Here is a 115,343-nt window from a genome sequence, read left to right on the forward strand (position 1 = left end):
GGCCTGCGAGAATGACTTCCTGCTGAACCGGGTGCTGAAGAAGGATTGGGCCTATCCCGGCTTTGTCATGTCCGACTGGGGGGCGGTGCACAGCACGGTGAAGGCGGCCAATGCCGGGCTGGACCAGCAATCCGGCCAGGAACTGGATCCGCAGATTTTCTTCGGTGATGATCTGAAAAAGGCGGTGGCCGAGGGCAAGGTGAAGCCGGCCCGGCTGGATGACATGGTGCGCCGCGTGCTGTATGGCGTGATCCAGACCGGGCTGATGGAAAACCCCATCCCCACCAGCGAACAGAAGATTGATTATCCCGCCCATGCCCAGGTGGCCCAGGCGGTGGCGGAACGCGGTTCCGTGCTGCTGAAGAATGATGGCCTGCTGCCGCTGGCCAAGACGGCGCGCAAGGTGGTGCTGATCGGTGCCCATGCCGATGTCGGCGTGCTGTCGGGTGGTGGTTCATCGCAGGTGCGCTCCGTCGGCGGGGCACCGGTGGAAATCCCGCTGAATGGCGGGGAAGCCGCCTCCTTCGTGCGCGTCACCTGGCACGCCTCCTCCCCCCTGGCTGCCGTGAAGGCGATGCTGCCGGGGGCCGAGGTCACCTATGTGGATGGCAAAGACCCCGCTGCCGCCGCCAAGGCCGCCGCCGGGGCCGATGCGGTGCTGCTGTTCGCCTGGCACTGGCAGACAGAGGCACAGGACGCCCCCTCCATCGCCCTGCCCGATGGGCAGGATGCGCTGATTGAGGCGGTGTCAGCGGCCAACCCGAAAACGGTGGTGGTGCTGGAAAGCGGTGGCCCGGTGCTGATGCCCTGGCTGGACAAGGTGAAGGCGGTGCTGGCCGCCTGGTATCCCGGCCAGCGCGGCGGGGAGGCCATTGCCCGCATCCTTTTCGGGGAAGTGAACCCCTCCGGTCGCCTGCCCATGACCTTCCCTGCCGCCGAAAGCCAGGCCCCCCGCCCATCCGCCCCCGGCTTTGCCGAGCAGGCCGCCCTGGATGAGGCCGGGCGCAATGGCCAGAAGGTGGGAAGGATCAAACCCTTTGCCGTGGATTATGTTGAAGGGGCCGCGGTGGGTTACCGCTGGTACGCCGAAAAGGGCCAGAAACCGCTGTTCCCCTTCGGCTACGGCCTGTCCTATACCAGCTTCCAATATGCCAACCTGAAGGTGGAGGGGGGTAGCCGCCTGACCGTCAGCTTCGATGTCACCAACAAGGGACAAGTGGCCGGGGCCGACACGCCGCAGCTTTACGTGCAGGCGGGTGAACGCAAGCCGATGCTGCGGCTGGCGGGGTTCAAGAAGCTGGACCTTGCCCCCGGTGAGACACGCCGCGTCAGCCTGACGGTCGATCCGCGCGTGCTGGCCGATTATGATGTCAAGGCCAGCGGCTGGCGCTTGCCTCAGGGCAGCTATGGGCTTTATGTCGGCACCCATGCTGGCGACAAGGCCCTGACCGGGGAAGCCAAGCTGGATGCATGGAAGGGCAAGCCATGAAGACCCGTATCACCATCGCCGCCACGCTGGCCCTGCTGACCCTGCCGCAACTGGCAACGGCGGCGGAGCCGATGCGGGCCTGGATTACCAGCGGCGACCGCCGTTTCTCCCTCACCGAACAGGCACCGGTTAATTCCGGTGCCGCCACCGGCCTGCCGGTGATCGCGGTGGACCCGGCCCAGCGTTTCCAGACCATGGTGGGGTTCGGGGCGGCCATCACCGACAGTTCAGCCTGGCTGATCCGCACCAAACTGACGGACAGCCAGCGCCAGTCCCTGCTGGCGGAACTGTTCGGGCGGCAGAATGGCGGGCTGGGGTTCAGCCTGACACGGCTGACCATTGGCGCGTCGGATTTCTCCCTGGATCATTACAGCCTGGATGATGCGCCGAATGGCGCGCCCGACCCGGACTTGGCGCATTTCTCCCTGAAGCGCCCCGCCGAACATGTCTTCCCCACGGTGCGGCAGGCGCTGTCCATCAATGGCGACCTGAAAATCGTTGCCTCCCCCTGGAGCGCGCCGGCCTGGATGAAGACCACCGGTTCGCTGATCAAGGGGCAGTTGAAGGATGAAGCCTACCCCGTCTATGCCCGCTTCTTCGCCCGTTACATTACAGAGGCCGCAGCGCAGGGCGTGCCGACCGATTACCTGACCATCCAGAATGAACCGGATTTTGAGCCGAAGGATTATCCGGGGATGCGTTGGCGGGCGGTCGACCGCGCCCGCTTCTTCGCTGACCATCTGGGGCCGGAACTGGTAACCCAGGGCATCAAGACCAAGCTGCTGGACTGGGACCATAATTGGGACCAGCCGGAACAGCCGCTGACCGTCTTTGCCAATGAAAAGGCCAATGGCTATGTCAGCGGCGTGGCCTGGCACTGCTATAATGGTCAAGTGGCGGCCCAGGCGATCGTGCAGCAGGCTCACCCGGAGAAAGAGGTTTTTCTGACCGAATGTTCCGGCGGGGAATGGGCACCCGATTATGCCGACAGTTTCGCCTGGATGATGCGCAAGCTGATCATCGGTTCCACCCGTTATGGCGCGCGGGGCGTGCTGATGTGGAATCTGGCCCTGGATGAAAAGAACCGGCCCTTTGCCGGCGGCTGCGACACCTGCCGGGGTATCGTCACCATCAACAGCCAGACGGGGGCGATTACCCGCAACCAGGAATATTACGCCTTCGGCCATGCCAGCCGCTTCGTGAAGCCGGGGGCCGTGCGCATCGCCGCGCCGGCGGAGGTGGGTGACGTGGAAAGTGTCGCCTTTGAAAACCCGGACGGCAGCCGGGTGCTGGTCGCCTATAACCACGGCGACAAACCGGCCCGGTTTGTCATCGCCGATGGAACCAAACGCTTCAAGACGCAACTGCCGCCGCGCGCGGCGGGCAGCTTCGTCTGGTGAGCAGAGGGGCGCGGGCCCTTGCCCCGCCCCTTTACCACTTCCCTTTTAATGGGAAGGGACCTGTGCGCCCTGCATCAGGTTCAATCTTCATAATTTGCAACAAGCAGCCCATTACCTGGCGCCAATTCCAGCACGGCGCTGTGGATCAGTCCAAAGAGACTGTTGATCGAATCCGTGCCGCCAGCCCGCCCCGCCAGCGTCATGGAAACATGGGGCAAAGATGGCAACCCTTCCTCCAGTACAGGCGACATGGTGCCGAACAGCACAGTGCGGCAGGTGATACCCAAGCCCGCCCGCACTGCCGCCCGTGGAGAGATTGGGCGTTTCCAGCACCACGCGATAAGGCCTGCCCGCCGCATCCAGGGCTGCAATCGCCGCTTCCCGGAAACGGCAGGGCTTTTCCAGAACGGCCAGTGGCAATACCGGCTCAGCCAGCAATTCGGCATTGCCCAACCACCGCATCGGTTCCTTCCGTACCATGGTGGGATCACCTGCGGGACCGAAGCCGGCAACGATGTCCAGTCGGTCCGTTTCCAGCATCTCCAGCAACTCCAGAGTACCGGCAACACGGGCCTGCAACTGGGCGCGCGGATGCAACTGGGCGAATTGCGCCAATACGCCGGTCAGCAAAGTTTCAGAGACATCCTGAACCATACCGACCCGCACAGGCCCGGCAAAATCCTGCCCAGCCAATGCCGCCACAGCCTCATCATTCAAAGTCAGCATCCGCCGCGCATAACCGAGCAAGGTTGCACCTGCGGGTGTGATGGCCAGCCGTCTTCCATCGCGCAAAAATAATGGTGTCTGGACCAAATCCTCCAGCCGCTTCATCTGCAGGCTTAAGGCCGACTGGGTCAGATAAATCCGCTCCGTCGCTTTTTGAAGCGTCCCAGCATCCACAATCACCGTAAAGCTGCGCAGCAGGTCGGTTGGCAGGTTGGGCGGCATCATCTGGCTCCATCACTTAAACCACCCTCAAGTTTTGCTTGAGAGATAATCTATTTACCCTATGGGATTTATATGGATATCATACATCATCAGGTGTGTGAGTATCTTTTTTATACACAAAATCCTGTGTGGTGAAGCCAATGACCAGCATCGTCTCCTCCGACAGCGTCGCGCGTGGCAGCATGGGTGACCCGTTGCGCAGCCTGAAACGCATCGCCTCCAAACTCTGGAATCCCCGCGCCACCTCACCCCTGCTGCTGTTGCTGTTGTGGGAGATCGGCGCCCGCACCGGGGTGATCCCGCCGCGTGTGCTGGCCGCCCCGTCGGCCGTGGTGGGCACCTTCATGGACATGACCCTGTCGGGGGAACTGCCCTGGCATCTGGGCGTCTCCCTGCTGCGGGTGCTGGCCGGGCTGGCCATCGGGGTGGCGGTGGGTGCCGTCCTGGCGCTGGCCGCCGGCCTGACCCGCCGGGGCGAAGTGCTGGTCGACCCGCCCCTGCAGATGCTGCGCACCCTGCCGCTACTGGCCCTGGTGCCGCTGTTCATCGTCTGGTTCGGCATTGGTGAGACGCCCAAGATCGGGCTGATTGCACTGGGGGCCTTGTTCCCGGTTTATCTGAACCTTTTCAATGGCATCCGATCCGTTGATGCCAAATTGGTTGAGGCGGCGCGGGTCTTCGGCCTGTCGCGGCGGGAATTGATCCGCCATGTCGTGCTGCCGGGGGCGGCACCGGGATTTCTGCTGGGCCTGCGCTATGCGCTGGGGGTGGCCTGGCTCTGCCTGGTAGTGGCCGAACAGATCAATGCCGCCAACGGCCTGGGGGCCCTGGTGAACAGCGCCCGTGATTTCCTGCGCACCGATGTGATCGTGCTCTGCCTGCTGGTCTATGCCGGCATCGGGCTGGCCGCCGATGCCCTGGTGCGGGCGCTGGAACGGCGTGCATTGGCCTGGCGTCCCTCTTTCCTGGAGAATTGAACCATGTCGGTCGCCAATCCCCGCCTGCGTCTGGTGAATGACAGCGAAGCCGCTGTGGAACCTGTCGTCCGCCTGCGCCAATTGAACCGCCATTTCGGCAAGAACCATATTCTACGTGACCTGGATCTGGATATCGGCAAGAGCGAGTTCATCGCCCTGCTGGGCCGGTCCGGCTCCGGCAAGACCACCCTGCTGAAGCTGCTGGCCGACCGCGTGCTGATGCTGGATCAGGGGCGCATCACCCTGGATGAGCCGGTGGCCGCCGCCCGCCCACGCACCCTGGCCGATCCGCAGATACAGGCCCAGCGTACCCGCCTGCTGGCGCGGCTGGGCGTCACCCCCAAGGGAGAGGAGCGGCCATGACCGGCGCCACCATCACCCGCTTCCCGCGTGAGAATGCCCATGGCCCGCTGGATGATGCCATCCTGGCCGACCTGACGCAGCGCTTTGCCGCCACCGCCGGCCAGCATGACCGCGACGCCATCTTCCCCATTGAGAATATCGCTCTGCTGCACCAGCATCGGCTGCTGGCCCAGCGCCTTCCCCACGCCACCATCCAGCCGCTGGCCCCCGGCGTGCCCGATGATGTGCCGGAAACGGCGCGCGTGCTGGTGGCCCTGCCCTTCCGCAAGGCAGGCCAGCCCTTTCCGCCCCGCCCCGCCGGCTGGCCCTTCAACCTGAAGCTGGTGCAGCTGGCCTCCAGCGGGATTGATTTCTATCCCGACTGGTTGTTCGAGGGGACGGCGGTGGCCTCTGCGCGCGGCACCTCGGCCAATGCGCTGGCGGAATTCGCCCTGGCCGGCATCTTCGCCGCGGCCAAGCGGCTGCCGGATATCTGGATCGACCATCCCGACCGCTGGGCACACCAGCCGCTGGCCACGGTGCGCGGGTCGGTGCTGGGGATTGTCGGGCTGGGGGCGGCGGGATCGGCACTGGCCCGGCTGGCCCTGGCATTGGGAATGCGGGTGCTGGCCGTGCGCCGCTCCGACCGGCCCTCGCCGGTGGCCGGGGCGGAACTGGCGGCTGACCTGCCCAACCTGTTCGCCCAGGCCGACCATCTGGTGCTGGCCGCCCCGCTGACGCCGGAAACCCACCATCTGGTCAATGATGCCCTGTTGCGCCATGCCAAGCCCGGCCTGCACCTGATCAATATCGCCCGCGGTGCGCTGGTGGATGATGATGCCCTGCTGGCCGCCCTGGAAGATGGCCGCCTGTCCCGCGCCACGCTGGATGTCACCCATCCCGAACCGCTGCCGGCGGGCCATCCCTTCTATCATCATCCGCGCATCCGCCTGTCGCCGCACACATCGGTGCTGACGCCGGACCAGCGCGACAATCTGGCCGCCAAGGTGGCCGATAATCTGATCCGTTTCACGAACAACCAGCCGCTGGCCGATCTTGTCGACCGCCAGCGCGGCTATTGATGGAGCCCCCGCCATGAGCCTTCGCCTCGCCGTCCGGCGCAACAATCCGGCTGACACCAGCCCAGAGGCCCCCTTCATCCTGCCGCGCCCGGTGGAGCTGACCAATCTGGACTGGCGCAGCGCCGTGCCGCGCTACCCCGATATCGAACAGGAACGGCTTTACCGCAAGCAGCGGCTGGCCGCCTCCTTCCGCCTGTTCGCCCGCTATGGTTTCGACATGGGCGGGGCCGGGCATATCACCGCGCGCGATTCCGAACATCCCGACCATTTCTGGGTCAATCCGGCGGGTGTTTTCTTCGGCCATGTCCGGGTGCGCGACCTGCTGCTGGTCAACCATCATGGCGAGATTGTGCAGGGCAAGGGCCTGTTGAACCGTGCGGCCTTTGCCATCCATTCCGAACTGCACAAGGCCCGCCCCGACGTGATTGCCGCCGCGCACAGCCACGGCATCTATGGCAAGGCCTGGTCCAGCCTGGGCCGGTTGCTGGACCCGCTGACGCAGGATAGCTGCGCCTTCTATCAGGATCATGTGATCTTCCGCGATTTCAGCGGTGTGGTGCTGGACAGCAGCGAGGGGGAGCGCATTGCCGAGGCGTTGGGCGACAAATCCGCCGCCATCCTGCAGAATCATGGTTTCCTGACCGTGGGCAACAGCGTGGATGGTGCCGTCTGGCGCTATATCGCCTTTGAAAATGCCGCCCATGCCCAGCTGCTGGCCGAAGCCGCCGGCAAGCCGCAGGTGCTGTCGCATGAGGTGGCCAGCCACACCAACGGACAGGTGGGCAAGGAAACCGGCTCCTGGTTCTCCTTCCAGCCGCTGTTTGATCTGATTGCCCGCGAAGAACCGGACCTGTTCGAATGACGGCAGCCTTCATTCTCCCCCGCCGGTCGCTGCTGCTGGGTGGCCTGTCGCTGCTGGCGCTGGCCGGTTGCGGCAAGGAGGCGCCGCCGTCGCAAAAGGCCAGCAGTGCCGGTGCCGATGCGGGGGCGGCCAGCTTACGCATCGGCACCTATCGCGGCCAGTATCAGGAGTTTTTCGGCGAAGCCGGGGTCGGTCAGTTCCCCTATGGCGTCAGCTATTCCTATTTCGCCGGCGGCAACCTGATTGCGGAAGCGATCAATGGCGGCTCCATCGATCTGGGCAGCATGAGCGAGATACCGCCAATCTTCATCGCCTCGGCCAATGCGCCGATGCGGCTGGTCGCCACCATCAAGGGGGAAGTGACGTCGCAGGTGGTACTGGTGCCGGAGAAATCCGCCATCCAGACGGTGGCGGATTTGAAGGGCAAGCGCATCGGCTATGTCCGCGCCACCACCTCCCATTACATCCTGCTGCGGCTGTTGCAGGAAGCCGGCATCGGCTGGGGCGATATCACGCCCGTGGCCCTGTCGCCGCAGGATGGGCTGGCCGCCTTTGGGCGGGGCGATCTGGATGCCTGGATCATCTATGGCGTGCAGGGCAGCCAGGCCCGCCTGACCTATAAGGCGCGGGTGCTGACCGACGGGCGGGGCCGCCTGTCCGGCAATTACGTCTTCGCTGCCTCCACCACCGCACTGGCGGATGAAGGCAAGCGCAAGGCCATTGCCGATTTCCTGCACCGGGTCACCCGTGCCTATGCATGGGCCGACCAGAACCCGGAGGCCTGGGCGGCCCGGCTGTCCAAGGAAACCGGGGTGGCACCGGAAATTTTCCTGCTGCAGCACCGGGAACGGGATCGCCCCTATGAACTGGCCAAGGTGGAACCGGAAGCCATCCAGTCGCAGCAGTAGGTGGCCGACGCCTTCGCCGATGCCGGCCTGATCCCGGCCAAGATCAACGTGGCCAAGCTGTGGGACGACCGGTTGAACGGGTTGCTGGCGGGGTGAGGGGGGGGAGCCGTCCACCACCACTCCCGTCACCCCGGCGAAGGCCGGGGTCCAGTATCGTTGAGCGAAGCGCCTGTGACCCTGGACCCCGGCCTTCGCCGGGGTGACGGTTGAGAGTAGTGAAGCATAGAAATCAGTATCCGTGAAAACATCAAAACAAACAAAACCCATTAACACCCCCAAACAAACCCTAAAATCTTATTCGATTTTAATCCAAAACCCCTTCCCCCACACTCTCACCATCATCATTTCTTCTTGAGGCTTTCATGTCTTCCGCCCGTCCCGCCACCCGCCCCATTGCCCGTATTTCCGGGGCGTTTATGCTCTGCACCGCCACATCCCTGCTCGCCCTGGGCTGTGCGCAGGCGCAGGACGTGCCGGTGCAGACGGCGGATGCGGCCGCCGGGGTGGAAGAAATCATCGTCACCGCCGAGCGGCGGGAGGCGGATTTGCAGAAGACGGCCATCGCCATTTCCGCCTTCAGCGCCACGCGGCTGGAGGAACGGGACACAAGGTCCATCCGTGATCTGGCTGGCCAGATTCCCAATTTCAACGTCGCCCGCGTCACCATCGGCTATACCACGCAGACCTTCGCGCTGCGCGGCATCGGGGAGGCTGACCCGATCGGGGAGCCCGCCGTCTCCGTCTATGTCGATGATGTTTATATCCCGCGTCAGATCGGTTCCATGACCGATTTCAATGATGTGGAGCGGGTGGAGGTGCTGCGCGGGCCGCAGGGCACGCTCTATGGCCGCAACAGCTCCGCCGGGGCCCTGCGCGTCATCACCCGCCAGCCGGACAATGACGCCCATGTCGCTGCCGAACTGTCAGCCGGCAATTATGGTGCCGTACAGGGGCGCGCCACGGTCAGCGGGCCGCTGGTGCAGGACAAGCTCTATGCCAGCCTGTCCTACCTGCATAATTCCCGCGATGGCGTGACCTACAACGCCACGCTGGGCAAGGACGTCAACAACATCGACGTCAATGCCGTGCGGCTCAAGCTGCGCGCCACGCCGACGGAAAAGCTGGATATCGACCTGACGCTGGATTACCTGCGCGACCGCAGCGACACGCGGGGATATGTGCCGGTGAATCAGCCCGGCGGCTTCAATCCCTATCGCACCTATTCAGAGGTGGAACCCTATAACAAGCTGGACCAGGGCGGTGGATCACTGCGCGCGAGCTATGCCCTGTCGGATGAACTGTCGCTGAAATCCATCACCGCCTATCGCGGCTTCAACCAGCCGGTGGATTACGAGAATGACGGCACCGCCGCCATGATCCAGAAGAACCTGATCACCTATAATGATCAGTATGCCACCCAGGAATTCCAGCTGAACGGTGATTACGACAAGGTCAGCTTCACCACCGGCGCCTTTTATCTTTATGAGCGGTTTGATGTGGAGCGGGATGGCTTCACCCGCCAGGGCCCGCTGGCCACGTCCAGCGTCCGCCGCGAAGGGGCGTATAATATCACCAAGACCAACAGTGTCGCCCTGTTCGGGCAGGCAACCTGGCACGCCACCGACCGGCTGAACCTGACCGCCGGCCTGCGCTATACGCGGGAAAAGAAGAATTTCCGCTTCGATAACAAGCTGATCGACGCGGACCGCCGCATCATCGGCCAATCCATCGCCGGTGAGGCGACGCGGCGCTGGAACTCCGTGACCCCGAAGCTGACGGTGGAATATCAGGCCACTGACAATGCGCTGGTCTATGCGACATATGCCCAGGGCTTCAAGGCCGGCGGCTTCGACAACCGCGCCACCCTGACCGTGGACGCCCAGCGCGGCTTCGACCCGGAAAAGGTGAAGAATTACGAAGCCGGCATCAAGGCCGACTGGCTGGACAAGCGGCTGCGCACCAACCTTGCCGCCTTCTATAATGATTACACCGACCTGCAGGTCAGCGCCTATGACCCGGACGTGTTCCGGTCGCGGCGCGGCAATGCGGCGTCGGCCGAAACCTATGGCGTGGAGTTGGAGCTGGAGGCGCGGCTGCTGGAAAACCTGTCCTGGCAGGCATCCGGCGGCTGGCTGCACGCAAAGTACGATACGTACAAGGGGGCCGGCGGCGTGGGCGTGAATGCCGATGGCAATGATCTGCCCAGCGCGCCGCGCCTCTCGCTCTCCAGCAGCGTGACCTGGACCATCAGCGAAGACTTGTCGGGCGGCACGCTGACCGGCAATCTCAATGGCCAGTATCAGACGAAGAACTACGCCTCCGCCCTGAACCGGCTGGCCGAGAAGATACCCAACCAGGGCTATCTGAATGCCGGCATCAACTGGGCGCAGAATGGCGGCCCCTGGTCGCTGGGGGCAACGGTGAAGAACCTGACGGATGAGGATCATGTGGTCGGCGTCGGCTACACGCCCGCCGTCGGCATCCATTATGTCAACATCGCCGATCCGCGGACCTGGCTGGTCACGCTGCGCTATCGGCTGTGAGCGGGGAGACAGCATATGAGCCAACAGCCCCCCATTCCCAAGCGTCTGGCCCGTTTCGTTACCGAACTGACCCGGCTGCTGGAAACAGACCGGTCCGAGGCGGCCTTGCTGGACGCCACCGCCCCGCTGCTGGGCGATCTGGTGGCCCAGGATGATTGGTTGCCCGACGCCTACACCGTGCCGGACCCGGAACGTTACCGCCAATTCCTGCTCTACCGCGATCCGCAGGCGCGTTTTTCCGTGGTCAGTTTCGTCTGGGGGCCGAACCAGGGCACGCCGGTGCATGACCATACGGTCTGGGGTCTGGTCGGTGTGCTGCGCGGATCGGAAATCTCCCAGGGCTTTACTGTCGGCCCCGCCGGGCCGCTGGTAACCAAGGGGCTGCCGCACCGGTTGAACCCCGGTGATGTGGAAAAACTCTCCCCCCTGGAAGGCGATATTCACCGCGTCATCAATGCGGAAGCCGACCGTACCACCATCAGCATCCATGTCTATGGCGCGGATATCGGGGCGGTGCGGCGCTGGACCTATCCGGGCGACGGGCAGCCGCGCAAGCCCTTCATCTCCGGCTATTCCAACGATGACCGGACACCGCCCTTCACCCTTTCCTCCTTTCGCCCGCTGGAGCTTGCCCGATGACCGCCCCCCGCACCGCCCTGCCCGCCGATATCAGGCTGGCCCTGCTGGCAAGGCAGGAAATCGCCCTGATCGATCTGCGGGAAGAGGATGCCTTTGCCCAGGCACATCCTTTGTTCGCCGCTAATTTCCCCCTTTCACGGCTGGAACTGGAAGCCTGGGACCGCATCCCCCGCCGGAACACCGCCATCGTCGTTTATGACGATGATGGCAGCCTGACCGGACGCGGCGTGGATGTGCTGGAACGGCTGGGCTATCTGGATGTGCGGGTGCTGAAAGGCGGGCTGGATGGTTGGCGCGCGGCGGGCGGGGAGATTTTCCGCGACGTGAATGTGCCGTCCAAGTCGTTCGGCGAACTGGTGGAATCCCGCGTTCACACCCCTTCCCTGCCGGCACCGGAGGTAAAGGCCCTGCTGGACAGCGGGGCCGATCTGGTGGTGCTGGATGCCCGCCGGTTTGAGGAATACCGCACCATGAGCATCCCCACCGGCATCAGCGTGCCGGGGGCGGAACTGGTGCTGCGGGCCCCGTTGATTGCCCCGGATCCGGCCACCACCATCATCGTCAATTGCGCCGGCCGCACCCGCAGCCTGATCGGCACGCAATCGCTGCGCAATGCCGGCCTGCCCAACCCGGTTTATGCCCTGCGCAACGGCACCATCGGCTGGACACTGGCTGGCCAGAAACTGGACCATGGCCAGGAACGCAGCTTCCCGGAAGCGGATGGGGAAGCGGTTGCCCAGGCCAAGGCACGGGCCCGCGATGTCGCCTATCGCGCCGGGGTGCGCTGGATCAACCCGGCGGAACTGGCCGTGCTGGCTGCTGACCGCACCCGCACCACCTACCGGCTGGATGTGCGCACGCCGCAGGAATATGCCGATGGCCATCTGCAGGGATTCCGCAGCGCGCCGGGTGGCCAGTTGGTGCAGGAAACCGACCATTCCGCCCCGGTACGGGGGGCGCGCATCGTGCTGTTCGACACGCTGTCCAGTCGGGCCGACATGTCGGCTTCCTGGTTGGCGCAGATGGGCTGGGAAGTGCTGGTGCTGGAAAATGTACCGGCAGACGCGCTGAGCGAGGTTGGCCCCAACCGCATCCACCATCCCGATCCCGGCCATGTCACCCAGATCAGCCCGGATCATCTGGCCCGCCTGCTGGAAGAAGGGCCGGTGACGTTGCTGGATTTCGCGCCCAGCCCCGCCTATCGCCGCGGGCATATCGATGGGGCGCGGTTCATCATCCGCGTCCGGCTGGAACAGGATCTCTCCCCCGCCGATGTGCGCGGGGCCCTGGTGCTGACCTCCCCCGACGGGTTGCTGGCCCGCTTCGCGGCGGCTGAGGTGGCAAGCCTGACCGGCAAGCCGCCGCTGGTGCTGGAAGGCGGCACCCAGGCCTGGACCGCCGCCGGCAAGTCGCTGGCCAACGGCACCGGCGCGCCGCTTTCCGCCTTCGACGATGTCTATCGCCGTCCCTATGAGGGCACGGACAACCCGGCCAGCGCCATGCAGGCCTACCTGGATTGGGAGTTCGGACTGGTGGAGCAGCTGCGCCGCGACGGCACCCACGGTTTCTACGTCATTTGATCTGCGATTGGGGATCAACCATGTCACTGCGTCTCTATTATGCGCCCGGTGCCTGTTCGCTGGCCCCGCATATCGCGCTGGCGGAAGCCGGGGCCGATTTTGATCTGGTCCGGGTGGTGCTGTCCGAAGGGGAACAGCACAAGCCCGATTACCGCGCCATCAACCCGCGCGGCCGCGTCCCCACCCTGCTGGTAGATGGAAAGCCGCTGACGGAAGTGCCGGCGATCCTGGCCTATCTGGCGCAGCGTTTCCCGCAGGCCAACTTACTGCCGGCCGATCCGTTCGCCGCTGCCAAGGGGCTGGAGCTGGCAAGTTGGATCGCCAGCACCGTGCATCCCAGCTTCGCGCAGATTTTCCGCGGCGACCGCTTCACCGACGATCCCGCCGCCAAGGAGGCGCTGAAGACCGACGGTGCCATCCGCTTCCAGCGCCATCTGGCGGAGATGGAGACGCTATTCGCCGATGGCCGCCCCTGGATTTTGGGCGATGCCTTCAGCGTCATCGATGCCTATGCGCTGGTCGTCTATCGCTGGGCCCCCCGGCTTGCCATCGACCAGCAGAGCTTCCCCGGCTGGACCGCCCAGGTCCGCCGCCTCTACGCCCGCCCCTCCGTCCTGACCGCACTCGCCCAGGAAGGCCAAGCTCCTGAAGCCGCTTTCCAGTCAGCCGCCGCCTGATAGATCAAGGAACCCAGCCATGAGCGTTGAATTTATCGGTTTCGTGAATACCCGCGAAGCATCCGAAATCCACCCGCCGCAGGGCGACCTGATCCAGCCCGATTATGTGACCAAGGTTGCCAAGGCGCATGAGGATGGCGGCTTCGACCGGGTGCTGATCGCCTTCCATTCCCGCTCCCCGGACAGTCTGGTGATTGCCCATCAGGTGGCAGCCCAGACCAGCCGGCTGGGCCTGATGGTGGCGCACCGTCCGGGCTTCATCAACCCCACCGTTGCCGCCCGCCAGTTCGCCACGCTGGACCATTTCAGCGGTGGCCGCGCCGCCGTGCATATCATCACCGGCGGCAGCGACGAGGAACTGCGCCAGGATGGTGATTTCACCACCAAGGATGAACGCTACGCCCGCACGTCGGAATATCTGGATATTGTCCGCCAGGAATGGACCAGCGACCGTCCCTTTGATTACCAGGGCAAGTTCTACAAGGTGGAACAGGCGTTCGGCGATGTGAAGCCGGTGCAGAAGCCGCATATCCCGATCTATTTCGGCGGCTCCTCCCCCGCCGCGATTGAGGTGGCCGGCAAGCACGCTGACATTTTCGCGCTCTGGGGCGAAACGCTGGAACAGGTGGGGGAAACCATCCGCGCCGTCCGCGCCTCTGCCGCCAAGCATGGCCGCACCATCCGTTTCAGCCTGTCGCTGCGCCCCATTCTGGCCGACACGGAAGAGGCCGCCTGGGCACGGGCGGAAGCCATCCGCCAGCGCACCATCGAACTGCGCCAGAAGGCCGGCCTGGCCATCAGCGGCCATACCCCACCCAATGCCGGCTCCCAGCGCCTGCTGCAAACGGCCGCCCAGGGCGACCGGCTGGATAAGCGCCTGTGGACCGGCATTGCCGCCGTGACCGGCGCGCAGGGCAATTCCACCTCGCTTGTCGGCACGCCCGATCAGGTGGCTGAAGCGCTGCTGGATTATTATGATCTGGGGGTTTCCACCTTCTTGATCCGTGGTTTCGATCCCTATCAGGATGCGCTGCATTATGGCCGCGACCTGATCCCCGCCTTCCGCCGCCTGGTGGCGGAACGCCGCAGTCCGCCGCTTGCCGTGGCGAACTGAGGCGGTTCAGGCCCTGGGGCACGGGTGGCTCCCCGGGGTTTTCCCTGAAGCTCACTGACGGCCCACCGGTTTCCCGGTGGGCCGGTTTTTGTGGGGTAAAGAGAGTATAGCACCTGCCGCTACCGTCACCCCGGCGAAGGCCGGGGTCCAGTTTCGTAAAGCGAAGCACTGGCGGCCCTGGATCCCGGCCTTCGCCGGGATGACGGGAATGACAGTGAAATATAAAATAATAAACAAAACTCTAAAGCACCCAAAAACATAACCTTTTACTTTATGAAATATACTTATGAATCCCGCCCCATAAACTGCACGCAATCGAATTCAATTTCCGGTCCAAGACATGAACTCCCGAATTTACTTTTATACAGCCAGCCTGCTGGCCACCTCTGCCCTGTTCACCGCCCCAAGCCTGGCCCAGACGGTGAAGGTGGCCGAAACCTCCATACAGGATGCCATCATCGTTACCGGCGTGCGCGGCGGCAAGCCGCGGACTGTGGCCGACAGCCCTGCCCCCATCGACGTCCTGTCGGCCGAGGGGTTCCAGCGGGCGGGCCGGGCGGAACTGGGGGAGGCGCTGGCTGCCCAGCTTCCCTCCATCAATTTCGGCACCAACATCGCGGGCATCAATTCCATCGTCCGCCCGGTGTCCAACCGGGGCATGGGGCCGGCCTATACGCTGGTGCTGGTCAATGGCAAGCGCCGCCATAATGGCGCGCTGCTGACCAATGGCGGCGGCGATACCAGCGGCGTCAACCCGGTCGATCTGGACCTGATCCCCCTGTCGGCGGTGGAAAGTTTTGAGGTGCTGAAGGACAGTGCCGCCGCCCAATATGGCTCCGACGCCGTCGCCCTGGCCGGCTGCGGGCCGGGCGGGGATGATGGCAGCCTTGTGCTGGGTGATCAGGCCGGGCTGTTGCAGGCCAAGCTGAAAGCGGCCGGCCTGCTGGATAATCTGCCCTTCCCGCATAGCTGGGCCAATTTCGGCGGGGCTGCCCCGTTATTTGAGGCGATTGCCGCCGGCGCGGTCGATACCGGCCCCGCCGGCGACACCCCCACCATCATGGCGGCCAGCCAGCAGGTGCCCATCCGCATCGTCGCTGCCATCCGTTCCGGTGGCAGCAATCTGGCCCTGCTGGTGCCGGCCAATTCCTCCATCCAACAGGTGCAGGAATTGCGCGGGCGCACCGTCATCGTTTCCAGTGCGCGGGGCAGCATCGCCCATCATCTGCTGCTGGCGGCCCTGCGTGAGGCGGGGGTGGCACCGGCCGAGGTGAAGATGGGCTTCATGCTGCCCAACGATGCCGCCGCCGCGTTCGAGGGTGGCAATGTCGAAGCCTGGGCCACCTTCGGCATTTATCAGGCGGTGGCAGAGGTGCGGGGGGCCCGCGTCCTACGCGATGGGAACGGCATCAGTTCCGGCATCGGGCTGATCACGGCATCGGTGAAAACCCTGTCCAGCCCGGCCAAGCGCGCCTCCGTCACGGCTTTCCTGGAAAGGCTGGCCACCGCCAACCAATGGGTGCTGGCCCATCTGGATGCCTATGCCGCCATCTATGCGGAAAAGACCGGTGTGCCGCTGCAAGTGGCGCAATTGGTGACACGGCGGGAAGACCCGCGCCTGCAGGCCGCCGATGCCGGCATCGTGGCCGACCTGCAAAAGGTGGCCGATGCCTTTGCCGCCGAAGGGGTGTTGCCCGCCCCTGTCAGCATTGCCGGACTGATCGAACGGGGCCTGTTCAAAGCCTGATGAGGCTCCCAGATACCCCGTTGCTGTGCCGGCGTCTCCAAAAGCGCCGACACGGCTGCTGCTTTCAACCACGGCTTTCTTGACCCATTCACTCATGGTTGGTCGTACGGTTCATGGGCAGGCCGGCATAGGATTGCCGGCGGCCATTGCCGGTCATCCGGTCCTTCATGATCGGACGCTGGTCTTGTCCTGCATCAGGCCGACCGGACGGCCATCCTCAATCGGAATCATTCGCTGTCCATGAAGACATTCAGGCTGCCATCTTCAAGGTGTCCTGCGCCTCTTGACAGTGCCCGGCGATGAATAATTGCCGTTACTGCGACATTACCGGGCTCACGACCGCTGATCTCGGTCCATATTGCCATCAACGGGAACGATCTCCACTGTTGCTGTCATCCCCGCTGCCAGTTCAATGCCGGGAGGCACGTGATCGATATGGATGCGGACCGGGATACGTTGGGCAAGACGCACCCAGGAGAATGTGGGCGCGACATTGGGCAGGCCGAGATGGCCGGGCGCGTCATTGCTGTTCTCGATACCACGACCAATACTTTCAACATGGCCCCTTGCTGGCTGATCAAAGCCCATCAGCATGATCTCTGCCGGGCTTCCGATGCGGATTTTCTGGAGCTTCGTTTCCTCAAAATAGCCGGTTATCCAGAAGCTGGCGGCATCGAGGATAGTGATCCTGGTCGTGCCTGCGGTCGCATAATCACCCGGCCGAAGTCTCAGATTGGTGACATATCCATCAATCGGTGAACGGATCGTTGCACGGGCAAGGTTGAGCCTGGCCATGTCCAGGTTCGCCACCGCTGCCTGATAGGCCGCTGCCGCCACCGCTGCCGCCCCGCTGGACTGCTGGGCGGCCTCCTGTGAAATCAAATCCTTGAGTTGGCTGTGCCGCCGCACCGTCGCCTGACGAACGATCATGTCCTGACGTTTGGCTTCCATGTCAGCCTCTGCCAGGGTCACTGCCAGCCGAAGCCGCTCGGGATCAATTTCATAAAGAATGTCGCCGCGCTTGACATATTGGTTGTCGGCTACGGGCACAGCCCGGATGGTGCCGGAGACTTCCGGGGCGATCTGTATGACATCCACACCAACCCGCCCGTCGCGGGTCCACAAGGTTTGTTCATAATGGCGCCATGCCTGCAAGGCGACGAGGGCGGCGATGGTTACCACGCCCAGGGTCAGGGCATAGCGGCCGAGTAGGGACAAGAAAGGCTTCACGATGAGAGTCCAACCCGTGGCAGGGACTGCATGAGCAGACCGTAAATGATGAGGAAAGTGGCGACCTCGACCAGCGGTCGGGAAACGAACAGACGGGTGATGCCGGCGGCGGTGCAGAATCGCATCATTGCCAGGGTGGCGAGCAGCGCGATGAGCCCGAGAACCACCAGACCAGGGATGAAAACCCCGCCAATATTCAAATCAACGATCATGAGCCGGAAGCTCCCTGCTTTACGCCGAGCGCGAAGCGGAGGTCGATGAGCAGATCGACGATCCGCGCCCGGCTTTTGTGAGGATTACCGGCCAGCATCACCATCAAGCTCTCAATACGCTGATCGAGATCGATGAGATCGTCCGGCTTTGTCAGCCTTCGTGCGTGGAAGCACGCGGCAATCGCGGTCAAGAGCGCGTTGATCGCCGCCCCGGCCTCGCCTTTAATCTGGGGGATCGTCTTGCGAAGCTGACCGGCAGCATGCCCGATGCGAAGATGGCGCAGCGTATCGTCAAGGATGTCCGCATGGGCTCTCCCCGACGCCCGCAGCCGTGGCAGCAGCAAGGCCGTCCGGTCAATCATCAGACTTGTCCAATATGCTTCGTTTAGCGCGCCGCCTTGGGCGCGGCGACCGACATCCCGGCGGCTGAGGCGAAGCAGCCGATTGATCGCCCTGTTCGCCGGTACGGTCTGGAATAGGGACATGCTGACCGCCCCGAACCCGATCCCAGCAAAGAGCGCGATCACCATGTTGAGGGCGGTGGCGAAGTCGCCCGTGTAATGGGGGCCCAATCCTGAGAGGATCGGAATGGTGAGGGTGATGCCAAGGGCCATAAACGTTGTTGGCAACCGTGCCTGAAGCGAACCCGCGAAAAGGAATGCCGGGGCAAGGGCCGCAACAAGGACAGCAAAATCCGTGACCTGGGGCAGGATAGCGAAGCTGTAGACGAGGCTGATCAACACCCCATAGATCGAGCCAACGAAATATTTGACGACAAAAGGCACCGGCGCATCAAAATTGGCGAACAAGGTGCAGCAGACGCCCAGAATGGAGATGGCGGTTCCACCCTCCGGCCAGGCCGACCATATCCAGAAGGCACAGCCGCTGAGGATCGCGACCATGGCACCCAGCGCCGTACGTGCCGCCATCCAGGGATCGCGGTGATAGACGTAGCCGCTTGCACGCTTCGGCCCGTGAAGCGACGCAACCTTTCGCACCTGCCAACGGGTGGCCATGTCTTGCCCAAGCCGGTCGCAGTCATGAAGCAGCCCAATCATTTCGGCCAGATGACCAGCGAGATTGGCGCCAACAGGGCCGTCTGGCGCTGCTATATCCGCACCCAAGTGTTTCTGGACTGATCGCGCCTGTCCCATCAGCCGGGCGGTCACCTCCCCGTCACCCGGGTGCGTGGAGGCAATCCAACACCGGACATCACGGATCAATGCGTTCAGTTCACCCTCGCCGATGCCGAGATAATGCGCCCGTTCTTCGATTTCAGCCGTGAGGGGAAGAAGCCGGGCGAGCCGGTCGTGGATAAGCAGCAGCGTCCGGCGCTGCGGCGTCGCTGCGACGGGATCATAAGGTAGGTGCGTCGCAAGCCCCTGAAGCGTCAGAAGGTCGAGGGAAAGCTGGTGGCGATCTTTGCGGTTTTGTTCCGGCGTTCCCGTCAACGCATCGCCCGCAAGCCGGCGCGCATCCCGCAGCGTCGCCAACAATTTGCCGGTGAACAAGCCCGTCATCGGCTTCGGCAGGACGTAGCGATGGATCAGAACCGCGCAAAGAATCCCGATGCAGATTTCCTGAACACGCAAGGATGCCGTATCGAAAACCGTACCCGGGTCCAGCACGCTTGGAAAGCCGATCAGGCTGGCCGTGTAGCCAGCAAGAACGAAGGCATAGGCACGGGGCGTGCGGTCAAGCAGCGAGAAAAACAGACAGAGGCCAATCCAACCGGCCAGGACAAAGCTGCACAAAATCGGGGTATTCACGAAATTCGGCACGATCGCCACGGTCGCAACCGCACCGATGAATGTCCCGGCAAAGCGATAGACACCCCGGCTCAATGACGCCCCGGCCGATGTCTGTGAGACGATATAGACTGTAACGATGGCCCAGAACGGCTTGGGCAACCCAATCCGAAGCGAGATGTAATAGGCCAGCATCGCCGCGGCGAAGCTCTTGGCCGAAAACAGGATCGCATCGGCATCGGCCTTCATGGCGGGCGTGCGCAAAATATTCGGCCCCCCCTGCTGCAAGGCGGCACAGGCTTTGATCAAGCGGGAGCGGATGGGAGGCGGCATGTTCATGGCGCTGATTGTGATTGATTTGCACAATCAGTTAAATTCGATATTATGACAAAAAATAACTGAAAACAGCCAATCTGATGCCTCTGTTGCCCTCTGCCGTTTCGGTATTTGATCCCGACCTCACGCGCCTTCCAGCGGTCGCCCATAAGCTCGATTTCTCAGACCATGAAGCGGAAGTGCCTTTGCATGTGCATCGCAAGGGTCAGTTGATCCTGGCCCTGCATGGTGCCGTCACCTGCATGACCGGTAATGAGGTGTGGATCGTGCCCCCCCATTGCGGGGTATGGATTCCAGGCGGTGCGCCCCACAGCGCCCGCGCGACCCCAAATGCAAGGCTCACCTATCTGTTCGTAGAGCCGGGCGCGGCAAAACTGCCTGAGAGCAGTTGCACATTGTCGATTTCACCCATGATCCGCGAAATGATCGAGCGCTTGACCCAGGAACGTGCGGATTACACCGCCGACAGCCATGCGGCCCGGATCGCCCGTGTGTTGCTGGATGAACTTGCGGAAATGCCCCGCGAGCGCTTCAATCTGCCAATCTCTGATCATCCCAAAATCAGGACAATCGCCGATGCCCTGATCGCACAGCCTTCAGATCGCCGCACCTTGAACGACTGGGCCAAACAGGTGGCGATGAGTGAGCGGACACTGGCGCGGCTGCTGATCCGCGAGACGGGACTGACATTCGGCCGCTGGCGACAGCAACTCCACCTCATCGTCGCCCTTCGGGAGTTGGCAAGCGGCGCGGCGGTCCAGAACGTTGCCATCGAACTGGGGTATGAATCCGTCAATGCCTTTATCGCGATGTTCAAGAAAGCGATGGGGAACACGCCGGCTCAATATTTCATGCACCGTAAGGCGCGCATGCTCACCGCTTAAAAGGGGCTGAAGAAGCAATCGGTATAGGATTGCTGGATTCAAGCCGTCTCTGCCAGACACTGGCGGTTGCCGCCAGGAGACCCGATAATCTCCACCGAAACTGGCCGCGGACCCGATGTGGTCATCGCCACTCCAACCGGAAATGCAATACCGGGCGACCGGAATAGGCGACAAGGCGATGTGTACCTCCAGTTTCAGGGCTTTTGTTCGCTGACGCGCGGGTCCGTCGCGGCGCCATCCCGGTTGGCGATAACCTTGCGGACAGCAGCCACCACCCGCTGGTCAGTGCGGCCGGCACGCGCAGAGACCCGGACCTATCAATGCCCCGCTACGACACCAATCACCGCGCCCGGTGCCGGGGCGTTGCCCGAGGATGAGCCGCCTGGGCTGGTTCATTCCGTAATCCGAGCGACTGATGGCTCTCTGTGCCTTGAATTAATAAGATATTTCAGCCAGAAACAGGAATTCATGCACATACTCCAAAATTGGCTACCATTTGGCGCATAGATTGGCTACTATTTCCCTGCAGCCGACATCCAAGCCGGCATCATGAACACGGGGGTACTGCATATGAGGAATTTGAAGCGGCTGATGCTGCTGGGTATTGCGACAGGGGCTACAATGGTCCCGGTCGCGTATGGTCAGGACATAGCCTTGGAAGAGATTGTGGTCACCGGATCGCGGCTGTCCGCCACAATTGAGACTTTCCCTGGGTCCTACACGGTCGTGGGCCGCAAGGATCTGGAGGACCAGTTATCGACGACGGCCGATATCGGGTCGGTCCTGGCCAACATGGTGCCCGGCATCGCCGCATCCAACGGCACCGCCGCCAATGTGGAACAAAGCCTGCGCGGCCGTCCCCTGCGCGTCTTCATCGACGGTATCCCTGTATCTAACCCGCTGCGTGATGGCGGCCGCGACCTGCGTTTGATCTCTCCTGCCGTTATCGGCTCGATTGAGGTGATCCGTGGCGCCTCGGCCCTGTATGGACAGGGTGGTGCCGGCGGTATCGTGAACTACATCACCAAAGACGCACCCGCGACGCAGGAATTCCGCTTCAAGACGGAGATCGGGACCAGCCTCTCGACAGAGCATCTGGCCGACAGCGCCCGCCCCAGCATCTCCCAGAGTGCGTCTGGCGCCATCGGTGGCTTTGATGTCAACCTGAACGGTTCCTATGAGCGGATGAATGGTCAATTCGATGCCGATGGTGACCGTCTTGCCCCCGATCCGCACAATTTCGGCGGCATCGCCGACAGCAACATCTATAACCTGTTCGCCAAGCTGGGCTATTCCTTCGGCGACCAGCGCGTCGAAGCCATGGTGAACTATTATCAGCAAAAGCAGGACACCAATTACATCTCCGTCAGCGGCAATATCGCCAAGGGCATCAAGGAGACGGCGGTCAAGGGCATGGCCGATCCCCGCGCACTGGACCCGGAAAACCGCAACACCATCGCGTCCCTGGCTTATGAGAATGGCGACATTCTCGGTTCTGCCCTGAATACCAAGCTCTATTACCTGGAAAATTACAGTGTCTTCTCCTTCGATGCGGCGCGGCTGGGCGGGACCCAGACCACCATCACGTCGGAAAAGATCGGCTGGCAGACCGATTTCACTACCAAGCTGGATGATTGGGGCCTGGACGGTGGTACAGCGCTGTGGGGCTTCGACATTGCCCGCGATACCACTGAACAGCCGCTGATCCCGCTGACCGACAAGCCCGGTGATGGGCGCACCTTCACGCCACCGCTGAAGCAGATGAACTATGCTGCCTTCATCCAGCTGGACGTGCCGGTGACCGACTGGTTCACCCTGCGCGCCGGCATCCGGCACGATGAATTCAAGATGAAAATCGATGATTTCGTGGCCGGCCTGAGTAATGTGAAGGTCGCGGCGGGTGAGCTGGATTACAGCGCCACGCCGGTCAATATCGGCGGCACGCTGCATGTCCTGCCGGAGGCGGAAATCTTCGGCGGCTTTTCCCAGGGCTTCTCCATTCCCGACATCGGCGCGCCCTTGCGCCGCGTGACGGCAAAGAACCTGGATAATTTCGATCCCAAGCCGCAGCTGGTGAATAATTACGAAATCGGCCTGCGCGGATCGGTTCTCGATATCGGCTATACGGTGGCCTATTTCATCAGCAAGTCCAAATACGGCACCGATTTCGTGATCGACACCGTGAACCCGACAGAAGCCGCAACCCTGCGTGAGAAGGAACGTATCCACGGGATTGAGGCGACCCTGTCCGGCAAAATCGGTGACAGCACAAGCTGGGGCGGTAGTTTCGCTTGGTCGGAGGGCAAACGCGACGCCGACCATGATGGCAAGGTTGACACGCCTCTGACCGGTCGCCGCATCGGACCGGAACAGTATAATGCCTGGCTGGAACAGGAATTCACCGCTGACTGGATGGGCCGCGTACAGGTCAACCGCACCGGGTCGCGCAACAAGTTCCCCAATGCCAAGATCAACGACTTCTATACGGGCCACGTGCGTCCCGTGACGCGTGTCGATGCCTCCACCCAGTACCGCATGAACAATCTTCTGTTCACGGTGGGTGTGAACAACCTGTTCAACAACGACTACTATTCAGTTACTTCCCAGATGATCAACCGCGACCAGCTTTACAGCAAGGCGGAGGGCCGGACCCTCTTCCTGAAAATGTCTGCGGAATACTGATCCGACCGTCCCGATCTGGCAGCGGCGTTCGCTGCACGCCTGCATCGGGCCGATCCCTCCCGACATGGATGACAAGAATGACTCTGCCCGTAAACGGCGCGGAACGGGGCTTTACGCCCTATGATATCGGCAGGACGCCGGCAACGGCCTGTCGTATCGACCAACGTTTCTCCTACTGCCTTTATGTGCCCTCCCGGCTGGTGGAAAACCCGGTCGGCGGGCGCATCCTGGCCGTAATCCATGGCACGGATCGCGGCAATCAGGCGCTACGGGACCTGTTTATCCCCTATGCGGAGGCGACGGGCAGCGTCATTCTAGCCCCGTTATTCCCTTGCGGGATCGGCGAGCCGCTGGAACGGGACAATTACAAATACATTGCCTACCAGGGCATCCGCTTCGACCATCTACTGTTGGACATGGTAGCGGAAGTCGCGGCGCGCTATGGCGTGGAAGCCGAGCGGTTCGACCTGTTCGGTTTCTCCGGCGGGGCGCATTTTGCCCACCGCTTCCTTTATCTGCATCCTGGCCGGCTGCGTGCCGTGTCGGTCGGGGCGCCAGGATCGCCCACTTTGCTGGATACCAACCATCGCTGGTGGGTAGGCGTGGCCGATATGGAGCAACGGTTCGGCGTACCGCTGGACCTGGATGCAATGCGGCAGGTCCGGGTGCATCTGGCCGTAGGGTCAGATGATACCGACACCTGGGAAATCACCCATGCCCCCGGTTCCCGCCATTGGATGGAAGGCGCCAACGATGCCGGGGTGACACGGGTGGATCGTATACACACGCTGGCCGGCAACCTGCGGGAAAATAGCATGAATGTGCGGCTGGATGTTCTGGACGGGGTGCGCCATTCCCGCGACGCGCTGGTCGCGGCGGCCATCACTTTCCTGAACGGTTTAGCGGCGGAGGGCGACAGCGATGTTCAGACCTAATCGCCTGAAACGCCTGCTGCGGGAAAAGCAACGCACGCGGGGAGCCTGGCTGTTCATGGGCAGCCCCGCCGTAACGGAAGCCCTGGCGCCGCTCGGTTTCGATGCCCTGATCATCGACCATGAACATTCGCCGGGTGGCCTTGAAACCGCCATCCACCAGATGCGGGCCATGGCGGGCACCGGCACCACCGTCCTGGCCCGCCTGTCCGACAACCACCCCGCCCCCGTCCGGCACCTGCTGGATGCGGGGGTGGAGGGGTTGCTGGCCGCCAATCTGGACAGTGCCGATGCCGCCGACCGTCTGGTGCGGGCCACCCGCTATCCGCCGCACGGCATCAGGGGGGCGCATTACACCGTCTCCCGCGCCGCCGGCTGGGGCGCCTGGAGCGGGGAGGTGGCGAAGTTCGGGGAGGCGGAAACCCTGACCATCGGCATGATCGAAAGCGTGGCGGGTGTAGACGCCATCCCGGAAATGGCCAAGGTGCCCGGTCTCGACATGCTGTTCATCGGTCCGCTGGACCTGTCGATCAGTGCCGGTGTACCCGGTCAATATGATGATCCTGCATTCAAGGCTGTTCTGGACGCGGCGGAACGGCGCATTCTGGAGGCGGGGCTGGCGCTGGGGGGAACGACCCTGCCCGGCCTGCCGTCAGAGGTGATGTTTGACCGTGGCTACGGCTTCGCCACCCTGGGTGCCGATGTCACCTTTCTGCGCCGGGGCGCGGGGCTGGCCCTGGGCCAGACGGGTTAAGGGGGGAAAAGATGAAGCAGGACCGATCACCCACCACCCTTTCCCCCTCCTGTCCCGTGTCGCGCCGCCGAGTGCTGTCCGGCCTTGCCGCCGCCGCCCTCCTGCCCACCGCCGCCCGTGCCGATGATCTAGTCGCCGCATCAAAGACGGAAAACGGGTTGCTGATCTACTCGATCATGGCCGAGTATAACTGGCGGCCGCTGCTGCGCGGGTTCAATGCGCTCTATCCCTGGATCAAGGTCAATTGCCTGGACATGGGCCCATCGGAAGTGTTCGAGCGTTATTATGCCGAAACCTCCGTCAGCCGGCCGTCGGCCGACCTTATCGTGTCCAGCGCGCCCGATGCCTGGATGCGCTTTGCTGCCAAGGGCGGCATCGGCGCCCATGTCAGCCGGGAAGAAGCCAGCCTGCCCGCCTGGAGCCGGCCCCTGCCCGGCCTCTACACCCTGTCGGCCGACCCGATGGTGATGATCTACAACAAGCTTCTGCTAAAGCCCGACCAGTATCCCGACGGGTTGAACCGGCTGGTGGCCCTGGCGACGGAAAACCCGCTGAAGTTCCGCAAGCGTGTCACCACCTATGACGCCGCTGCCCATGCGCTGGCCTACGCCGTCCACTGGGCCGCCATCACCAGCGGCCGTCCCGGCGGCTGGGACCTGATGCAGCGCCTGTCGCCGGCGGTGCGGGTGGAAAGCGGCGGGGCGGCGATGATGGAGAAGGTGACGACCGGCGAATATCTGGTCGGCTTCAACGTCTCGGCCGTCACCGTCTGGCCGCAGATGGCGACCAAGGGAAGGTCGGAGATTGTGGACTGGACCCTGGATAAGGACGGTACGGTGCTGGTGCCGCGCGGCATGGCGGTCACAGCCGGCAGCCGCAGCCCCGCCAGCGCCCGGCTGATGCTGGATTACCTGCTGTCGCATGACGGACAGGTGGCGGCTTCCCAGGGCGGGCTGATGCCCTATCGGGCCGACGTGCGCGCCGATGAGGTGCCGTACCTGACCTATGATGGTCTGGTACGGCGGCTGGGGGGCGAACAGAATATCGTCCATGTCGGCTACGACCCCACCATGCTGGACCATTACCAGGACTTCATCGCCCGCTGGAACGCGACCTTCAAGGTGCGGCGGTAAGGGCTTTCCTTTGCTTATCTGCTTTCCCACGAAGGCGGGCGGAAGCAAGAAACAGCATTATCGGCGATATGCCGTTTTCCAACCCCCTGACATCAAGGACCGGATCGGCCCATGTCCATGGCGGAACCCCAATCCCGATTTTTCCGGCCCGACCGGGCGCTGCTGATCCAGGCGGCGGCGGCGCTGGCGACGCTGGCCCTGGTGCTGGGGCCGCTGGTGCCCGTGCTGTGGCAGTCGCTGCTGGACCGCCCGCTCTATGAGGCGGCGCCGCTGTTCAGCCTGGATAATTACATAAGGCTGTTCGGCAATCCCCGCTTTCACGAGGCGCTGGGCAATTCGGTGCTGCTGGCACTGCTGTCCACGCTGATCGCGACGGTTCTGGGCGTGAGTTTTGCGCTGTTCCTGGAACGCACCGACATGCCGGGGCGCGGTTTGCTGCGCAACCTGACCCTCTGGCCCATGTATGTGTCGCAACTGGTCCTGGCCTTCGCCTGGTTCATCCTGTACGGCCCTTCCGGCTATATCACCCTGGCGGTGGAACGGCTGGCCGGCGTGCCGCTGTGGGACATGTATACGATCCTGGGCATGGGGCTGCTGGCCGGCACCTCACAGGCGCCCGTGGTCTATCTGTTCTGCTCCTCGTCGGCCCGCATGGCCGACGCCACGCTGGAGGATGCGGCCCGTTCAGTGGGCGCCGGCCCTTTACGGGCACTCTGGTCCGTGTCCCTGCCCCTGATGAGGCCATCCATCATCTATGCCGCCTTGCTGACCTTCATCGGTTCGCTGGAGATGCTGGCCGTTCCCCTGGTCTTCGGCAAGCCGGTGGGGTTGGAGTTCTTCACCACCTTCCTCTATATGGAGGGTCTGGGCGCCATCACCCCGGATTACGGGCTGATCGGGGCGGCGGCGACCCTGCTGCTGGTCGTGATCTCCGTTCTGCTGGTGATCCAGGGCCTCCTGCTGCGCCAGTCCAAGCGTTTCGTCACGGTACGCGGCAAGGCCCAGCGGCCCAAGCTGGCGCCCATCGGCCGGGTCGGCTGGGTCGTCTGCGCATTGATGTGCCTTTATACGGCGCTTGTCCTGCTGCTGCCGCTGGCCGGGATCGTGCTGCGCTCGGTCACCAGTTTCCTCACCCCCCTGATGTCGCCTTTCGACCTGCTGACGCTGGACCATTTCGAGGTTCTGTTCGGGTACGAGGCCTATCGCCGCTCCATCGTCAATTCGGTGATCATCGCCAGTTTCGGTGGCGCGCTGGCCACCCTGTTCGTGGCCCTGGTGGCCCTGGTGGCGCACCGGTCGGATTTCCGCTTCCGCCGCGCCCTGGAATTCGTAGCGCTTTATCCCCGCGCCATGCCGGGCATCATCGCCGGCATCGGCATGTTCTGGGCCATGCTGCTTTTACCCTTTGCCCATGTGCTGCAAGGCACGATCTGGCTGCTGATGCTGGCCTTCACCATGCGCGGCATTCCCATGGCCTTCGGCGCCCTGTCGCCCACCTTGCACCAGATCGGCCGCGAACTGGACCAGGGGGCGCGGTCGGCCGGGGCCGACTGGTGGACCACGGTCCGCCTGATCATTTTCCCCCTGATGAAGCCGGCGCTGTTTTCCGCCTACGTGCTGCTGTTCCTGTCCTTTTTGAAAGAATATGCCGCCGCCGTTTTCCTGTTCGCACCCGGGGCAGAAATCATCGGCACGACGATGCTGACCTTCTGGACCAATGGCAGCACGGGACCGGTCGCAGCGCTCTCCGTCATTCAGCTCGCCATCACGGCCCTGTTCGTGACGCTGGCGCGCCGCAGCTTGAGGACCAACAAAGATGTCTGAGGTTGTCGTCGATCGTCTGAACAAGCATTACGGCCCGGTGCAGGCCCTGCATGAGGTCAGCCTGCATGTCCCGGACGGGGAATTCCTGACCCTGCTGGGCCCGTCGGGCTGCGGCAAGTCCACGACCCTGTTCGCCATCGCCGGGCTGGACAGCCCGTCCGGCGGGCGCATCACGGTGGGCGGGCGCGATTTCTATAACGGGGCCACGGGCCTGGACCTGCCGCCGGAAAAGCGCAATCTGGGGCTGGTCTTCCAATCCTATGCCCTGTGGCCGCACATGAATGTGCGCCAGAACCTGGCGTTCCCCCTGCGCCTGCGCAAGGTGGGCAAGAAGGAACAGGAGGCGCGGATCGAGGAGGCGCTGGCCTTGGTGGAAATGGGCGCCTTCATCGATCGTTATCCGCACGAATTGTCGGGCGGGCAGCAGCAGCGCGTGGCCCTGGCCCGCACCCTGGTCTTCCGCCCCTCCCTGTTGCTGCTGGATGAGCCCTTGTCCAACCTGGATGCCAAGCTGCGCATCAAGGCGCGATCCTGGCTGAAGCAGTTGCAGCGCCAGTTGGGCCTGACCACGCTATACGTCACCCATGACCAGTCCGAGGCCCTGGCGCTGTCCGACCGGATCGTGGTGATGGAAAAGGGCCGTGTGTCGCAACTGGGCACGCCGGAGGAAATCTATCGCCGGCCCGCCAACGCCTTCGTCGCCGATTTTGTCGGCGCCAGCAATTTCCTGCCCGGTGAGGTGGTGGACCGCAACGCCGCCGCCGGCACGGCCAAGGTGAAGCTGGCGGGCGGCGATATCCTGACCGCACTTTGGCCCGACATATCCGCCCCGCCCGCCGACAGCCTGCTGACGGTGCGGCCCGAACATATCGGCCTGTCGGCGGAACCACCCCTGCCCGGCCCTGATATCAACATCCTGGCCGGCCGTATCCTGGAACGCGCCTATCTGGGGGCCCGCCTGCTCTATACGCTGGATTGCGGCCATGGGCTGGTGCTGATGGCGGAGACGGAGACAAGGGTGGAAGGCGATCATGCCTGGCTGCGCTTTTCCGTCGATGACACGCTGCTGGTCCGGGCCTGATCCCCATGTACCGGATCGATCTGGCCGGCACCCGCCATTGCTTCCCCGACCTGAAGGCGCTGTTGGCGGCGGCCACGCCGCTGCGGTCGGGGGACCAGTTGGCCGGCATCGCAGCGCAAAGCGAGGAGGCGCGGGTAGCCGCCCGTCACATCCTGGCCGACCTGCCGCTGAAGACCTTCCTGTCTGAGACGGTCGTGCCGTATGAGGATGACGAGGTCACCCGCCTGATCATCGACAGGCACGACCCCGCCGCCTTCGCCCCCGTGGCCAGCCTGACGGTGGGGGAATTCCGCGACTGGTTGTTGAACGACAAGGTGCGGGCGCGGGAATTGTCGGCACTCTCCCCCGGCCTGACGGCGGAAATGGTGGCCGCCTTGTCCAAGCTGATGCGCAACCAGGATTTGATCGCCGTAGCGCGCAAGGCGCGCGTGGTCAGCCGGTTTCGTACTTCCATCGGTCTGCGCGGGCGGCTGGCGGTGCGGTTGCAGCCCAACCACCCGACCGACGATCCGGCGGGTATCGCGGCCTCCATCCTGGACGGGTTGCTGCATGGAAGCGGTGATGCCGTCATCGGCATCAACCCGGCCACCGACAATGTGGATGGCGCCATCACCCTGCTGCACCTGATCGACGATCTGCGGCTGCGTTACGCGATCCCCACGCAAAGCTGCGTGCTGACCCATGTCACCAATTCCCTTCAGGCCATCGAACGCGGCGCCCCCGTCGATCTGGTGTTCCAGTCGGTGGCGGGGACCGAGGGGGCCAATCGCGGCTTCGGCATCGACCTTGCCCTGCTGGCAGAGGCGCATGACGCCGCCCTGTCGCTGAAACGCGGCAGCATCGGCCAGGATGTGATGTATTTCGAAACCGGCCAGGGCAGCGCCCTGTCCGCCGGCGCCCATCACGGCGTTGACCAGCAGACGCTGGAGGTGCGGGCCCAGGCCGTGGCACGGGCCTTCAATCCGCTGCTGGTCAACAGCGTCGTCGGCTTCATCGGGCCCGAATATCTTTATGACGGGCGGCAGATCATCCGTGCGGGGTTGGAGGATCACTTCACGGGCAAGCTGCTGGGCCTGCCGATGGGGGTGGATGTCTGCTACACTAACCATGCCGAGGCCGACCAGAACGACATGGACAATCTGCTGACCCTGCTGGGTGTCGCGGGCGTGTCCTTTGTCATCGGTGTGCCGGGTGCCGATGACATCATGCTGAATTACCAGAGCACATCGTTCCACGACGCGCTTTATGTCCGCGATGTGCTGGGTGTGCGTCCCGCACCGGAGTTCGAGGCCTGGCTGGGCAATATGGGCATGCTGGATACGCACGGCCGCGTGGCGCCGCGCGATATCGCCACCCTGCCGCTGGCCCGCGCCATCGCCGACCAGAGGTTCATGACGCCATGAGCCAGGTGCCCGCCGACGATCCGCTGGCCCGGCTGCGGGCCGCCACCCAGGCCCGGATCGGCCTGGGCCGTGCCGGCCACGCCCTGCCCACCCGCGCCTGCCTGTCCTTCGATCTGGGGCATGCCCGTGCCCGCGACGCGGTCTGGACACCGCTGGATACGGATGCGGTGACGGCAAAGGTGGATGGCTGGCCAGTGTGCATGGTCCACAGCCAGGCGCCCGACCGCGCCACCTATCTGCGCCGCCCCGACCTGGGACGTAACCTGGCGGGGGCGGCGGACCTGCCCTCCGGCCCGTTCGACCTGTCGATCATCATCGGTGACGGGCTGTCTTCCCGCGCGGCGCAGGCCCATGGCGCCGCCCTGGCGCTGGATCTGCGCCGCCGGCTGCCCGGCTGGTCCCTGGCGCCGCTGGTGCTGGCACAGCAGGCGCGGGTGGCACTGGGCGACCCCATCGCCGCCGCCATGGGTGCACGCTTCGCCCTGATGCTGATCGGGGAACGGCCAGGCCTGTCGGCGGCCGACAGCCTGGGCGCCTATCTGACCATCGATCCCCGGCCCGGCCGGATGGACAGCGAGCGTAACTGTGTTTCCAACATCCGCCCGCCGCACGGGCTTTCCATCGCGCAGGCCGGCGAAAAACTGGCCTGGCTGCTGATGGAGGGACGGCGGATCGGCGCCACCGGCATCGCGCTGAAGGATGCCGCCCCCACAAAGGACAGGCCCCATGTTCACCATCAATCCCATGCCGCCGATCCCGCCCGGCCCTCTGCTGGACAAGCTGTTGCAGGTGGAGACGGCGACGGTGGGGCATTTCCGCCATGACGGCTTCATCGATCCCGCCATCCGTCTTGTCCTGCCCTGGGCACGCATCGCGGGGCCGGCCGTGACGGTACGCATCGCCGGCCCCGACAGTACCCTGCTGCACCATGCCGTCAGCAGTGCGCGGCCCGGCGATGTGCTGGTTGTTGACCGGTGCGGGGACACGCGCCATGCCTGCTGGGGCGGGGTGACGACCAACGCCGCGCGGCTGGCCGGCATCGCGGGCATCGTCATCGACGGCCCCGCCACCGATTTTGGGGAGATTGTAAAGGCGGGCCTGCCCGTCTGGTGCCGGGGGCCGTCCGCCCTGACGACGAAGTTCCTGCCGCTCGACAGCGCCATGAATGTGCCGGTCAGCGTGGGGGGCGTGGCCATCAATCCCGGCGACCTGATCCTGGCCGATGAAAGCGGGGCCATCGTTCTGCCTCCCGATCAGGCCGAAACCGCCGCCGACCGGGCCATCGGGCTTCAGGAACGGGAGAAGCAGGTGCTGGCCCGGCTGGCGGCGGGTGAAAGGCTGGCCGATATTTCCGGCGCGTCCGATCTGATCCGGCGGGCCGGTGCAGCATGACATTCCTGGGCTGGCATCGCTGGGTCGGGTTGTTCCTGGGGCTGTTCATCGCGGTCCAGGGGTTGGGGGGTACGCTGCTGCTGTTCCGGCAGCCAATCAACCACCTGCTGCATCCCGCCGCCTTCCCCCCCGCGCAGCCGGCCCTGGATGCCAATGTTGATGCCATGCGCGCCACCGGCTGCGCCATCAACCGCATCGACCTGCCCGACCGCGCCACGGACCCGTTGTTCTTCCACCTGTCCTGCAACGGCGACCCGTTCATGGCCACGGCGGGCGGCGGGCAGGTGCTGCGGCTGGCAGCGCTGGGCGACTGGCCGATGGAATGGCTGTTCCAGTTCCACTACCGGCTGGCCGCCGGAACCCCCGGAAAGCAGGCCGTGGGCTGGATCGGCGTGGCGTTGCTGGCCCTGTGCCTGATGGGCCTGTGCATGCTGCTGCGGACCGCCCGACGGGACGGGTGGCGGGGGCTGTTGCGCCCCGGTTGGCCCACCCCCCACCTGCGCCGCTGGCGCGACCTGCATCGTGCTGCCGGCCTGTACCTTGTCCCCGTTCTGGTGTTGTTGTCCCTCACCGGCATTGGCATGGCGTGGAACCCGACGGTGACGGCGGTATTGCCCGTCACTCCACGCCCGTCGCCCCAGGTGGCGCCACGCCCGGACACTCCCCTGCTACCCCTGTCGGTGATCCTGGACAAGGCGGTGGGAGAGGCACCCAGCAGCATCCGCCTGCCCGGCGGGCATGGGCGGGTGGTGATGGTCATGCTGGGCCGGGCCGACAGCCCCGACTATGAACAATTCTGGTTTGATGGCTATGACGGCACAATGCTGGGCACCCGCCGCGCGGCGGACCGGGCGCCGGCGGACCGGTTCATGGACCTGTTCTATCCGCTGCATACGGGCAGCCTGCTGGGACCGGCGAACACCATCCTGATGCTGCTGGCCGGCCTGTCGCTGCCGGGATTTCTGGCCACAGGCCTGTTCCTCTGGTCACGGCGGCGGGGGCTGGGGACCATGCTCCTGCGTGTGTCGGACCTGTCGCGCGATGGCACCGGCGTGCTGCACATCACCCTGCGCCACCGGCTCGGCCTGCCGCTGCCCCGCTTCGGGGCGGGGGATCATGTAGATGTGCATCTGCCCAATGGGCTGGTCCGGCAATATAGCCTGTGCGGACGGCCGGGACGTCGCCTGTCCTGGCGGATCGCGGTGCGGCTGTCGGATGTCTCGGCCGGCGGGTCGGCCTGGATCCATACGCATCTGACGGTGGGCACGGCCCTGCACCTGGGCCGCCCCCGCGCCCATTTCCCGCTGGGGACCGGTGACGGCCCCGTCCTGCTGCTGGCCGGCGGCATCGGCATCACGCCGCTTCTGTCCATGGCGTGGAACTTGTGGGAACGGGGACGCCCCTTCACGCTGCTGGTCTGTGCCCGGGACCGGGCCGCCCGGCCGTTGGCAACAGCGGTCACGGCCACACCCCTGGCCCCGTCTGTCCGCTGGCATGAAAGCGCCACCGACGGGCGCATCGACCTTGCCGCCCTGCTGACGGCACAGGCGCCCGGCACACATCTTTACACCTGCGGCCCCGATAGCTTCATGCGGGCGGCCCTGGATACGGCCCGCACCTTGGGCTGGTCGCCCGACCGGCTGCATTGGGAGGCGTTTGCCCCCGCCACCCCGACCGGCCCCGCCTTCACCGCGATCCTGAATGGGAAAACCATTGCGGTGGCCGACGGGGAAAGCCTGCTCGACCGGCTTCTGGCCGAAGGCATCCCCGTTCCCCATTCCTGCCGCCGGGGCCTGTGCGGGCAATGCGTGGTGACCGTGCGATCCGGCACCGTCGATCACCGCGACAGCATTCTGACGCCCGAAGATCACAAGGCCGGCCGCATGACCGCCTGCTGTTCCCGCGCCGCCGATGAAGGCGGTGTGCTGCATCTGTCCCTGCCCTCCTGAAGGAGCCTGCGATGACCACGCTTCCCGTCGCCTGTGTGCAAAGCACCGCGACCTCCGATCCGCACCATAACCTTGCCGCCGTCACGCCGCTGATCCGCCAGGCGGCGGCGGGCGGGGCGCGGCTGATCTGTCTGCCGGAAGCGTTTGATTATCTGAACCCGTCCTTCGCAGCGCTGCGCGATTATGCGCTGCCGGAGGATGACCATCCCGCCCTGATTCTGCTGTCAAAACTGGCGCAGGAATTGTCGGTCTGGCTGCTGGCCGGGTCGGTGTCGGTGAAGCTGGCCGATGGGCGCATGGCCAACCGGTCGGCGCTGATCGGGCCGGATGGCGCCATCAATGCCCGCTATGACAAGATCCACCTGTTCGATGTCGACCTGCCCGACGGATCGCGCTTCCGCGAGAGCGATTTCTACCGCCCCGGTGACCGGGCCGTGGTGGCGGACGGGCCGGACGGCGCCCGGATCGGCATGGCCATCTGCTATGATGTGCGGTTCCCGCACCTGCACCGCGCGCTGGCGCAGACAGGGGCACAGATCATCACCGTCCCCGCCGCGTTCAGCTCCATGACCGGGCCATTGCATTGGGAGGTGCTGTTGCGGGCGCGGGCCATCGAAACCGGCTGTTTTGTGCTGGCCCCGGCGCAGTGCGGGGACAATTACCCTGGCCGCCGGTCACACGGCCAAAGCCTGATCATCGATCCCTGGGGCCGCGTCCTGGGCCGGCTGGGTGATGAACCGGGCGTGCTGTCGGCCAGTTTGGACCTGGAACAGGTCGCCGCCTTCCGCGCCGCCATCCCGTCGCCCGTCACCAACAACCCGTTCCGGATCGGAGCCTGACCCATGCTGACCATCACCCGCCGCATCACCTTGCGCGAAGGCCATGAGGTCGTGGCCTATCTCCATGGCGAGGGGGACCGCACCCTGTTCCTGGCCAATGGCGGCCCTGGCCTGCCCAACCGTTACCTGCGCGAACCGCATCTGCGACTGGCGGAGAAGGGCTATCGCATCGTGGGCTGGGACCAGTTGGGGTGTGGGGCCAGCGACCGGCCCACCGATCCCGGCCTCTGGACCCTGGAACGCTATGTCGATGAAGCCGAACAGGTTCGCCGCGCGCTGGACCTGGGGCCGGTGGATTTCCTTGGCCATTCCTGGGGGACTTGGCTCGGCACCGAATATTGCCTGACATATCCTGAGGCCGTGCGTTCCTACATCATCGCCGACGGGGCCTGCGACATCCCGCATCTGGTGGGCGAACTGAACCGCCTGCGTCTGGCGCTGGGGTCGGAAACGGTGACGATGATGGTGGCGCATGAGGCGGCGGGAACCCTGGACCATCCGGAATATCAGGCCGCCGTCACCTTGCTGAATTATCGCCATGTCTGCCGGCTGCGGACGTGGCCGGAGCCGCTGACTGCATCGCTGGCCGATTGGAACATGGGACCCTATGTCACCATGCAGGGCCCCAATGAATTCACCTATACCGGTAATATGAAGGATTGGAACCGTGTGCCCACCATGGGGAGCATCAAAGTGCCATGCCTTGTCCTTGCCGGCGCGCATGACGAACTGACGCCCGCCTGCTCCCTGCGTATGCATATGGCTTTGCCCGACAGCCGTATCCGCATTTTCGAAAACAGCTCCCACATGCCGTTTTATGAGGAGTCTGACGCCTATTTCACCGAACTGGAGGCATTCCTGGCAGCGGTTGCGGTTTGAGGTGATGGGACAACCGGCTCTTGGCGATTAGATTGGCGGTCTGCTAATATGTTGTGCAGAAATCAGATAACAAATTGGCTACCGCAACCATGGCAACCATCACGGAAAACCCCCGCGAAAAACAAGCCGAACCCGCCAGCTTGGTCAGCCGGCTGGAAGCGGACCTGCTGGGTGGGGTTTTCCGGCCGGGGGAATGGCTGAAGCAAACTGATATCGAAACGAATTACGACGCCCATCGTTTCGATGTCAGAATGGCCTTGCTGGACCTGAAGACGCGGCAATTGCTGGAACATGTGCCCAATCGCGGCTACCGCGTCGCCAGCCTGTCTCAGCAGGACCGGGAGGAACTGATCGAAGCGCGCACCGTGCTGGAGGTTGCGGCTGCGCGGCGCGTGGTGGAACGGGCGACAGATGCGGATGTGGCGGAACTGGATCAGATCGTGGCGGAGTTCGACGCCAACATGGAAGACGCGGACCTTCCCCTGTTGCGCGCCCTGAATGCCAAGTTCCATGACCGGCTTTACGCCATCTGCGGCAATCGCGTGCTGATGGAGGAGATCAAGGCGTTGCGCCATCGCGGATTGCCCGGCGTGCGCGGCTGGCGTGCCACATCGGCCATTCAGCGGTCCAACCGCGACCATGGGGAAATGGTGGATATGATCCGTACCCGCAATGTCGATGGTCTGGTGCAGAGCATTGAACGGCACCTGAACCGTTGGCGAGAGGGTTGACCGCGGGCACATTGCCTTCCCGTCGGTTCTCCAATGCTTACCTCGGCACCTCACGATCAGCGCGCCAGATTGGGTTACATTTTGGTGCCACCTGCCCCGTCCCCCCGGAAAAGCTCCTCGAGCTTACCTATATGGAAGGAGACAAGACCCACTACCCTGCGCGCTTTGTCGAGGAATGGGTGTGTCCGGTGTCAGAGACCGCAAAAGTGACCAGCGCCATCTGAGCAAAGCGAAGGGCCGGAACAAAGTGGGGGCCCCTGGCGCGGGCACCGCGGGCTCTACGCTAACGAGGGGACAGCGGGGATGGGTCTGTGATTGCGGCCAGAATGGAGAGCCGTGGCCGTCTGCGAAGGCGCAATCTATCAAACAAAAACAAAGCTCTCGGACTTGTCATTCAAGCCAGTGGGCGCCCCCTTTGACTGCACCAACGCTTTCCCTCTGTTCGGCCACTATGTCAGACGCCCGTTGCAGAAATTCTTGAGCGCCCTGCTCCCGCCCCTGGTACCTGCGGAAGCGAGCAAGGCTGGTTATCGCCCGCGCCTGCCAGCAGAGGGCATGCTGTTCCTTGGCGATATTCATTGCGTTGTTCAAGGCCGCTTCTGCTTCCACGAGGTCGGCCAGGGCAAACAAGAGTTCACCGCGTTCGCGGTGCAGTTCGGCTAAATACCACGCCTCACCCGAACGGGCGCAACGATCCAGCGCCGCATCAATGACCGTCAACGCGTCAACTGATCGGCCTCTCAAATGCAGGCCGCGGGCCTGAGCCAGAACCAAGTCTGTCTCATAAAGGACAAAGCGAGTTCGCCGTAGCCGTTCCAGCGCACTTTCAACCAGGGCGAGGCCGTCCGCAACCTCGCCCCGCCGGATCAGCAGTTCGCCGGCAAACCCGTCGGCATACGTGTTCCAGACATCCAGAGAATGGACCTTGGTCAGATGGTGCAGCAGGCCGATGAACCGGCTGGCTTTCTCCAGATCGTCGTTCAACAACGCAATGGCACAGGCCGCATCCGACAGGACATGCGCCAGGGTCAGTTCGTGCCCCATCTCTGTCACTTCCGCGATGGTGGCCTCGACCTCCTGCAAGGCTTCGGCGGGATGCCCCTGCATCCAGAGCAGGCGAGCCAGAGTGATCCTGGCCACGCTGCGTTGCTCATACTGAAATCGCACCGTGTGGGCGCGGTTTACGGGTGGCGTATACCGTTCCAGCATGCTGTTGATACTGGCGCGCGCTTCTGCGAAACGCCCCTGGAACAACAAGGATCTGGCCCGCATGCGGTCGGCGATGGCGATATCCGCCTCATCCTGCTGTTGCGCCGCCAGCATGGCGAACCGTTCGGCCATGGCCAGCGCCGCCCTGGGCTGTCCGTCATTGGTGCGGTCCACCCACAGGGCCCAAAGGGCCCGGGATTGATAATCGGCATCATTCAATCGGGTGGCAATATCCAGTGTGCGATGCCAGGCCTCGGCGCCATGGGGTTGGATTGTGTTGGCCCGCATCTGCTGCCATCCCAGCGCCGCGTAGAGCTTCATGCGCTGCCGCTCGTTCCGATGGATCGGAATTTCCAGCAACTCCAGGGCCCGATGTACACGGGCATGGCATTCCTCGACCTGAAGCAGCGCAAACCAGAAGGGCACGGCGGCGACCGTGATGCCGATGCCGATGGATGGATCGCCATCGGACGAAAAGGCCCAGTCCAGCGCCGCCCGCAGATTATCCACATGGCCGATATAGGTCGACAGCCAGACCGGGGTGGGTTTCGTCTCCCACTCTGCCTCGGCCTGTTCAAACACGGCCCGGTAATGGGTCGCGTGCCGCCGGCGCATGGCATCCGCCTCGCCCGCCGCTTCCAGCTTCGTTCGCGCGTAAGCCCTGGTCGTGTCGAGAAGCCGGTAGCGTGCCTGCGCTGGTCCCCGCTCCACGGTCAGCAGGGACTTGGCCGCCAGCTCGGCCAAGGCCTCGTTGATCTCCATCTCCTCAACGGGAGGCAGGATGGCGGCTATCAGCGCCGCTGTGAATACCCCGTTGAACACGGACAGGTGCCGCAGCAATCGTTGCCCGACCGCCGGCAGCGTGCGGTAGCTCCAGTCGAGAGTGGCGCGCAGCGTCTGGTGGCGGGGCAACGCCGTGCGGCGTCCACGCGTCAGCACCCGGAAACAGTCATCCAGCGACGCCGCCAGGCCCGCGATGCTTGTGGTATCCAGGTGGCCCGCCGCCAACTCGATAGCGAGCGCGATACCGTCCAGCCGCCGGCAGATCTCTGCAACCGCGGGCGCATCGGTATCGTTCAGGACATACCCGCCCAGGCAGGCCGAGGCCCGCTCCACAAATAATTGCACCGCGGCGTAAGCCATGGCGTCCGCCGCCAGGATGCCTCCCTCCGGTGGCACATCCAGTGGCAGCAACCTCTGCACCCATTCCCCAGCGGCGCGCAGCGGCTCCCGGCTGGTGGCCAGGATGGTGAGAGTCGGCACCCCGCACAGCAGCATCTCCGCCAGGGCGGCCGCCCCCTCGATCACATGCTCGCAATTATCCAGCACCAGCAGCAATGCGCGGTTGCGCAACTGCTCCACCAGATTGCCGGCCAGATCAACCGACCGGTCTGTCAGCCCCAGGAGCGTCGCCAACGCCCCGGCAACCGCCGTAGGTTCCGCCACCGGCGCCAGATCGACGAACAAGACGGCGTCCAGCTTGGCCGCACGCCTGGAGACGGCCACAGCCACGGTGGTCTTGCCCATCCCGCCGGGGCCTACGATGGTCACAAGACGCTGATGCGACAGCAGGGTGACAAGATTATCCACCACCTCCTGCCGGCCAACCAGACGGGTGACGGAGACCGGCAGATTTCCTGAAACGGGAGACGCCGCCACAGGCATGGCAGGCGGTGGCGGCCGTTGGTCGGCCATGCCCCGGACGGGCGCCACAAAGCAATAGCCGCGACCCGGCACGTTGGTGATGTAACGGCCCCCAGCAGGATCATCCCCCAGCGACTTGCGCAGGGCCCCGATATGGACACGCAGATTGGCTTCATCGACAAACGTGCCGGGCCATGTGCGGGCGATCAATTCCTCCTTCGCCACAACCTCTCCCGGTCGCGTCGCAAGGGTGATCAGCAGGTCGAAGGCACGGCTGCCCAAACGTACCGGGCAGCCGTCGCGCAGCAGCAGACGCCGCTCCGGCAAGAGCTTGAACTCTCCGAACGACAGGCCCTGCGGCTCCATCCCCCCCTCCAACGGCGCTGCCCCACCAGCGGTCCGTTTGCACTGCATCACAAATGGCAACGGCGTCAACCCCGCCACGGTTAACGAAAGGTTGCGAAACACTACAGATATTTACAGCCCTTTACGGGCGAAACAGCCCGGACTGCGCCATGATGTTTCCAGACGGATACACCGCATCCTGGAAGGATATCAAAATGGCCAAGCGCGCTTTGATCGTCATTGATCTGCAAAACGACTATTTTCCCGGTGGGAAATGGACCTTGAGCGGGGTGGAGGAGGCCGCTGCCAACGCCGCCCGCCTGATCGCCGCCGCACGGGCCGCAGGGGAGCCGGTGATCCATATCCGCCATGAGTTCCCCACCACCGACGCGCCCTTCTTCGTGCCGGGCAGCAAAGGATCGGAAATCCATCCCGTCGTCGCCAACCACACCGACGAACCCGTCGTCCTGAAACACCAGATCAACTCTTTCCGGGACACCGATCTGAAGGAACTGCTGGATGCGCGCGGCGTGGAAGAAGTCGTGATCTGCGGTGCCATGAGCCATATGTGCGTCGATGCCTGCACCCGGGCAGCGGCCGATTTTGGTTATAAGGTGACGGTGATCCATGATGCCTGCGCCTCCCGTGATCTTACCTTCGGCAAAACCACTGTGCCCGCGGCCCATGCCCATGCCGCGTTCATGGCGGCCCTAGGCTTTGCCTATGCGACGCTATTGTCCACCGAGGACTATCTGGGAAGCCGCGGCGCAGCCGTCTGACATGATGGTTAATAATCTCATACCAACGTGTTAGCAGCCTGAAATGTCCGAATAATTGGTCGATGGCCAACAAGGGGGCATTCTGTGCTGGCTTTCGGGTCGAGCATTTCGGCCCCCCCCGGCGACAACGCCGGTCCCATCGGACATTCGGAGCCTGTCATGAAAAGCATGATGACCCGTGCCGTCAGCACCACCCGCCGCGACATGCTGGCCGGCGGGATCGGCCTGTACGCTGCCGGCCTGTTCTCCCCCTCCCTCTTCCCCCTGGCGTCGGCGCACGCCGCCACAGCCGTTGAAGGAAAACGCATCATGAGCACGATCAAGACCAAGGACGGTACCGAGATCTTCTACAAGGACTGGGGTCCGCGCGATGCACAGGCCATCGTCTTCCACCATGGCTGGCCGCTGTCCGCCGATGATTGGGAGGCGCAGATGCTGTTCTTCCTGGGCAAGGGCTTCCGCGTCATCGCCCATGACCGTCGCGGCCACGGCCGCTCCAGCCAGACCGATACCGGCAACGAAATGGATACCTATGCCGAGGATGTGAAGGCGCTGGCCGCTGCCCTGGACCTGAAGGGCGCCATCCATGTCGGCCATTCCACCGGTGGCGGCGAGGTGGCCCGCTATGTCGCCCGGGCCGAGCCCGGCCGGGTGAAAAAGGCGGTCCTGATCGGCGCCGTGCCGCCCATCATGGTGAAATCCGACAAGAACCCCGGCGGGCTGCCGCTGGAAGTGTTCGACAGTTTCCGCGCCGCCGTAGCCGCCAACCGCGCGCAATTCTACAAGGATGTGCCGGCAGGCCCCTTCTATGGCTACAACCGGCCGGGCGCCAAGGTTTCCCAGGGGGTGATCGATAATTGGTGGCGCCAGGGCATGATGGGCGGCATCAAGGCCCAGTATGATTGCATCAAGGCCTTCTCGGAGACCGACTTCACCGAGGATCTGAAGAAGATCGACGTGCCGGTCCTGCTGATGCATGGCGATGACGATCAGATCGTGCCCATCGCCGACAGCGCGCTTCTGGGCATCAAGCTGCTGAAGAAGGGGACTTTGAAAGTCTACAAGGGCTTCGACCACGGCATGGCCACGACCCAGGCCGACACGATCAACGCCGACCTGCTCGCCTACTTCAAGGATTGATGGTTACGCGTTTCCCGAAACGGTGGAGGTTGCCATGCTGCGTCACGCCTTTGACCCCGAACCGCTCCCGATCGCACGCCGCGCCTTCCTGGCAGGTGCGGCCGCACTGACGGTGACGGCGGGTGCGCTGGATACCGGGCTTAGCGTGGCGGCCCCACCAAACCGGTTCGGGCATGGGGAATTCCAGATCGACATCTTCAGCGACGGGTTCATCACCCTGCCCGATGTGATCATCGCTCCCGATGCCAGCCCGGTCGAACGCGCGGACATCGTCCGGCGGCTGGGCGGACGACAGGGCACCGCCGACATTCCCGTCAACATCCCCCTGATCCGGGCAGAAAAGGCGCTGATCCTGGTCGATACCGGGTCGGGGGACAAGTTTCAGCCCACCGCCGGGCGGCTGCGCGATAATCTGCGGGCCGCGGGTGTCGATCCGAGTGCCATCACCCATGTCGTGCTGACCCATGCCCATCCTGACCATTCCGGCGGCGTGCTGCTGCCGGGCGGGGGCCTGTCCTTTCCCAACGCCACCTATCATGTTTCGGCAGCGGAATGGGATTTCTGGATGGGGCCGGACCCGGATGCCCGATATCCGGGATTGCGCAATTTCGTGCCCGGTGCCCGCCGCGACCTGGGGGCAGTGGCCGACCGGCTCGTCCGGCTGAGGGAGGGGGACGAGGTGGTACCGGGCTTGCGCGTGCTGTCCACACCGGGCCATACGCCGGGCCATATTTCCCTGGAACTGGCCGGGGATGACGGGTTGCTGATCACCGGCGACGCCATCACCAATGTCATCGCCTCCTTTGAACATCCAGACTGGCGGTTCGGCTTCGATACCGACCAGGAGCAGGGGGCCGCCACGCGCCGCCGCCTGATTGACCGGGCGGCGGCAGAAAAACTGCGCATGCTGGGCTATCACTGGACCCCTCCCGGCTTCGCCATCGCCGAACGGTACGGCACCGCTTATCGCCATGTAGCCCTGGCTTGACGGAAGGGGAAAAGATGATGATGACGCCCCGCATCCTCATCATCCTCACTTCCTGCGACCGGCTGGCCTGGATTGGTCCGCCCACCGGTTTCCGGTTATCGGAATTTGCTGCGGCCTGGACAACGCTTACCGATGCCGGATCAGAGGTGGCGCTCGCTTCCCCCCTGGGCGGTCCCCCACCAGTCGATCCAGTGGGCGATGTGCTGGGGGGGCGGTCAGACGCCACGCGGCGGTTCCTGGCGGATCGGGAGGCGCGCGACGCACTGGCCGACACGCTGTGCCTGGAACAGGTGCATGGGGACGATTTTGATGGTTTGTTTTTTCCGGGCGGGCCGGGACTGCTGGGCGATCTGGCAATGAACAGCCACTCCATCGCCCTGATCAGCGCCTTCGCCGCCAACGGCAAACCCATGGGTTTCGTCTCAGAAGCGCCGGCAGCCTTGCTTGGTGTCCATAAGCCAGACGGCACACCCTATGTCGCCGGGCGGTGCTTGACGATGATGGATGGTGGTGGAACCCTTCTGGCTGGAGGCAAGCCATTGGGTGCCCTGCTGACCGATCTGGGAGCGCACGCCATGCCGGGTGCCGCGGGGGAGCCGCATCTGGTGGTCCATGGGTCGCTGGTGACGGGAGGAAACCCGGCATCAGCAGATATGACGGCCAGCATCCTGTTCGCTCTGGCGCTCCGCAACGGTCCATGATGTTGGAAGGAGATCGAGAGATGCTGCCCGCCTTGCAAATCCGCCAGGACCATGTGATGCCCAGCCTGCGCGCGGACTGGACCGGCGTGTCCGCCGAACTGCTGAACACGGCGGACGGTCGGGCCTATGATTTCCGTTTCAACGGGCCGGCACTGTATCTCTGTTTCGGTCTGTCGGGCCGGCGCAAGGACAGCGTGGTCAGCGTCGATGGGGAAAAGGCCACCCGCTTCATCGAAATCGCCAACCATTTCCACATCATCCCGGCGGGAGCCCGGTTTGAAGGTTTCTCCGTACCCGCGACGGCGCAACGTTTCGTGCAGATCTATCTGGACCCACGTTCAGGAGTATTGCATCCCGACCTGGATCTGAAAGAGATCGCGCCACGCCTGGCCGCCACGGACGCCAACCTGATGGCCACGGCCCGCAAGTTTGAGGCGGCGTTGACCGCGCCGCGCCCCCTGGGCCGTCTTTACGGCGAAACACTGGGCTGCGCGCTGGCCATCGAACTGCTGCAATGGCAGCGCCGCCAGCAGGTGACACAAGGGGTTCCGCGGGGGGGCTTGTCCCCGCACCAATATAACCGCGTCACCGCCTTTATCCGGGATCATCTGCACGAGGAAATCGGGCTGGTGCAACTGGCCGCGTTGGCCGATCTGACCCCCTGGCATTTCTGCCGCGCCTTCAAACAGAGCACGGGCATGCCCCCCCATCGCTGGGTTACCGCTTTGCGGATCGAGCGAGCCAAAGAATTGCTGGCCGACACTCGCTTCAGCATTACCGATGTGGCCATGGCGGTGGGCTTTGCCGGATCGACGCAATTTGCCCGGAGTTTCCGTATTGGAACCGGCTTGTCGCCCACCGCATGGCGTCTGCGACGGCGGGAGTAAAGGCGTACAGCCTGAAGTTCACCGCAATATCCGTTGCCTGCCGCAATAAGCGTCAAGACCGCGCCCAAGTAACAGACCCAAGCTGATCCCCGTACCGCCCGCATCGGAAAGACTGCCAGATCCCGGCCGCCTTCCCGCAACGCCACCCCTTTGCCCGCAGGTGGGCGGCATTTCCGCTCTCGAACCTGCCTAGACCTTCTCAGACCTGAAGGAGATCCCATGTCCGCTTATCAATCCGCAATCCCCGGATACCGGTTGGGCGACCCGTCGCTTCCCCCCTCCCCGGTCTCGTCGGCCGAGTTGGCCCTGCTGAAGCAGACCCTTCTTTTCACCGATGAGGATGCGCATGCGCTGCGCAAGGCAGGCGAGGTGCTGGTACCGCAGACCGATGCCATCCTGGATGTCTGGTACGGCTTTGTCGGCAGCCATCCCCACCTGCTGCATTATTTCACCAACAAGGCCGATGCCACACCCAACATGGATTATCTAGGGCGTGTACGCGCCCGGTTCGGGCAGTGGATCAAGGACACGACCAATGCTGATTACAGCCAGGACTGGCTGAACTATCAGCATGAAATAGGCGTGCGCCATACACGGGCAGCCAAAAACAAGACCGACAATGCCGCCTCGGTCGATCATATCCACCTGCGGTACCTGATCGCTTTCATCGTGCCGATCTGTTCCACGATCGAACCGTTCCTGGCCAAGGCCAATGCCAGTTCGGAAGACGTGCGCAAGATGCACGCCGCCTGGACCAAGGCGGTGGTTCTGCAAGTAATCCTATGGAGCCATCCCTATATCAAGCCGGGCGATTTCTGATGCCCGACTGCCTTGCCATCCGCCATGTGGCGTTCGAGCATCCGGGGATATTATCCCCGGTGCTGGACGAGCATGGCTTCACCACGCGCATCGTCGATGCGGGCATCGATGACATCTGGGCCGTCGATCCGCTGGGAGCCGACCTGCTGATCATGCTGGGCGGTCCTATCGGCGCCTATGAGGTCGCCCGCTATCCGTTCCTGGGGGAGGAGATGTGGCTGCTGGAGAGGCGGCTGGCGGCGGGGCTTCCCACATTGGGCATCTGTCTGGGCGCGCAGATGATGGCACAGGCACTGGGTGCGCGGGTCTATCCGGGACCCGGCAAGGAGATCGGCTGGGCAGCCTTGGACCTGACCGATGCGGGCCGCAACAGCCCCTTGCGCCATCTGGACGGCGTGGCCGTCCTGCACTGGCATGGCGACACGTTCGACCTGCCGGACGGGGCGGTGAATCTGGCCAGCACGACGCTCTGTGCCCACCAGGCCTTCATGCATGGACCCGCCATGTTGGGCCTGCAATTCCATGGCGAGGTCGATGCGGATGAGATCGAACGCTGGCTGATCGGCCATGCGAACGAGATCGCGACGGTCGGGCTGGACCCCCGCACCTTGCGGGCCGACAGCCGTACCCATGGCGAACCCGTCAAGAAGGCCGGCGCGGCCCTGTTCAGGGAATGGCTGTCGGACCTGCAAACATCCGGGAATTGGAAATGATGAAGGAAGCCCCCCTGGCACCGGAACTGGCGGTAACCCGCTGGTTCAATACACAAAAACCCCTTACCCTGGCGGGCCTGCGTGGCCGGCCCGTGCTGATCCATGCGTTCCAGATGCTCTGCCCCGGCTGCGTCATCCATGGCACGCCGCAGGCGCAGAAGGCGCACATGATGTTCGGCGACAGCGACCTGGCCGTCATCGGCCTGCACACGGTGTTCGAACATCACGATGCCATGGGGCCGGCCGCGCTAGATGCATATATCCACGAATTTCGCCTGACCATGCCCATTGCCGTGGATCAGCCGGGCGACGGCATCCCGACGCCGGTGACCATGCGCCGCCTGGGCCTGCGCGGCACGCCCTCATCCGTGTTGATCGGTCGCGACGGTCGCATCCGCCACCATGGCTTCGGCCAGGAAGATGACATGGCTGTGGGCGCCATGATCGCCGCTGCCATCGCCGAGAAGCCGTTCAGAACCGCCATGAACGCAGCCGGCATAACCGACACCGACGCCTGTACAGATGAATTCTGCCACGCCCCCTGACAATCCCGATCAAGCCTCGATCAAGGAGCCCCGTCATGAGCAAGCCGCCCCCGACCCTGACCCACGCCACCGGCGCGCCCGTCGCCGACAATCTGAACATCCAGACGGCGGGCCGGCGCGGGCCGGCTTTGTTGCAGGATATCTGGCTGATCGAGAAGCTGGCCCATTTCGACCGGGAGGTGATCCCGGAGCGGCGCATGCATGCCAAGGGCTCCGGCGCCTATGGCACCTTCACCGTGACCCAGGATATCAGCCGCTACAGCAAAGCGAAGATCTTCGCCGAAGTGGGCAAGCAGACGCCGGTCTTCCTGCGCTTTTCCACGGTGGCCGGGGAACGCGGGGCGGCGGATGCGGAACGCGACATCCGCGGGTTCGCGGTCAAGTTCTATACTGAGGAAGGCAATTGGGATGTGGTCGGCAACAACACGCCGGTGTTCTTCTTCCGCGACCCGCTGCGCTTTCCCGACCTGAACCATGCCGTCAAGCGTGACCCGCGCACCGGCATGCGCAGTGCTGACAATAACTGGGATTTCTGGACCCTGCTGCCCGAGGCGCTGCATCAGGTCACCATCGTCATGTCCGACCGCGGCATCCCCCGCACCTATCGCCACATGCATGGCTTCGGCAGCCACACTTTCAGCATGATCAACGCGGCGAACGAGCGGGTGTGGGTGAAGTTCCATTTCCGCAGCCAGCAGGGCATCGACAACCTGAGCGATGCGGAATCCGAGAGCGCCATCGGCAAGGACCGCGAAACCCATCAGCGCGACCTGTTCAACAGCATCGAAGCCGGAGATTTTCCGCGCTGGACACTGGCCATCCAGGTGATGAGCGAGGCGCAGGCGGCTGCCCATTACCACGACCCGTTCGACCTGACCAAGGTCTGGCCACATGGCGAATATCCGCTGATCGAGGTCGGCACGCTGGAACTGAACCGCAATCCGGAGAATGTGTTCGCAGAGGTGGAGCAATCCGCCTTCTCCCCCGCCAATATCGTGCCGGGCATCGGTTTTTCGCCGGACCGCATGCTGCAGGCCCGCCTGTTCTCCTATGGAGATGCGCAGCGTTACCGGCTGGGGGTGAATTTCAACCACATCCCCGTCAACGCGCCGAAATGCCCGTTCCACAGCTATCATCGCGACGGGGCCATGCGCACCGACGGCAATCTGGGCGGCACGCTGACATATTTCCCCAACAGCCTGGGCCATTGGGGAGACCACCCGGATGCCAAGGAACCGCCCCTGCCGCTGGACGGGCCGGCAACCCACTGGGATCATAGGGTGGCCGATGATCATTGGCAGCAGCCAGGCGATCTTTTTCGCTTGATGGGCCTAGCGCAACGGCAGGTTTTGTATGACAATACAGCCCGCTCCCTTGGCGGTGCCGCACCCCATATCCAGCGCCGCCATATTGAAAATTGCATGAAGGCCGACCCCGCCTATGGCGCGGGAGTGGCCAAAGCCCTTGGCCTTGACGTTCGCGCGCACGTCGCGGAATGAGGAAACCTATGGTCGCACAACTTACCCGCGCCGAGCGGCAGCTCTCCCTTCTCATCCTTGGCCTGCTGTCCTTGTGCGGGCTGGTGATGGCCGCCGGCGCCAATGACGACCTGTTCGCCCTGCATGGCGCTCTGGTCCTGGTGTTCGCCATGGGCCTGGGTTTCCTGATTCTGTCCAGCCTGCATGCACCGGAACCGCATCCTGGACGGCTGGCCGAATATTACGACGATCCCAGCCGGGTGGGCATCGTGCTGACCATGGGTTGGGCCCTGTTCGGGCTGGCGATCGGTGACTGGGTGGCCTGGATGCTGGCCTATCCGCAACTGACCTTCGACGCGGCCTGGGCCAGTTTCGGACGCATCCGGCCCATCCATACCACCGCCGTGATCTTCGGTTTCGGCGGCAATGCACTGATCACCACGTCCTATCACGTGGTGCAGCGCACCTGCCGCACCCGGCTGGCCGGGCAGTTCAGCCCCTGGTTCGTGCTGCTAGGGTACAACCTGTTCTGCCTGCTGGCGGTGACGGGATATCCGCTGGGCATCACCCAGTCCAAGGAATATGCCGAGCCGGAATGGTATGTCGATCTCTGGCTCTGCGTGGTGTGGGTGACCTATCTGGTGCTCTATATCCGCACCCTGGCGCGGCGGCGGGAGCCGCATATCTATGTGGCCAACTGGTACTATCTGGCCTTCATCGTCGTCGTGGCCATGCTCCATATCATCAACAACCTGGCCATGCCCGTGGCCTGGAACCACAGCCGCGCCTATTCGGCCTTTGCCGGCGTGCAGGATGCGATGACGCAATGGTGGTACGGGCACAATGCCGTGGCCTTCTTCCTGACCGCCGGCTTCCTGGGCATGATGTATTATTACCTGCCCGTGCGCGCCCAGCGACCGATCTTCAGCTACCGCATGTCGATCATCAGCTTCTGGGGCATCACCTTCATGTATATGTGGGCGGGTTCCCACCATCTGCATTACACAGCCCTGCCGCATTGGGTGCAGACACTGGGCATGACCTTCTCGCTGATCTTGCTGATCCCTTCCTGGGGGTCGGCGGCCAATGCGCTACTAACCTTGAATGGCGCCTGGCACAAGGTGCGTGACGACGCCACCCTGCGCTTCATGATGGTGGCAGCCATCTTCTATGGCCTGACCACGTTCGAAGGCTCGTTCATGGCCATCCGCGCCGTGAACTCCCTGTCGCATTATACCGACTGGACCGTGGGCCATGTGCATGCCGGCGCCCTGGGCTGGGTGGCGCTGATCAGCTTCGGCGCGCTTTACAGCCTGACACCGGCCTTGTGGGGGCGGGAGCGGATGCATTCGGCCTGGGCAGTGGAGGCGCATTTCTGGCTGGCCCTGGCCGGTACCCTGATTTACGTCTTCGCCATGTGGAATTCCGGCGTCATCCAGGGCCTGATGTGGCGCACCTATGATACGGGCGGCACTCTGGCCTATTCCTTCGTCGACAGCCTGGTGGCCATGCATCCCTATTACATCGCCCGCGCGGTGGGCGGGGCGCTGTTCCTGGCCGGCGCCGCCATCGGCGCCTGGAATGTCTGGATGACCATCAAAGGACCATCCTCTGCATCACAACCGGCCGGCATCGACCAGCCGCTGTCCGTCCTGGCGGGGGAGTGAGCCGATGTTCGGACTGCATTACAAGCTTGAAAAGCACTCCATGGCTCTGGTGCTGGGCATCATCTTCGTCGCCTCCATCGGTGGGTTGGTGGAGATCGCACCCTTGTTCACCATCGATGAGACGGTGGAGGATGCGCCCGACCTGCGCATCTACACGCCGCTGGAACTGGCCGGGCGCAACATCTATATCCGCGAGGGCTGCTACGCCTGCCATTCCCAGATGATCCGCACCTTGCGGGACGAGGTGGAACGATACGGCCCCTACTCCCTGGCCGTTGAATCCAAGCATGACCATCCCATGCAATGGGGATCGAAGCGCACCGGCCCCGATCTGGCCCGCATCGGCGACAAATATTCCGACGAATGGCAGGTGGCGCATCTGGTCGATCCGCGTGCGGTGGTGCCGCAATCGATCATGCCGTCCTATAAATTCCTGGCGCGCACTTCCCTGCGCACCGACGATCTGGGCCTGCATCTGACGGCTTTGCGCCGGGTGGGCGTACCCTACACCGATGAGATGGTGACCAACGCCGCCGCCGACGCCATCGCCCAGGCGGGAACGGATGGCAGCGCCGGCCTGACCGCCCGCTATGGCGAGGCCACGCAGGCGCGTGTGTTCGATGGCGATCCGGGCAAGGTGACGGAGATGGATGCGCTGGTCGCCTATCTTCAGATCCTGGGCCGCCTGACCAATGCCGCCCATACCAACAGCCAGCCGCCGGAGGAATGAGATGCCGGAGACAGGCCACGCGCTGACCGTTTTCCTGGCCAAGGGGTTCGGGCTTTTCTACCTGCTGGCCCTGTCGGTGGGGGTACTGATCTATGCGTTCTGGCCCGGCAACGGCAAGCGCTTCGACCATGCCGCCCGGTCGGTGCTGAACAAGGAGGACCGGCCATGAGCGGTGGGGCCGAGCGCGATCCCGTCACGGGGCACATGACCACGGGCCATGAATGGAACGGTATCAAGGAACTGAACACGCCGGTGCCCAAGATGGTCTGGTTCTTCCTGATCAGTACCTTCCTGTTCAGCGTGGTCTGGTGGGTGCTGATGCCGGCCTGGCCGGTGGGCAGCACCTATACCAAGGGCATCCTCGGTGTGGACCAGCGCCGGGTGGTAGCGGACGACCTGAAGCGGGCGGCAGAACAGGCGCCAGCCTGGGTGGCCAAGGTCGCCGACACCGATTACGCCGCCCTCCAGGCCGATCCCGCCCTGATGGAGCAGGTGCGCCGGCATGGGGCGGTGTTGTTCGGCGATAATTGCGCCGCCTGTCATGGCGTGGGCGGCAGCGGTGGGCCGGGCTTCCCGGCACTGGCAGCGGGGTCCTGGCTGTGGGGCGGGTCGCCGGAGGCACTGGCGGAGACCATCCGTGTCGGCATCAATTCCGATCATCCCGATACGCGCGTCTCACAGATGCCGGCCTTCGGGCGCGACCAGATGCTGACGCGGCCGGATATCATTGCCGTGCTTGCCCATGTCCGCTCACTGTCGGGTGCCGGGCCGGCATCGGCGGCGGGACAGGAGCTGTTCACCGCGAATTGCGCCGCCTGCCATGGCGAGGAAGGCCGCGGCATGGTGGAGATGGGAGCACCCAACCTGACCGATGCCACCTGGATCTATGGCGGTGACGAGCAGACGGTCTTCACCACCATCTTCAACGGCCGGCAGGGACACATGCCGCGCTGGGACCAGCGCCTGGGCGACCTGGACCGCAAGGTGCTGGCGCTCTATGTCGCGGACCTGGCCACGGGGACCAAGCATGCCGGCCCTTAGGCATTGGCGCGTGATCCTGCTGGTTTTGGCCGGCATCGCCCTGCTGGTCGGCGCCAACATCCATCTGGTGATGGTGGCGCTGGAGAGCCAGCCTTCCTGCGTTCCGCACCAGAAACCGGGCGTGAAGCCGGCCCCAACCGGATACAGCGCCGCCAGATCCGCCTGTTGAGAGACAAGACATGATCAGTCCCGCCGACAGCCTGCCGCCCACCGTTCCGCCCCTGCCCCATGTCAGCCCGCATGCGCGCGGCCTGCCCGCCGGCGCGGCGCTGGACTGGCTGCGCGCCGGCTGGAACGATCTGTGGACCAATCCGACCAGCAGCCTGGCCTATGGCGTGGTCATGCTGCTGGTCTCCTGGCTGGTCGTGGCGGGGCTGGTCGGGCTGGGGCGTGATTATTTCCTGTTCCCAGCCCTGGCGGGCTTCGCCATCGTGGCCCCGGCCTTTGCCACCGGGCTTTACGAGAAAAGCCGGCGGCTGGCGGAGGGTAAGCGCATCGGGCTGGTTACCATGCTGCATGTGAAGGCAGCGTCTGGGCGGCAGATCCTGTTCGTGGGCGTGCTGCTCTGCCTGCTGATGCTGGTCTGGATGCGCGCCGCCGTGCTGCTCTACGCCCTGTTCTTCGGCTGGAAGCCATTCCCGGGGCTGGAACATGTCTCGACCATGCTGGTGACGGAACCGCTGGGCATCTGGCTGCTGCTGGTCGGCGGGGCGGTCGGGGGCCTGTTCGCAGCCTTCGGCTTCGCCATCTCCGTCTTCTCCCTACCCATGCTGCTGGACCAGCGGGTGGACGCGCTGACCGCCATGGGCACCAGCATGTCCATGGTCTGGCACAATCTGCCCGTCATGCTGGCCTGGGGCGCCATCGTGCTGCTGTCGCTGGTGCTGGCGCTGCTGCCCGGCCTGCTAGGTCTGGTGCTGGCCTTCCCGCTGCTGGGCCATGCTACCTGGCATGCTTACCGTACCGTTCGAGGGGAGGGATAACATTCCGCATCGTAAAGAAGCTTTCGTCTCGACCTGGGCTTGGGCCTGCTGGGCCTCACCCGCCGGGCGGTCGCCGTGGGCGATGTGCACCAGTTGCAGCCCGTGGAGAATTTTTCCGAAGCCTCGGACGAGCAGCTTATGGATGCGCAAGGCCTCACCAACGCCCAGCAGATCACATGTCGGCGTCAGGGGTTGACCCATGCCAGCGGCTCTGCGATGGCGGCGATCCAGATGGCCACGGTCGTTGGCGATAGTGACACACAGATCCCCGGCATCATGCTGCGCGAACATTTCCGCTGCGTGCCGAAAATCATCAGCTTCTGCAACGATCTGGTTTACAAACGCCTCATCGGCATGAAGCCGGAGGAGAGCGATCCCTGGATCGCGCCCATGTCCTGGGCCCATCCCGGAGGACAAGCCAGACGGGCCAGGAATCCTGGACCAATACGGCGGAAGCCCAGGGCATCGCTGAGTGGCTGGCCTGCCATTGGAGCACCCTGAATAAGCGCTACGGTGGCCCGCCGGAAGAGCGTGTAGCCGTGATCACCTCCTTCGGCTCGCAATGCCAGGTGCTTCGTCAGGCACTGGAAAGGCACCTGGGGCCTGAGGCCGCGATGGTGACAGTGGGAACCGTCCATACCCTGCAGGGTATGGAACGCCATCTGGTGGTGTTCTCGCCAACAATTACCTTCGCTTCCTTAAATGGCAGCGGCCCCTTCTTCGACCGTGGCGTATATATGCTGAACGTCGCCGTGAGCCGGGCCAAGAATGCCTTTGCCGTCATTCGGCGACATGGCCCTGTTTGATGCTACAACCGGACACGCCCCCTCCTCCGTCCTCGCGCGGCATCTTTACCGCAACCCCGATAATGTTGCCCCTGCACCCGCAGGGATGAACCCCGCCGGTAGGGGAAGGGGTTCAGCCCTCCCCCATTGCCCCTGCACCCGCTGCACATGCCCAAAGCAGCGCGTGGCGTCGGCAGCAATCCGCGGATAGGCCGGCCAAGGGCCGGTTGGCGCCCGGAGCCCGTCGCAGCATTTTATGCTGCTACCCCGGCAATAAACCCACGGCCACCGCCTTCCCATCCGTCAGATCGGCGTCTCTGCCTGTCGCGGTCCCATTACCCTGACCCTATTCCTTCCCCAGCCGGGCAGAGGCCATGTTGCAGCGAAATCGTTCCCTTGTGGATATCGACCGGGACCATCTGATCCATCCCGTCACCTCCTTTCGGGGGCATGAGGCGCGGGGCGCCACGCTGCTGCAAAGCGCCAAGGGCATGTTCGTCACCGACATGGATGGCAACCAGTTGATCGACGCTTTCGCCGGTCTCTGGTGCGTCAATGTCGGCTATGGCCATGACAGCATTGTGGAGGTGGCGGCAGAGCAGATGCGCCGCCTGCCCTATGCCACCGGCTATTTCCATTTTGGCAGCGAGCCGGCCGTACGGCTGGCGGAAAAGCTGGTGGAACTGGCGCCTGCCTCTCTGACCCATGTCTATTTCACCCTGGGCGGATCGGACGCGGTGGATTCTGCCGTGCGCTACATCATCCATTATTTCAATGCCATCGGCAAACCGGCCAAAAAACACGTTATCGCCCTGGAGCGGGGCTATCACGGCTCTTCAACCGTGGGTGCCGGCCTGACGGCCATTGGCAGCTTCCACCGCTTCTTCGATGTGCCGCGCCCCTGGCAGCATCATATTCCCTCCCCCTATCCCTATCGCAGCCCCGTAGGAAACGATCCGCAGGCCGTGATCGCCCATTCCGTTGCGGCGCTGCGGGACAAGGTGGCGGAGTTGGGTGCCGATCAGGTCGCCGCCTTTTTCTGCGAACCGATCCAGGGATCGGGCGGGGTGATCGTGCCGCCCAAGGGCTGGCTGAAGGCAATGCGGGAGACCTGCCGCGAGTTGGACATCCTGTTCATCGCCGACGAGGTGATCACCGGTTTTGGTCGCACCGGACCCATGTTCGCCTGTGAATATGAAGGGGTGGAGCCGGACCTGATGACGGTGGCCAAGGGCCTGACCGCCGGCTATGCCCCCATGGGCGCGGTGCTGATGTCGGATGCAATCTTCAACGCTATCGCCGATGGCGCCACCCCCGATCTGCCCATCGGCCACGGCTTCACCTATTCCGGCCACCCGGTCAGTGCCGCGGTGGGGTTGGAGGTGATCCGGCTTTATACTGAGGGCGGTATCCTGGCCAATGGCCAGAAAGTGGGCGCCGATTTCGCCGCCGGGCTGGCCGGGCTTTCCGACCACCCGATGGTGGGGGAAACGCGCGGGCGCGGCCTGCTGGGTGCAATTGAGCTGGTGGCCGACAAGGGCACCAAATCCCGCTTCGATCCGGCCCTGAAGCTGCCTGACCGGCTGTTCGCCCAGGGCTATAAAAACGGCGTCATCTTCCGGTCCTTCGGCGATGGCATGATCGGGCTGGCCCCGGCCTTGTGCTGCACGCCCGATGAAATGGCCTTGATCTTCCAGCGTATCCGCACGACCCTGGATCAGATGCTGGAGGAGCCTGATATTCGTGCCGCCTTGACCTGACGCCCCTTTTCGCTGTCTTTCCCCCCACGCCCAGTTCGGCTCTGATGGAAAAGGCTTTTCGGCATGATACCCGGCCCCAAACTCGACCGGATCGACCTGAAGATCCTGGCCCAATTACAGCAGGCAGGCCGCATCACCAATGTGGAACTGGCCGATGCCGTCGGCCTGTCGCCCAGCCCCTGCCTGACGCGGGTAAAAAGGCTGGAAAAGGCGGGCTATATCACGGGCTATGGTGCCCATATCAACCTGGCCAAGTTGGGTGATTTCCTCACCGTTTTCACCCAGGTGACCCTGACCGAACATCGCAGCGGTGACTTCTCCCGGTTCGAGGCGAAGATCCGCAAGATCGACGAGATCGTGGAATGCCATCTGGTCAGCGGCGGCTATGATTATCTGCTGAAATTCGTCACCAACGGCGTCGGTCATTACCAATCCATCATCGAGGGGATGCTGGAGGGGGATTTCGGGATCGAAAAATATTTCAGCTATGTCGTGATCAAGTCTCCCTTCATCAAACATCATTACCCGATCCAGACCCTGTTCGGGGACCGGCAGGAATAGGGGCTGGATCGATTATCACCGCCCTTCCCTCTCATCCCGCCGCGCGCCCGCGCGATGGTGGGACGATATAAACGCTTTCGCGCGCCCGAACGGATTCCCCATGCCCGATACCATTGCCGATCTGCTGCCCGCCCTGGTGGATTTCCGCCGTGACCTGCATGCCCACCCGGAACTGGGCTTCAAGGAACATCGCACCGCGGGCCGCATCGCGGCGGCCCTGCGCGATGGGGGGGTGGAGGTGCATGAAGGGATCGGCGGCACCGGGCTGGTGGGCGTGCTGCGGGCCGGATCGTCGGATCGTGCCATCGGCCTGCGTGCGGACATGGATGCCCTGCCCATGCAGGAACAGACCGGCCTGCCCTATGCCAGCCAGACCAGCGGCGCCTTCCATGGTTGCGGCCATGACGGCCATTCCACCATGTTGCTGGGGGCGGCCCTGCATCTGGCCCGGACCCGCCAGTTTGATGGCACGGTCCATTTCATCTTCCAACCGGCGGAAGAAGGGCTGGGCGGGGCGCGGGCCATGGTACAGGACGGGCTGTTCGACCGCTTCCCCTGTCAGCGGGTTTTCGCCCTGCATAACTGGCCGGACCTGCCGGCCGGCACCGTTTCAACCCGCCCCGGCCCGATCATGGCGGCAGCGGACAAGTTCGAGATCACCTTGACCGGCAAGGGCGGCCATGCCGCCATGCCACATGTGACCCCCGATGCGGTGCTGGCGGCGGGCGAGCTGGTGGGGCAGTTGAACACGATCATTTCCCGCCGCATTCCGCCTACTGCCTCGGCCGTCTTGTCGGTGACGCGCATCCAGGGCGGCCATGCCCATAATGTGCTGCCGGCCGCCGTTACCCTGGGCGGCACCGTGCGCAGCTTCGACCCCGCCATCCAGGACGGGATTGAGGCGGCCCTGCGCCAGGTGGCGGCAGGCGTGGCACTTTCCACGGGCACTGAGGCCGCCATCACCTATGACCGCTATTACCCGGCCACCATCAATGATGGGGAGGCAGCGGCAGAAGCGCTGCGCATCGCCGCCACCTTATGCCCCACCCATCTGGCGCCGGAACCCGCCTTCACCTCGGAGGATTTCGCCTTCATGCTCCAGGCGTGCCGGGGGGCTTATCTCTGGCTGGGCCAGGGCACAGCAGCAAACGCTGCCCCCCTGCATCACCCCGCCTATGATTTCAACGACGACATCATCGCCACTGGCATGATGCTGCATGTGGCACTGGCGGAGGGGATGCTGGGGACATGAGCACCATGCCCGCCCGCCGGGCGCCGCAGAAGAAGCTGTCACCCCGTCGGATTTCAGCAGCCGCCCCCAGCCCCAGCGGGGCAATCACGGCGTATCTGCCGCGCACCACTGCTACCCTGCTAAGAAACCAATAAAGCTGCACCCGCCGGCATATTTCCTGGACGGTCGGGGCTCCGGGACAAGGGACAGGTTTAGCGATGACGACAATCCCCTATGCCGCCACCAGTGCCCCCAGCACGGTCCGAGGGATCAGCAGCCGCATCGGCGCCATCGATGCGCTGCGCGGGCTGGTCATGCTGTTCATGCTGATCGACCATATCCGGGAAACCTATTTCCTGCATATGCAGGTCAGCGATCCGGTCGATGCTGCCACGGTCGATCCGGCGCTGTTCTTCACCCGGCTGATCTCCACCTTTTGCGCCCCCACCTTTGTGGCGCTGACGGGGCTGTCGGCCTGGCTCTATGGCCAGTCGCACAGCCGGCAGGAAACCTCGCTGTTCCTGCTGAAGCGCGGCCTGTTCCTGATCTTTCTGGAAGTGACCTTTGTCGGGCTGGCCTGGAGCCTGAAATTCCCGCCCCAGACCTTCTGGCTGCAGGTGATCTGGGCTATCGGCATCAGCATGGTGGCACTTTCCGCCCTGCTGTACCTGCCGCGCCCCTGGCAGATCGCCCTCGGGCTGGCCATTGTCTGCCTGCATAACCTGCTGGACGGTATCCGCCTGCTGCCCGGCGATAGCGGCTTTGCGCTCTGGGCCATCCTGCATCAGCGCGATGTGATCGACCTGGGTGGCGGGCTGACTGCCAAGACAACCTATCCGGTGCTGCCCTGGATCGGCCTGATCCTGCTGGGCCATGCCATCGGCCCCTGGTTTGCCCGCGGGCGCGACGGGGCGGAACGCCGCCGCCGGCTGGTGTTGCTGGGCGGCGGCATGCTGGTTGCGTTTCTGCTGCTGCGCTGGTGCAATTTTTATGGTGACAAGCCATGGGTTGCGGGGGTGGATGGCTTGCGCACCATCATGGCCTTCCTGTCCTTGACCAAATATCCGCCGTCGCTGCTGTTCCTGCTGTCAACGCTGGGGGTTGGCGCCCTGCTGCTGGCCTTGTTCGAGAAGTACGAGAGCCATCGCATCATGGGCTGGCTGTCCCTGTTCGGCGGCGCGCCCATGTTCTTCTATCTTCTGCATCTCTATGTGTTGAAGGCGCTGTATTTCACGGCCCTGGGGCTTTATGGCCCAACCAAGGGGGCGGTTTTCGGTGTGGAGAGCGTGGGCACGGTCTGGCTGTGGTTCTTCATCCTGACGCCGGTCCTCTATTTCCCGACGCGCTGGTTTGCGCGGCTGAAGCAGCGGCGCAAGGATATCTGGTGGCTTAAATATCTCTGATCTTTCCGTTCTTCAAAATTCAAGCCCCGCCGGCCCAGCCGGCGGGGCTTTTGCTTTGACGGGCCATGCTGATCAGCGCAGCATTTTCCGCGCATTTTGTCCCCACAACAATATAACGCGCCGTCAGGGGGGCGGCTTTTGACGAAACATTTCTGCCATTAACGCCAAATCTGGTGGGCATAAAGCAAAAACGCGGGGGCACCTAAGCGATCCGCGCAACATGCCGGCCCTTGTGACCGGCATGCCGGGAAGAATAAAAGGCACACGTTATAACATAACGTGCATTGCCAGGCGAACAGTGGAGCAGTGCAGAAGGGGGACCAAACGATGCAGTATCAGTCCGGATTCCGGCTTGCGTTGGCGGCCAGCGCCGCCTGTGTGGCCCTGACCGTCCCCATGGCGGCAGCACAAACAACCGGCGGTGAAGAGCTGGCGGAAATTATCGTCGTCGGACAGCGTCAGGCCTATCGTGGCGATGTCGCGTTAAAGGATACCCCGCAGGCCATCCAGGTGTTGGACGGCGCACTGCTGGATGCTGTGGGCATCACCGAGCTGGAAGGCGCGCTGGAAATGGCCAGCGGCGTCGCCAAGCAGAATAATTTCGGCGGCTTGTGGGACAGTTTCGCCATTCGCGGCTTTGCCGGCGATCCCAATTTCCCCAGCGGCTTCCTGGTCAATGGCTTCAATGGCGGGCGCGGCTATGGCGGCCCGCGCGATGCCTCCAACATCGACCGGATCGAGGTGTTGAAGGGCCCCAACTCCGCCCTGTTCGGTCGCGGAGAGCCGGGCGGTACGGTGAACATCATCACCAAGAAGCCGAAATTCGATACTGAAGGCAGCGTCTCGGTTTCCGCCGGCAGCTATGACACCTACCGGATCGAAGGCGATATTACCGGCCCGATCACGGACAAGATCGCCGTGCGCATCAATGGCGCGGCCGAGGATGCCGGCAGCTTCCGCGATACGCTGAAGAGCAAGAAGTACACGGCCTCCCCTTCCATCCTGATGCAACTGACGGAAGACACCTCGTTCAGCTATGAGGCTGAATATGTGAAGCAGGAAGTGCCGTTCGATCGCGGCATCGTCGCCGTCAATGGCGATCTGGGCGCCCTGCCCATTTCCCGCTTCCTGGGTGAACCGGGCGACGGCCCGGTCGAGGTGGAAGTGCTGGGCCATCAGGCACAGCTTCAGCATGATATCAGCGATGACTGGAGCGTGCTGATCGGTGCCGGCTATCGCGATACCAGCTTCAAGGGCTTTTCCTCCGATGCCGAACTGGCGGGCAGCCGCCAGACGCTGGAGGAGACGGGGAACATGCTGTCCCGTCAGCGCCGTTACCGCGATTACCAGACCGAACATATGGTGTTCCGCGGTGAAGTGTCTGGTACCTTCAATACTGGTATCTTCACCCATCACCTGATTGTGGGCGCGGATTGGGACAAGTTCGAGATCGATCAGGTGCAGTTGCGCTATCGCCCGCCGGCTTATACCGCCGGCCGGCCGATAACGGCGGCCAACAACGCCATTGACATCTTCAACCCCGTCTATGGCAGCACGCCCACCCCTACCGCCACTTTGGACAACAGGTTCGAGCGGCAGAAGGCCTGGGGCGTCTATTTCCAGGATCAGATCGACCTGACGGAAAAACTGAAGTTCCGCTTCGGCGGCCGGTATGATGATTTTGACCAGTCGATCCATAACCGGATCAACGATGCCCGCCTGGGCAACAGCTACACCAAGTTCAGCCCCCAGACCGGCCTGGTCTATGACCTGACGGATGAGTTCTCGCTCTATGGCGGCTATGGCCGTGGCTTCCGGCCCAATACCGGCTTCGATTTCTCCGGCGCTGCCTTCCGTCCGGAGGAAAGCGAAAGCTACGAGATCGGCGGCAAATACACCTCCCCCGATGGCCGCATTACCAGCACGCTGGCCCTGTTCACCATGACCAAGGACAATGTGCTGACGGCCGATCCGGTCAATTCCGGCTACTCGCTGGCCATCGGCAAGGCCCGCAGCAAGGGCGTGGAATTCGACCTGAACGCCCAGTTGCCCGGCGATATGCAGCTTTACCTGACCTATTCCTATACCGACGCCGAGGCGGCGCGCGACATGGTGGACCCGGATTTCGGCCTGTCCATCCTGGAAGGCGACCCGCTGATCAACATCCCCAAGAACCAGGCCAGCGCCCTGCTGATGAAGGATCTGTTCTTCGGGGATAATACCGTCACCCTGGGCGGTGGCGTGAATTATGTCAGCAAGCGCCTGGGGGAGACGGGCGTGGATTTCTACCTGCCCAGCTACACGCTGGTGAAGCTGCTGGCCTCCTGGCAGCCGACCGAGCAGTTGAAGCTGTCCGTGGATGTGAACAACCTGTTCGACAAGCGGTACTACGCCAGTTCCTACGCCCGGTCCTGGGTGGCCCCTGGCACCCCGCGCACTTTCACGGCCAGGATCGGCTACACGTTCTGACAGGGGTGACCCCCTTCCGTTCCAAGGCATGAACCTGACTGTCACGCCGCTGATACCCCCGGTGTCAGCGGCGTTTTTCTGGGAGCGCTTTTATGGCCCTTCTCTATAAGGCAGACCCGGTGCGCGGCGCGGTCTGGAAACAGGTCTTCACGGCGGAGGCTCCGGAGATTGATTTCCGTGCTTGGCCCGAAGCCGGCAAACTGGCCGATATCCGCTATCTGGCGGCCTGGACGGTAACGCCCGATCTGCTGGCCAGCCTGCCCAACCTGGAGGTGCTGTTTTCCACCGGTGCCGGGGTGGATCAGTTGGACCTGTCCCAGGTGCCGGCGCATATCCAGGTGGTGCGGATGATTGAGCCGGGCATCATTGATGGCATGGTGGAATATGCCAGCTTTGCCACCCTGGCCCTGCACCGCCACATGCTGCATTACCGGAAAGCCCAGGATGAGGGCCGGTGGGCACCGGTGAAACTGGTGCCGGCACAGGCCCGTCGCATCGGCGTGATGGGGCTGGGCACATTGGGCCGCGCTGTGCTGGATCGGCTGGGCCGCTACGGCTTCCCGCTTTCCGGCTGGTCGCGCTCGCCCCAGCAAGTCGAGGGCGTCACCTGCCATGCCGGCGCGGAAGGGATGCCGGCTTTTCTGGCCGCCTGCGATATCCTGATCTGCCTGCTGCCGCTGACGGATGAAACGCGCGGCATTTTGTGCCGCAAAACCTTCGATCTGCTGCCCGATGGTGCTGCCCTGGTCAATGCCGGGCGCGGGGGGCATCTGGTGGAGGTGGATTTTCTGGCTGCGCTGGATAGCGGAAAACTCTCCGGCGCCGTGCTGGATGTGACGGAGCCGGAGCCCTTGCCGCCAGGGCATCCCTTCTGGCGGCACCCCGCTATCCTGTTGACACCCCACATTGCCAGCATGACCCAGCCGGAAAGTGCGGCCCGCGTGCTGATGGCCAACATCCGGCAGCATCGCCAGGGTCTGGCAATGGTGGGAAACGTCCCACGCGGGCGTGGATATTAGGGAAAGGTGACGCGGCAGACTGTGCCGCAGATACTGCCGAAAAGGCGGATAAATACCCATACGCGGTCCCCAAATCAGGGTGAAGTTCCGGCCTTCCCATGTCCTAATTGCCTTGTCGCGGACACCACCTCAACAGGGTGATCCGCCGGACCGATCCAAACCGCGAGCGGCCCTGAACCCGGCCATTCGCCCGATGTGAAGGACAGACAGCCATGGCCCCGTTCCGGCCCAAATTCATCACCTTCGACTGTTACGGGACGCTGACCCGCTTTCGCATGTCCGACATGGCACGGGAAATATTCCCCGACCGTGTGAAGCCGGAGGATATGGACCGGTTCTGCAAGGATTTCGCAGCCTATCGGCTGGATGAGGTGCTGGGAGCCTGGAAGCCTTACCGCGAAGTGATCCATAATTCCGTGGAGCGCACCTGCAAGCACTGGAAGATCGAATTCCGCCCGGAAGAGGCGGCCCGCATCTATGAGGCGGTGCCGACCTGGGGCCCGCACGCCGATGTGCCCACGGGTCTTGCCAAGGTGGCCAAGGAAATCCCGCTGGTGATCCTGTCAAACGCCGCGAACGAGCAGATCCATCATAATGTGGCACTGCTCGGCGCGCCGTTCCATGCCGTCTATACCGCCGAACAGGCCCAGGCCTACAAGCCGCGCCTGCAGGCGTTTGAATATATGCTGGACCAGTTGGGCGCGGACCCGAAGGACATCATGCATGTCTCTTCCAGCTTCCGCTATGACCAGAACTCCGCCACCGATCTGGGCTTTGGTGCCCGCGTCTTCGTGGCGCGCGGACATGAGCCGACCAACCCGAACTATCGGGATTATGAGATCCCGCATATCGGCATCCTGCCGGCCTTGGTGGGGCTGTAACCCATCATGGCGGACCGGAAAACCCTCTCCTATTGGCTGGATACGGCACCCGGCTTCACCGGCGGGGTGACCGGTCCGGTGGAAGGCCGGGTGGATGTCGCCATCATCGGCGGCGGCTTCACCGGTCTGTCCGCAGCATTGGCCCTGCGCAAACGTGGGGCCAGCGTGGCCGTGCTGGAAGCCGGTCGTGTGGCGGGAGAAGCTTCCGGCCGCAATGGCGGCCAATGCAATGCCGGCACGGCGCATGATTTTGCCGGTCTGGTCGCCCGTTTCGGGCGGGAGACGGCAGCGCTTTATTATAACGCCCATGTCCAGGCGGTCAGCGATGTGGAACGGCTGGCGCAAGAGGAAGGGATCGACTGTGCCTTCCGTCGCGCCGGCCGGCTGAAACTGGCGGCCAAGCCGGAACATTATGCCAAGCTGGAAAAGGCTTATGAAAGCCTTGCCACCATCGATCCGCATGTGACGCTGGTGCCGCGCACCAACCTGTCGGCGGAAATCGCCGGCGACGCCTTTCATGGCGGGCTGCTGCAAGGCACGAGCGCGCAGTTGCATGTAGGGAAATTCGGCGTCGGTCTGGCAGAGGCTGCCAGCCGCCGGGGCGCGCAGATATATGAACAGGCCGCCGTCACCGGCCTGTCCCGCCAGGGCAAGGGTTGGCTGGTCACCACCCCGCGCGGCACGTTGAATGCCACCCAGGTGCTGGTGGCCACCGGCGGGGCCAGCGCGCAGGGGCCGTTCGGCTGGTTCCGCCGCCGTATCATCTCCGTCGGCAGCTTTATCATCGCCACGGAACCGTTGCCGCCAGAACAGGTGGCCACGCTGTTCCCCGGCAACCGTAATTATGTGACCAGCAAGAATATCGGCAATTACTTCCGCCTGTCGCCGGATAACAGGCTGATTTTCGGCGGACGCGCGCGCTTTGCCGTGTCCGACCCCTTATCGGATCAGAAAAGCGGCCGCATCCTGGAAGCCACGATGCGCAGCCTGTTCCCGGCTTTGCGCGATGTGCGGGTGGATTATTGCTGGGGCGGCATGGTGGACCTGACTGCCGACCGGCTGCCGCGCGCAGGCGAGCATGATGGACTGTTCTACGCCATGGGCTATAGCGGCCATGGCGTGCAGATGTCCGTGCATATGGGGGAAAAGATGGCCCGTGTGATGGGGGGCGAAACCGCCGCCAACCCCTGGGCCGGCCTGGACTGGCATGCCGTGCCGGGCCATCTGGGCAAGCCCTGGTTTCTGCCGCTGGTCGGCCTTTACTACCGCATTCAGGACATCCTGCATTGAGGGGGGACATGGGCCTTTCGCGGCGAACGCTGCTGACAGCCGGCATGGCGGCCAGTGCCCTGCCCCTGCTGCCAGCCTGGGCGCAACCAAGCCCCCTGCGCGTGCCACAGCCCCGCTATGGCGGGCGCATCCGGGTGGCCGCCATGTCCAGTTCCACCGCCGACACGACAGACCCGGCCAAGGGCGCGCTGTCTACCGATTATATCCGCCATCACATGCTTTATTCGGGCCTGACCGAATATGGTGTCGATCTGCGACCCCGGCTGGCCCTGGCGGAAACGATTGAAAGCCGCGACCAGATCCACTGGCGGGTCAAGCTGCGCCCCGGCATCCGCTTCCATGATGGCAAACTGCTGCATGCCGAAGATGTGGTGTACAGCCTGATGCGCCACCAGAACCCTGCCATCGGGTCCAAAGTGCGCCCCATTGCCAGCCAACTGGCCGAAGCGCGCGCCACCGGCCCCCTGGACCTGACCATCACCCTGACCGGGCCGAATGTCGACCTGCCGTCGATGCTGGCGGCATCGCATTTCCTGATCATCGCCGCCGGGACGACGGATTTCAGCCGTCCCAACGGGACCGGCCCCTACCGCATCAAAAGTTTCGTCCCCGGCGTCAGCACCATCGTCACCCGCAATGATGATTTCTGGAAGCCGGGCAAGCCCTATCTGGACGAGATTGAACTGATCGGCATTCCGGACGAGGTATCACGGGTCAATGCTCTGCTGTCCCGCGACGTGCATCTGATTGTTGCGGTCAATCCCCGCTCCATGCGCCGCATCAAGGAAAGCGGCACCCATGATCTGCTGGAAACCTCCAGCGGGCTTTACACCAACCTGATCATGCGCCGCGATGGCGGCATTACCGGTAATCCCGATTTCGTGCTGGGCATGAAGTATCTTTTTGACCGGGAACTGGTGAAGCGGGCCCTGTTCCGGGGATCGGCACAGATCGCCAACGATCACCCGATCCCCCCCTTCCACCCGTTTTACCGGGCCGACCTGCCGCAACGGGCCTTTGACCTGGATCGCGCGAAATATCATTTCGCCAAGGCGGGGGTGGGCCGTTCGCCCCTGTCCATCTATGCCTCACCGGCGGCGGAAGGGTCGGTGGATATGGGCTCGGTTCTGCAGGAATATGGGGCCCGTGCCGGGTTGAATCTGGCGGTGAACCGGGTGCCGGCGGATGGCTATTGGTCCACCCACTGGATGAAGCATCCGCTGAGCTTCGGCAATACCAACCCGCGCCCGACCGCCGATCTGGTGTTCAGCCTGTTTTATAAATCCACCGCCGCCTGGAATGAGACGGGGTGGAAAAATGAACGGTTCGACCAGTTGCTGCTGGAGGCCCGCGCCACGGCAGACGACAGCCTGCGGGGCCAGATGTATGGCGAAATGCAGGAAATTGTCCGCGATCAGGGGGGCACCGCCATCCCCGTCTTCATCAACATGACAGACGGATACGACAACCGGTTGAAGGGCCTGTACCCCGTGCCGGTTGGCGGGTTGATGGGCTATGCCTTTGCCGAACATGTCTGGTGGGAGGATTGACCGAATGTCAGCAGCATCCCCCGCAACCGGCCAAAGCGGCACCACCTTTCTGCTGACGCTGATCGTCCGGCGGCTGGCATCGGGCCTGTTGACCCTGTTCCTGGTGGCCCTGGTGGTCTTCATCGTCAGTGGCCTGCTGCCCGGCGATGCGGCGCAGGAAATGCTGGGGCAGAGCGCCACGCCCGAAGCGGTCGCAGCGCTTCGCCAGCAGATGGGACTGGACCAGCCCGCCAGCATCCGTTTTGTGCGCTGGCTGGCCGGGCTGCTGGGCGGTGATCCCGGTTTTTCCATGGTTGCCAACATGCCGGTGGCGGACATCATCGCCAGCCGGCTGCCCAATTCCCTGATCCTGGCCGGTCTGTCCACCCTGGTGGCCGTGCCCATGGCCCTGACAATCGGCATTGCCTCGGCCCTGCGCCAGGGGGGGCGGCTGGACCGGGCCTTGAACACGGCGACCCTTTCCATGGTGGCGGTGCCGGAATTCCTGATCGCCACCATTGCCGTGCTGATCTTTGCCGTGGAACTGCGCTGGCTGCCGTCCATTGCGCTGGTGCCGGCCAGCGGGACCTTTCTGGACCTGCTGCGGGCACTCGCCATGCCCGTCCTGTCCCTGTCGGTGATTGTGGTCGCACAGATGGCGCGGATGACGCGGGCCGCCATCATCGCCCAACTGGGCTTGCCCTATGTGGAGATGGCGCGGCTGAAGGGGGTGGCACCGGCCCGGTTGGTGCTGGTGCATGTGCTGCCCAACGCCATCGCCCCCATCGTCAACGCCATGGCGCTGTCGCTCTCCTACCTGCTGGGCGGGGCGGTGATTGTGGAAACGATCTTCAATTATCCCGGCCTTGCCAGCCTGATGGTCAATGCCGTCACCAGCCGCGACATGCCGCTGCTGCAGGCCTGCGCCATGATCTTCTGCGGGGCCTATCTGCTGCTGGTGCTGGTCGCCGATATCGTCGCCATCCTTGCCAACCCGAGGCTGCGTAACCGATGAGCGCTATCCCGGATGCGAAAAATCCCGGCTGGGCCGCCCGCCTGCCATTGACCGGCAAGGTGGGGCTGGGGCTGGTGATCTTCTGGATCGCCACCGCCATTGCTGGCCCCTGGCTGGCCCCCTATGACCCCGGTGCCTTTGCGCATCAGGATGTGTTCGCCGGGATCGGGGCGGCGCACTGGCTGGGCAGCGATTATCTGGGCCGCGATGTGTTGAGCCGGGTTTTGTCCGGTGCGCGCTATTCCGTCGGGCTGGCCGCCGCCGCCGCCATTGCTGCCAGCACCACCGGCACCGGGATGGCCCTGCTGGCCGCCGTCTCCCCCCGCTGGCTGGACGAGGTGCTGAGCCGGTTCATGGATACGCTGATCTCCATCCCGTCGAAGATTTTCTCCCTGGTCCTGGTGGCTGCCGTCGGCTCCTCCCTGCCGCTTCTGTTCCTGATCGCCACGCTGATCTATATCCCCGGCGCCTACCGCATCGCCCGGTCGCAGGCGGTCAATCTGGCGCAGATGGATTATGTGCAGGTGGCCCGCACGCGTGGCGAAGGGGCGGCCTATATCGCCATCCGGGAAATATTGCCCAACATGATCCACCCGATGCTGGCGGATTTCGGCCTGCGCTTTGTCTTCATCGTGCTGCTGCTGTCTGGCCTGTCCTTTCTGGGGCTGGGGGTGCAGCCGCCGGATGCCGATCTGGGATCACTGGTGCGGGAAAATATCTCCGGCCTGGGCGAAGGGGCCCCCGCCATCCTGGTGCCGGCGCTGGCCATCGCCACCCTGACTGTCGGGGTCAATCTGCTGATCGACGCGCTGCCCCGACGGCGCGGATCGAAGGAAGGGTAGCGCCATGGAACCGCATGTGGAGGTCAAGGGTCTGCGCGTCACCGCCGGGGGCAAGGATGACAGCGCCATCACCATTGTGGAGGGGGTGGATTTCACCATCCCGCGCGGCGGTGTGCTGGCCCTGATCGGGGAAAGCGGGTCGGGCAAGACCACCATCGCCCTGACCCTGATGGGCTATGCCCGCAGTGGCTGCCGCATTGCCGGCGGCAGCATAAGGCTGGGCGATACCGATATCCGGGCGCTGGACGAGGAGGGGCTGGCGGCCTTGCGCGGCGACCGGGTCGCCTATATCGCCCAAAGTGCCGCCGCCTCCTTCAACCCGTCCAAGCGCATCATGGATCAGGTGGTGGAGCCGGCCCTGATCCATGGCCGGATGGACCGCAAGAGTGCGGAAGCCAAGGCCATTTCCCTGTTCAGGGCGCTGGCCCTGCCCCAGCCGGATAGCATCGGTAGCCGTTATCCGCACCAGCTTTCCGGTGGGCAGTTACAACGGTTAATGGCGGCCATGGCGTTGATCACCGGGCCGGAACTGGTGATCCTGGATGAGCCGACCACCGCCCTGGACGTGACCACACAGATTGAGGTGCTGCGCGCCTTCAAGCACGCCGTGGCCAGCCAGGGGGCCACCGCTATCTATGTGTCGCACGATCTGGCCGTGGTGGCACAGATGGCCGATCAGATCCTGGTGCTGAACAAGGGCCGGATACGCGAAGCCGGGGCCGCCACCCAGATACTGCAAAGCCCGGCGGATGATTATACCCGCACCCTGATGGCAGCCGCCCGCCCTGCCCCCAAGCCGGCCCCGGTGGCGGCCCCGACCAAGGCGCCCTTGCTGGAAATCAAGGGCCTGTTCGCCGGCTATGGCAAGGTGGATAGCGGGGGCCGACCGGAAATCCCCGTGCTGCGCGATATCAGCCTGTCCATCGCCAAGGGGGCCACCCTGGGCGTGATCGGGGAAAGCGGATCGGGCAAATCCACACTGGCCCGCGTGGTGGCGGGCCTGATCCGGCCGGCCAGCGGGTCGGTTAATTTCGCCGGGGCGCGCCTGCCCGGCGGGCTGGAACAGCGCAGCCGCGACCAGTTCCGCCGCATCCAGCTTGTGTTCCAGAATGCCGACACAGCCCTGAACCCCGCCCATAGCGTGGCCGACATCCTGGGCCGGCCCCTGCGCTTCTATCATGGGCTGAAAGGGGCAGCACAACAGAAGCGCGTGGCCGAATTGCTGGATCTGATCCGCCTGCCCGCCAATCTGGCCGACCGCGCCTGTAGCGGCCTGTCCGGCGGGCAGAAACAGCGCATCAACCTCGCCCGCGCGCTGGCCGCCAAGCCCGACCTGATCCTGTGTGATGAGGTGACATCCGCCCTGGATACAGTGGTTGGGGCTGCCATCCTGGATTTGTTGGCCGACCTGCGGCGCGAACTGGGGCTGGCCTATATGTTCATCAGCCATGATATCGGCACGGTGCGGGCCATCTGCGACGATATCATGGTGCTGTATGGCGGCATGGCAGTGGAGATGGGGCCACGCAGTGCCTATCAGGCCCCGCCCTTCCATCCCTATACCGATCTGCTGGTCGGCTCCGTTCCGGAATTGCGGGCCGGCTGGCTGGAGGAACAGGCGACAAGGCCTCCCCCGCCCGCCATCGGGCCGGCGCTGGAAGGGGCCGATCTCTGCCGGTTCCTGCCGCGCTGCAGCGCCCGTATCGACGGGCTATGCACCCATTTTACCCCGCCGCGCCGTCACCTGCCCGGCGGCAGCGACATTCTGTGCCATCACCCGGAGGTGGTGAATTGACCCAAGGACGTTTCGTGCGGCTGGCCGAACAGGACCGCCCGTCACTGACCCTTTATGTGGACGGCCAGCCGGTGACGGCGATGGAGGGTGACACGCTGATGGTGGCCATGCTGGCCGCCGGTCGGGTGCTGCGCACATCGGAATTTGGCGATGGCAAACGCGCCGGTTTCTGCCTGATGGCTGCCTGTCAGGATTGCTGGGTCTGGACAGAGGATGGGGGCCGCCTACGCGCCTGCTCTACCCCCGCCAGCGCCGGTTTGCGCCTTTCCACCAGCCAGCCGGGGGCATCATGGCCGACCGCGAACTAACCCCCCGGATTGTGGTGGTGGGGGCGGGACCCGCCGGCGTGCGTGCTGCGCAAACGTTATTAGAAGCCGGCATCCGCCCGGTGGTGATTGACGAGGCGGCCCGTGCCGGCGGCCAGATTTACCGCCGCCAGCCCACCAATTTCCGCCGCAGCCATGAAGCGCTTTATGGCACGGAGGCCGCGCGCGCCCAGGCGGTGCATGATGGTTTCGATGCCATCGCGGCGACGGTGGATTACCGGCCCGACACGCTGGTCTGGAACATTGCCGATGGGCAGGTCTGGACGGCATCCGAGCGCGGCTATGCCACACTGGCCTATGATGCCCTGATCCTATGTACCGGGGCCACCGACCGGCTGATGCCGGTCAAGGGCTGGCATTATGCCGGGGCCTATAGTCTGGGGGCCGCACAGGTGGCGCTGAAGGCACAGGCCTGCGCCATCGGCGCCAGGGTAGTGTTCATGGGCAGCGGGCCGCTGCTTTATCTGGTGGCCAGCCAATATGTGAAGGCGGGTGCCAAGGTTGCCGCGGTGCTGGATACCTCCCCCTTGAGCAACCGGCTGCGCGCGGCGGTGGATTTGATCGCCCAGCCGGGCATCCTGGCCGATGGCGTGGCACTGACCCGTGCATTGGCGAAAGCGGGCGTGCCGGTGCTGACCGGGGTGACGCCGCTGGAAATCACAGGGAATGCCGAAAATGGCGTCAATGGCGTGCGCGTGCGGCTGGCCAATGGCACGGAACGTGATTTCGCCGCCGATGCCGTGGCGCTGGGCTATCACCTTCGCCCGGAAACCCAGTTGGCTGATCTAGCCCGCTGCGACTTCGCCTTTGATGCCAAGACCCGCCAATGGCTGCCCAAACGCGACCAGGACGGGCGGGCCAGCGTGGCCGGGGTCTATCTGGCCGGCGATGGTGCGCGTATCCTGGGCGCACGCTCCGCCGAGGTCAGCGGCAGGTTGGCAGCATTGGCAGCTCTGGCCGACCTGGGCCACAAGGTGGACCCGCTGACGCTGGTCCATCTGCGCCGACAGGTGGCATCCTATGCCCGCTTCGCCCGTGGCCTTGCCACCGCCTTCCCCTGGCCGCATGAACAGGCCGCCAACCTGCCGGATGAAGCAATCGTCTGCCGTTGCGAGGCCGTAACGGCGGGCGACCTGCGCCGGGTGGTGAATGAAACCGGGGCGAAGGAAGCGAACCGCGCCAAGGCCTTCAGCCGTGTCGGCATGGGCCGGTGCCAGGGCCGCTATTGCGGCCATGCCGGGGCGGAGGTGATTGCCGCCTGCGCCAACATCCCGGTGGAACAGGTGGGCCGCCTGCGCGGGCAGGCCCCGGTAAAGCCGCTGCCGGTTGCCATCGCACCGGAAGGGGAGGAATGATCATGGCAAGCCCTGTTTCCGTCAGCGATGTGCTGATTATCGGTGGCGGCCTGATGGGCACATCCGCCGCCTTGTTCCTGCGCCAGCGTGGCCGTTCCGTCACCCTGCTGGAAAGCGATCTGGTGGGGCGGCAGGCCAGCGGCACCAATTTCGGCAATGTCCGCCGCCAGGGCCGGCCCATCCACCAATTACCGCTGGCCAACCGCGCCATTGCCATCTGGCGCCGGGCCAATGAATTGCTGGGGGCGGATGTTGAATATCTGCAATCCGGCCATATCCGCGTCTGTTATCGGGAGCGGCCGGAAAATATCGCCAAGATGGAGGAATATGCAGCCGAAGCCCGGCATGTCGGGCTGGATCTGGAACTGCTGACCGGCAATGCCCTGCGGGCACGCTTCCCGTTTTTCGGGCCGGATGTGCTGGCCGGCTCCTATTCCGCCTTGGATGGCCATGCCAACCCGCGCCTGACAGCACCCGCCTTTGCCCGTGCGGCACAAAGGGCAGGCGCGCAGGTGTTTGAGAATACCCGCATCATCCATGCCGCCAAGCAGGGCACGGATTTCGTGGTGACGGCAGAGGATGGCCGTACCTTCCGGGCACCTGTGCTGCTGATCACCGCCGGGGCCTGGGGCAATAAACTGTCGCAGCAATTCGGGGAGCCGGTGCCCCTCACCCCACGCGGCCCCAACATGAGCGTGACGGAACCCGTCCCCTATGCCATTGCCCCCGCCGTGGGCGTGATGACCCCGGTGGAGGAGGAGACGGTTTATTTCCGCCAAGTGGCGCGCGGCAATATCATCCTGGGCGGCAGCACGCGCGGCCCGTCTTACCCCGACCAGTACCGCGCCTATGTGCTGCCGCAGAACACGATGAAGCAGTTGAGACAAATCCGCCGGCTGGCCCCCGCCCTGGCCAACCTGAACATCATCCGCGTCTGGACGGGGATTGAAGGCTATCTGCCTGACAGTCTGCCGGTGATGGGCCGCTCCGCCACCACCAGCGGCCTGTTCTACGCTTTTGGATTTTCGGGTTCCGGCTTTCAGATCGGGCCGGGCGTGGGGGAAACGATGGCCGAACTGATCGATACCGGAACGACCCCGATAGACCTAAGCCATTACGATATCGCACGGTTCCGTCGGTCTGCGTGATGGGCCAGCAGGATATGGCCGACCGGTCGGCCATTCCGCTTTCCACATATCGGCTGATGGCACGGCACGGTGCCACCGGCTGGAAAGGGTGGCGAGCCCTTTCCGGAGACAGTAAAGCCGTCAGAAAGGCGCAGCCACTTTCCGCCTGCCTTAAAATTCGATCAGCATCGTCTTGGATTTCAGGTTCGCCTCATAGGCCTCCCGGCCCAGATCCTTGCCGATGCCGGATTTCTTGAAGCCACCCGTGGGCAGGATGAAATCATTGGAACGGCCATAGCGGTTGACCCAGACCGTGCCCGCCTCCAACGCCCGTAAGGCACGCAGAGCACGGGAGACGTCGCCCGTATGCACGCCTGCCGCCAGCCCGAAGCCGCTGTCATTGGCCAGGGCGAAGGCCTCCTCTTCCTCCCGGAAGGTCTGCACGGTCAGCACCGGGCCAAAAATCTCCTCCCGCACTGCCTCATGCTCCCGCGTCACGCCGACCAGGAGGGTGGGCTGATAGAAGGCACCATCCTGGGGACCGGATGCCCGGCCGCCGCCGGTCAGCACCTCTGCCCCCGCCGCCTTGGTACGGCTGACAATGCCGTCGATCCGATCGGCCTGGGGGTGGGAGATGATGGGGGAAAGGCTGGTGCCCGCCTCCCAGGTCGGGCCGGGACGCAGGGCCTGGAACCGGTCACGGATGGCGGAAATCACCCGGTCGGCCACCTGTTCCTGCACCAGCAGGCGGGAACCGGCAACACAAACTTGGCCGGCATTCAGCGTGATGGCACGGGCGACAATGCCCGCCGTTTTGTCCAGGTCACTGGCATCGGCAAAGACCAGTTGCGGGCTTTTGCCGCCCAGTTCCAGCGTCACCGGCTTCGGCCCCGTCTCGGCACAGGCCTGCATGATGGCGATGCCGGTGCGGGTGGAGCCGGTGAAGGTCACCTTGGATACCAGCGGGTGGCGGCACAAAGGGTCACCCACCTGGCGCCCGTCGCCCTGCACGATGTTAAACAAGCCCGGTGGCAGGCCCGCCTCTATCGCCAGTTCAGCCAGCCGTACCACGCTGAAGGGTGTCATCTCGCTGGGCTTCAACACTACGGCATTGCCAGCCGCCAGCGCCGGGGCCACCTTCCAACCGGCCATGACCAGCGGCAGGTTCCAGGGGGCGATGGCAGCGATCACGCCATAAGGCTCGGTGATGGTCAGGCCCAGCTTGTCATGGCTGGTGGCGGCCACATCGCCGCCCACCTTGTCCGCAAATTCGGCAAAAAAGCGGATCGTTTCGGCTGTGTACCAGACGTCCCAGGCGCGTGCTTCCGCGATGGTGCGGGTGGAGCCAACGGCCTCCAGCGGGGCCAGCACATCCATGTCAGCTTCAATCAGATCAGCCCAGCGGCGCAGCACCTTCATGCGCTGACGCGGCTCCACCCGCGCCCAGTCGCTCTGTTTGAAAGCGCGCGCGGCATCTTCCACCGCCCGGTCCACCTGATCGGCACTGGCGGTATCCAGATCGGCAAAGGGCTTTGCATCGGACGGGCGCAGCACCGTCAATGCCGGCCCCTGTCCCACCACCCGGCACCCGCCGATGATGTTGGAACCGTGGGTGGGAATGATCTGGTCGGGGGTGAAACTGGCCATGGTGCGACCCTTAATCAAGCACGATTGAATCTGCAGCACAGAATAAGCCCACGGCGCGGCATTTGTTCGGACAGGGGGCGAAGCGTGACACCACAATCTTCCGAATAAAACGGCAGCGCGGCAGCGAATGCCACGCGAAGCCGGCTATGGTGTGAATTGTCGATCAGGAAAAGCGGGACGTCCAAGGGCGGCACAAGCTGCCGCCCGCCCGCTTTTGTTTTGAGGAGTGTGATGGATGGAAATGGGGACGCGACCCATCGTCCGCTTGCGGGCGATGAACCCGGAGGATCTGCCACAGGCGCATGCGCTGTCCCGCGAGCTGAACTGGCCGCATCTGCTGGAAGATTGGAACTTCTTCCTGGAGATCGGCGAAGGCGTGGTGGCGGAGCGGGATGGCGAGGTGGTGGGCACCGCCATGTGCTGGCCGTTCGGGCCGGATGTGGCCACGCTCGGCATGGTCATCGTCTCCCCCACCTGCCAGGGCGGCGGGGTGGGTCGCAAGCTGATGCAGGCGGTGATCGACAAGCTGGGCGACCGCACCATCATCCTGCATGCCACGGCAGAGGGCGCGCCGCTTTATCGCAGCTTGGGCTTCGATGCGGATGGTGAGGTGCTGCAACATCAGGGCACGGCCTTTTCCGTGCCGGTGCCCGACCTGATCACCGATGAACGGGTCCGCCCGATGGGGCAAAGCGACTGGCCCGTCATCACCGCCATGGATGCCCGCGCCATCGGCATGGATCGCAGCCACCTGATCAGCACCCTGGATAAAAGCGCGGTCGGCGTGATGCTGACCCGCGCGCATGAGCCAGCGGGCTTTGCCCTGTTCCGGCGTTTCGGGCGCGGCTATGTCGTCGGCCCCACCGTGGCCCCGGATGAAGGCGGGGCCAAGGCGCTGATCTCCCACTGGCTGGGGGCCAATGCCGGCATGTTCTGCCGTGTTGATATCCCGGAAGATAGCGGCCTGTCGCCCTGGCTGGATGGGCTGGGCCTGCAATGTGTCGGCCGCGTCACCCGCATGGTGCGCGGACCCAGGCCCAAGCGCGACAGCGAATTGCGCACCTTCTCCCTTGTCACACAGGCCCTTGGATGATCATGAAGCCGACCCTTGCCGATCCTACCTTGTTCATCCAGGCCAACCTGATCGGTGGCCAGTGGGTGGGTGCTGCCACCGGCCGCACCCTGGATGTGGATAACCCCGCCGCCGGTTCCATCATCGGCACCGTGCCTGACGCGGATGAGGCGGATACACATGCCGCCATCGCCGCCGCCAATGCCGCTTGGCCGGCTTGGGCAGCACTGCCGGTAGCGGCCCGGGCCGACATGCTGGAACGCTGGCACGCGCTGATGCTGGCCAATATCAACGATCTGGCCCGCATCATGACCGCCGAACAGGGCAAGCCCCTGGCCGAGGCGGCGGGTGAAGTACGCTATGCGGCCAGCTTCGTGAAATGGTTTGCCGGTGAGGCGCGGCGCATCCAGGGCGGCATGATCCCGGCACCGGAGGCCGACCGCCGCATCCTGGTGATGAAGGAACCGGTGGGCGTTTCGGCCATCATCACGCCCTGGAACTTCCCCGCCGCCATGATCACCCGCAAATGCGGTGCGGCGCTGGCCGCCGGCTGCCCGGTGGTGGTGAAACCGTCAGAAATGACGCCGTTCACCGCGCTCGCCCTGGCCAAGCTGGCGGAGCAAGCCGGCATTCCGCCGGGCGTGTTCAATGTCGTCACCGGGCGGCCGCAGGGCATTGGCGCTGCCTTGACCGGCAGCCCGCTGGTGCGCAAGCTCTCCTTCACCGGCTCCACCCGTATCGGCAGCCTGCTGATGGCGCAATGTGCCGACACCGTGAAGCGCCTGTCGCTGGAGCTGGGCGGCAATGCGCCGCTGATCGTGTTCGACGATGCCGATCTGGATGTGGCGGTGGCCGCCACCATGGCCAGCAAGTTCCGCAATGCCGGGCAAACCTGCGTCTGTGCCAACCGGATCCTGGTGCAGGATGGCGTGCATGATGCTTTTGTGGAAAAGCTGGGCCGCGCCGTGGCGGCGCTGAAGGTGGGGCCGGGCGACCAGCCGGGTGTCACCACCGGCCCGCTGATCAACCGCGCTGCGGTGGAGAAGGTGCAGACCCATCTGGACGACGCGCTATCGCGCGGCGCCCGCGTCAGTGCGCAGGCAAAGGCCTATAAGGGCGACCGTTTCGCAGCACCGGTGCTGCTGACCGGGGCCGATCCCACCATGCGGCTGGCGTCGGAGGAAACGTTCGGCCCCGTCGCCCCGATCTTCCGCTTCCAGGCGGAGGAAGAGGCGATCCACATCGCCAATGACACGCCCTTCGGTCTGGCCAGCTATTTCTATACCGAAAACCTGCACCGCGCCTTCCGGGTGGCGGAGGCGTTGGAAACCGGCATGGTGGCGCTGAATACCGGCTCCATCGCCATGGAGATGGCGCCCTTCGGGGGCATCAAGCAATCCGGTCTGGGCCGCGAGGGCGGGCCGACCGGCATTGACGAATATCTGGAAACCAAGACCTTCCACATTGGTGGTCTGAAGCTGGGGCACAGCGCATGAGCAGCAAGCGCAGCTATAACATTGCCATCATCCCCGGCGACGGGATCGGCAACGAAGTGATGCCGGAAGGCGTGCGCGTGCAGGAACGCGCTGCCAGCCTCTATGGCTTCACCATCAATCAGCAATGGCATGATTTCGCCAATTGCGACTACTACGCCCGCCATGGAAGGATGATGCCGGAGGACTGGAAGGCGCAGATCGGCAAGCCTGACGCGATTTTCTTTGGTGCCGTCGGCTGGCCGGCCACGGTGCCGGACCATATTTCGCTCTGGGGTTCGCTGCTGCAGTTCCGCCGCGAATATGACCAATATGTCAACCTACGCCCGGTGCGGCTGATGCCGGGCGTGCCCTGCCCGCTGGCGGGCCGCCAGCCGGGCGACATTGATTTCTGGATCGTGCGGGAGAATACGGAGGGTGAATATTCCTCCGTCGGCGGCCATATGTTCCCCGGCACGGAGCGGGAAATCGTCATCCAGGAAACGGTGATGACCCGCCATGGCGTGGACCGGGTGCTGCGCTATGCGTTTGAACTGGCCAACCGCCGGCCCAACCGGCACCTGACCTCGGCCACCAAGTCCAACGGCATCTCCATCTCCATGCCCTTCTGGGATGCGCGGGTGGAGGCGATGGCAGCGCACTATCCGGATGTGCGCTGGGACAAGTACCATATCGACATTCTGACCGCCCAGTTCGTGCTGAACCCGGACCGGTTCGATGTGGTGGTGGGCTCCAACCTGTTCGGCGATATCCTGTCCGACCTGGGCCCGGCCTGCACCGGCACCATCGGCATCGCCCCTTCCGGCAATATCAACCCGAAAGGCACCGGCCCGTCCTTGTTTGAGCCGGTGCACGGGTCGGCCCCGGATATTGCCGGCAAGGGCATCGCCAACCCGATCGGCCAGATCTGGTCGGCCGCCATGATGCTGGACCATCTGGGCGAAGCGGAAGCCGCCGCCGGCATCATGCGCGCAGTGGAAAGCGTGCTGGCCGAACCGGACTTACGCACCGGCGACCTGAAGGGCAAGGCCAATACCATCACCTGCGGCAAGGCGGTGGAAGTGGCATTGGGGTAAAAGCCCTGAGAGCACCGCCACCGGTCAGACGGTCGAACGCTTCAGGTCCCCTACAGACAGGCTGCACCGCACAATTCCGCGGCGCAGCCTGTCTTTCTATTTGGTGATTACTTTAATCAGACTGGGTCTTCTCGTGACCGGGCGGCAACCAAGCGGGCGCCCTGTGTCCTCAATCTTGAAGAGAGGCCCTTGTCGGCCTCTCTATCAGCCGCGATGCCGCCATCCCGGAACGGCCAGTCAAAATCAAGATACGTACGATCAAAGCCAGGCGGTCCAACATCAACTCGCTTAGAGTTTGTCCGGGTTAGGTTGGATCAACCTACACTGTCACCCCGGCGCAGGCCGGGGTGACGGTAGTGAGAACCATGTCCGTTTCCAACTAAACCGGACACACTCTAGAAGTGGGCGTCAGCCCAATCCTGGCGCCGTTCAGCATCTGGTCAGAAATATTTGAGCCAGGCGATGTCCTTGCGCCGCGCCTTCAACCGCGCGAACCAGGCCGTTGGTATGTAGAGCGGAATGATCAGGCCCAGATACCAGGCGAACACCCATCCATAGCTGTCGAAGCCGAACAGTGTTCCATGGGTCGGCCCCCACACCGCCAGGGCCGTGTGGTACAGCAGGCGCAGCATGCACAGATGGAAGATGTAGAAAAACATCGGGGCGCCGCCGAACACCGCCAGGGCGCTGGTGAGATCGGCCTCACGGATGCGTTCGAAAAGGGCCAGCAGCAGCGATCCAACACCCAGCGTAAACAGCAGGAAGTCCAGCGACGGCGGATATTTGGTGAGCGACATGAAGCTCATCATCGTCCGCGCCGGATCACCTTCAATGACGAACCAGGGCTTGTCGCCATAGAGGTTGAGCAGGCGCAGGCCAATGAATAAGGCGATCATGCCGACACCCAGCAGCAACAACCGGCGCTGCCGAACCTGTGGAGATACATGCGGCAGGAACCACGGCCCGATCCCAAAGCCAAGCAGGATCACGCCGATCCAGGCCAGGACGGGATAGGTGGTCTTCGCCACCAGCCCGAGGGGCAAGGTGATCAGGTCACGCTGATGCAGCATGGCCCAGAGCCAGTGGAGCGGTGCATCCGGGGTCAGGCGGATGGGATCAAGCAGATTGTGGCCGAAGACAATCACCAGACCCAGCACGATTAGCGTAGCCAGCGGCAGCCGGAACAGGCCGGCCAGCACGATCATGCACACCCCGATACACCAGATGACCTGCAGCCATAGCGTCGGCTGTGCAATTCCCCAGTAAAGCGGTGACAGGAAAAATACCTCAATCGCCATCAGCAGCAGGCCGCGCTTCAGCAGGTAGGAGGTTGTTTCCTGGGCTGTGTGGTTGCGGGCGTAGAGAAAGACCCCAAGACCGGTCAGGGCCACGAAGATCGGCGCGCACAGGCTGGCGGCCAGCCGGGCGAAAAACAGAGCCGGCATGACCGTGCTCGCGTCCACCGGATCGGCAATATCGACATGCAGGAACCATGTCTCCCGGACATGGTCCAGCAGCATCACCACCATGACGAAGCCACGCAGCGCATCAATGCTGCGCAGACGCGCGCCCGCCGATCTGACGGCGGTTCCGATCATGCCGGATTGCTGCTGTCCGGAAGCGGCCATAGCGATCGTGCCCATGTTGTGCCCCCTGGAATTGTTATTATGGGATGTCCTAAAGCGAGCCGACCTTGATGGCCGACCCATCAACCAGCCGCGACAGGTTGAAATGGGTGGGATCGATGGAAGGCGTTTCATTGGCGATCAACTGCGCCATCAGATAACCGATACCCGGCCCAAGGCCGAACCCGTGCCCCGAACAGCCGGCCGCCAGAAACAAGCCACCGACCGCATCAATGCCGGATGCGACCGGCACCGCATCCGGCGTGCAATCGACATAGGCACCCCAGACATGGTCGATCTCGATCCCCGCCAGTTCAGGGTAGGTGCCCTTCACATTATCCATGATGGCCTGAACCAGCCGCCGGTTCGGGGCCGGGTCCAGCACGCGCTGACGCTCAAACATCCGGTCATCACTGCCAAACCAGGATGGAAGCGATTCCGGTCCGCTGACCAGGGATTTGCCAACCCCGATCTGCACCGCTTTCAGACGCTTGATGAATTGGGGCAGGAATTGGCGCGCGAAACGCATGCCCTGCGCCGTCAGTTCCAGCGTCGCCCGGCCACTGATCGCCAGGGTGTAGCTGCCATCCAGACGCCGCGTCATCGCCAGATCGGGGCAATAGACCACATCGCCGACATCCCGGGTCGGCTTTGTGCGCAACGCCGTCTGGCGCACGCTGGCCTGAGGAAACACCACGCCATGGCGGGCCAGGAAGGTGGAGGCCCAGGCCCCGGCGGCGCACAGGACCGCATCCGCGCGGATACTGCCCTTTTCGGTATGAACGCCCGTCACACGGCCATTGGTAATGTCCAGGCCCCGCACGGCGCAGTTCTGATGGATGGTGGCGCCCCGCGCGCGTGCTCCTTCGGCCAGGGCCGGTGCGGCCCAGGCGGGTTCCGCCTTTCCATCCGCGACGGAGTGCAGGCCGCCTAGCCATTTGCGGCGGGTTTCCGGGATGCGCTGTGCCGCCTGCGCCCCGGTCAGCATATAGGTTTCAACGCCAAACGCCTGCGCCGTCGGCCCCCAGGCCTCCCACCCGGCCAGCATCGCGGCATCGTCGGTCGCATAGACCAGACCGGTGCGGCGAAAGCCCAGATCCTGACCGATTTCAGCCGCCAGCCCATCCCAAAGCGACATGGACAGGATCGACAGCGGCATTTCGCGGGGGTCGCGGTTCTGCTGCCGGCACCAGCCCCAGGTCCGGCTCGATTGCTCACAGGCGATGTGGCCCTTCTCCAGAAGGGCCACGGAAAGGCCGCGCTTGGCGAGATAATAGGCCGAAGCGGTGCCGACAATGCCGCCGCCGATCACCACGACATCGACAGATTGGGGAAGGATTTCATCGCTGGCAACGGTTCGGACGGCGGGAACCATGGAGAGGCCTCAAGGGGGGAGGGTCAGGTATCGATACCGGTCAGGCGCCGTGCGTCACGCGGCCGGCTTGAATTGCGCATAGATTTTGGCGACATGCACGAAGCTGGCCCAGCTACAGCGGGCACCCTGCTCGATGATGAAAGTGTCGCCCTTACGGAAGGTACCCGTCCGCCCGGCTTCGTCGGTGAAGGTCACCTCGCCTTCCAGCAGATGCATCAGTTCGCTGTGGCGGAAAAAGATGGGTATGCGCTGATAAGGCGTGGAATCCCAGGTGCCGCACTGGAACTCCCCGCTGGCGGAACGGAAGACATTGTGCGAACGGCAGGATGGTTTTTCGCTGGTCAGGACGTCGTCAGCCGGCGGGTTGGAGGCCGTCAGGGGAGCGGCATTGTCGATCACGCTGATCCCCTTGCCCTCCTCCGCCGCGTTCAAATAACGCATGCCGATGATGGATAAGGGCTGGGCGGCATGCCAGCGCAATGCCGTACCTTTGGCGATCACCGCACTGGTCCCCGGCCCGATCACCGTCCGCTGCGATCCGACCTCAAGGGTGAGCGTGCCATCCCTGACGAATATCCAGGTATCACCGCCATCCTCGACATGTGTTCCCTCGCCGGCCGCGACCGTTGTGACGAAGACTTCGCAGGGGCCGGCGCGCACGGGAACCATCCGTGCGCCGGATCCGAAGGGCTCCGTCCCGGCATCCGGTGCCAGCTTTGCGGCCAAGGCCACAAGGTCCACAAAGGAGGGGCAGTCGGTGCTGGTCATCGTCGATTTCCTTTAAGGATCAAGGCGTAGGGACAGGAACGGGTAAATACGCGATGGCGTCGATTTCCACCAGAAAACCGTAATGCAATTCAGGTACCGGCACGACGGTGCGGGCCGGCCGCGCATCGGGCAGCATTTCGGCATAGATGCGGTTGAAGTCCGGCCAGTTGGCGACGCCCACGATATAGGCGGTCACCCGGGCGAGATGCGCCGGTGTTCCACCTGCCGCCTTCAGGATTTCCAGCATGTTGGCAAGGGCCTGACGGGTCTGCGTCTCAAAATCGGTATCAGGCAAGGGCTGGCGATCCGCCCGGATCGGCAACTGCCCGGAGATGTAGAGCATATCCCCGGCGCGCACTGCCTGCACATAATGGCCGGCGGGTGCCGGAGCGGCATCGGTCAGGATGGTTTCCATGCCGGACATCACCAGCCCCCGAAACGCGGCCAGCTTGCCTCGACGATATCAGATGTGCCGCGCACGACCTGATAGCCGCTATGCTGCGCGCCGGTGGCACAGGCATGGTTGGGCAGGATACGCACCCGGTCACCGATCTTCAGGTCGGGCAATATCGCTCCGGAGCCGGGCCGGACAGACACGATCCCATGTTCCTGGTTGGCATCGGCCAGGATGATGTCGGCATAGGGCCTGCCGCTGCTGTCACAGACCAGCCCGTACCCCTGGCTGACCGGCTGTTTGGATGTCCCGCGATCCTGCGACATCGCCATCCAGCCGGCATCGACAAGCACCCAGCCCTTCTCCCGCTGGTGCCCGATCACCGTGGCCAGCACCGACAGGGCGATATCATCCACCGTGCAGACACCGATGCCCGCCATCACCAGATCGAAGAAGACGAACACGCCGGCCCGCACTTCCGTGACGCCGGCAAGGTCGGTGGCGAAATGGGCCGTGGGGGTGGAGCCCACACTGACCACGGGGCACGGCAGACCGGCATCACGCAGTGTCTGCGCCGCCTGGACCACGGCGCGACGCTCCTGGGATGCCGCCTCAATCAGCGCCTGTTCGGTGCGGGCACCATAGCTGGCACCGGCATGGGTCAGCACACCGCGAAGCGCCGCCCCCTGGACAAGCGCCCGCCCGATGGCCACCAGACGGGCCGCATCACCGGGCAGCACGCCCGACCGATGGCCGTCGCAATCAATTTCGATCAGGGCCGGGATGGCATGGCCCGCCGCCTTTGATGCGGCCGCCACGGCCTCGGCCTGCTCCACCGTATCCAGGACCACCGCGATATCAACGCCGTCCAGGCGAAGCTGCAGCACCTTGGCAAGTTTGGCCGGCGCGATGCCGACGGCATAGATCATGTCCCTGACGCCGGCCGCGGCGAAATAGGCGGCCTCCTTCAAGGTGGAGACCGTGGCCGGACCTTCAGCACTTGTCATCACCCGACGTGCCACTTCGACCGATTTTGCGGTCTTCAGATGCGGGCGCAGCGAAACACCCAAGGAAGCCAGCCGCTGCCGCAGACGCGCAATGTTGCGCTCCATACGGTCGGCATCCAGGATCAGACAGGGCGTTTCAAGATCTGCCAGCCGTACCGGCCCCGTGGCCGTATCAGGGTTCGTCAGAGTGTCAGCGTGCGTCACAGATAGGTCCTCGCAGATAGGGTCGTCTTATTCTTGCGTCCGCGACCAACGCGGCACAATTAACGATTTCTGTATGTTTGGATAAGGCTGGCATTAATGCCTTATGCAGGCGCGCAAGCAGAAGGGAGCGCCGCCGGTCATGGTGGGAAATAGCCAAGGACCGCCTTGGTCTCCAGATATTCCTCCATGCCGAACGCCCCATATTCACGACCATTTCCGGACTGTTTGTAGCCGCCGAAGGCGGCGTGGGCGTCCCAGGCCGGATGGTTGATATGGACCTGCCCTGCCCTGATCCGCGATGCGATCCGCCGGGCGCGGTCAAGATCAGCGGACTGGATGTGCGATCCCAGACCGTAAACCGTGTGATTGGCGATGGCGACCGCCTCTTCCTCATCGGCATAGGGGATCAGGCACAGGACAGGCCCGAAAATTTCCTCCTGGGCGATGCGCATGTCGGATCGGACCTGGGAAAAGATCGTCGGGCGGACGAAATAGCCTTGCTCCAGCCCCTCGGGCCGACCCGGCCCGCCACAGACAAGCTTCGCCCCTTCCGCCAGACCGATGGCGATCATGGCCTGCACCTTGTCGAACTGGGCCGGGGTGGAAACGGGGCCGAGAACCGTGCCCTCCTCCATCGGATCACCCACCGTCATGGCGGCGGCAGCCTTCGCCGCCAGTTCCTCAACCTGTGCCAACCGATTGGCCGGAACCAGCATGCGGGTGGGGGCGCTGCAGGACTGCCCGACATTGCGAAAGGCCGATGCCACGCCCAACGGCACGACACGCTCGAAATCGGCATCGTCCAGCAGGATGTTGGGCGATTTGCCGCCCAGTTCCTGGGTGACCCGTTTCACCGTCGGGGCCGCGGCTTGCGCAACCAGAATGCCGGCACGGGTTGATCCGGTGATGGAGATCATATCCACATCCGGGTGTGCTGCCAGCGGTGCCCCCACCTGCGGGCCGGTGCCATGGACAAGGTTGAACACGCCCGGTGAGGTCCCGGCATCATGCATGATCCGGGCGAAGAGATTGGCGCTGAGCGGCGACATCTCACTCGGCTTCAACACGATCGTGCATCCCGCCGCGATGGCCGGCGCAACCTTGGCAGTGACCTGATATAGCGGCCAGTTCCAGGGCGCGATCAACCCGCAGACGCCGATGGCCTCCTTGATGATCGCCGTCGTTCCCTGCTGGCGGATGAAGGCATAGGTCCCCAGCACCTCGATGGCAGCGCGGACATGCGCGATACCAAAGGGAACCTGCGACGCCCGCGAGAAGGTGATCGCCGCACCCATTTCGGCGCTGATCGCGCGGGCCAGTTCCTCCGACCGCTCCTCCATCAATCCCAGTATGCGGGTGAGAAGCGCGGCGCGGTCGGCCACCGAACTGGTCGAGAATGAAGGAAAGGCAGCGCGCGCCACGGCAACGGCATGATCGACATCCTCGCCGCTGCCACACGCGACCCGGCCCAACGGCATCCCTGTTGCCGGATTGATCACCGGCAGGCTGTCCCCGGCCTTTGACGGGGCGGTCCAGCGCCCGCCGATATAATGCTTATCGCAGACCGTGAACTCCATGACCGACCTTCCTGCGACCGCCATTGTTAGATGGAACCATAGGTCCCAGGGCATTGCACCAATAGAAGGATCGTGCAAAAACATGAAGACTTCCATTAAGCATATCTTCATGTTTAATTAAGGTCTGCCTTATGATCTCTACCGATGATCTGACCTTCTTCGCCATGATTGCCGCTTCCCAATCATTGGCGGAGGCAGCGCGAAGACTGAATGTCACGGCGCCTGCGGTAACCCAGCGCCTTCGTGCGCTGGAGGCACGTGTGGGCGTGATTCTGGTCGATCGGACGTCACGCGGCCTCACTCTCACCGATGAAGGGGAACTGCTCGCATCGGAGGGAAGCGTCATTATCGAAGCGATGGACGATTTGTCCGAACGCCTTGCCCGCCGGACGACCCAGGTGCGTGGGCATCTCAGGATCGCCGCACCCCACGGCTTCGGCCGGCGGTATGTTGCCCCCATCGTGCAGGATTTTGCCCAGCGCCACCCCGCCGCCACCGTGACGTTGGAGTTGTCGGACAGTCCGATACGGCAGATGTCGGAGAGTTGGGACATCGTGGTCCATATCGGCACCCTGCCGGAAAGCGATCGGTTGGTGACGACCCTTGCCACCAATCGCCGCATTCTCTGTGCCGCGCCCCATTATCTGGAAAACAACCCGCCTATCGACAAACCAGAGGATCTGACACTCCACCGTTGTCTTGCCCTTCGTGAAAATAACGAGGATGTAACGCTGTGGCGGTTCACGCACCCCACACAGGGCAGTGCAACGGTAAGGATCAAGCCGACCATGTCGACCAATGACGGTGAAGTCATTCGCGACTGGGCGCTTTCGGGCGCCGGCATCATCATAAGAAGCGAATGGGACGTGGCCCACCACCTTGCCGCAGGCCGGCTCCACGAGGTGCTGCCGCAATGGTCGCCCCCTGCGGCCGATGTCGTGGCATTGCTCCATGCTCGCCGGGGCCGCAGCAGCCGGGCCAATGTATTTCTTCAAACATTGCGGGAGGCACTTTCTTCGCCACCCTGGCTATTTGGGGAATGAACATGACTTATACCATTCTGCATTATTTAGAGCCTATATGCCCACGAACGTCGGCCGATGGTCATGACGCGCCAGGGCTGACCGACGCGCTTGTTCAAGGCTTTGCAGCAGTGGTCGGTAGTACTGGCCAGTCGCAGCCTCCACCCCGATCACCGGCGTGAAAGAGATGGCATAGGCGATATAGGGGGCCACACCGAAATCGGTGACATAGGAAAGACCGGTACGGCAGGAGGTGCGCGACGGCTCCCCCTCCGTCGTCCCCCGGTCGCAGCCGTCGCGCTTATATCCACGCAATACCGGGCGCCGACAACAGCGCCACCAGGGGCCAAGTTGGCCCGTTCCTGCTTATAAACCCCGTCTGTTCCAGACGCTGACGCGTCGTGCCGGCGGCTCCCAGAGCGGGGATCGCCACATTGTATTGGGGATCAAAGATATCCAGGCGCGTTGCCGTACCGGTACGCTGGGCGCTGACAGTGCTGGACCGGCTATAATCAACACCGGTCAGCACCTCATGGCAGATGGCATCGATCACGAACTAGCCGATCAGGTGATTATCCGCCGTGACATTGTCCAGCAAGGCATCCAGCGCCGAATTGACCGTGCCGCCGGGATTGGGGTCGGTGCCCATCAGCATGCCGGCCGTGCCCCGCAGCACCTCCACCCGGTCATAGATGGACAGGTCGAACTGCTGGTTACCGCTCAAGGCATTTTAGGACGGGATGGCGTTATACATGGCATTCATGCCATAGCCGCGGGAATTGTACTGGGCCTGCGTGCCATCATTGGGAATGGCGGTGACGCCGGTCGCCTGCGACAGCGCGTCATAGAGCGTGACCATGTTCCAGTCATCCATCACCTGACGGGTGATGACGGAAACGGAACTGGGGATTTCCTTGATCGATACGGCTTCCTTGCCCATCAGAGTGGCGGCGGAACTGGTGTAGGAACCGGTCCCGTCCGTTTCGGCCGCCGTCGGTGCGCCCCCTGAACGGACGCTGTCGGTAACGGAGATCCGCGGCAGCGCCACGGTCTCGTCCGTCTTGTCCTGCGCCGCCGCCAGGGTCGCATGCGCCATCAGGGCGGACAGCGACAGGCCGGCCAGGATCATCCGGCGGAAAGAAAATAGGTTATTCATGATGCCCCAGGGGATTGTTCTGATTGATTGGTTGGTCAGGTGCCGGCCTTGCCGTCACCGCGCGAACGGGTCGGCGAAGCGGGGATTGGTCAGCAATTCCCGGTCGGTCAGGGTTTTCAAAAAGGCGATGATGTCGGCACGTTCGGCGGGTGTCAGGTCGATGGCGGCGATCAGGTCGCTTTTGTGCGGATTCAGCCGCCCATCCCCGGCATCCGGACCGCTTTGCGTGACGCGGCCCCCGGCGGCGTAATTGTCCAGCACCTGTTCCAGGCTGGGCACACCGCCATCATGCATATAGGGGCCGGTCACCTCGACATTGCGCAGGCTCGGCGCGCGGAAGGCACCGTGATCGGCCTGCTTGCCCGTATGCTCGAACAAGCCTTCATTGCCCAGCGGATAGGCGCCCTTGCCGTCAACGTTGAACTGTCCGGTATTGTGGAAGGGCAGATCGACGACGCGGCTTCTGACATGCCGGATCTGGTCATTGAAATTGAAGCTGCCATGGCAGTGGAAACATTCCGCCTTCTCCCCAAAGAACAAGGTCAGGCCCCGTTCCTCGGCGGCACTCAATTCCGCCTCCCCGCGCAGATACTGGTCATAGCGGGAATTGAAGGAGGTAATGGCCCGCTGGAAGCTGGCGATGGCCTTGATGATGGTGGCGAAACCCAGCGGCTCTCCCGGATAGGCATCGGCAAAGCCCGCCTGATAGAGCGGGTCGGCCTTTATCCTTTCCAGGATTTCCGGGCGGTTGGCATCGTTGATGCCCATCTCCACGGGATGCTCCCCGAATAACGGCACCTCCATCTGGCGTTCCAGCGTGACCAGGGCCGGGTTCGCCCAGGTCAGGGTCGGCAACCATGCGACATTGGCCAATCCCTGCGGGTTACGGGCCGTCGCCTCCCCCGTCGTGCCGATGCCCAGCACCTTGCCATCGGTGAAGGCCAGATGCTGGAGATGGCAACTGGCGCAGGACAGGTTGCCTCCGCCCGACAGCCGCACGTCATAGAACAGGCGGCGGCCAAGCTGGAACCGGGCCTCGCTCATCGCATTGTCGTCGGGCACCACCGGCGGCGGCACATCGGCCGGCAGGTTCCAGACCCAGGCCGGTTCCGCCGCCGGTGCCGGGGACGCCATCGCCGCCATCACCAGCAGAAGGACCGCCGCCAGCCACCTCACGGCCGCACCGCCTTGATGAAGCGTTGCCCTTCCGGCAGCGGCTGCCCGCCATCGGTGCCACCCTCCACCGTCGGCTTCAGGCGCAGGCCCATCGCCTGGAAGAGGACGGTGCAATCGGGATCGCTGGGGCCGCTCATGCAACCGACAGCCCCGCCGCCGTCGCGCGTCAGATCGGTGCCGGCGAACAGGGCCTTCAGGTCGATATCGATCACATCGCGCGCCGGGTCGAACCTTTCCAGCCGCACGGGGATGCGGTTGGATGCGGCGCAGGTGACGGTTTCCCCCTTTACCGGGTCACCCTTGCAGCCACTGGACCCCAGATGCACGTTCCAGGCGCCGGTCGGCGTGCCGTTGGGGCGCTGCACCCCGCCTTGGGGCAGCAATTCGATCTTGATGAACTTGCGGCCCGCCTGCCAGCTCCACCCCATGGCCGTCAGGTCGAACGGCGCCGGCGCCTGTTCGTAAGCGCTGTGGTTCAGGGCCGGTGGCACGCCGATGGTGAAAGCCACCCCCGTATAATCACCCGCCTTCACCGTGCCGGTGATCCGGTCGTTAAGGTCCGGTGTGCCGGTGCAGCCCTGCGTCGCATCCTCGAAATCCAGCAGCGCCGTGCCCTGATGCTGCCAGACATTCTGGTCCAGCGTGACCGGCACCGCCCGCCCCGCCCTGTCGATCAGCGCCACCTCCGACACAAACAGCCGCGCATCACGCACCTGCACCGGCACGGGGGCGATACCGGCAAGGTCCCGGCCACAGGCTGCGTCCATCGCGAAGCGCAGCGCAACGGGCCGGTCGCCCTCGGGCGGCGGGGTGGCGCAACCGGCCAGGGCCAGGGCAAGCATCAGGGGGGCGGCCAACCGCCGCCCCTTCATCATGGTCCACATGGTTTGACCCTTTCTCAGAAACGCAGGGTCGCGGTGGCGTTCACGCTGCGGCCCTCCTCATAGGTGAAGGTGTCCGTCTGGGCCTGCTGATAGGTGACATAGGCCTTGTCCAGCAGGTTGCTGACGCCCAGGTCCAGACGCAGCCAGCCCTGATCCCAACTGATCCCCAGATCCTGCACGACATAGCCATCGCGGCGGCGCAGGACCGTGGCGTCGCGCTGCTGCTTGTCCACGAATTGCGTGGCGCTGACGGCCCGCCAGCCCTGGCCCAGATCATAGGCCAGCGTCAGCACAGCTTTGTCCGGCGGGGCGAACAGGCCCGCCCCCGTCGCCTTGTCCTTGGCCCGCAGGCGCGACAGGGCCAGCCCCAGATCGACAGGGCCGACGCCATAGGCGATCTCGACCTCCGCCCCTTCCCGTTCAGCCCGCGATACATTCTGGCTCTGGAAAATCAGGCCCGTGCCGACAAACGGCGTCTGCCGGACATAGGTGCCGACCGTGCGCCGGTCGATCAGATCCTTCACATCCTCCGTGAACCAGCTGGCCTTGACGCGCAGCACATCGCCGTCAAAGGCCAGATCGGTCAGGTTCAGGCTGCCGCCCAACTCGTAATCCTGGCTGGATTCCGGACGCAGCGCGGGATTGGGGCGGAAATTGAACAGGGCCTGACGGGTGGACAGGTTGCTGAACGCCTCCCCGAAGCCCGGCAGACGGTAGCCCTTGCCATAGGCGCCATACAGGCTGAAGGCCGGGTTGATCCGCCATTGCAGACTGACCTTCGGGGTCAGCCGGTCCTTATCGGTCTTGGTCTGGCCCTTGGGCGACAGGGTGTAGCTGTCATAGCGCAGCGCCCCCGTCAGGGTCCATTGCTCGGCAATGCGCAATTCATCCTGAACGAAGGCGGCGACGGTGCCGGCCTTGCCATCGGGATTGACGGCATTGGGCTGGCCACCCGTGCGATCCCGATACCGGTCCTCATACCCGTCGACGCCATAGGTCAGGCGGTGCGACAGCAACGATCCGGTATCGAAATGATTACTGTTTTGCAGGCTGCCGCCCAGCGTCTCCACCCGGATGGCGGTGGGGGAAACGGGTGTGGCGGCCCGGCTTTCCGTGTCGATGCGCAGGTCGTTGTAATAGGCGGTGGCGGTAGCGTCCAGCCAGTCGCCCTGGCGCAGAACCAGACTGGCCACCGCCTCTTCCTGATCGCGCTTCAGAAGCTGGCGAAGCTGGAAGCTGTTGTTTCCAGAGGGATTGTTCGGCCCCAGCAGGTGATCGTCCTGGCGCTTGTAGGACAGTTCGACCCGGCTGTCCTGGCCGAAATCATAGGTGCCCTTCAACAGGCCGGCATAAAGCCGCCCGTCATTCAGCAGCGTTCCACCCTCACCTGTTTCGATATCATTATAATTGCGATAGGTGCCGCTGGCGATGATGCCGGCCCCGTCGGCCTTGGCACCGGCCGTCAGATTGCCCGACAGGCTGTCATTGCCATCGCGATAGCCCAGCTTGATCCGGCCGCCGGTCGTGGCCCCCTCCTTCAGCACATCTTCCGGATCCAGCGTCGTGAAGGCCAGCACGCCGCCCATGCCGCCACTGCCATAGGAGGCCGAGGCCGCACCGCGCACCAGTTCCACCCGCTGGATCATGTCCGGGTCCAGGGCCAGCGGGCTATAGACACCGCCGGCATAATTACGCCGCGCCCCATCCACGGACAGGATGATGCGGGTACCGCTCTGCCCCCTGATGGCGGGAATTTGCCCGGCGGGACGCGGGCCGCCGCCGAAATTCAGGCCCGGCACCCGGCGCAGAACCGTGGCAAGGTCGTTCGCCTGCGCATCCTGAAACTGCGCCGCCGTGACGACGCTGGCCGATGCCGGCACATCCAGGAGGGGCACAGGCGTGCGGGTGGCAGTGACGATGATCTCGTCCAGCATATCCTGGGCCTGGGTGGGAAGGCTCAGCGCCACCAGGGACAGGCCGGCCAGCAGCAGGCTGCGGCCGGAAATTCGCATGGTCATTGTTGGTCTTTCTTTTTAATAGGGCTGAACGGGCATGGCGATGGCAAAGCCGGCGCGATGCAGGCTGCGGCCCAGCGCCTCGGCAAAGGCCTCCCGCTCCTTGGGTGTCAGGTCAGCGGCGAAACACAGGCGCTGTGAGCGGCTGTGCAATTCCAGGCGGCGGCAATGGCCGGCACCGTCGCGCACCCGCACCAGCCGCAACCCGAACAGAGGCAGCGTGTCGGCACAGCCCGGCCCGCCCTTCCAATGGCGTTCCAGCCGCAATTGCCCGCTTTCCACCACCACCCGCTCCGACCGCTCGCGTACCCTGCGGATGGCGATGAAGGCGGCCAGCAGGAAGACAAGGTTCCCGGTCAGGAACAGGATCGCCCACCAGAGGCCGGCGGCCATCAGGGCCAGATCGACCAGACAGACGACGGCGAGCGTGACAGCCATAAAGGTGGAGAAACCACGCTCGCCCAGGGAGGCCGGCGGGGTGATGATGGCATCAAACAAGGGCCGTTCGTCCGCCGGCTCTGCAGCGGCGGAGAAAGGCAGCGACATTCCAGGGGTCATGATGGATCCCACAGTCGAAAGGATGGAACGATCCCCCGCCCATCCCCTTGGGATCAGACGTTGGAACCCTGAAGCGACGACGGGGAGGAAAGGGCCGGCGGCCCGCGCGCATGGGCGCGATCAGGACCGAAAGGGGCCGGATCGGCGGCGATGATCCAGACCAGCCCGGACAGCACCCATTCGACCGGTACGGACAGGGTGGGCGCTGTCACCGCCCCCAGGTTGGCGAAGCCGGCCGCCGCGAACAGGCAAGGCGCCTGGGCATGCGTGGTGTGACCACCCTGCCCGACGTCCGGTGACAGGGCGCGTTCGCCCTGCGGGGTGCAGATGGTGACCAGCGATCCGGCATCAGCGGCAAAATCCGGCATGATGCCCGGTGCCAGCAGGGCGCGCAGGCCAAACGCCAGCAACAGCAGCCATGCCATGGCTGCGGCCGCTCCCCCTTCGCCTTTCTCTCGCCTCCGCCGGATCATCGCTTCTTTCTATAGTCTCTGGCCGTCCGCCACCTTGCGGCACATCAATGGCGTCACACGAAATCGGGGCCTGCCACTTGCCTTTCCCGCCATTCAGGCCGTTTTCCGACCGCAACGACGCAACCGGAAGCCTGACCTGCGGGCGATCAGAAGGATGCCGTTCCCTTGACACCGAGGGTGCGGGGAACGGCACGGGTGGCAATAGCGGCGCAGGTCGCTGTGAACCTGTCCATCAACAGCGGACGAGGGTCATAGCGATGTCCGTGACACGAGCACCGATGCCGTACATGGAAATTGAGGAGAAAAGCCCGTATCAGGCCAGGGCGGGCGGTGCCCGCGCGGCAGGCAATGCGCAGGCAAGACGCCTGGTGCCCTGCACAATGTCCGGCAGCCGGTACAGCACATTCCGGGGCGACAGCCAGAGCAGCAGCACTATAGCGGCCAACAATGGCAACGCGTTTGCCAGCATGGCAAAGGCGCAGAGACCGTCCTGATGCGTGTTGGCGGGCGCCTGTCCGCCATCGGGATCAACGATGGTCAGGTCACCAGTGCCCGAACAGACGATCAGAAAGCCTGTACCTTCCCCCATGCCGAAATCAGGCATGTAACCGCCGGGGACCATACCGCGCAGCAAAAGGGCGCACAGCAGCATCATGCCGGCCAGCCGCCGCATGCCGAACGCTCCGCCCCTGTGTCCGCGCGTGTCCATACGCCTCTTGTGATGGCATTTGTCAGCAGGGTCAACAACCCCACCTGCGGCATTTGCTTCCATCACCGCCGGACCCTGTGAAGAACGATCCATCTCAATGCTCGTGCCCCGGCAGCCGCTGTCGGGTCAGGGGATGAACTGTAAGCACCACATCGACCCTGCCAGCCTGTTCAAACGTGAGCGTCACTGGCACGCTGTCACCCGCCACGAAGGGAGCGTAAAGGCCGCTGAACATCAGGTGAAAGGTGCCCGGTTCCAGCACCACCCTGCCGCCATGCGGGATCGGCAGTGCCTCCAGCCGGCGCATGCGGGCGATCTCATCCTCCATGATCGATGCATGCAGCGTCACACGCTCGGCCCAGGGGCTGCTGACAGCCACCAGCCTGTCATCAACCGGCTGATTGTTGACGATCACCATGTATCCGGCACCGGTCGCGGCACTGCCGGGCATTGCCGGTGCCCAGGGATCAGCGATGCCGATCGGGCCTTCCACCTGGAACTGCCCTTGATGAGTATGCATGGCGGCGCTTGCCGCATGCGGCGACAGATAGGTGGTGACATAGGCCGTCGTCGCGATGATACCGACAAACAGCAGCAGGTCCGCCGCGATCATCCATCGCAGCCAGACACGCGCCTTTGGCCTGACGGCCAGACGCGGCGTGAGGATCAGCTTGTTGATCCCGGCCAGCATGAGCAGGCCGCCGGTCAGGGCCAGCTTGGTCAGCAAGCCGCGCGGATAGGCAAGCGTCGGCACCAACCGGAACTCCAGCAGCAAGGCGCTGGTCATCAGGGCAGCGGCAAGGAGAAGGCACACGACCACCATGGCCTGACGGCTGAACCGGCCGACCAGATCGGCGAACCTATCGGCCGGAAGCGTGCGCCCGGCGACCAGCAACACCCATAATCCGCCGAACCACCAGGCGGCTGCCGTCACATGCAGAACCACCGTCACCGATGTCTGCAAGCCATGCGATGCGGAATGGCCGACAACGCCGAATGCGCCAAGGATCAGCAGCGCACCGGCCAATGCGACGGCACGTTTCGCGTATACCGCCACCCACAATCCGCCGATCATTTGCAGACCCAGCGCCGCACCCAGCGGCGACAGAAATATGGCCTTCAGGGTCGCGGAACTCCCGTCGCCACCCAGACGCAGAAAGAACAGCAGCGCCGTGGCCCAGGCGGTGACCGAGAGCACCACCCCGGCCCACCGCGTCAACCCGAGGGTCGTCGGTACCGCCGGCAGGCCGCGCGCGAGCGATGCGCGTGCCATCACAGTCCCAGCAGCGGTCAGCGCCGCAGCATAGCCCACAGCCTTGAAGAGGGCGGCAACCGTGTGGAACATGTCAGGGCTTGGGCGCGCGCATTATCAGAATGATGCTGCCTTCGATGACATTTCCATCGCGCGACAGCGCCCGCCAGCACACTTCGTTGCGGCCACGGATGAATTCCGGCTTCGGCGCTTCGAATGTCAGCGCGCTGCCCGACGGTGTGAAGGGCAGGCCGCGCTCGCCGTCGGTATTGACCAGGGTCAGCGACGTCAGCGATGCCGCTTCCAGGAAGGTCAGCGTCAATATTGGCGGCGACTGGGTCAGGACGCTGCCGCTTGCGGGATCGGAGCTGCGCAGCGTGGTATGCGCTTCAACGGCCAAGGGGATTGCCAGCAACAGGGCGGCAACCGCTATCTTGAACAGTTTCGTCATTTGCCTCGTCCTTTCGGGATCAGGAAACCGGTGATGGTGGGGGGGCTGAAACGGCGGACCAGCCGATCAATGGCCAGCACAAGCAGCAGCGAAGCGCCGAACAGCGGCAGCAGCAGCGCCAGCACAATGAGCGTGATGATCATCCAGCGCTGGGTGGCGCCCGCGATGGCCTTTGGGGCGCCCGATGTGCCGCGCGGCCGGCGCTTCAGCCACATGGTGACACCCAGGATGCTGACCGTGATGAGCGCGATTGCGGTCAGGACGCCGATCAACTGGTTGATCCAGCCGAACAACTGCCCCTCATGCCAGGCCACGCCCGTATTCACGATCCGGTCGATGATATGCTGGTCGGCGAAACCGCGCCGTCCCGTCTCCAGGCCTGTCACCGGGTCATAGGTCACCTGCCGCCCCAGCCAGCGGTTCTGCGCCTCGGACTTGACCGTCCAGACATCGCCGGTCGGCGGCCCGAAACGCTGCGGCGCGTGCGGTGGCAACACCACCACGGGGAAAGCCATCTGCTCCGCTTCTGCCCTGGCAATAAAGCTGGACAAGGACAGGCCCGGCTGTTCCGGAGCGGGCGGCATCGCGGACGGTGCCGCGTCATGATGGCCGGCGTGGCCGCCACCGGCACCGACCTTCCAGTCCTGTGGCCCCTTGGTCAGGCCAAGCTCGGTTCGCGCCCAGGTGAAGGCCCCGCCCCATGCGCCGGCCCAGGGCAGACCGCTGGCCAGCATGACCAGGACGAGCCCCGCGATCCAGAAGCCGGTGACGCGATGGATATCCTTGAACAGCGCCCGTCCCTTCAGCGACAACCGGGGATAGAGCGTGCCCGCCGCGCTGAACGGGCGGGGCCACCAAAGATAAAGCCCGGTCAGGATCATCACGATGGTCCAGCTCGCGGCCAGTTCGACCAACCAGTCGCCCCAGCGGCCCAGCAGCAGGCTGCCATGGATGCGCGACACGATGTCGGCCAGACGCGCACCGGGTTCAAGGCTGCCCAGCACCGCACCCTGCGGCGACACGAAAACCTGCCGCTTGCCGCCATCCGTTGTGGCGATCTGGATCATGGCGGCGTCGCCAGCCTGGCGCGGCAGGCGATAATTCTCGAACAGGGCACCCGGGCTCGCGGCCAGCACGGCCGCGAGCTGGGCATCGGGCGACACCGCCCCCTGCGTGCCCAGCCCCAGCCAGGCCCTTTCCTCCCACCGCTCAATCTGCGGCTTGAACAGATAGATAGCACCGGTGAGCGACAGGATGAGTATGAAGGGCAGCACGAACAGGCCGGCATAGAAATGCCAGCGCCAGATCGTGGCATAGGACCGGGGCCCGCTCATCGGCCATCCGCCCCGAAGCGATAGGCAATCCGCAGGCTGATGGTGCGCGGCTCCCCGACCAGCACCCGGTTCTCGGTGTTGAGCGAGTAACGCGAGGCGTTGTCAGTGAAGTAGTAGGTCCTGTCGAACAGGTTGGTCAGCGTGGCATCGATACGGAATGCCCCGATCTCGGTACCGGCCCCCAGGTCGAACACGGCATAGTCAGGCAGCGTCACCGCACCGCCATTGATCATCTTGCGCGCGCCCACGTAATTGCCGGAGGCACGAAACTCAACTTCCCCGATCTGCACGCGGGTCGTCCCGGTGAAAGTGTGTTTCGGCGTTTCGGCAAGGCGCCCACCCACGGCGGCCGGATCGCTGGATTTGGAGATTTCCGCGTCAAGATAGGCATAGCCGCCCTGGAGGTACCAGCCTGCCACCGGCGACCATTCCCCCTCCAGCTCGAACCCGCGCGTGCGGAACTGGCCATCCTGCACGGAGAAGCCGGCATTGGCGGGATCGGTAACGCCAACATTGTCGCGCCGGACCTGAAAGGCCGAGATGCTGGCGCGGACATTGTCGCGCACGACGCGCAGGCCGGCCTCGGCCTGATCCGACGTCTCGGGCTTGAATGGCGTACCATCGACCTTGCGGTTGCCGGTGACGGCACCCAGGTCGTAGCCGGTATTATAGCCGCCAAATAGCGAAACCCCGCCGCCCAGGGCATAGGTCGTGCCAAGGTGCCAGCTCGTGTTCTTCAGCTTCATCCTGTCGGACGTGCTGGAGAAGGCGGTAGTGAAGCTGTTATCATTGGTGGAATCGGAATAGCGGATGCCGGCCACCACATGCCAGGCATCGGTCAGCGCGATCTGGTCCTGCGCGTAAAGGGCTGCACCCTCAAGCTGCGCGCGTGCTGTGAAGCCGAAATTGCTGGTCGGCGCGCCGCAGCCATGGACCGGCGCGAACACATCGATGGGCCCCACGCCACAGGGCACCACCGGTTGCATCGTGAACGGCACGTCATCATGATTATATTCGATGCCGAACAGCGGCGTGTGGCGGATGCCACCGGTCATCACCTCCCCCGCCAGATCAAGCTGGGCAACGTAGAATTTGTCATTCTCGCCGGCATTGCGACCGGTGCGGGGGATCAGCGTCAGACTGCCGGCGGCCGGTTGGCCCAATTCCGTCGAGCGGCTGGTATTGTTCCACTCGCTATATTGAAAACGCGGCGTCAGGGTCCATGACCCGCCCAAATCCACATCGACCCAGGCCTGGACCAGCGGTGCATCATTTTCCTGCAGATTGTAGGAGGGTTCGCCCAGGAAGGTCGAACGCTTGACCCTGGCGACACCATTGCCGATCACGGTGCCGACCGTGGGCAGGCCCGGATTGTTCAGCGTCTCGCGATGCAGATATTCGGCGACGAGGTGCGCCGAAACCGAATTCCAGGGCTTCCAGGCCAGTGCCAGCCCGACATTCTCGCGATCCAGGTCGAGATGATCGACGAACGAGCCGGAGCGTTCGATCTCCCCGGTCAGGCGGATGGCCAGCGTGTCGGTGAGGGGGCCGCTGACATCGGCGGTAACCATCTTCTGATCATACATGCCGCCGGTCAGCGCCACCGTGCTTTCAAAGGTATCCGTCGGCTGCTTGGTGATGATGGAGATGATGCCGCCCACCCCGGACTGGCCATACAGCACCCCCGACGGTCCCTTCAGCACCTCAATCCGCCCGATATTGGACAGTGCCGACGGGTCGGTGCCATCATAGAAGCGCTGGTAGATGCCATTGCGGATCTGCTGCGGTGAAAACCCCCGGATGCGGAGCGTGTTGCCGCCATAGCCGGAGACACGATTGCGTGCGACGGTCGCTGACGGAACGGCACGCAACGCATCCTCAACGCTGCGGGCACCGCTGCTGATAAGGTCTTCAGCATCGATCACCTGGATGCTCTGCGGCACCTGATCAATCGGGATGCCGGACTTGACGCCGAAACCCGTGACCTTGGTACCGGTGACGACAATCTCGTCATCGCCCAGACGGTCCTGCGCAATGGCGGGCGGTACGACAAGACATCCGACAAGGGCGAGACAAGAGACTCTCATGGAGACTATTTCCTTGAAACATTCATGATGGAAACCGTCTGGCGGTCACCATGCTGATGGTCGGTGCGCAGACGAAGGTCGATACCTCGCCCGGCAGCGCCACGCCGACCCGCAATGCCATTGAATCCAGGCTGAAGCGCCTTGTGGCAGACGGTCGGATTGAAATGTGGGGAATATGGGACAGAGCCCTGATTGGTCGGACCGGGGCCTACGCCTGCCCGGCAGCCGATAACCGCCCCGTACAGCCGCGATCAGTCGCGCGCTGGCGGCCCCCTGGTCGGCGGCCAAAGATAGGCCGGGGCTAAGGGCATAAGCACCAAAACCGGGCGCAGGCCAAGCGCCAAGATGAACAGGATGGCCGCAGCCAGCACAACCGGATCGGCCGCCGCGAGAGACGAAGCCGACAAGCCGGTGAACGCGCAAGGCTGTTCGCTCTTGCCGGAATGCCCGCTGTCGTCCGTTTTGCTTTGCCCCGGAACGGAAAGCACCATCGGCCCCGTCCCTGAACAGATGCTGATGATCATCCGTCCATTATCGGCCACAGGCATGAATCCAGCCGGCACCACAAGCTTCATCAGCAGTGCCAACAGCAAAAAGGCTGTGGCGCTCAAGCGGTTGTTCTGGATAAGGCTGCGTAGCGAATGCACGGTTGTCGCCTTACCTTCTCTTCAGCCTTCTGTCATGCGGGTCGCAGAATGCCTACGGCAGCAACCCAACGCAAGCGTTCCAGATCACAGGGCCGCCGCGAACTCCTGATCTGCGAGATCCGCCCACGACGACATCACCTACTCGAATTTTCCAGCAATGCCCGACCCATCGTCGTTTGTCGCTTTTGGCTCAGGACAATTCGGCCGCAGCGCTTGTGACGGCGCCACCATGCAGCCGTTCTGCCCTGAGCAAATACCCCCGGGAAATTTACCAGACGGGCGGTCTAAAAATGGGGGGCATGTCAGAAATACGCCGCCTCCATAAGGACCTCTAGTGTAACGAGCGTCGGAAACCATAATCTGGAAACCAACCATCCCCAGCTGAAGGGGCATCCACACCATCAGTTCAAAGTCCTCTTCGAGCGGCCTTGAAGTGGAAGCGGGATTGGCCCCAATACAGTAGAAACTCTCTTACAGATTAATAAAGATTTGTGATATTTACGGTCCGCTTGCTGGGACGGGCATTTGTTGTCATCCCTGCAAAAGACGAACAGGTGGGGTCGGTATCCGACTATGCGTAAGTATCTGATCGCAGGCGGAGGCGGCCTTACAATCGCCGCCCTGTTGGTTTTGCGCCCTTGGCACAGCCCGGAACCGATCCATGATTTAACAGCACCTGTCCGCCGCGGGGCCATCAGCGATACAGTTTCCGCCACCGGCACGTTGGAACCATCCAAGCTGGTGCAGGTGGGTGCCCAGGTGACGGGGCAGTTGAAGACCCTGCATGTCGCCCTGGGTGACAAGGTTGCCAAGGGTGACCTGATCGCCGAAATCGACTCCATTCAGCAACGCAATGATCTGCGCGTTGCCCGCGCTGCCCTGGCGGAGGCAGAGGCCACGCTGAAAACGCGCCAGTACCAGTTGGAAAAGGCCGAACGCACGTTGAAGCGCCAGCGCACCCTTTACACCGGCAATGCCGGATCGGGAGCCGATTTCGACGATGCCGAAATTGCCGTCGATGTCGCCCGCGCCGATCTGGCCCAATCCAAGGCACAGATCGACCGCAGCACGGTTGAGGTGGAAAAGGCGGAGGCCAATCTGGGCTATACCCGCATTGAGGCCCCCATGGATGGGCGGGTACTGGCCCTGGCGGTAAAGCCGGGTCAAACCTTGAGTGCGGCCCAGACCATTCCCGTCATTGGCGTTATTGCCGATACCGACACAATGACCGTGCGCGCCCAGGTCTCCGAAGCCGATGTCGCCAAGATCAAGCCGGGACAGGCCCTGTGGTTCAACACGCTGGGCGACCGCAAAACCCGGCACGAAAGCACGGTTCGCATGGTGGAGCCGGCCCCAACCTCCATCCTGACCGCTGGCCAGGAAGGGCTCAGCAGCGCCAGCAGCCAAGGCAGCACCGGGCAGGCGGTCTATTTCAACGTGCTGTTCGACGCGCCCAACCAGGGTGGCAGCTTGATGCCCATGATGACGGCAGAGGTGCATATCACCACACAATCAGCGGAAAACGCCCTGATTGCACCGCTCAGCGCCTTTACCGGCCCCGACGAGCAGGGGCTTTACCGCGCCATGGTGCGCGGGGCCGACGGCAAGCCCGTGGAACGCAAGGTCAAGCTGGGTCTGGTCAGCCAAGTGGAAAGCCAGATCGTGGAAGGCTTGAAGGAAGGCGATGTATTGTTGCTGTCAACCGGCATGGACATGCCGATGGCTGACCCCGCGGGGGCGGAATGACGGCAAGGCTGGAGCTGTCCGGCATCACCCGCCTGTACCAAACCGGTGCAGAAACCGTGGCCGCCTTGGGCGGTATCGATCTGGTAATCGAGCCGGGGGAAATGCTGGCCATTGTCGGAACATCAGGTTCCGGCAAATCCACCTTGATGAATATCTTGGGCTGCCTGGATCGGCCCAGCGGGGGGCAATATTGTGTCGGGGGGGAGGATGTATCCACGCTCAGCCCCGACGGCTTGGCCCGGCTGCGGCGGGAACATTTCGGCTTTGTCTTTCAACGCTATCACCTGATTTCCGGGCTGACGGCGGCGGGCAATGTGGAACTGCCCGCAATTTACACGGGCGAACGTTCGGATAGCCGGCATGGGCGCGCCAAGGCCATTCTGGCCCGGTTGGGGCTGGGGGATCGTTTGTCCCATCGGCCCAACCAGCTTTCCGGGGGCCAGCAGCAGCGGGTGGCCATCGGTCGGGCCTTGATGAATGGCGGCGGCATCATCCTGGCCGATGAACCAACCGGCGCGCTGGACAGCCGCACCGGCGAAACCGTACTGGCCTTGTTGAAGGAACTGAACGCAGAGGGACGCACCGTCATCATCGTCACCCATGATCATGGTGTGGCGGCCCATGCTGATCGCGTGGTGGAAATCGCCGATGGTCGCATTCTGTCCGACAGCCGGCGACCGGCGGAAAAGCGTGTCATTCCGGTGTCGACACCGCATAAAGCGGAAAGCCCCTTCCGCCCTTTGGCAGCCATCGGATTCAGCATCATTGGTGCCATATCGATGTCGCTGCGGGCCATGGCCGCCCAGAAACTGCGCACCGCCCTGACTGTTCTGGGCATTGTCATCGGCATCACCGCCGTGGTGGCGGTGGTGGGGCTTGGCGAAGGGGCCCAGCGGCGCGTTACGGAAGAATTGAGCGGACTTGGCACCAATACCCTGACCATCTATCGCGGTCGGGATATGGGGGACATGAATGCGGCCCGCCTGTCAAAACTGACATTGGAAGATGCGGATGCCTTGGCGGCCCAACCCTACACCGATGGGGTGACACCAGAAATGGCCGGCTCTGTCATTGCGCGTTACGCATCCAGATCGATCAATATGCAGATCCAGGGCGTGGGGCTGGACTATTTCCGCGTCAACGCAATGAAGTTGAAGGCCGGACGGCTATTGACCGCCGACGATCTCAATCGCGTGCGCCCCAGCATCGTGCTGGCGGACAAGACGGCGGAAAGCCTGTTCAAGGATGGTGGTGACCCGATCGGACGGATCATCCTGGCGGGCAAGGCACCGGCCACCGTGGTTGGCATTGTGGAAGCGGAGCATATGCGGGGCAGCAACGGCATGGGCTACATGCCCCATACCGCCTTGCGTACCCGCCTGACCGGTGACAGCAACCTGTCTGCCATCACCGTGCGTTTGAAGAACGGGGTGGACAGCAAGTTGGCCGAAAAGGCCCTGGGCGAGTTGCTGGAACGGCGGCACGGCAGCCGGGATTTCAATATTTTCAACAGCGACCAAATCCGCAAATCCATCGAACGCACCACATCCATGTTTGCGCTGATGATATCGGCGTTGGCTGGTGTGGCCCTGGTGGTCGGGGGGATCGGGGTGATGAACATCATGTTGATCGCGGTGACGGAACGCACGCGGGAAATCGGCCTGCGCATGGCGGTCGGTGCCCGCCAATCCGACATCATGATTCAGTTCCTGATCGAAGCCGTGGCCGTCTGCATGGTGGGTGGTGCGGCGGGGCTGGGCATCGCCTTCGGCCTGTCGGCCCTGTTCAACGCGATGCAGTTCGGCCTGTCGCTGATCATTACCCCCGGTGCCATCCTGCTGGCCCTGCTTTCCACCATGCTGATTGGCTTAATCTTCGGTTTCCTGCCAGCGCGCAAGGCCGCGCGGCTGGACCCGGTTGATGCCCTGTCGCGGGATTGACATCAAGATGCGCGCCACCCTTTTGCCCTGCCTGATTGTACCCTTGGTGCTGACCGGCTGTTTGACCAAACCGGCGGAATATCAACGCCCACCCCTGCCGGGTGGACTAGATTGGCAGAATGGCCAGAATGCTGGCAAACAGGCAGCAGATAGCCAGGCGACCGACATATGGTGGTCGGCCTTTGGTGACAAGGGACTGGATGCGGTGGTGCCGGTGGTGCTGTCGGCCAATAATGATATTTTCAGCGCGGCCCTGAAAGCCCGCATCGCCCTGTTGAATGCCGGACTGGCGGACGTGGCTGCCATTCCCACCCTGTCGGGTTCACTAGGGGCCGGACGCACCATGCCGCTATCCGGGGCCGGCACGGCGCGTAACAATGCCAGCACCAATCTAAGCCTCTCCTATGATGTGGATCTGTGGGGGCGCATTGCCGCCAACCGTGCCGCCGCCGGCATGGAGGCCATGGCCTCGGCGGAAGATGTGGAAGCAGCACGCCTGACCGTGATCGCGGCCACGCTTTCCACTTGGTGGCAACTAGCCCATGCCAACCATTCCATCGCCAGTGCGCGGGCCAGCCTGGAAACCACCTATCGCACGCGCGACATCGTGGCCACCATGTTGCGAGCCCGTACCGCGTCGGAGTTGGACAGGTTGCAGGTCGAACAGACCATCGAAAGTCAGCTTTCGACCCTTGCCGCCCTGGAACGGGAACGGGACAGCCAGCGCGCCGCCCTGGCCGTGCTCCTTAACGGTGCCGCCAGCCCCGTGCCGGAACCACAGATTTTGCCGGAAGGCAGCATTCCGGCCTTGGCCCCCGGCCTGCCCGCCAGCCTGCTTTCCCGCCGTCCGGACCTGCGGGCGGCGGAATTGCGCTTGCGGGCCACCCTGCGCAGCACCGATGAGAAGAAAGCCAGTTATTTCCCCACCCTCAGCCTGTCCGGCAGCCTGGGCACCGGCGGGCAGGCACTGGCTGACATCCTGTCCAATCCAATCGGATCGCTGGCCAGCCAGATCGCCCTGCCCTTCCTGAACCTGAAGCAGATGGGTCTCACCCTGCAGGTGTCGGAAGTGCAATATCAAGCGGCAGTCGCCGGCTTCCAAGGAACGGTGCTGACCGCCTTGTCAGAGGTGGTGACGGGCCTGTCGGCACGCGAAACGCTGATGCGTCAAGAACAGCACCTGTCCCGTTCATTAGCCCTGCAACGGCAGGTACAGGCGCTCTACGAGGTGCAATTGCGGGCTGGCAGCATCCCGCTGCGCACCCTTCTGGATGCACAGGAACGCACCCGCCAGTCGGAAAATGCGCTGATCGACAATCGCCTGACCCGGCTACGCAACGAGGCAACCCTCTATCGCGCCCTGGGCGGCAGCCCGACTGTTGGGTCTTGAAAAGGCGTTTCTCATTGATATCCACAGCCCCGGCAGTCGGAACACCAAGCCAGGAGCCGTCCACTTCCTGACCCTTGGCCCTGGATTAACTTGTTTTGCTCTCCGTCAAACAGGTATCAAGTGATCAAGCACTCTGATGGATAGTCTAGCGCATCAACTCTGACAGGGGATTCGCCTCTGTCGACCGGCGTCCCTCGATATTTCAATAGGTTAAACTTGGATCCGGGCCAGTGCACTAGGGTCTGTGGGGATTCGGCGCGAATTGATGACAGCAGCGGCGAGATAGATCATGGCTTCGAAGCTTTTGTCTGTTTTGCAAGCTCTCATGGCGATGCGCTTGAACTCCTTGAGTTTGCAGAAGAAGTTCTCGATGAGGTGCCGCCATTTTTAGATGTCGGCGTCGATGTCGAGCTTCTGCTTTCGCCTGGAATGTTGGGAGATGACGACTTTGGCACCGCGTTGATCGAGTTCCTTCCATGAACAGCCGGTTGTCTCGACCGCTCCGGCCAGGGCCGGTGCGCTTGCCAAGGCAGTACGGCTCCATCTTCGCCCATTGGGCGTCCGTCAGAAGATTCCTATCCATCCAGAGCTTGAATCACATCCAGACCCCTTTGTGAATCCCCACAGTCCCTAGTCGGCAACCAACCGCCAAACCCGACGGGCGCGGCGGCGGGCTGGCCCGCCTGCTGTGCCGGATCGCGCAGGACCCGCATCAACAATTGAAAGAGGTGCTGTGGGACATGCCCACGGCGCGGGCGCGGCGCATCGGTCCCCGGCAATTGCGCGAGGCCCTTTATCGGGACCACAAGCCTGATGATGACGGCACCCCCCTGCGCATCCAGGACCGACGGGTGGAGACGACCTGCGACGTGCCGGAGAACCGGCTGCTTCGCCATCTGCATGACATGGTCACCCGGCGGCTGCCCGCCTGTCGCCACGTCTTGCCCCGGAGGAAGAGCGTTGTAAGGCCCTGATCCAGACCCTGGCGGATGCACGCCGTCGGGCCCGGTTCCTGGATGGGGTCGGGCCGTTGGCGCATCTGCCGACGCAGATCAGCCACGTGATGATCCACCGGCCTGATTATGCGCGTGTCCTGTCGCTGTGGGCAACTGACCGACGGGTTGACGGTGCAATTAGCCGACAGCGTCCTGGATACGGGCCTGAAGGATGTGCCGGCCCTCTACGAGCTGTGGGGGTGCCTGTCCGTCATCCAGACCGTGATTGATGCGGCATTGGAACAGGGGTTACAGGTGGTGGCACAGGGCCTTGTCCGCCCCGTGCCGGGGTGCCTGCTGGTGGCGCTGTCGCCCGGCGGGGGCAGTGCCGTGGCCCTGGCCCATGCCGATGGGCGGCGCATCGACCTGACCCAACAACGCCCCTTCACCGACCGGGGCCTATGGCAGAGCGTCAGTTTCACGCAGAGGCCCGATCTGGTGCTGGAATGCACGGCCCCTGGCACCCGGCCCCGCCTGATGATCTTTGATCCGAAATACAAGCGGGATGATGGCAACGGTCCGCAGAAGGCGGATATCGACAAAATGCACGCCTATCGTGACGCCATCATCCATGCCGATGGCGGCCGCATCGTGCGCCATGCGACTATCCTTTATCCCGGCCCCACCCGTTGCTTTGGCCCCGGCCTGTCGGCCATTAGTGCCCTGCCGGGGGAGGATGCGGCCCTGGCAGATGGCATCCGCCGCCTGCTGGCCGATCACCTGTTCGGGGCCTGACCTCACCCGCCCTCATAGGCACGTTGGATCAGAGGTTCGGCTTTGCGCAGATCATCCAGGCTGGACAAGATCACCTCCACATCGCCGGTGCCATAATGGCCGACGGCGCGCATGTCGCGGGTGAAGCCGGGTTCCAGCACCACACTGTCGGGGTTCAGTTTCAGGTACAGAACCGTCGTACCATAGCTGGGAAACGCCTCCAGACAGCAGAAATTGCGCAGGCGTTTGAAGGCGATGTAATGCATCAGCTCCTTCACCTGCACATCATCGCCCAGCGCCAGCAGATGGGCCCGCACCGCCTCATACAGATCCGCCGCGGGCGGAGACAGTTTGGCGACGCGATAGGCGATGCTCCTCACCGCCCCTGCCGCTGCCCCACCCGCCAGAGGTGCCGTTTCCGTCAACGGGGGTGCCGCCGTAGCGGCGACGGGCAACGCGGCCTGCGTGGCATTGACCAGTTCCAGCAGCAACAGGTCATCGCCATAATGGCGATAGCGGATCAGTTCGATATTGCGGTTGATCTGCTTCACCGCATGTTCGTCATAGCGGGTGAAGTCGCCAGCGATGCACAGCAGGCGCGGGCCCGACCAGTCCACCGCCTTGGCGGCGTCCGCCCCCAGCCTTTCCATCACCAGCCACTGGAATTCCTTGCGGTGGTCCAACAGCCATTCCAGATAGAACAGGCCCTGGTTGATGACATTCTCGTTCAGCGCCCGCTTATACTCAATGATGACCGGGCAGCCATTCTCATCCAGGCCCAGCGTATCAATCCGCCCGCCATGCACCTTTCCCGTCCCATATTCCGACGCCAGGAACCGCACGCCCAGCAAGCCTTCCAGGTTCGCCTCGAACAGCACCTGCAGCGATTTCTCCACCTGCGCCGCCTTGGCGGTCAGTTCTGTGGGGCCGGCGGGGGAGAGGCGGAAGAGTTTCAGGTCAGGCATGGGGTCCATAAGCCTCTAATTGCTTCTACCAAAATTAGTCAATCCACAGACACCCACTGCCAATCATGAGCTTCGATAGTGCCGCTTGTCCTATGACCGACATATCGACCTTCGCAGCAATCTTTTGACGGATTTATTTTGACCATGAATCCACCCATATAACCTAATCCATCCACATCAGACCATGTTCCGACGATATAGCTTTCCCTATGCACCACCCCAACCAGACTGTATTTACTACTCCTTCCATTTTTACTAATTGAATGCCAATACCCCACTACCCATTGACGAAATTGATAAATTTCCATATCAGAAATATTTTCGTCTGGCCAGCTTTCACTACCCCTTATTTCCCACTTTTGCGACCAATTCCCTGTAAGAGGGCCACGCCATTTATCGCGACTTCGTGCCAATACGCGAATCATCCACCCGGCGGGCACGCTGGAGAGCAACGGCTGCACCCATGCGCCAGCAATAGCAGAACCAACGACACCAAGCAGAAAGCCGATCAGCAATTCCATCACATCTCCTTGAACATTCGATCATATTTATCATCGGGTAGCACAGTCGCTGAAATTATCGGTAGGTCGCGTCCATATGGATACAGAAGCCAGGCCGTTTCAATGCAAGACAAAATTTCACTGAACTTTCCCACGCCGCGATCGCTTCGGCATTTGCACCCGCTCCGCCCGGATACGTTCCAACAGCACCGACGCCGCTTCATCCGCCGGGTCCTGGGGGACCAGTTCGCCGCGGAAGGCTTTGGCGAGGATGGATTGGGTGAGGGTGGTGTGTTGGGAGGTGGTTCTCTCGATAGTAGATTCCAGCTTCGCCATTCGTTCCATCCCATACTGAATCGCATTCAGTAGGAGGTGTTGTTCTGCCATGGGCGGAACGGGAACAAAGACGTTACTCAAAACTTCCAGATTGATGTTCTTCTGAGCTGTTGCAGGAGCAAAACGCTCAAGATCAGCTTTGGCAGTTCTGATGAAAAACTCCACTAGACCAACCAGAATTGTATCTTTTCTGGGGAAAAATCCGACCACGCTATCCGGAAAACAGGCACTAAAATTCAGGATTCCTGTCTCAGCAATATTTGCAGCGATGGTGATACATAATGTCCCACGAGGCCAAAGTTTGCTTTGACGAAGCCCGAATTCGCTATATGTCTGAGTATAGGACGTCACCAACCCGCCCGATGCGGCCACTTCACCCGTCTGTAAGAACGGATAAGGGCCACCAAAAAGCTGCGGATCATTTCTGGGGCGATGCTTCGACTTCCCTCGCCCCAACTCGCCGAGGGCAGGCAGTCTCACCCAAACCCAAGAATCAGGAATTAGGGGCAGTCCTGATTCGATTCCCTCCGATGCCGTCCGCAAATCAGCGTCATTAACTTCGCCATTCAATTCATAAACTGCGGAATCCTCATTCGCCGCCCGCCAATCCGCCGTCAAATCCCCCCGGAAGGCGGCGGCGAGGAGGGATTGGCGGTAGCGGTCGAGCAGGGGGGGCAGGGCGTCCAAAGCCGCCTTGGCCCGCGCACCCTTGGCCAACAACGCCTCTATCCGCTCCACGATCCGATGTTGTTCGGGCAGCGGTGGCAGGGGGACGGTGAGCTGAGCCAAAACGCTCGCATTGACCCCTGGCTGCGCCGTCCCCTTGCTATCACTAGCGATCTGGCTCCAGTACGAAGGAGACTTCATATAAAGCGACAAATAATGGGGAGAAACCCCAGAAGTCGGACGAACACGAATTAGATATGATGCGAATACTGAAGGTGGTGGCTCAAAGTCTATTAAATATGACTTGCCGGTAGTTGCACCGGTTCTCGCAAAGAGAATATCATTTTGCCGAACTCCAAAACGGGCAATGTTTTCGCACTCGCAATATGGAACAGCAGACCAATCAACATTACCATCTTGTATGTCGGTAATACGAATAAACTTCGGCCCCACATCAGCGGTTTTAGCTGATGCTGTATAGCCGTAATCAATTTGACTAGATAGCTCCCCCAACTCAACCTCAACCCACCCCGGCGGCAATTCCCAGTTCATGCCCATGTCTCCTGCGCCATCACAAACGCCATCGGGCAGACTTGACCGAGTGCCAAAACATCTTCATTAACGAGGATGGAGGTTCGGCTTCGGCGTGACTTTACTCGGGTTAGCCGAGCAAGTGATGACCCTGGCATGACCTCCTTCAACTCAACGCAAATGGCACTCATTCCCCCGCCCCCGCACTCTCCGGTTCCAGCAGGGCGGCCAGTTCTTCCATCTCTTCCAGTGCGGTGCGCAACTGGTCGATGATCTCGGCGGCCAGGGTTTCGGGTGGGGGCAGGTCTTCGCTGCCGCTGCCTTCCTCGCGCAGCCAGGTGATGTCCAGATTGTCGCCGCGTGCCGCGATCTGGTCGCGGGTGAAGGGGCGGAAGCGGGCGGTTTCGCCATCATCCACGCGCGGGGATTGGCCATGCGGGTCGGGGCCATAGGCTTCCTCGAACGCCGCGAAATGCGCCCGTGTCAGGGGGCGGGTCTTGCCAAAGGGCGGCTGACCCGTCCGCATGTCATAAATCCAGGTGGTCTGTGTATTGCCCCGGTCGCTGCGGCCACGGGTGAAGAACAGCACATTGGTCTTCACCCCCTGGGCATAGAAAATGCCGGTGGGCAGGCGCAGGATGGTATGCAGGTCGCATTTTTCCATCAGGTCGCGGCGCACATCGCGGCCCACCCCATCCTCAAACAACACATTATCGGGCAACACCACGGCAGCGCGCCCGCCGGGCTTCACCCCGCGATAGATATGCTGCAAGAAACAAAGCTGTTTATTGCTGGTGGGAAAGGTCAGGTCATCGCGTGTGGGCAGGCCCCCGCCCTTCTTGGTGCCAAAGGGCGGGTTGGTCAGGATCAGGTCGGCCCGTTCCAGCGCCGATCCATCTGGCGACAGGGCATCGCCCACATGCACCGGCCCTTCAATCCCATGCAGGATCAGGTTCATCAGGCCCAGACGCTGGGCATCCTGCACCAGTTCCAGCCCCTGAAAGGCGCGCACCCGCTGAAAATACTGCATGGATTCGGGCAGGGTGAACAGATCATCCGTCTGGCCCTTGATGTACCGGTCGGCGGCAATCAGGAAGCCGCCGGTGCCGGCGGCGGGGTCCTGCACCACCTCCCCCGCCTGTGGCCGCATCAGGGCCACCATGCTGTCAATCAGGCAACGCGGGGTGAAATATTGCCCGGCCCCGGACTTCTTCTCCTCCGCGTTCTTCTGCAACAACCCTTCATACAGATCGCCCAGCCCCTCTGTGCGGGCGGAGTACCAGTCCAGCCCATCCAGACTGTCGACCAGCGTTTTCAGGTTGGTCGGGCGTTTCAGGAAGGTCTGCGCATTGGCATAAATCTCCTGCACCCGCTCACTGCCCTCCGACCCCAGGCGGATCAGCATCTGCCGGTAGAAATTAAGCTGCTCCGTCCCCGTCTGCCGCTTCAGGTCCGCCCAGCGCAGGCCGGGCGGAATGTTGGGCGCATGCTTGCCCTCCTCCGCCCCCGTCTCCTCCGCCATTTTCAGGAACAGCAGATAGGTCAGCTCTGTCACATACTGATGATAGGTGATGCCGTCATCGCGCAGGACATTGCAGAGGTTCCAGAGTTTTGCAACGATGTCATTGGTATTCATTGCGCCCGTTTAATGCCGTGTGAATAATAAAATGAAGATGTATCGAAGGTTACCCGATCAATCATCACCGATCCGGATTTCATGTGACCTTCTATCGTTGCCGGGAAGACGTCACTCATCTCATCATCCGGGTACGACAAGGTCACATAGACGTTAACAAGTATTGAGAATTTCTCGCCATCCCAGATGATTTCATCATCAAATATTTCGACCAGATCAATGACAGTGTCACCAGACAGCTCGGCCATTTCCGACCAGGCCGGGAACAAGCGCAAATCCAGGGATTCGATCTTGGCACGGATGGCCTGCCGCCGCGCCGCTGTTTGGTCGCCCGTGGTCATCATGCCCTCCTCAGTAGCTGACGTCGCCGACAGCGATGCCGCGCCGATATTGCCAGCTCAGCGTTTCACAGAGACCGTCCAGGTCCGCCATTATATGGGAGGGGTCAATACCAAGATAGAAGAGCTTTTTGCGGAAATAAGGGACATGTTGGGGCGGAATCTCGAAGCGGTTCTCCTCCATCTTGGTGAGAGGCCAATCCTCGTCCGGTTTGCCATGTATGGTGAAAAAGCCCCGTTGCGAAACGAGGCGGGCATCGCTGGTCGACGGGACGACGAACTTCACATCCTCGACCAGAAACGGATCCGGTTCGTCTTCCGTCCGCAGGATCAGTGCCTTACCGATCTTGATAGCGTGAATGGCCGCCGCCTCCGTCAATCCAGCATCATCGTGCGACTTGACAGCAAAATAGGCTGCGACCAAGGGGTTGCTGGTCCAGTCCAGTAAGCGGGTCGGCAGGCCATGGTGCTGGGCGATAGCCAGCATTTCCCAGTCACTGGCGACGCTGATATTGCCATAGCCCCGCGCCCGCCGCTTAAACGTATCGAAAATGCGTTTTTCATACAGGGGATTGTATTTGCCCACTGGACAGGATTGCGCCCGCCCAACCTTCGGACGAAGGGGCCATGACACGGCCCCCTGCCCCCTGAACATCCAGTTGGAAGTTTCACGCTTGCCAATGAAAGCCATGAAGCTGGCCCAGCAGTCCTTCTGCTCACTCATCAGTTTTGTGTTAAATTTTACAGCCATATCAGCCTGCCTGTTGCCACAAGCCGTTTACCATCCGGGAGAGAACATTCAGCAACTCGCCCCCAAACACCCTATCCAGCCGCGCAAATCCACCCCCGGTGGCCTTGAACTGCCCCGTATCCAAGCTCTCGCGGTCTACCACCACTTCTCGCTTCATTTGAAGCGCAATCCGCTCCAGCCATTGCCGTTGTACCGTTGTCCACGCCCGTTCGGCCAGGATTGCCGCCAAGACCCGGTCCACCCGCATCTCATAGGGGATCAGCGGGTCGCCCAAGGCGGCTTGCCGGATATAGCCGATGATACCGGCGGCGACGTCGACATGGCGGGCATCGCGGAAGGCGGCGCGCAGGTCGGCTTCCTTGAAGCCCTTTTCCTCCAGCAGTAACCGTATCTCCCGCAACTGTGCGCGGGTCAGGTCGCGCGGGCGTTGGGCGATGATGGTCAGGGCCGGGATGGCGTTGATCTGGGTCTTCAGGAAATTCTCAAACGCCGACAGGTAATCCTCCGGCCGGGTGAAGCCGGGGCCATAGCCCTGGGCCATGCCCAGATAGGTGTCTTCATGGTCCGACACGGGCAGGCGCACCGGTCCCATCTCCCCTGCCCGGTCCAGCCAATCGATCAGGGGCGTCAGGCCGGACAGCATCTGTGCCGCCTCCACCGGTGTGGCGTGGCGCAGACGATCGACCAGCGCCGTCGGCGTCAGGCCGCCGGCCAGATGGTTGAACCGTTCGGCCCGCGCCTCCTCCCCCTCATACCGGCGACGGCGACGCTGCATCTTGGCGATGATCTGGTCCAACAGGTAGCGGGCCTTCTCCGTCCGATGCTGCGCCTCGGGATCGATGCCAGGCGGCGGGCCGCTGTCGAAGCCCTCACCCTCTTCTGCCATGCCGCCCTCTGTACCGGGCAGGGGTTCTGGCGTGGTCGCGGCCATGCCCACCGTTTCGGTCAATTCCTCCAGCAACTGCCCGAACCGGATGTTCGGATTGGCCACCACCGGCTTCACGGCGCTGACCGCCTGCATGTCGCGGTACAGACCAACGGCATCGAAAATACGAAAGGCGGTCTTGCCGATCTCCGGGCACAGGCGGGTGGCGCGGCCGATCATCTGTTCGTACAGAATGCGGCTGGACACCTTGCGCACGAAAACCAAGTTCACAATCTCCGGCACATCGATGCCCGTGGTCAGCAGGTCCACCGTCACCACGATGCTGGGCAGGCGTTCATTCTTGAAGGCGCGGATACGCTGTCCGGGCCGGTCCACCGCGCCGGTGATCTTCTCCACCGCCGCTTCCTCCAACCCGCCATAGCGGGCGCGCAGGGCGGTGCGGATTTCATCGACCAGGATATCGGCATGTTGGTCGGTGGCGGCGAAGACCAGGGTCTTGCCGGGAAGGGCCGGATCGACATGTTCGGCCAGCGCCTGTGCCACGGCAGCATTATAGGGCCGGGTAATGACCTGGCGGTTGAACTGCTCCACCTCGAACCCCAGATCGTCCGGCAATTCATGGTCGGTCAGGGTGCCCGCCTCCCGGTCGAACATGCCGACCGTGTCACCGGCCTGCCAATGGATGCCGCTGTCACGCAATTGGGTCAGCACCTGTTGCGGCGGCTCATGATCCACCAGCCAGCCATCAATCACCGCTTCACGCAAACTGTAGCGGAAGACAGGGGGGCCGAAGATGTCCGTGGTGTGCAGGGCGGGCGTGGCGGTCAGGCCAATACGCACGGCATCAAAACGATCCAGGACTGCCTTATATTTGGACCGGTAATCATTCTCATTACGGAACGATAATTCCTCATCCGTCGCCTCCCGGTCCAACAGATAGCCGCGATGGCATTCATCGACGATGATGCAGTCATACTGGTCCACGGGCGGCGGGCTGCTGCCCTCGGGGGCAAACATGATGCGCTTCACCATGGCCTGGACCGTGGCGATATGCACCTTGGTGCTGGCGTCAGGCACAGTGTCGCCGATGGCCTTCACCTCAAAAATATCGGCGAAGGGCTGCATCTGCACGATGCGGGTGTCGCGGAACGCACCTTCGGCCTGTTCGCCCAGGGCCGTCCGATCCACCAGGAACAGGATGCGGCGGAAGCGGTTGGCGGCCAGCAGCCGGTACAGCATGGCAATGCAGGTCTTGGTCTTGCCCGTGCCCGTGGCCATGGCGACCAACAGGCTGCGCCGTCCTGCCGCCAAATTGCGCTCCACCGCCTGGATGGCCCGCACCTGATAATCCCGCAGGCCGAAATTATAGGTGAAACTCTGGCGCGCCAGATCCGCCTGTGCCGCCGCCACATCCATGGACGCAAGGTCCAGCAGTCCCTGCGGACTGTACCAGCCCTCCAAGGGACGGGCCGCATTCTCCGCCCGCCTTGCGTCGCGGAACCAGATGCCGCTGGCGGTGCGCAGTTGCGGCAGAAAGGCCCGGCCGTTGGTGGCGAACAGGAACGGGATATGATGCCCATCCCAGGGGCCGCCGGTGACCGGAACCTCCTCCCCCTGCACCCGGAAATGGCTGCTATACCGCGCGGCCTGAACCAGGGCACCGGGCACATCGGACGCCCGGCGCTTGGCCTCCACCACGGCCAGCGGCGTCAGGCCCGCGAACAGCACATAATCGGCGGGGCCGTCCGCCGTCGGCCATTCGGCAATAGCCCGGTTGGCTCCGCGCGCGGGGCGGGCGCCGGCGGCATGGGTCAGGCTGGCGGTATCCACCTCCCACCCCGCTTCCGCCAGTTGCGCGTCGATCAGCTTGCGGGTTTCAAACTCATCCAGCGACAGTTCGCGGGCCGCCGCCTCCGCTGCTTCGGCCAGGGCCGGGGTATCGGCGGCGGCAGTGGCCGCCTGCAGGGACAGCGCCTGTTCCAACGCAGCCTGCCGTCCAGCCTCCGCCTCCGCCGCCAAAGCCGCCAGCTGCGCGCGCGCTTCCTCCGCTACCAGGGCACGTTCCTCGGCGCTCAGCCGGGCTTGCGCGGCGGCTTCTGCTTCGGCCTGCGCCTTCTCGGCGGTACTGCGGCTGGCCGCCACCTCGGCCCGCAGCCGTTCCAGTTCCCGCTGCAAGGCGGCGGTTTCGGCGCGCGGGTCGGGTGGCGGTACAAAAGGACCGGGCTGGAACGCGCGATCACCCAGGGAGCGGTGAAACCAGATGGCCAGTTGATGCGCGATCTTCAGGTGGGCCAGCGCCTGCTGATGGTCGCCATCCAGAGCGTGAACAGCGGCATTCCCCGCCCGGCGCAACTGATGAAACAGGTCTGCAACCTGCCGGGGCAGGACGCCCCGGTCAGCCAGACGCCGCAGCCGCTCCACCTGCGGCTCTTCGGTTGTGCCCAGGATACGGGCGCGGGCGGCCAGAAGCTGCGCCATCAGTTCCCCAAACTGCCGCAGCTTCACCAGCGTCGTGGACGGATCTTCCACGAAATTCCGCTCCGCCACCGCGCCCAGCCGCACCAACTGAGCCGAATGCACAGCCAGAAACGCGAAATTGGGGGTTTGGGGAACAGTCAAGGCAGCAGGGACCGAACGCTGTTGGTTGGATAAGGATGATGCAGCAATTGCCAGCAGACGTGCAAGGAGGCAGAGCCAGCACTGAAAAATTGCAGATGCTGCACGTTTACCCTGCCCAACTTCAACCGCCAAAGGGTAAGATGCCACGATTAGCTTTATCTGGTTAGAATCGGATCGGAGGCCTGCGTGTTTTCGTGGTTAGCGTCATTCCATGTAACGGTTGGGGGTTATCAGTTTGGCTTTGTATGGATCACTGTTCTGCTTTTGTTGTTCATTTTCTTTATCTTCTATGCGCTCCCAGCAATTTGGTCGCTCGTTGACCTGTATAGATTGTCTTCGCGAATCAATGCCGCCAAGGCGACGTCGCCCCCCCTGACTAAGGGTGCAATGTCCGATGTCTTCCAGCCATTCGGCCATTTCAACCATCGCTGGAATGAATATGCCGAAACGCTGCATGAACAATTCACCAACGTCGATGGTGAAAAACGGCTGTACCGTATCCGGGCGACTGTCCCGGCAGAGGTCTATTTCAACGCCGCTACTATTATTGACGGCCGTACCCATGCGGAGTTTTTCCGGCATCTTCCCGGCATACTTACAGGGGTGGGGATCATCGGCACGTTCATCGGACTGATCTCCGGCTTGCAGGAGTTCAACCTGAAGCTGGACGATCCGGCGATGCTGACAGCGGCGCTGGACAAACTGATCTACAGCGTCAAGGAAGCCTTCATCGCGTCGGCCATTGCCATCATCGCGGCGATGCTGGTGACCTTGATCGAAAAGGGCCTCGTTAACTGGAACCATAATTGCCTGGATAAGCTGGTCCAGACCATTGACGGGCTGTATGAGGCGGGTGCCGGTGAGGAATATCTGGCGCAACTGGTGCGATCGTCGGAGGAAGGGGCCACCCATTCAAGGCAGTTGAAAGACAGCCTTGTCGAGGACTTGAAGCATCTGCTGACTGAGTTGACGGAACGGCAGGTACAGGCCACGCATCAGGCCAGCGCTGCCATGGCCAGCCAGATCGGCGACAGCATCGCCGGCAGCCTTCAGGCCCCGCTGGACAAGATCGCCAGTGTTGTGGAGGTGGCCAGCGGCAAGCAGGGCGACGCCGTCCATGGCATGCTTGAGAACCTGATGACGGCTTTCATGGCAAAGCTGGAAGACACAATGGGCGACCAGATGAAGGGGCTGGCCGCCATGCTGACCGAGAGCGCGGGTTCGATGCGGGAGATGCAGGCCGGCTTTGGCCGTCTGGTCAGCGAGTTGTCGCAGGCCGGCGACACTGCCAGCCGCAGCATGTCCGATCAGTTGGCCAGCATGATGGCCGAGGCAGAGGCAAGACAAACCCGCATGGCCGAAGCCCTTGACCGCGCCGTCACCTCTATGCAGGGCCAGATCAGCGGCGGACAGGAGGAAATGCAGCAGCGCCTAGGTGACGCCATCGCCGGGATCAAGGATGCCGTCGGCCAGATGATGGCCGACATGGCCGAACAGCGCCGCCATCTTGCCGCCAGCGGCGACGAAGAGGCCCAGCGCCTACGCGAAGCGATGACGTCCCTTCTGGATGAAGTGCGAAGCGCCAGCCAGCACACCGCCAACCGCTATGGCGATGAACTGTCCGCGACCCTGGCCAAGGTTCAAGGTGCCTTGGATACGACGCTGGGCAGCCTTTCCGACAGCCAGCGCGCCAATGATGAACGCAGCCAGCAGCTTCTGGAGGCATTGGAGGCCCGGCTGGCGGTTCTGATCGACAGCAGCAAGGGGGCCGCCGACAGCCTGCGAGAGAATATCGGCCGGCTGAATCAGACCTCCATGGAAGCCATTAACGGCATGAACCGGGGGGCCGAAACCATGCGCAAGGCAGCGGAAGGTTTTGCGACCGCCGGCGACACTGTCACCGGCGCTGTGGCGAAGGGTGGCGAGCTGTTTGAGCGGGTTTCGACAGTGGCCA

General features: G+C 63.5%; 103 protein-coding genes (2 of these 103 running past the window's edge). 70 read left to right on the forward strand and 33 right to left on the reverse strand.

The window, feature by feature from the left end; translation table 11 throughout:
• Positions 1-1,489 carry the 3' portion of a beta-glucosidase gene (locus tag G473_RS0111380; RefSeq protein ID WP_029013200.1) on the forward strand. It extends 800 nt beyond the left edge of the window, so 1,489 of the gene's 2,289 nt are visible here — the last part of the coding sequence; its start codon lies off the left edge, out of view; its stop codon occupies positions 1,487-1,489.
• Entirely contained in the window at positions 1,486-2,889 is a 1,404-nt protein-coding gene (locus G473_RS0111385) for a glycoside hydrolase family 30 protein (RefSeq protein WP_029013201.1), read from the forward strand. Before G473_RS0111380 ends, G473_RS0111385 begins: the two co-directional genes overlap by 4 nt.
• Positions 2,890-3,000: 111 nt before the next feature.
• Here the strand turns inward: G473_RS0111385 and G473_RS26465 are convergent, their stop codons facing one another.
• Positions 3,001-3,840, reverse strand: coding sequence for a LysR substrate-binding domain-containing protein (locus G473_RS26465; protein ID WP_210163295.1), 840 nt, complete (start codon positions 3,838-3,840; stop codon positions 3,001-3,003).
• Positions 3,841-3,977: 137 nt separating this feature from the next.
• Between G473_RS26465 and G473_RS0111395 the strand changes: the two genes are divergently transcribed.
• From G473_RS0111395 to G473_RS0111445, 11 genes are all read left to right on the forward strand, one after another.
• Positions 3,978-4,814: an ABC transporter permease gene (locus G473_RS0111395; protein WP_084437987.1), complete on the forward strand. Its 837-nt coding sequence runs from the start codon at positions 3,978-3,980 to the stop codon at positions 4,812-4,814.
• A 3-nt stretch (positions 4,815-4,817) separates the two neighbouring features.
• Entirely contained in the window at positions 4,818-5,177 is a 360-nt protein-coding gene (locus tag G473_RS0111400; RefSeq protein ID WP_029013203.1) for an ATP-binding cassette domain-containing protein, read from the forward strand.
• Positions 5,174-6,238, forward strand: a complete 1,065-nt coding sequence (locus tag G473_RS0111405; protein WP_084437989.1) for an NAD(P)-dependent oxidoreductase — start codon at positions 5,174-5,176, stop codon at positions 6,236-6,238. The genes G473_RS0111400 and G473_RS0111405 overlap by 4 nt, the downstream gene beginning before the upstream one ends.
• A gap of 13 nt (positions 6,239-6,251) precedes the next feature.
• Entirely contained in the window at positions 6,252-7,100 is an 849-nt protein-coding gene (locus G473_RS0111410) for a class II aldolase/adducin family protein (protein ID WP_084437991.1), read from the forward strand.
• On the forward strand, positions 7,097-8,008 hold the full coding sequence (locus G473_RS26470) for an ABC transporter substrate-binding protein (RefSeq protein WP_210163296.1): 912 nt from the start codon (positions 7,097-7,099) through the stop codon (positions 8,006-8,008). Before G473_RS0111410 ends, G473_RS26470 begins: the two co-directional genes overlap by 4 nt.
• Before the next feature lie 362 nt (positions 8,009-8,370).
• Positions 8,371-10,551: a TonB-dependent receptor gene (locus G473_RS0111420; RefSeq protein WP_210163297.1), complete on the forward strand. Its 2,181-nt coding sequence runs from the start codon at positions 8,371-8,373 to the stop codon at positions 10,549-10,551.
• Between the two features lie 15 nt (positions 10,552-10,566).
• Entirely contained in the window at positions 10,567-11,190 is a 624-nt protein-coding gene (locus tag G473_RS0111425; RefSeq protein WP_029013207.1) for a cysteine dioxygenase family protein, read from the forward strand.
• Entirely contained in the window at positions 11,187-12,770 is a 1,584-nt protein-coding gene (locus G473_RS0111430) for a rhodanese-like domain-containing protein (RefSeq protein ID WP_029013208.1), read from the forward strand. Before G473_RS0111425 ends, G473_RS0111430 begins: the two co-directional genes overlap by 4 nt.
• A gap of 20 nt (positions 12,771-12,790) precedes the next feature.
• Entirely contained in the window at positions 12,791-13,447 is a 657-nt protein-coding gene (locus G473_RS0111435; RefSeq protein ID WP_029013209.1) for a glutathione S-transferase family protein, read from the forward strand.
• Positions 13,448-13,466: 19 nt separating this feature from the next.
• Positions 13,467-14,561 carry an LLM class flavin-dependent oxidoreductase gene (locus G473_RS0111440; protein WP_029013210.1) on the forward strand — a complete coding sequence of 365 codons (1,095 nt, stop codon included), beginning with the start codon at positions 13,467-13,469 and terminating at the stop codon, positions 14,559-14,561.
• Between the two features lie 340 nt (positions 14,562-14,901).
• Positions 14,902-16,308 (forward strand): ABC transporter substrate-binding protein, encoded by a 1,407-nt coding sequence (locus G473_RS0111445; protein ID WP_051330169.1) that lies wholly within the window; start codon positions 14,902-14,904, stop codon positions 16,306-16,308.
• Positions 16,309-16,641: 333 nt separating this feature from the next.
• Here G473_RS0111445 and G473_RS0111455 read toward each other — a convergent pair whose 3' ends face one another.
• Genes G473_RS0111455 through G473_RS0111465 form a run of 3 tightly spaced genes read right to left on the reverse strand, consistent with a single transcriptional unit; the run spans position 16,642 to position 19,837 of the window.
• A complete protein-coding gene (locus tag G473_RS0111455; protein WP_029013212.1) occupies positions 16,642-17,538 on the reverse strand; it encodes an efflux RND transporter periplasmic adaptor subunit in 897 nt (298 codons plus the stop codon).
• Positions 17,535-17,750 carry a DUF1656 domain-containing protein gene (locus G473_RS0111460; protein ID WP_029013213.1) on the reverse strand — a complete coding sequence of 72 codons (216 nt, stop codon included), beginning with the start codon at positions 17,748-17,750 and terminating at the stop codon, positions 17,535-17,537. The genes G473_RS0111455 and G473_RS0111460 overlap by 4 nt, the downstream gene beginning before the upstream one ends.
• A complete protein-coding gene (locus G473_RS0111465; protein WP_084437993.1) occupies positions 17,747-19,837 on the reverse strand; it encodes an FUSC family protein in 2,091 nt (696 codons plus the stop codon). Before G473_RS0111465 ends, G473_RS0111460 begins: the two co-directional genes overlap by 4 nt.
• 77 nt (positions 19,838-19,914) lie before the next feature.
• Here G473_RS0111465 and G473_RS0111470 point away from each other — a divergent pair, with 77 nt between their 5' ends.
• The 14 genes from G473_RS0111470 to G473_RS0111535 all read left to right on the forward strand — a co-directional run bounded on the left by G473_RS0111470 (position 19,915) and on the right by G473_RS0111535 (position 36,317).
• Positions 19,915-20,718, forward strand: coding sequence for an AraC family transcriptional regulator (locus G473_RS0111470; RefSeq protein ID WP_029013215.1), 804 nt, complete (start codon positions 19,915-19,917; stop codon positions 20,716-20,718).
• A gap of 654 nt (positions 20,719-21,372) precedes the next feature.
• Entirely contained in the window at positions 21,373-23,400 is a 2,028-nt protein-coding gene (locus tag G473_RS0111475) for a TonB-dependent receptor (protein WP_161630975.1), read from the forward strand.
• A 77-nt stretch (positions 23,401-23,477) separates the two neighbouring features.
• Positions 23,478-24,335, forward strand: coding sequence for an alpha/beta hydrolase (locus tag G473_RS26475; RefSeq protein WP_210163298.1), 858 nt, complete (start codon positions 23,478-23,480; stop codon positions 24,333-24,335).
• Positions 24,322-25,086 (forward strand): HpcH/HpaI aldolase family protein, encoded by a 765-nt coding sequence (locus G473_RS0111485; RefSeq protein WP_029013217.1) that lies wholly within the window; start codon positions 24,322-24,324, stop codon positions 25,084-25,086. Before G473_RS26475 ends, G473_RS0111485 begins: the two co-directional genes overlap by 14 nt.
• A gap of 11 nt (positions 25,087-25,097) precedes the next feature.
• A complete protein-coding gene (locus G473_RS29240) occupies positions 25,098-26,219 on the forward strand; it encodes an ABC transporter substrate-binding protein (RefSeq protein ID WP_051330170.1) in 1,122 nt (373 codons plus the stop codon).
• 117 nt (positions 26,220-26,336) lie between these two features.
• Positions 26,337-28,043 (forward strand): ABC transporter permease, encoded by a 1,707-nt coding sequence (locus G473_RS0111495; protein WP_161630976.1) that lies wholly within the window; start codon positions 26,337-26,339, stop codon positions 28,041-28,043.
• Positions 28,036-29,124, forward strand: coding sequence for an ABC transporter ATP-binding protein (locus G473_RS26490; RefSeq protein ID WP_051330171.1), 1,089 nt, complete (start codon positions 28,036-28,038; stop codon positions 29,122-29,124). The genes G473_RS0111495 and G473_RS26490 overlap by 8 nt, the downstream gene beginning before the upstream one ends.
• Before the next feature lie 5 nt (positions 29,125-29,129).
• A complete protein-coding gene (locus G473_RS0111505; protein ID WP_035706756.1) occupies positions 29,130-30,527 on the forward strand; it encodes an ethanolamine ammonia-lyase subunit EutB in 1,398 nt (465 codons plus the stop codon).
• Positions 30,524-31,351, forward strand: coding sequence for an ethanolamine ammonia-lyase subunit EutC (gene eutC / locus G473_RS26495; RefSeq protein ID WP_084437997.1), 828 nt, complete (start codon positions 30,524-30,526; stop codon positions 31,349-31,351). Before G473_RS0111505 ends, eutC begins: the two co-directional genes overlap by 4 nt.
• Positions 31,254-31,919: an RraA family protein gene (locus tag G473_RS0111515; RefSeq protein ID WP_029013220.1), complete on the forward strand. Its 666-nt coding sequence runs from the start codon at positions 31,254-31,256 to the stop codon at positions 31,917-31,919. The genes eutC and G473_RS0111515 overlap by 98 nt, the downstream gene beginning before the upstream one ends.
• A complete protein-coding gene (locus tag G473_RS29245; protein ID WP_051330172.1) occupies positions 31,916-33,868 on the forward strand; it encodes a PepSY domain-containing protein in 1,953 nt (650 codons plus the stop codon). Before G473_RS0111515 ends, G473_RS29245 begins: the two co-directional genes overlap by 4 nt.
• A gap of 11 nt (positions 33,869-33,879) precedes the next feature.
• Positions 33,880-34,707, forward strand: a complete 828-nt coding sequence (locus G473_RS0111525) for a carbon-nitrogen hydrolase family protein (RefSeq protein ID WP_029013221.1) — start codon at positions 33,880-33,882, stop codon at positions 34,705-34,707.
• A gap of 3 nt (positions 34,708-34,710) precedes the next feature.
• Positions 34,711-35,586 carry a proline iminopeptidase-family hydrolase gene (locus G473_RS0111530; RefSeq protein WP_051330173.1) on the forward strand — a complete coding sequence of 292 codons (876 nt, stop codon included), beginning with the start codon at positions 34,711-34,713 and terminating at the stop codon, positions 35,584-35,586.
• 89 nt (positions 35,587-35,675) lie between these two features.
• Positions 35,676-36,317 (forward strand): GntR family transcriptional regulator, encoded by a 642-nt coding sequence (locus G473_RS0111535; RefSeq protein ID WP_051330174.1) that lies wholly within the window; start codon positions 35,676-35,678, stop codon positions 36,315-36,317.
• Between the two features lie 390 nt (positions 36,318-36,707).
• On the opposite strand, the gene G473_RS26505 is transcribed toward G473_RS0111535, so the two are convergent.
• Positions 36,708-39,536, reverse strand: a complete 2,829-nt coding sequence (locus tag G473_RS26505; protein WP_051330175.1) for an ATP-binding protein — start codon at positions 39,534-39,536, stop codon at positions 36,708-36,710.
• Positions 39,537-39,730: 194 nt separating this feature from the next.
• On the opposite strand from G473_RS26505, the gene G473_RS0111545 reads away from it, so the two are divergent.
• The 32 genes from G473_RS0111545 to G473_RS0111700 all read left to right on the forward strand — a co-directional run bounded on the left by G473_RS0111545 (position 39,731) and on the right by G473_RS0111700 (position 71,395).
• Positions 39,731-40,294, forward strand: a complete 564-nt coding sequence (locus G473_RS0111545) for a cysteine hydrolase family protein (RefSeq protein ID WP_029013224.1) — start codon at positions 39,731-39,733, stop codon at positions 40,292-40,294.
• Between the two features lie 159 nt (positions 40,295-40,453).
• On the forward strand, positions 40,454-41,434 hold the full coding sequence (locus tag G473_RS0111550; protein WP_425411573.1) for an alpha/beta fold hydrolase: 981 nt from the start codon (positions 40,454-40,456) through the stop codon (positions 41,432-41,434).
• A gap of 34 nt (positions 41,435-41,468) precedes the next feature.
• Positions 41,469-42,422: an MBL fold metallo-hydrolase gene (locus G473_RS0111555; protein WP_051330176.1), complete on the forward strand. Its 954-nt coding sequence runs from the start codon at positions 41,469-41,471 to the stop codon at positions 42,420-42,422.
• Positions 42,423-42,436: 14 nt separating this feature from the next.
• On the forward strand, positions 42,437-43,123 hold the full coding sequence (locus G473_RS0111560; RefSeq protein ID WP_029013227.1) for a type 1 glutamine amidotransferase domain-containing protein: 687 nt from the start codon (positions 42,437-42,439) through the stop codon (positions 43,121-43,123).
• Between the two features lie 20 nt (positions 43,124-43,143).
• Positions 43,144-44,010: a helix-turn-helix domain-containing protein gene (locus G473_RS29250; RefSeq protein WP_051330178.1), complete on the forward strand. Its 867-nt coding sequence runs from the start codon at positions 43,144-43,146 to the stop codon at positions 44,008-44,010.
• A 219-nt stretch (positions 44,011-44,229) separates the two neighbouring features.
• A complete protein-coding gene (locus G473_RS0111570) occupies positions 44,230-44,829 on the forward strand; it encodes a protoglobin domain-containing protein (protein ID WP_035706759.1) in 600 nt (199 codons plus the stop codon).
• A complete protein-coding gene (locus G473_RS0111575) occupies positions 44,829-45,542 on the forward strand; it encodes a glutamine amidotransferase (RefSeq protein WP_035706762.1) in 714 nt (237 codons plus the stop codon). Before G473_RS0111570 ends, G473_RS0111575 begins: the two co-directional genes overlap by 1 nt.
• Entirely contained in the window at positions 45,539-46,087 is a 549-nt protein-coding gene (locus G473_RS26515) for a thioredoxin domain-containing protein (RefSeq protein WP_084438003.1), read from the forward strand. Before G473_RS0111575 ends, G473_RS26515 begins: the two co-directional genes overlap by 4 nt.
• A gap of 35 nt (positions 46,088-46,122) precedes the next feature.
• Positions 46,123-47,586, forward strand: coding sequence for a catalase (locus G473_RS0111585; RefSeq protein WP_029013230.1), 1,464 nt, complete (start codon positions 46,123-46,125; stop codon positions 47,584-47,586).
• An 8-nt stretch (positions 47,587-47,594) separates the two neighbouring features.
• On the forward strand, positions 47,595-49,232 hold the full coding sequence (gene ccoN / locus G473_RS0111590; RefSeq protein ID WP_029013231.1) for a cytochrome-c oxidase, cbb3-type subunit I: 1,638 nt from the start codon (positions 47,595-47,597) through the stop codon (positions 49,230-49,232).
• Between the two features lie 4 nt (positions 49,233-49,236).
• Entirely contained in the window at positions 49,237-49,962 is a 726-nt protein-coding gene (ccoO, locus tag G473_RS0111595; protein WP_029013232.1) for a cytochrome-c oxidase, cbb3-type subunit II, read from the forward strand.
• 1 nt (position 49,963) lies between these two features.
• Positions 49,964-50,131, forward strand: coding sequence for a cbb3-type cytochrome oxidase subunit 3 (locus G473_RS29905; protein WP_084438005.1), 168 nt, complete (start codon positions 49,964-49,966; stop codon positions 50,129-50,131).
• Positions 50,128-51,003: a cytochrome-c oxidase, cbb3-type subunit III gene (gene ccoP, locus G473_RS0111605; protein ID WP_029013233.1), complete on the forward strand. Its 876-nt coding sequence runs from the start codon at positions 50,128-50,130 to the stop codon at positions 51,001-51,003. Before G473_RS29905 ends, ccoP begins: the two co-directional genes overlap by 4 nt.
• Positions 50,990-51,172 carry a hypothetical protein gene (locus tag G473_RS0111610; protein ID WP_029013234.1) on the forward strand — a complete coding sequence of 61 codons (183 nt, stop codon included), beginning with the start codon at positions 50,990-50,992 and terminating at the stop codon, positions 51,170-51,172. The genes ccoP and G473_RS0111610 overlap by 14 nt, the downstream gene beginning before the upstream one ends.
• A 10-nt stretch (positions 51,173-51,182) precedes the next feature.
• Positions 51,183-51,986, forward strand: coding sequence for a DUF2189 domain-containing protein (locus G473_RS0111615; protein WP_035706767.1), 804 nt, complete (start codon positions 51,183-51,185; stop codon positions 51,984-51,986).
• A 39-nt stretch (positions 51,987-52,025) separates the two neighbouring features.
• Positions 52,026-52,487, forward strand: coding sequence for a hypothetical protein (locus G473_RS30995; protein ID WP_029013236.1), 462 nt, complete (start codon positions 52,026-52,028; stop codon positions 52,485-52,487).
• Positions 52,451-52,792 carry an AAA domain-containing protein gene (locus G473_RS29910; RefSeq protein WP_245580052.1) on the forward strand — a complete coding sequence of 114 codons (342 nt, stop codon included), beginning with the start codon at positions 52,451-52,453 and terminating at the stop codon, positions 52,790-52,792. The genes G473_RS30995 and G473_RS29910 overlap by 37 nt, the downstream gene beginning before the upstream one ends.
• A gap of 353 nt (positions 52,793-53,145) precedes the next feature.
• Entirely contained in the window at positions 53,146-54,531 is a 1,386-nt protein-coding gene (locus G473_RS0111630) for an aspartate aminotransferase family protein (RefSeq protein ID WP_035706772.1), read from the forward strand.
• Between the two features lie 63 nt (positions 54,532-54,594).
• Positions 54,595-55,092, forward strand: a complete 498-nt coding sequence (locus tag G473_RS0111635; RefSeq protein ID WP_029013239.1) for an Lrp/AsnC family transcriptional regulator — start codon at positions 54,595-54,597, stop codon at positions 55,090-55,092.
• 100 nt (positions 55,093-55,192) lie between these two features.
• Positions 55,193-56,344: a M20 aminoacylase family protein gene (locus tag G473_RS0111640; protein WP_029013240.1), complete on the forward strand. Its 1,152-nt coding sequence runs from the start codon at positions 55,193-55,195 to the stop codon at positions 56,342-56,344.
• A gap of 197 nt (positions 56,345-56,541) precedes the next feature.
• On the forward strand, positions 56,542-57,726 hold the full coding sequence (locus G473_RS0111645; protein WP_029013241.1) for an acetyltransferase domain-containing protein: 1,185 nt from the start codon (positions 56,542-56,544) through the stop codon (positions 57,724-57,726).
• Between the two features lie 327 nt (positions 57,727-58,053).
• Positions 58,054-60,195 carry a TonB-dependent siderophore receptor gene (locus tag G473_RS0111650; protein ID WP_029013242.1) on the forward strand — a complete coding sequence of 714 codons (2,142 nt, stop codon included), beginning with the start codon at positions 58,054-58,056 and terminating at the stop codon, positions 60,193-60,195.
• A gap of 92 nt (positions 60,196-60,287) precedes the next feature.
• A complete protein-coding gene (locus G473_RS0111655; protein ID WP_029013243.1) occupies positions 60,288-61,214 on the forward strand; it encodes a 2-hydroxyacid dehydrogenase in 927 nt (308 codons plus the stop codon).
• Between the two features lie 212 nt (positions 61,215-61,426).
• Positions 61,427-62,095 (forward strand): haloacid dehalogenase type II, encoded by a 669-nt coding sequence (locus G473_RS0111660; RefSeq protein WP_029013244.1) that lies wholly within the window; start codon positions 61,427-61,429, stop codon positions 62,093-62,095.
• A gap of 6 nt (positions 62,096-62,101) precedes the next feature.
• Positions 62,102-63,385: an NAD(P)/FAD-dependent oxidoreductase gene (locus G473_RS0111665; RefSeq protein WP_029013245.1), complete on the forward strand. Its 1,284-nt coding sequence runs from the start codon at positions 62,102-62,104 to the stop codon at positions 63,383-63,385.
• Between the two features lie 8 nt (positions 63,386-63,393).
• On the forward strand, positions 63,394-64,935 hold the full coding sequence (locus tag G473_RS0111670) for an ABC transporter substrate-binding protein (RefSeq protein WP_029013246.1): 1,542 nt from the start codon (positions 63,394-63,396) through the stop codon (positions 64,933-64,935).
• Between the two features lie 4 nt (positions 64,936-64,939).
• Positions 64,940-65,929, forward strand: a complete 990-nt coding sequence (locus tag G473_RS0111675; protein ID WP_029013247.1) for an ABC transporter permease — start codon at positions 64,940-64,942, stop codon at positions 65,927-65,929.
• Positions 65,926-66,771, forward strand: a complete 846-nt coding sequence (locus G473_RS0111680; RefSeq protein WP_051330179.1) for an ABC transporter permease — start codon at positions 65,926-65,928, stop codon at positions 66,769-66,771. The genes G473_RS0111675 and G473_RS0111680 overlap by 4 nt, the downstream gene beginning before the upstream one ends.
• A gap of 4 nt (positions 66,772-66,775) precedes the next feature.
• Positions 66,776-68,566: an ABC transporter ATP-binding protein gene (locus G473_RS0111685; RefSeq protein ID WP_029013249.1), complete on the forward strand. Its 1,791-nt coding sequence runs from the start codon at positions 66,776-66,778 to the stop codon at positions 68,564-68,566.
• The gene (locus G473_RS30300) at positions 68,563-68,874 is read left to right on the forward strand and encodes a (2Fe-2S)-binding protein (RefSeq protein ID WP_029013250.1); all 312 of its coding nucleotides are present in this window, start codon (positions 68,563-68,565) and stop codon (positions 68,872-68,874) included. The genes G473_RS0111685 and G473_RS30300 overlap by 4 nt, the downstream gene beginning before the upstream one ends.
• Positions 68,856-70,247: an FAD/NAD(P)-dependent oxidoreductase gene (locus tag G473_RS0111695; RefSeq protein ID WP_029013251.1), complete on the forward strand. Its 1,392-nt coding sequence runs from the start codon at positions 68,856-68,858 to the stop codon at positions 70,245-70,247. The genes G473_RS30300 and G473_RS0111695 overlap by 19 nt, the downstream gene beginning before the upstream one ends.
• Positions 70,248-70,249: 2 nt before the next feature.
• Complete coding sequence (locus tag G473_RS0111700; RefSeq protein ID WP_029013252.1) at positions 70,250-71,395, forward strand: NAD(P)/FAD-dependent oxidoreductase; 1,146 nt, start codon at positions 70,250-70,252, stop codon at positions 71,393-71,395.
• A 150-nt stretch (positions 71,396-71,545) separates the two neighbouring features.
• On the opposite strand, the gene G473_RS0111705 is transcribed toward G473_RS0111700, so the two are convergent.
• Complete coding sequence (locus G473_RS0111705) at positions 71,546-73,021, reverse strand: aldehyde dehydrogenase family protein (protein WP_029013253.1); 1,476 nt, start codon at positions 73,019-73,021, stop codon at positions 71,546-71,548.
• Between the two features lie 235 nt (positions 73,022-73,256).
• Here G473_RS0111705 and G473_RS0111710 point away from each other — a divergent pair, with 235 nt between their 5' ends.
• Genes G473_RS0111710 through G473_RS0111720 form a run of 3 tightly spaced genes read left to right on the forward strand, consistent with a single transcriptional unit; the run spans position 73,257 to position 76,662 of the window.
• The gene (locus G473_RS0111710) at positions 73,257-74,114 is read left to right on the forward strand and encodes a GNAT family N-acetyltransferase (RefSeq protein ID WP_035706780.1); all 858 of its coding nucleotides are present in this window, start codon (positions 73,257-73,259) and stop codon (positions 74,112-74,114) included.
• Positions 74,115-74,116: 2 nt separating this feature from the next.
• Positions 74,117-75,589 carry an NAD-dependent succinate-semialdehyde dehydrogenase gene (locus G473_RS0111715; protein WP_029013255.1) on the forward strand — a complete coding sequence of 491 codons (1,473 nt, stop codon included), beginning with the start codon at positions 74,117-74,119 and terminating at the stop codon, positions 75,587-75,589.
• Entirely contained in the window at positions 75,586-76,662 is a 1,077-nt protein-coding gene (locus G473_RS0111720) for a tartrate dehydrogenase (protein ID WP_029013256.1), read from the forward strand. Before G473_RS0111715 ends, G473_RS0111720 begins: the two co-directional genes overlap by 4 nt.
• A gap of 440 nt (positions 76,663-77,102) precedes the next feature.
• Here the strand turns inward: G473_RS0111720 and G473_RS0111725 are convergent, their stop codons facing one another.
• The 6 genes from G473_RS0111725 to G473_RS0111750 all read right to left on the reverse strand — a co-directional run bounded on the left by G473_RS0111725 (position 77,103) and on the right by G473_RS0111750 (position 83,612).
• Positions 77,103-78,305 carry an acetyltransferase domain-containing protein gene (locus G473_RS0111725; RefSeq protein WP_035706783.1) on the reverse strand — a complete coding sequence of 401 codons (1,203 nt, stop codon included), beginning with the start codon at positions 78,303-78,305 and terminating at the stop codon, positions 77,103-77,105.
• Between the two features lie 34 nt (positions 78,306-78,339).
• Entirely contained in the window at positions 78,340-79,662 is a 1,323-nt protein-coding gene (locus tag G473_RS0111730; RefSeq protein ID WP_029013258.1) for an NAD(P)/FAD-dependent oxidoreductase, read from the reverse strand.
• A gap of 54 nt (positions 79,663-79,716) precedes the next feature.
• Positions 79,717-80,430 carry a cupin domain-containing protein gene (locus tag G473_RS0111735; protein WP_029013259.1) on the reverse strand — a complete coding sequence of 238 codons (714 nt, stop codon included), beginning with the start codon at positions 80,428-80,430 and terminating at the stop codon, positions 79,717-79,719.
• Positions 80,431-80,449: 19 nt separating this feature from the next.
• Positions 80,450-80,854 (reverse strand): RidA family protein, encoded by a 405-nt coding sequence (locus tag G473_RS0111740; protein ID WP_029013260.1) that lies wholly within the window; start codon positions 80,852-80,854, stop codon positions 80,450-80,452.
• Positions 80,854-82,035 (reverse strand): alanine racemase, encoded by a 1,182-nt coding sequence (locus G473_RS0111745; protein WP_029013261.1) that lies wholly within the window; start codon positions 82,033-82,035, stop codon positions 80,854-80,856. Before G473_RS0111745 ends, G473_RS0111740 begins: the two co-directional genes overlap by 1 nt.
• A 137-nt stretch (positions 82,036-82,172) precedes the next feature.
• Positions 82,173-83,612 carry an aldehyde dehydrogenase family protein gene (locus G473_RS0111750; RefSeq protein ID WP_029013262.1) on the reverse strand — a complete coding sequence of 480 codons (1,440 nt, stop codon included), beginning with the start codon at positions 83,610-83,612 and terminating at the stop codon, positions 82,173-82,175.
• 131 nt (positions 83,613-83,743) lie between these two features.
• Here G473_RS0111750 and G473_RS0111755 point away from each other — a divergent pair, with 131 nt between their 5' ends.
• Positions 83,744-84,655: a LysR family transcriptional regulator gene (locus G473_RS0111755; RefSeq protein ID WP_029013263.1), complete on the forward strand. Its 912-nt coding sequence runs from the start codon at positions 83,744-83,746 to the stop codon at positions 84,653-84,655.
• Positions 84,656-84,688: 33 nt separating this feature from the next.
• On the opposite strand, the gene G473_RS30305 is transcribed toward G473_RS0111755, so the two are convergent.
• The 14 genes from G473_RS30305 to G473_RS31185 form a co-directional block, all read right to left on the reverse strand.
• Complete coding sequence (locus G473_RS30305) at positions 84,689-84,949, reverse strand: hypothetical protein (protein WP_154667373.1); 261 nt, start codon at positions 84,947-84,949, stop codon at positions 84,689-84,691.
• Positions 84,950-85,190: 241 nt separating this feature from the next.
• Entirely contained in the window at positions 85,191-85,358 is a 168-nt protein-coding gene (locus G473_RS30310; protein ID WP_154667374.1) for a hypothetical protein, read from the reverse strand.
• Between the two features lie 6 nt (positions 85,359-85,364).
• A complete protein-coding gene (locus tag G473_RS0111770) occupies positions 85,365-85,790 on the reverse strand; it encodes a TonB-dependent receptor plug domain-containing protein (protein WP_084438009.1) in 426 nt (141 codons plus the stop codon).
• A gap of 54 nt (positions 85,791-85,844) precedes the next feature.
• A complete protein-coding gene (locus tag G473_RS0111775; RefSeq protein WP_029013266.1) occupies positions 85,845-86,966 on the reverse strand; it encodes a methanobactin export MATE transporter MbnM in 1,122 nt (373 codons plus the stop codon).
• Positions 86,963-87,850, reverse strand: a complete 888-nt coding sequence (locus G473_RS26525; protein WP_051330180.1) for an MbnP family copper-binding protein — start codon at positions 87,848-87,850, stop codon at positions 86,963-86,965. The genes G473_RS0111775 and G473_RS26525 overlap by 4 nt, the downstream gene beginning before the upstream one ends.
• A 14-nt stretch (positions 87,851-87,864) precedes the next feature.
• On the reverse strand, positions 87,865-89,868 hold the full coding sequence (locus G473_RS26530) for a TonB-dependent hemoglobin/transferrin/lactoferrin family receptor (RefSeq protein WP_051330181.1): 2,004 nt from the start codon (positions 89,866-89,868) through the stop codon (positions 87,865-87,867).
• A 15-nt stretch (positions 89,869-89,883) separates the two neighbouring features.
• Complete coding sequence (locus G473_RS0111790) at positions 89,884-90,423, reverse strand: DUF2244 domain-containing protein (protein ID WP_084438011.1); 540 nt, start codon at positions 90,421-90,423, stop codon at positions 89,884-89,886.
• A gap of 53 nt (positions 90,424-90,476) precedes the next feature.
• Entirely contained in the window at positions 90,477-90,848 is a 372-nt protein-coding gene (locus G473_RS0111795) for a DUF2946 family protein (protein ID WP_029013268.1), read from the reverse strand.
• A gap of 361 nt (positions 90,849-91,209) precedes the next feature.
• On the reverse strand, positions 91,210-91,569 hold the full coding sequence (locus G473_RS26535) for a DUF2946 family protein (RefSeq protein WP_035706787.1): 360 nt from the start codon (positions 91,567-91,569) through the stop codon (positions 91,210-91,212).
• Between the two features lie 130 nt (positions 91,570-91,699).
• On the reverse strand, positions 91,700-92,950 hold the full coding sequence (locus G473_RS29255) for a copper chaperone PCu(A)C domain-containing protein (protein WP_051330182.1): 1,251 nt from the start codon (positions 92,948-92,950) through the stop codon (positions 91,700-91,702).
• Position 92,951: 1 nt separating this feature from the next.
• Positions 92,952-93,308, reverse strand: a complete 357-nt coding sequence (locus G473_RS0111810) for a copper resistance CopC family protein (RefSeq protein WP_029013270.1) — start codon at positions 93,306-93,308, stop codon at positions 92,952-92,954.
• On the reverse strand, positions 93,305-94,642 hold the full coding sequence (locus G473_RS0111815; protein WP_029013271.1) for a PepSY-associated TM helix domain-containing protein: 1,338 nt from the start codon (positions 94,640-94,642) through the stop codon (positions 93,305-93,307). The genes G473_RS0111810 and G473_RS0111815 overlap by 4 nt, the downstream gene beginning before the upstream one ends.
• Positions 94,639-96,729, reverse strand: coding sequence for a TonB-dependent receptor (locus G473_RS0111820; protein WP_029013272.1), 2,091 nt, complete (start codon positions 96,727-96,729; stop codon positions 94,639-94,641). Before G473_RS0111820 ends, G473_RS0111815 begins: the two co-directional genes overlap by 4 nt.
• A gap of 251 nt (positions 96,730-96,980) precedes the next feature.
• Complete coding sequence (locus G473_RS31185) at positions 96,981-97,304, reverse strand: DUF2946 family protein (protein ID WP_035706980.1); 324 nt, start codon at positions 97,302-97,304, stop codon at positions 96,981-96,983.
• A 645-nt stretch (positions 97,305-97,949) separates the two neighbouring features.
• Between G473_RS31185 and G473_RS26540 the strand changes: the two genes are divergently transcribed.
• From G473_RS26540 to G473_RS0111855, 6 genes are all read left to right on the forward strand, one after another.
• Positions 97,950-99,122, forward strand: coding sequence for an efflux RND transporter periplasmic adaptor subunit (locus tag G473_RS26540; RefSeq protein WP_051330183.1), 1,173 nt, complete (start codon positions 97,950-97,952; stop codon positions 99,120-99,122).
• Positions 99,119-101,062 (forward strand): MacB family efflux pump subunit, encoded by a 1,944-nt coding sequence (locus G473_RS0111835; protein WP_029013274.1) that lies wholly within the window; start codon positions 99,119-99,121, stop codon positions 101,060-101,062. Before G473_RS26540 ends, G473_RS0111835 begins: the two co-directional genes overlap by 4 nt.
• Before the next feature lie 7 nt (positions 101,063-101,069).
• The gene (locus G473_RS0111840; protein ID WP_035706986.1) at positions 101,070-102,452 is read left to right on the forward strand and encodes an efflux transporter outer membrane subunit; all 1,383 of its coding nucleotides are present in this window, start codon (positions 101,070-101,072) and stop codon (positions 102,450-102,452) included.
• A gap of 216 nt (positions 102,453-102,668) precedes the next feature.
• Entirely contained in the window at positions 102,669-102,932 is a 264-nt protein-coding gene (locus G473_RS31190; protein ID WP_029013276.1) for a hypothetical protein, read from the forward strand.
• Between the two features lie 206 nt (positions 102,933-103,138).
• Positions 103,139-103,426, forward strand: coding sequence for a DUF2357 domain-containing protein (locus tag G473_RS30325; RefSeq protein ID WP_281169918.1), 288 nt, complete (start codon positions 103,139-103,141; stop codon positions 103,424-103,426).
• A gap of 108 nt (positions 103,427-103,534) precedes the next feature.
• The gene (locus G473_RS0111855) at positions 103,535-104,182 is read left to right on the forward strand and encodes a nuclease domain-containing protein (protein WP_029013278.1); all 648 of its coding nucleotides are present in this window, start codon (positions 103,535-103,537) and stop codon (positions 104,180-104,182) included.
• A 2-nt stretch (positions 104,183-104,184) separates the two neighbouring features.
• Here the strand turns inward: G473_RS0111855 and G473_RS0111860 are convergent, their stop codons facing one another.
• The 7 genes from G473_RS0111860 to hsdR form a co-directional block, all read right to left on the reverse strand.
• Complete coding sequence (locus G473_RS0111860) at positions 104,185-105,126, reverse strand: DUF5655 domain-containing protein (protein ID WP_029013279.1); 942 nt, start codon at positions 105,124-105,126, stop codon at positions 104,185-104,187.
• 38 nt (positions 105,127-105,164) lie between these two features.
• Positions 105,165-105,647: a hypothetical protein gene (locus G473_RS30330; protein WP_154667377.1), complete on the reverse strand. Its 483-nt coding sequence runs from the start codon at positions 105,645-105,647 to the stop codon at positions 105,165-105,167.
• A 117-nt stretch (positions 105,648-105,764) separates the two neighbouring features.
• The gene (locus G473_RS30645; RefSeq protein WP_161630977.1) at positions 105,765-107,180 is read right to left on the reverse strand and encodes a restriction endonuclease subunit S; all 1,416 of its coding nucleotides are present in this window, start codon (positions 107,178-107,180) and stop codon (positions 105,765-105,767) included.
• A 166-nt stretch (positions 107,181-107,346) separates the two neighbouring features.
• Positions 107,347-108,795, reverse strand: coding sequence for a class I SAM-dependent DNA methyltransferase (locus G473_RS0111870; protein WP_029013280.1), 1,449 nt, complete (start codon positions 108,793-108,795; stop codon positions 107,347-107,349).
• Positions 108,792-109,139 (reverse strand): hypothetical protein, encoded by a 348-nt coding sequence (locus G473_RS0111875; protein ID WP_029013281.1) that lies wholly within the window; start codon positions 109,137-109,139, stop codon positions 108,792-108,794. The genes G473_RS0111870 and G473_RS0111875 overlap by 4 nt, the downstream gene beginning before the upstream one ends.
• Before the next feature lie 7 nt (positions 109,140-109,146).
• The gene (locus G473_RS26550) at positions 109,147-109,884 is read right to left on the reverse strand and encodes an FRG domain-containing protein (protein ID WP_084438013.1); all 738 of its coding nucleotides are present in this window, start codon (positions 109,882-109,884) and stop codon (positions 109,147-109,149) included.
• 1 nt (position 109,885) lies between these two features.
• The gene (gene hsdR, locus G473_RS0111885) at positions 109,886-113,389 is read right to left on the reverse strand and encodes a type I restriction-modification system endonuclease (protein ID WP_029013282.1); all 3,504 of its coding nucleotides are present in this window, start codon (positions 113,387-113,389) and stop codon (positions 109,886-109,888) included.
• A 186-nt stretch (positions 113,390-113,575) separates the two neighbouring features.
• On the opposite strand from hsdR, the gene zorA reads away from it, so the two are divergent.
• Positions 113,576-115,343, forward strand: the 5' portion of a protein-coding gene (zorA, locus tag G473_RS0111890; RefSeq protein ID WP_245580048.1) for an anti-phage ZorAB system protein ZorA. It continues 392 nt past the right edge of the window; the window shows 1,768 of its 2,160 coding nt (coding positions 1-1,768); the start codon lies at positions 113,576-113,578; the stop codon falls past the right edge of the window.

This window comes from Niveispirillum irakense DSM 11586 (assembly GCF_000429645.1).
GTDB lineage: Bacteria > Pseudomonadota > Alphaproteobacteria > Azospirillales > Azospirillaceae > Niveispirillum > Niveispirillum irakense.

Coding starts and splice junctions, on each gene's coding strand:
- G473_RS0111385 (WP_029013201.1), top strand. CDS start 1,486: ATGAAGACCCGTATCACCATCGCCGCCACGCTGGCCCTGCTGACCCTG.
- G473_RS26465 (WP_210163295.1), bottom strand. CDS start 3,840: ATGATGCCGCCCAACCTGCCAACCGACCTGCTGCGCAGCTTTACGGTG.
- G473_RS0111395 (WP_084437987.1), top strand. CDS start 3,978: ATGACCAGCATCGTCTCCTCCGACAGCGTCGCGCGTGGCAGCATGGGT.
- G473_RS0111400 (WP_029013203.1), top strand. CDS start 4,818: ATGTCGGTCGCCAATCCCCGCCTGCGTCTGGTGAATGACAGCGAAGCC.
- G473_RS0111405 (WP_084437989.1), top strand. CDS start 5,174: ATGACCGGCGCCACCATCACCCGCTTCCCGCGTGAGAATGCCCATGGC.
- G473_RS0111410 (WP_084437991.1), top strand. CDS start 6,252: ATGAGCCTTCGCCTCGCCGTCCGGCGCAACAATCCGGCTGACACCAGC.
- G473_RS26470 (WP_210163296.1), top strand. CDS start 7,097: ATGACGGCAGCCTTCATTCTCCCCCGCCGGTCGCTGCTGCTGGGTGGC.
- G473_RS0111420 (WP_210163297.1), top strand. CDS start 8,371: ATGTCTTCCGCCCGTCCCGCCACCCGCCCCATTGCCCGTATTTCCGGG.
- G473_RS0111425 (WP_029013207.1), top strand. CDS start 10,567: ATGAGCCAACAGCCCCCCATTCCCAAGCGTCTGGCCCGTTTCGTTACC.
- G473_RS0111430 (WP_029013208.1), top strand. CDS start 11,187: ATGACCGCCCCCCGCACCGCCCTGCCCGCCGATATCAGGCTGGCCCTG.
- G473_RS0111435 (WP_029013209.1), top strand. CDS start 12,791: ATGTCACTGCGTCTCTATTATGCGCCCGGTGCCTGTTCGCTGGCCCCG.
- G473_RS0111440 (WP_029013210.1), top strand. CDS start 13,467: ATGAGCGTTGAATTTATCGGTTTCGTGAATACCCGCGAAGCATCCGAA.
- G473_RS0111445 (WP_051330169.1), top strand. CDS start 14,902: ATGAACTCCCGAATTTACTTTTATACAGCCAGCCTGCTGGCCACCTCT.
- G473_RS0111460 (WP_029013213.1), bottom strand. CDS start 17,750: ATGATCGTTGATTTGAATATTGGCGGGGTTTTCATCCCTGGTCTGGTG.
- G473_RS0111465 (WP_084437993.1), bottom strand. CDS start 19,837: ATGAACATGCCGCCTCCCATCCGCTCCCGCTTGATCAAAGCCTGTGCC.
- G473_RS0111470 (WP_029013215.1), top strand. CDS start 19,915: ATGCCTCTGTTGCCCTCTGCCGTTTCGGTATTTGATCCCGACCTCACG.
- G473_RS26475 (WP_210163298.1), top strand. CDS start 23,478: ATGACTCTGCCCGTAAACGGCGCGGAACGGGGCTTTACGCCCTATGAT.
- G473_RS0111485 (WP_029013217.1), top strand. CDS start 24,322: ATGTTCAGACCTAATCGCCTGAAACGCCTGCTGCGGGAAAAGCAACGC.
- G473_RS29240 (WP_051330170.1), top strand. CDS start 25,098: ATGAAGCAGGACCGATCACCCACCACCCTTTCCCCCTCCTGTCCCGTG.
- G473_RS0111495 (WP_161630976.1), top strand. CDS start 26,337: ATGGCGGAACCCCAATCCCGATTTTTCCGGCCCGACCGGGCGCTGCTG.
- G473_RS26490 (WP_051330171.1), top strand. CDS start 28,036: ATGTCTGAGGTTGTCGTCGATCGTCTGAACAAGCATTACGGCCCGGTG.
- G473_RS0111505 (WP_035706756.1), top strand. CDS start 29,130: ATGTACCGGATCGATCTGGCCGGCACCCGCCATTGCTTCCCCGACCTG.
- eutC (WP_084437997.1), top strand. CDS start 30,524: ATGAGCCAGGTGCCCGCCGACGATCCGCTGGCCCGGCTGCGGGCCGCC.
- G473_RS0111515 (WP_029013220.1), top strand. CDS start 31,254: ATGTTCACCATCAATCCCATGCCGCCGATCCCGCCCGGCCCTCTGCTG.
- G473_RS29245 (WP_051330172.1), top strand. CDS start 31,916: ATGACATTCCTGGGCTGGCATCGCTGGGTCGGGTTGTTCCTGGGGCTG.
- G473_RS0111525 (WP_029013221.1), top strand. CDS start 33,880: ATGACCACGCTTCCCGTCGCCTGTGTGCAAAGCACCGCGACCTCCGAT.
- G473_RS0111530 (WP_051330173.1), top strand. CDS start 34,711: ATGCTGACCATCACCCGCCGCATCACCTTGCGCGAAGGCCATGAGGTC.
- G473_RS0111535 (WP_051330174.1), top strand. CDS start 35,676: ATGGCAACCATCACGGAAAACCCCCGCGAAAAACAAGCCGAACCCGCC.
- G473_RS26505 (WP_051330175.1), bottom strand. CDS start 39,536: ATGGAGCCGCAGGGCCTGTCGTTCGGAGAGTTCAAGCTCTTGCCGGAG.
- G473_RS0111545 (WP_029013224.1), top strand. CDS start 39,731: ATGGCCAAGCGCGCTTTGATCGTCATTGATCTGCAAAACGACTATTTT.
- G473_RS0111550 (WP_425411573.1), top strand. CDS start 40,454: ATGAAAAGCATGATGACCCGTGCCGTCAGCACCACCCGCCGCGACATG.
- G473_RS0111555 (WP_051330176.1), top strand. CDS start 41,469: ATGCTGCGTCACGCCTTTGACCCCGAACCGCTCCCGATCGCACGCCGC.
- G473_RS0111560 (WP_029013227.1), top strand. CDS start 42,437: ATGATGATGACGCCCCGCATCCTCATCATCCTCACTTCCTGCGACCGG.
- G473_RS29250 (WP_051330178.1), top strand. CDS start 43,144: ATGCTGCCCGCCTTGCAAATCCGCCAGGACCATGTGATGCCCAGCCTG.
- G473_RS0111570 (WP_035706759.1), top strand. CDS start 44,230: ATGTCCGCTTATCAATCCGCAATCCCCGGATACCGGTTGGGCGACCCG.
- G473_RS0111575 (WP_035706762.1), top strand. CDS start 44,829: ATGCCCGACTGCCTTGCCATCCGCCATGTGGCGTTCGAGCATCCGGGG.
- G473_RS26515 (WP_084438003.1), top strand. CDS start 45,539: ATGATGAAGGAAGCCCCCCTGGCACCGGAACTGGCGGTAACCCGCTGG.
- G473_RS0111585 (WP_029013230.1), top strand. CDS start 46,123: ATGAGCAAGCCGCCCCCGACCCTGACCCACGCCACCGGCGCGCCCGTC.
- ccoN (WP_029013231.1), top strand. CDS start 47,595: ATGGTCGCACAACTTACCCGCGCCGAGCGGCAGCTCTCCCTTCTCATC.
- ccoO (WP_029013232.1), top strand. CDS start 49,237: ATGTTCGGACTGCATTACAAGCTTGAAAAGCACTCCATGGCTCTGGTG.
- G473_RS29905 (WP_084438005.1), top strand. CDS start 49,964: ATGCCGGAGACAGGCCACGCGCTGACCGTTTTCCTGGCCAAGGGGTTC.
- ccoP (WP_029013233.1), top strand. CDS start 50,128: ATGAGCGGTGGGGCCGAGCGCGATCCCGTCACGGGGCACATGACCACG.
- G473_RS0111610 (WP_029013234.1), top strand. CDS start 50,990: ATGCCGGCCCTTAGGCATTGGCGCGTGATCCTGCTGGTTTTGGCCGGC.
- G473_RS0111615 (WP_035706767.1), top strand. CDS start 51,183: ATGATCAGTCCCGCCGACAGCCTGCCGCCCACCGTTCCGCCCCTGCCC.
- G473_RS0111630 (WP_035706772.1), top strand. CDS start 53,146: ATGTTGCAGCGAAATCGTTCCCTTGTGGATATCGACCGGGACCATCTG.
- G473_RS0111635 (WP_029013239.1), top strand. CDS start 54,595: ATGATACCCGGCCCCAAACTCGACCGGATCGACCTGAAGATCCTGGCC.
- G473_RS0111640 (WP_029013240.1), top strand. CDS start 55,193: ATGCCCGATACCATTGCCGATCTGCTGCCCGCCCTGGTGGATTTCCGC.
- G473_RS0111645 (WP_029013241.1), top strand. CDS start 56,542: ATGACGACAATCCCCTATGCCGCCACCAGTGCCCCCAGCACGGTCCGA.
- G473_RS0111650 (WP_029013242.1), top strand. CDS start 58,054: ATGCAGTATCAGTCCGGATTCCGGCTTGCGTTGGCGGCCAGCGCCGCC.
- G473_RS0111655 (WP_029013243.1), top strand. CDS start 60,288: ATGGCCCTTCTCTATAAGGCAGACCCGGTGCGCGGCGCGGTCTGGAAA.
- G473_RS0111660 (WP_029013244.1), top strand. CDS start 61,427: ATGGCCCCGTTCCGGCCCAAATTCATCACCTTCGACTGTTACGGGACG.
- G473_RS0111665 (WP_029013245.1), top strand. CDS start 62,102: ATGGCGGACCGGAAAACCCTCTCCTATTGGCTGGATACGGCACCCGGC.
- G473_RS0111670 (WP_029013246.1), top strand. CDS start 63,394: ATGGGCCTTTCGCGGCGAACGCTGCTGACAGCCGGCATGGCGGCCAGT.
- G473_RS0111675 (WP_029013247.1), top strand. CDS start 64,940: ATGTCAGCAGCATCCCCCGCAACCGGCCAAAGCGGCACCACCTTTCTG.
- G473_RS0111680 (WP_051330179.1), top strand. CDS start 65,926: ATGAGCGCTATCCCGGATGCGAAAAATCCCGGCTGGGCCGCCCGCCTG.
- G473_RS0111685 (WP_029013249.1), top strand. CDS start 66,776: ATGGAACCGCATGTGGAGGTCAAGGGTCTGCGCGTCACCGCCGGGGGC.
- G473_RS0111695 (WP_029013251.1), top strand. CDS start 68,856: ATGGCCGACCGCGAACTAACCCCCCGGATTGTGGTGGTGGGGGCGGGA.
- G473_RS0111700 (WP_029013252.1), top strand. CDS start 70,250: ATGGCAAGCCCTGTTTCCGTCAGCGATGTGCTGATTATCGGTGGCGGC.
- G473_RS0111705 (WP_029013253.1), bottom strand. CDS start 73,021: ATGGCCAGTTTCACCCCCGACCAGATCATTCCCACCCACGGTTCCAAC.
- G473_RS0111710 (WP_035706780.1), top strand. CDS start 73,257: ATGGAAATGGGGACGCGACCCATCGTCCGCTTGCGGGCGATGAACCCG.
- G473_RS0111715 (WP_029013255.1), top strand. CDS start 74,117: ATGAAGCCGACCCTTGCCGATCCTACCTTGTTCATCCAGGCCAACCTG.
- G473_RS0111720 (WP_029013256.1), top strand. CDS start 75,586: ATGAGCAGCAAGCGCAGCTATAACATTGCCATCATCCCCGGCGACGGG.
- G473_RS0111725 (WP_035706783.1), bottom strand. CDS start 78,305: ATGGGCACGATCGCTATGGCCGCTTCCGGACAGCAGCAATCCGGCATG.
- G473_RS0111730 (WP_029013258.1), bottom strand. CDS start 79,662: ATGGTTCCCGCCGTCCGAACCGTTGCCAGCGATGAAATCCTTCCCCAA.
- G473_RS0111735 (WP_029013259.1), bottom strand. CDS start 80,430: ATGACCAGCACCGACTGCCCCTCCTTTGTGGACCTTGTGGCCTTGGCC.
- G473_RS0111740 (WP_029013260.1), bottom strand. CDS start 80,854: ATGTCCGGCATGGAAACCATCCTGACCGATGCCGCTCCGGCACCCGCC.
- G473_RS0111750 (WP_029013262.1), bottom strand. CDS start 83,612: ATGGAGTTCACGGTCTGCGATAAGCATTATATCGGCGGGCGCTGGACC.
- G473_RS0111755 (WP_029013263.1), top strand. CDS start 83,744: ATGATCTCTACCGATGATCTGACCTTCTTCGCCATGATTGCCGCTTCC.
- G473_RS0111770 (WP_084438009.1), bottom strand. CDS start 85,790: ATGAATAACCTATTTTCTTTCCGCCGGATGATCCTGGCCGGCCTGTCG.
- G473_RS26525 (WP_051330180.1), bottom strand. CDS start 87,850: ATGTGGACCATGATGAAGGGGCGGCGGTTGGCCGCCCCCCTGATGCTT.
- G473_RS26530 (WP_051330181.1), bottom strand. CDS start 89,868: ATGACCATGCGAATTTCCGGCCGCAGCCTGCTGCTGGCCGGCCTGTCC.
- G473_RS0111790 (WP_084438011.1), bottom strand. CDS start 90,423: ATGACCCCTGGAATGTCGCTGCCTTTCTCCGCCGCTGCAGAGCCGGCG.
- G473_RS0111795 (WP_029013268.1), bottom strand. CDS start 90,848: ATGGCATGGCTGCTGTTGCTGGCGTTTGGCCTGCGCGCCCTGCTGGCA.
- G473_RS26535 (WP_035706787.1), bottom strand. CDS start 91,569: ATGCGGCGGCTGGCCGGCATGATGCTGCTGTGCGCCCTTTTGCTGCGC.
- G473_RS29255 (WP_051330182.1), bottom strand. CDS start 92,950: ATGTTCCACACGGTTGCCGCCCTCTTCAAGGCTGTGGGCTATGCTGCG.
- G473_RS0111810 (WP_029013270.1), bottom strand. CDS start 93,308: ATGACGAAACTGTTCAAGATAGCGGTTGCCGCCCTGTTGCTGGCAATC.
- G473_RS0111815 (WP_029013271.1), bottom strand. CDS start 94,642: ATGAGCGGGCCCCGGTCCTATGCCACGATCTGGCGCTGGCATTTCTAT.
- G473_RS0111820 (WP_029013272.1), bottom strand. CDS start 96,729: ATGAGAGTCTCTTGTCTCGCCCTTGTCGGATGTCTTGTCGTACCGCCC.
- G473_RS31185 (WP_035706980.1), bottom strand. CDS start 97,304: ATGAAGCTTGTGGTGCCGGCTGGATTCATGCCTGTGGCCGATAATGGA.
- G473_RS26540 (WP_051330183.1), top strand. CDS start 97,950: ATGCGTAAGTATCTGATCGCAGGCGGAGGCGGCCTTACAATCGCCGCC.
- G473_RS0111835 (WP_029013274.1), top strand. CDS start 99,119: ATGACGGCAAGGCTGGAGCTGTCCGGCATCACCCGCCTGTACCAAACC.
- G473_RS0111840 (WP_035706986.1), top strand. CDS start 101,070: ATGCGCGCCACCCTTTTGCCCTGCCTGATTGTACCCTTGGTGCTGACC.
- G473_RS0111855 (WP_029013278.1), top strand. CDS start 103,535: ATGCGCGTGTCCTGTCGCTGTGGGCAACTGACCGACGGGTTGACGGTG.
- G473_RS0111860 (WP_029013279.1), bottom strand. CDS start 105,126: ATGCCTGACCTGAAACTCTTCCGCCTCTCCCCCGCCGGCCCCACAGAA.
- G473_RS30330 (WP_154667377.1), bottom strand. CDS start 105,647: ATGGAATTGCTGATCGGCTTTCTGCTTGGTGTCGTTGGTTCTGCTATT.
- G473_RS30645 (WP_161630977.1), bottom strand. CDS start 107,180: ATGAACTGGGAATTGCCGCCGGGGTGGGTTGAGGTTGAGTTGGGGGAG.
- G473_RS0111870 (WP_029013280.1), bottom strand. CDS start 108,795: ATGAATACCAATGACATCGTTGCAAAACTCTGGAACCTCTGCAATGTC.
- G473_RS0111875 (WP_029013281.1), bottom strand. CDS start 109,139: ATGATGACCACGGGCGACCAAACAGCGGCGCGGCGGCAGGCCATCCGT.
- G473_RS26550 (WP_084438013.1), bottom strand. CDS start 109,884: ATGGCTGTAAAATTTAACACAAAACTGATGAGTGAGCAGAAGGACTGC.